The following is a 113,835-nucleotide window of genomic DNA, read 5'->3' on the forward strand; positions in this document are numbered from 1 at the left end:
GCTGGAAGAAGCAGCTCGACGCGTCCCGCAGCCGGGAGCTGTCCGGCATCGAGGAACTGCACGCCCGGCTGGCCGCGGACATCCCGGCCGGCGGGCCCGGCGCGGTGGTGCACGGCGACTTCCGCCTGGACAACGTGCTGATCGGCTCCTCCTCGGAGGTGACGGCCGTCCTCGACTGGGAGATGTCGACGCTCGGCGACCCGCTCAGCGACCTGGCCCTGATGCTGGTCTACGCGGGCCGCCCGCTGCTGTTCAAGGACGGCAAGCCGGTCGCCCCGATCGACCTGCCCGGCCACCCGTCGCTGGACGAGATGGCCGCCCGGTACGCCGACCGCAGCGGCCGCGACGTCAGCGACCTGCACTGGTACGTCGGGTTCGCCGCCTTCAAGCTCGCCGTCATCCTGGAGGGCGTGCACTACCGCTACACCAAGGGCCAGACCGTCGGGGCCGGCTTCGACACCGTGGGCGCGATGGTGCCCGAGTTGATCGCGCAGGGCCACCGAGCGCTGGAAGGACACTGATGGACTTCGAGTTCGACGCGACCACCGAGGACTACCGCAAGCGGCTGCTCGCCTTCATGGACGAACACGTCTACCCCGCCGAAAAGGACTTCCACGCCGCCGGGGACGGCTGGGAGCCGCCCGCCGTCCTGGCCACCCTGCAGACCGCGGCGAAGGCGGCCGGCCTGTGGAACCTCTTCCTGCCGGGCGAGCACGGCGCCGGGCTGACCAACCTGCAGTACGCGCCGCTGGCCGAGATCATGGGACGCAGCCCGGCGATCGCGCCGGCCGCGTTCAACTGCAACGCGCCGGACACCGGGAACATCGAGGTGCTGGCCGAGTTCGGCACGCCGGAGCAGCAGGAACGCTGGCTCAAGCCGCTGCTGGCCGGCGAGATCCGGTCGGCGTTCGCGATGACCGAGCCGCAGGTGGCCTCGTCGGACGCCACCAACATCGGCACCCGGATCGAGCGGGACGGCGACGAGTACGTCATCAACGGCCGGAAGTTCTACATCACCGGCGCGATGAACCCGAACTGCAAGATCTTCATCGTGATGGGCAAGACCGACCCGGACGCCGACCGGCACGTGCAGCAGAGCCAGATCCTGGTGCCACGGGACACCCCGGGCCTCACGGTCAAGCGCGGCATGACCGTCTTCGGGTACACCGACGGCGACCACGGCGGCCACGCCGAGCTGATCTTCGAGAACGTCCGGGTGCCGGCGAGCAACCTGATCGGCGTCGAGGGCGGCGGCTTCGCGATCTCCCAGGCCCGGCTCGGCCCCGGCCGGATCCACCACTGCATGCGGCTGATCGGGATGGCCGAGCGCGGCCTGGAGCTGATGTGCCGGCGGGCGCTGGAGCGCACCCCGTTCGGCAAGCCGCTCGCCGAGCAGGGCGTGATCCAGGACTGGATCGCCGAGTCCCGGGTCCGGATCGAGCAGGCCCGGCTGCTGGTGCTCAAGGCCGCCTGGCTGATGGACACGGTCGGCAACAAGGGCGCGCACACCGAGATCCAGGCCATCAAGATCGTGGTGCCGCAGACCGTCGAGTGGATCCTGGACAAGGCGATCCAGGCCCACGGCGCGCTCGGCACCAGCCAGGACACGCCACTCGCCCAGCTCTGGGCGGGGGCCCGCACGCTGCGTCTCGCCGACGGCCCCGACGAGGTGCACAAGCGCTCGCTGGCCCGGCGGGAGCTGAACCGCTACCGGAGTCGTCCGTGACCTCACCGCAACGTGTCGACGGTCGCACCGCGCGGTCCGAGCGGACCCGTAACGCGATCGTCGACGCCCACCTCCGGCTGATCCGGGACGGCGACCTGCGTCCCACCGCCGACCGGATCGCCAAGCTGGCCGGGGTCTCGCTGCGTGCACTGTGGAGCCACTTCGCCGACATGGAGTCGCTGATGGCGGCCAGCGGGCAGCGGGTCCTGGAGGAGCGGGACGAGTCGTACCGGCAGATCTCGCCGGAGCTGCCACTGCCCGAGCGGATCGACGCGTTCTGCCGGCAGCGGGCCCGGATGCTGGAGGAGATCGGGCCCACCGCGCGCGCCTCGGCGCTGAAGGAGCCGTTCTCCAGCGGCCTGCAGCACTACCGACGGCTCCACGTCTCGCGGGTGCGCGACGAGCTGACCAGCACGTTCCCCGAGGAGATCGGGTCGGACGAGGAGCTGCTCAACGCGCTGACCACGATCAGCCTCTGGCCGGCCTGGTCGACCTTGCGGGAGGCGATGGAGCTGCCGGTGGAGGCCGCCGAGGCCGCCCTGGCCCGGGGCGTCCGGGCCCTGCTCACCACCTGATCCAGCAACGCCGTCGCCCATGTCCACCGTGGGCGGCGGCGGGACTCCTTCCCCAGCATCGAGCGGGCCAGCTCGGCCTCGCGAAGACGGATCATCTCCTGGTGCAGCTGCCACGGAATGCTCATGCCCTCGACGCCAGGAACCCGGGCGATCCCGGAAATCGGCGCGAAGGCCCAGGAAGCGGCGGCTCGAGGCCTAATTCTTTTGCGGTACGGGGTAAGCGCCGTGACCGCATGGGCCGGCGCACCCGCACGACCCGCGCAGCGGTCGCGCGGGGGCCGGGCATCGCGAGCCGACTGCCCGGTGCGGGAAGTCGTACCGGAAAGTGGTCTTAGGGGGTCAAGCCCCGACGGTCCGCCTCCGCCGCGGCCTGACCCCGGCGGGACACCCCGAGCTTGCGCAGGATCGCCGAGACGTGGTGGTGCACGGTCTTGGTGGAGAGGAAGAGCCGGTCGGCGATCTCCACATTGGACATCCCCTGCCGGATCAGGCCGAGCACCTCGACCTCGCGCCGGGTCAGCTCGGCCGGATGGTCCCGGGTCCAGCGCTGCGGGCCGCGCGGGATGTCGCGGACGCCGCGGGAGCGCAGCCGGCGGGTGACGATCGCGGCGGCCGGCCGGGTCCCCAGCCGCTGGAACTCGGCGAGCGCGGCCCGCAACCCGGTCTCCCCGGCGGCGCCGGCCAGGGCCAGTGCCGCGTCGTAGGAGCAGTCCCGTTTCCGCCAGCGCTCCGCGGCGCCCTCCACGTCCCCGGCCAGCTGCAGGGCATAGGGCTCCAGCAGCCGGATCCCGGGCAGGGTGACGTCCGGCTGCCCGGCCAGCCGGCGCAGCCAGGCCAGCTCGCCGAGCACCCACCGGGCCTGCCGCCGGGTCGCCAGCGCCCAGGCCTCGGCGATCTCCGGCTCGACCGGGGCGCCGGCCAGCCAGGCCGCCTCCGCCCGGGCGGTCGCCACCGGGGCGAGGTACTGCAGCTCGCCCTTGCCGGCGGCCAGGTCGCGGGCCTCGTCCAGGACCGGCCACGGATCGGCGTCGCCGCCCCGGGCCTGGATCAGCCCGATCACCGCGAGCGCCATGATCCGCAGCAGCGGCACCGGCTTGGCGTCGCGCAGCACCTCCTCGGCGTCGGTCAGCGCCGGCTCCCAGCGGCCCATGTCCAGGTGGTAGCGGGCCCGGTAGGCGAGCACGTAGTGCTTCCACGCCTCCAGCCCCAGGTCGGCGCAGGCGGTCACGCCCCGGTCCAGCCAGGACGCCAGATGGTAGGACCGGACCCGGGTCATCGACCAGCCGGCGTGGATGTACGCCCGCCCGATGTGCTCCTCCAGCCCGGCCTGCTCGGCCAGCGCCAGGCTGCGCTCCAGCTTGCCGATCCCCTCCGGCTCGCCGGCGATCAGCTGCATGGTGCCCAGGTTGTTCAGGCTGTGCACGACCACCTCGGTGACGCCGTGCTGCTCGCCCAGCCGCAACGCGCGGGCGCCCAGCTCCATGGCGTCCGGGTACTCCTCGATGTTGAGCGCGATCGACGCCTGGTTGGTGCAGGCCATCGCGTACTCCGGGCCGGACGGCATGGCGTCCAGGAGCCGCAGCGCCTCCCGCCCGGCCGCGGCCGCCGCCTCGATGTAGCCGCCGCACCACTGCCGCCGGGACAGGATGGACAGCGCGGTGCCCTCGCCGAGCCGGTCGCCGATCTGCCGGCGGTACCGGATCGCCTCTTGCAAGTCTTCGATCGACTCCTCGGTCTGCTCGGTCAGGTAACACTCGTAGGAGCGGCGTTCCAGCAGGTCGGCGCGTTCGGCTGGGGCCAGGCCGGCGGCGAAGCGCAGGGCCCGGGCGTATTGCGCGGCGGCCTCCCGGTGCGCGCCCGAGTCGGCGGCCTGCTCGGCGGCGCGCGGTGCCCAGCGGAGCACCACCCCGGTGTCGCCGGCCGCCTCGGCGTGGTGCGCGACCCGGCTCGGGTCGGCCCGGTCCGGATCGGCCAGCAGCGCCCGCAGCACGCCGCGGTGCAGCTCCAGCCGCCGGTGCGGGGCGAGCGACTCCTCGACGGTGATCCGGGCCAGCTCGTGCCGGAACGCCACCCCGCCCGGCACGCTCTCCAGCATCCCGGCCCGCAGCGCCTCGTCCAGCCCGGCCATCCCGGTCAGCATGCGCAGCTCGGCGTGCGGCGGGATGACCGAGACCGCGTCCAGCACCGCGGTCGCCTCCGGGCTGAGCCGGGCGGCCCGGGCCAGCACCGCGTCCCGCACGGTCAGCGGGACGTCGCCGTCGTCGCGGGCCAGCACCTCGGTGACGAAGAACGGGTTGCCGCAGGTCGCCCGGTGCAGCGCCCGGCCGTCCCGCCCGTGCGACGCGGCCAGCTCGCCGACCGCTGCCGGGGACAGCGGCTCGACACCCATCCGGACGATCCGGTCGCCCTGCAGCTCGCCGAAGAGCCGGCGCACCGGATGCCGCCGGTCGGTCACCTCGTCGCTGCGGTAGGTCGCGATGATCAGCGCCGGCAGCTCGGCGATCCGCCGGCCGAGCAGGCTGAGCACGTCCAGGGTGGCCTCGTCGGCCCAGTGCAGGTCCTCCACGACCAGGACCAGGCCGGGCCGCTCCCGCACGTCCCGGATGACGGCGCCGGCCAGCTCGTAGGGTTTCGCGCCCTGCCCGATCAGCTCCCCGATCGGCCCGCCGTCCTGCGCCATCTCCAGGAACGGACCGAGCGGCCGCGGCGTCCACAGCGGATCACAGCCGCCCCAGAGCACCGGGCGGGCCGGCCGGCACTCCGCCCGGAACCGCCGGACCAGAGCGGTCTTGCCCCCGCCGGCCTCGCCGCCGAGCAGCACGAGCACCCCGCCCCGCCCGCCGCGCACCGTCTCGTGGGCCTGATGCAGCGCGCCGAGCTGCCCGGACCGCTCCAGCAGCCGGGATCCGGCCGAGATCTCCCCCATCGCCGCACCATGTCACCGGTCCCCCACCCCCTCCATCACCTATCCGACATCCGAGCATGCCGATCGGCTTCGCACCTCCGGCCCGGCTAGTCAGGTGTAGAATTTCCTAAACTTCAGGCCCGTGACAGGATGGGAGATCTTCGCGACGGACGAGTTCTACGCCTGGGCAGACACACTCGATGAGGTTTCTCTGCGACATCTCGTGCAAGCCATTGATCAGCTCGCCGAGGTGGGCCCGGGGTTGGGACGGCCACTCGTGGACCACATCGAGGGTTCACAGGTACACAACATGAAGGAGCTACGACCCGGTTCATCGGGACGAAGCGAGATTCGTGCCCTGTTCGTCTTCGACCCCTGGCGGTCAGCGATCCTGCTCATCGGCGGAGACAAGTCCGGTAACTGGTCCGGGTGGTATCGCACGGCGATTCCGGCGGCCGAGCAGTTGTACGCGCGGTACCTGAAGGACCGCCAGAACGAGGAGGCGTGACCGTGCCCGGATACCACAAGTGGAGCGACATCCGAGCCGAATTCGTGGAGAAGGCCGGCGGCGAGGAGGCCATCGCTGAAGCTCGCCGGCAGAGCCAGGCGTATGTCAACGGATACCGACTGGCGGAACGACGGAAGGCGATCGGGCTGACCCAGGTCGAGGTCGCCGAGCGGATGGGCGTGACCAAGGGCCGCGTCTCCCAGATCGAACGCGGCGAGGTCTCCACCGTCGACGCGATCGCCCGCTACGTCCACGCGCTCGGCGGCTATCTCCAGATCTCCGCCGTTTTCGGCGACGACCTGTACATCCTGCGCGGCACCGACCCGCAGGCCGCCTGACCCGTTCTCGGTACGGCAGGGAGCACCTGCCGTACCGAAAAAGTCCTGGTCAGAGGCGGACGACGGAGCGCGCGCCCTCGCCGCGGGCCATGCGGTCGAAGGCGGCCGGGACGTCGGCCAGGGTGATCCGGTCGGTGATCAGGTGGTCCAGCGACAGCTTGCCGTCCAGGACGTCGCGGGCCAGCGCCGGCACCTCGACGTCCGGGTCGGCCTGGCCGTAGACCGAGGCGCGCAGGGTCCGCGCCGAGGAGAAGATGTCCAGCGCGCCGAGCTGCACCATGTCGTCGGCCGCGCCCATCCCGACCACGGTGACCTGGCCGCCGCGCCGGGTGGCCCGCCACGCGGCCCGGATCGTCGAGGGCCGGCCGACGCACTCGATGGCGTGGTCGGCGCCGCGCCCCTCGGTGCGCACCCGCACGTCCTTGGAGAGCGCGTCCGAGGAGACCACGAAGTCGGTCGCGCCGGCCGCCTCGGCCAGCCCCTTCTTCGCCTCGGTGACGTCGACCGCGATCACCTGCCCGGCACCGGCCGCCCGGGCCGCCGCCACCACCGACAGCCCGACCCCGCCGAGGCCGATCACCAGCACCGACTCGCCCGGCTGCACCCGCGCGGTGTTGCGCACCGCGCCCGACCCGGTCAGCACCGAGCACCCGAGCAGCGCCGCCAGTTCGAAATCGAGTTCCTTCGGTACGCCGATGACCGCGTTCTCCGGGGCCACCACCTGCTCGGCGAACGCGCCCAGCCCGAGGCACACGTGCACCGGCGCCCCGTCCAGGGTCATCCCGTTCTCCAGCGCGGCCACCCCGGACGAGGTGGCGCACAACCAGGGCTGCCCGTGCTCGCAGAACCAGCAGCTGCGGCACGGCGGCTGCCAGTTCAGCACCACGTGGTCGCCGACCGCGGCCCGGGTGACGTGCTCGCCGACCTCGACCACCTCGCCGGCCGCCTCGTGCCCGAGGACCAGCGGGTGCGGCGGCCGCAACGTCCCGTTGATCATCGAAAGGTCGGAGTGGCAGACGCCGGCCGCCCGGACCCGGACCCGCACCTGGCCCGGGCCGACCTCGGGCAGCCGCAGCTCCTCGACGGCGGCCGGGACGCCGGCCGTCCGGACCACCAGCCCGGGGATGTAGTGGCTCATCGCTGGATCGCCTTCACCTGCTGGAACTCCTCCAGGCCGTATCTTCCCAGCTCCCGGCCGATGCCGGACTGCTTGTACCCGCCGAACGGGGCGAACGGGTTGAACGCGCCGCCGTTCACGTCGACCGCGCCGGTACGCAGCCGCCGGGCCACCGCGAGGGCCCGCTCGTCGCTGCCCCACACCGCGCCGGCCAGGCCGTACTTCGAGTTGTTGGCGATCGCCACGGCCTCGTCGTCGGAGTCGAACGGGATGATCGACAGCACCGGGCCGAAGACCTCCTCCTGGGCCAGCTCGCTGTCCGGGTCGACGTCGGCGAAGACGGTCGGCGCCACGAAGTGGCCGGTGGCCGGCACCGGCGCGTCCAGCCCGCCGGCCACCAGCCGGGCCTGGGCCCGCTCGATGAAGCCGCGGACCCGCTCCCGCTGCCCGGCCGAGACCAGCGGGCCGAGCCGGGTGGCCGGGTCGAACGGGTCGCCCACGGTGTACCCGGCCGCGGTCTTGGCGGCCAGCTCCACCGCCTCGTCGTAGTGGCTGCGGTGGACCAGCATCCGGGTCCAGGCGGTGCAGGTCTGGCCGGAGTTGAGGAACGCGTTGCCGACCCCGACCTTGACCGCCTTGACCAGGTCGGCGTCCTCCAGGATCAGGTTCGCCGACTTGCCGCCCAGCTCCAGGGAGACCTTGGCGATCCGGTCGGCGGCGGCGTGGGTGATCGCCCGGCCGGTCGCGGTGGAGCCGGTGAACGAGATCAGATCGACGTCCGGGTGCCCGGCCAGCGCCGCGCCGACCACCGGCCCGGTGCCGGTGACCAGGTTCAGCACGCCGGGCGGCAGGCCGGCCTCGTGCGCCGCGTCGAAGAGCAGGAACGCCACCAGCGGGGTGAGCTCGCTCGGCTTGAGCACCACCGTGCAGCCGGCCGCGAGCGCCGCCCCGACCTTCGCCACCACCTGGTGCAGCGGGTAGTTCCACGGGGTGATCGCGCCGACCACGCCGGCCGCCTCCCGGACGATCAGCGAGTTGCCGATCGTCTCCTCGGTCACCGGCTGGGCGGCCAGCTCGGCGTACCCCTTCAGCACGGCGAGCGGCAGGCCGGCCTGGACCGCCTGGGCGATCTTGAGCGGGGTGCCCAGCTCCTGCCCGACGGTCCGGGCGATGTCGGCGGCCCGGGCGGCGAGCGCCTCGTGCAGGCGGCTCAGGGCGGCGCCGCGCTCGGCGAGCGGCAGCCCGGCCCAGCCGTCGAAAGCCTGCCGGGCGGCGGAGACCGCGAGGTTCACGTCCTCGGCGGTGCCGGCCGGCACGTGGCCGAGCACCTGCTCGGTGTACGGGTTCTCCACCTCGATCCGGTCGCCGGAGTCGGGCGGCACCCACGCGCCACCGATGTAGAGCTGTTCGCGGAATTCCGACGTCATCGGCGTACCCCTTGGTCGTAGTGATCGGACAGGCCGGCGATGAGCACGTCCAGCCCGAGTTCGAAGGCGCCCTCGTCGACCGCGGCGCGGTGGGCCGCCAGCTCGTGGGCGCGGTGCAGGTGCGGATAGGTGTCGTAGAGGCCCGGGTCGTCGGCGAAGCCGAGCGCGAACGAGCCGAGCGCCGACCCGGTGATCAGGTAGCGCATCAGCGCGCCGATGTGGGTGGCCCGGGACCGGGACCAGCCGGCGTCGATCAGCGCGCCGTAGACCGCCTCGGCCATCGCCAGCCCGTGCGGCCGCCGGCCCGGCCCGGTGGCCAGCACCGGGACGATGTTCGGGTGGGCGGCGAGCACCGCGTGGTACGACTTCGCCCAGAGCCGCAGCCCCTCGCGCCAGTCGCAGTCGGCGAACACCCCGATGTCCACCTGGGCCACCACCGCCTCGGCGACCGCGTCGACGATCTCCGCCTTGGTGGCGAAGTGGTTGTAGAGCGACGGGCCCTGCACGCCGAGCTCGGTGGCGAGCCGCCGCATCGAGAGCGCGTCCAGGCCCTCGGCGTCGATCAGGGCGGACGCGGCCTCGACGATGCGCTCCCGGGTCAGCAGCGCCTGCCGGGGCCGGGCCATATGGCAACTCCCTGGAAATTCGGAATCAGCACTGGACGCGCAAAAACTTACGCCGCTAGTTTATGCGCAAGCTGCGACGTACATCACTCGGAGGCGATCCGTATGACGACTTTGTCCCTGGCCACCGTTCTGGCGGAGAGCGCGCGCCGATACCCGGACAAAGTAGCGGTGATCGACGCGGGCGCCCGGATCACCTACCACGAGCTGTGGCAGCAGACCCGGGAGTACGCCGCCGGGCTGCGCGAGCTGGGCATCGGCCCGGGCGACACGATCGCCGTGATGATCCCGAACGTCGCCGACTTCCCCCGGGTCTACTACGCGGCGCTGGCCGTGGGCGCCCGGGTGGTGCCGGTCTCGCTGCTGCTGACCGCCGACGAGGTGGCCTACGTGCTGGCCGACAGCCAGGCCGACCTGCTGGTCACGCACTCGGCGTTCCTGCAGGTGGGCGCGGCGGCGGCGCAGATCTCCGGCACCCCGCTGGCCAACGTCGGCCCGCTGCCGGCCGAGCTGCCCGCCCCGCCGCGGCGGCTGGAGGAGGTGTCCGCGTCGGTGCCGGCGCTGCACACCTACGTGACCCGGGAGGCCGAGGACGTCGCGGTGATCCTCTACACCAGCGGCACCACCGGCAAGCCGAAAGGCGCCCTGCTCACCCACCTCAACCTGGTGATGAACGCGGCGGTCAACGTCTTCGACGTGCACCCGATCACCGGCGACGACGTGGTGCTCGGCTGCCTGCCGCTGTTCCACACGTTCGGCCAGACGGTCGGGATGAACGCCACCTTCCGGCTGGGCGGCACGCTGGTGCTGCTGCCCCGGTTCTCCGGCGAGGCGGCGATCGACCTGATCCTGCGGGAGAACGTGACGATCTTCCACGGCGTGCCGACCATGTACATCGGGCTGCTCGAGGCCGCGGCCAAGGCGGAGAAGCTGCCGCAGCTCAAGCTGTGCGTGTCCGGTGGCGCGTCACTGCCGGTCGCGGTGCTGGAGCGGTTCGCCGCCATCTTCGGGTCGCAGATCTGGGAGGGTTACGGGCTGTCCGAGACGTCGCCGACGGCGACCACCAACCAGCCGGCGTACGGCGCCAAGCCGGGCACCGTGGGCCACCCGATCTGGGGCGTCGAGGTGGAGATCGCCCGGCCGGAGATCCCGGAGCGGATCGAGTTCCTGCCGACCGGCGAGCTGGGCGAGATCGTGATCCGCGGGCACAACGTCTTCGCCGGTTACCTGAACCGGCCGGAGGCGACCGCGGAGGCCATCGTCGACGGCTGGTTCCGCACCGGCGACCTCGGCGTCAAGGACGAGCAGGGGTTCATCAGCATCGTCGACCGGACCAAGGACCTGATCATCCGGGGCGGCTTCAACGTCTACCCGCGGGAGGTCGAGGAGGTGATCGCCCGCCACCCGGCGATCCAGCAGGTGGCGGTGATCGGGGTGGCGGACGAGACGCACGGCGAGGAGATCTGCGCCGTGGTGGTGCTGGAGGACAAGGGCTTGACCGAGGAGGAGCTGATCGACTGGTCGCGGGAGCGGCTGGGCAAGCACAAGTACCCGCGGCAGGTCCGGTTCGCCGAGTCGCTCCCGCTCGGGCCCAGCATGAAGGTGCTCAAGCGGGAGCTGCGCGCCCAGTACTCGGGCAAGTAGCCTCGGCAGCTCTTCACTCAGGTCAGCAACCGAGGCAGCTCCGCGACGATCGGCACGTCGGCGGGCAACCACGGGACACTGTCCAACTGGTCCACGGTCAGCCAGCGCAGGGCGGAATGCTCCAGCGCCTCCGGGACGCCGCCGCCGAGCACCTCGACGGCGTAGACCCGGAGCACGGCCCGGCCGTGGGCCAGCGGGACGTCCGGGCCGACCCGGTCGCCGACCTCGACGGTGATGCCCAGCTCCTCGACGCACTCCCGGGCCAGGGCCTGCCGCTCGGTCTCGCCGCGCTCGACCTTCCCGCCGGGGAACTCCCATTTGCCGGCCGCCTCGGGCGGGGAGCTGCGCTGGCAGGCGAGCACCCGCCCGCGCTCGATGATCACCGCGGCGACAATCACCCTGGGTGATGGCGGCGACTTGACGTACTGTTCCGACGGCATGAGATCCAAGATCGCACAAAACTTCACCGATCAGGTTGCCCGAGCCGCCCCGATCGTCCCCCAAACACGGATATGTGGGCGTGGACATCACTGTCCCAACGGACGAGACTGTGCGTACCGACCATGACGACACGGCGACAGTTCGGCCACAAGCCGGCAACAACGCTTTGGGGGGTGCGGCCATGCGGGCTAGGAAACGCCGGAACAACAACGGCTCCGACTATCTGAGCGACGCCCTCGCTCTACTGGGCGGCTGGACTCGGGACGGTGTCCAGCTGCGGCGCGATCTCGCGTGCGACGACAGTCAGCACGCCGCCTTGACCGAGCGGATCCAGGTGGCCGCGGACACGCTGTCGATCCGGCCGAGCATCCGGCGCATCGACGGGCACACGCAGATCTGCCTGGGTGACCGGGACGGTGACGCGCTCACCGACCGTGACGTCACGCTCGCTGCCCGCATCGAGGATTTCTACCGCACCGTGCTCGAGCGTCCGTAGTCCCGCCGGACTACGCTGCGCCGCATGAGCGACGTGGCATACGACAACAAGGGCCAGCTGGAGCAGATCCAGAGCGGCCTGCTCGACGGAGAGACGATCATCGCGGTGTACGACGCGATCGGCGCCGGCACCGGCTTCATCGGCCTCACCAACCGGCGGATCATCGTCCAGGACAAGTCGTTCGTCGGGAAGAAGTTCGCCATCACCAGCATCCCCTACTCCAAGGTGAGCGCGGTGAGCGTGGTCAGCAACAAGAGCTGGGCCGGCCAGTTCTTCTCCAGCGGCGAGATCGCGATCACCGTCGGCACCCACGTCTACGAGATCGAGTTCCGCGGCTCGGAGAAGGCTCACCACGTGCACCAGGTCATCCTCGGCTACGCCTCCTGACCCACGGTCTCACGGCCCGCCGACGGCCTGGGTGAGATCCCAGACGTACCGCCGGCCGGCGGGCTTCTCGTCCCTCCAGACCACCTCCCAGCGGCCCAGGTGATCACGGACCGGCTCGCTGATCGCGCCGTAGCCCTGCCGCTCCTTGACGCTCGGCGGCTGGTCGCTGTCCGGGAACGTGAACGTCACCACGAACCGGGTGAACGCCGACGGCGTGCCGCTCGCGGTGGGCAGCCGGTCGTCCCAGACCAGCTGGTCCCAGCCGCGCTCGCGGAGCGGCCGCCACAGCCCGCGCGGGCGGTACTCGACCTCCCACTCGGTCGGCGTGGTCATCGCCGGATCGAAGATCAGCCACAGCCGCAGCAACCGGGTCTGCTCCAGCGGCAGCGGCGTGATCGTCCCGCCGACCGGCCGCACCGCCTTGAAGTCGATCGCGTCCAGCCGGTTCAGCCGGTCCGTGTCGGTCGGCACGATCGGCCGCATGGTCCGGTGCGTGACCAGCGGCTCCGGCGTGGTGGTCCGCTTCTCCACGATCCGGTCGCTGGCGTCGTCGTCGCCGACCGCCACGATCACCTCGAGGGTCTCCTGGAAGAGCGGCTTCTCCCGGTCGCTGATCCGCTGGATGGCGTCCAGGTAGTGCTGGTGCCCGGCGCGCTGCAGGGCCAGCGCCTTGGTCGCCTCGAGCAGCTCGGCGCGCAGCTGGCGGATCTTCAGGACGAAGGCGATCTGCCAGAGCCGGATCACGAAGTAGAGCAGGCAGGCGAGGAAGACCGCGGTCAGCGCCCACTGGGCGGCCCGCGCCGGGACCTCGGCGAGCTGGGCGACGCCGGAGGCCAGTCCGACGAGCACGATCAGCACGTTCAGGGTGCCCCTGAACACTGTCTGATACCTGGACGGCGATGCCGACATCTTCCCCATGATGCCGAGCCGAACCCGCAGGACAAATCCCGTTAAAGAGTGACCTTGCCCGATCTGGGGTGGCTGTTCGACCGATGTTCGACAACCGTACGGACGAGGGGGCATGCCACACCGGCCGCCCCGCGAACGGTTACCGGCGAGTAACTATTGCTGCCTCGCCGAGCCGCGCCGCATGCTACCCGGAGGTCCGAACACCGCCGTCCATCTATGCCCCTGACCCCCCGGAGGCGATCACCGGTGCTGGCTCACCTGCAGAAGCCGCTGACCCGGAGGCCGAGCCGCGAGTTGCTCGGCAGCGATCTCGACCCGGCGCCCGCGGGCGGCGAGGAAGGGGGCCAGCCACACCGGCTGGCGGTGCTCCTCGGCGCGAACACGGTGTTCGCGATGGCGTTGCTGCTCTCGGCCGTCCTGGTCGGACTGGCCACGGTAGCGCTGCACTGACCCCCGCGCCGGCCCTTACCGGCAGCTGCCGCCCTCGCCGCCACGCTTCGCCGTCGTCGTCATCGCTTCCCCTCTGCAGTTGACTCCGCAGTTGTCTGCCGCCGGGTAGTTTAGCCGGGCACGCCGGTCAGTTCGGATATTCCGGGAGAACCCGGGTCGGCAGCACGGTTTCGGTCACTGTGCCGTCGGGGGCGCGTTTGAGTTCGTACCCCAAAGGTCCCTCGCGGTCCGCCACCGCCTCCTCCAGTGACGTGCCGCGGTACACCAGCCCGGCGCCGTCGTCGGTGGCGAAGCCGTCCGGCAGCGTGCCGTCGCCGATCAGCTCGTGCATCTTCGGCCGGCGCTGCTCCTCGGCGTCGTAGTGCACCCCGTTGCTGTACGGCAGCCAGCCCAGCCCGTCGGTGAAGCCGCGCAGCCGCAGCCCGTAGCTGTCCGTGCTGCCCCCGGCGTGCCAGCAGATCGAGCCGGCCGACACGCCGCTCATCACCACGCCGGCCTGCCACGCCTCGTGCAGGATCTCGTCCAGCCCGTGCACCCGCCAGACGGCGCAGAGGTTCGCCACGCTGCCGCCGTCCACCCAGATCACGTCCTGGGCGAGCAGGTGCGCGCGGATGTCGTCGACGTTCGGCATCGGGAACAGCTGCAGGTGCGACATGGTGAATCTGGTCCCGGCGAAGGCCGAGTAGAACGCGCCGATCCGGGTGTCGGGGTCGCCGGTCGCCTGGGTCAGCACGCAGATCTTCGGAGCCTTCGTGGCGTTGGCCAGCTCCGCCGCGAAATGGTGGATCCGGCCCGGCCGGATGTCGAAGAGGCCCCGCCGGCCGCGCTGGAACCCGGCACTGGTGGCGAGAATGGTGGGAATGTCCGCGGTCATCGCAACATCATCGCGCACGCCTCGGTGGTCTCCAGCACGAGATCAGCGGCGATGTCGATGGCCAGGGTCAGGTGCAGCGGGTCGTTGTTGACCGCGGAGAACGCGGCGTCCACCCGCTCCTGGAACTTCGCCGGCGCACCGGGCAGCCGCCCGGCCGCGGCCATCGCGCCCTTCTCGTTGATCAGCCACTGGCCGGCCGCCCCGTGCAGCGCGTGCGCCAGCACCCCGACCAGCCGGAACAGGCAACCGGCGACGTAGCTGGTGTCGAACCGCGGCACGCCCTTGCGGGCCAGGCCGACCAGGAAGTCGGCCTCCCACAGCCCGGCGACCAGTGCCTCGGCCAGCGGGCGCGGGTACACCTGGACGCGGCGGCGCAGGGCGGCCAGCTCGCCGGTCGGGTCGGCCAGGACCCGGCCCAGGGCGAGCTCCCCGGCGTACGCGAAATCCGGCACGCCGAGCGGATGCCCGCCCTGCGCGTGGAACGCGTACCGGCCCTGCTCGGCCTCGTCCCAGCAGCGCAGCACCCGGTCCAGGTCCCGGTAGATCCAGTCGACCGGGTGGTCGCCGATCCGCAGCCAGCCGCCGCCGTCCACCCACGGGCCCCACTCGCCGACCGCGGTCACCCGGGCCTTCTCCCCGGCCACCGCGACGGCCAGCTCGCCGAGCCGGCCGGTGTCCAGCGGCGCCCGGTAGTAGAGCCCCAGGTCGGTGTCCGACTCCGGGGAATGCGTCTGCCGGGCCCGGCTGCCGCCGAGCACCACGCCGACCACGCCGGGAACGGTGACCAGGCGCTGCGCCATCTCGGTCAGTGCGGCATCGGTGAGAGCCATGCCGCCAGCCTAGGGCGCACCGGCGTCCGATTCAGCACAGTGTGGCCGGTTCCAAACGAACATCCGCCAGCGACTCCGGGTCGAGCAGCGACAGGTCCTCGTCGGTGACGGTGAGCGGCCCGCTCTCCGGCTCCCGGGACGACGCGGGCTCCGGCTCCCCGGGCGCGTTCGCCTCCGGGCAGCCGGCCCGGCCCAGCGGCACGCACAGGTTCAGCGCGCACGACCCGTCCCGCTGCACGCCGAAGACCACCACCCGCTGCTCCGGCTGCCGGGTCACCGTGGTGTCCAGCACCCGGCGCCCGGACGGCTTCCCGTCGACCAGGGTGACCAGGTAGCGGACCAGCTCCTCGCCCGGCGTGCCGGGGGACTGCACCTTGCGGACGCCTCGTGGCAGCGTCTCGTCCCGGACCACCCGGGTCGGGAACGGGATCGGCCGGGTCTCCACGTCGGTGCGGGTGGTCACCACCGGCTCGGCCTTCGGCCGGTCCTTCGCCCGCTTCTTCGCCACGCGCGGGGAGCGTGGCCCGGTCCGGTCGGCCGGGTCCTCGGCGCGGGCCCGGGTCAGCTCGGCCCCGGTCTCCACGGCGGCCCGGGCCTGCCGTCCGGAGACCGGCGGGACCGGCTGGACCGGGACGTGCACGTGGCGCCGGGGCACCGGCTCGGCGGCGGCCGCCTCCCGGCTGACGATCTCCGGGTCCTCGTCCAGGCGCGCGGCGCCCGGATCGGCGGCGATGGCCTGCTCAGCGGTCGCGGCCGGCTCGTCGCCCCCGACGAGCACGGCGGCGCCGGCCACACCGCCGCCGAGGAGCACCAGCAGCGCGCTGGTGCCGGCGGCCATGCGGACACCGAACGGCAGGCGGGCCCACCAAGACTTTCGTGGCATTTCGAGCAGATGCTGCAGAGAGTCACTAGTTGTCTGGTTTTGCACCAAAGCATTGTGGCTTGTCCGGCTTCGTCAGCAAGCATCTGACGGTCACCCGAAAAGATGACTTCGCGGCGAACCGCCCCCGTTTCCGCCCGGCCACCTGTGTGCACTCCCGCCGTACGATCACAGGCATGCCACCAGCCTCCGGACCCCCCGTCCCGTTGAGCCCGGCGGAGGAGGCGGTGATGCGCGCGCTCGGCCGCTTCCTGCTCGTCATGCCGCGCGCGCTGGACGCCGACCTGATGCGCGAGCAGCGCATGTCAGCCAGTGAGTACTCGGTGCTGCGGCACCTCTCGGAAACCCCGGATCAGCGGATGCGGATGAGCGAGCTGGCCGCGGCCTGCGACATGTCGCTGAGCGGGATGACCCGCCTGGCGGCCAAGCTGGAGTCGCTCGGCTACCTGAAACGGATCCGGTGCGAGGAGGACGCCCGCGGGGCCAACGCGGTGCTCACCGAGCGCGGCCTGGAGCGGCTGCGCGAGGCCTGGCCGACCCACCTGGCCAGCGTCCGCCGGCACATCTTCGACCACCTGGGCGAGCTCGACCTGGACCGGCTGGCCAGCGCGTTCGCCGCGATGGCGACCGACTCATAGCCGCCGCTCGAAGCATCGGGAGATCGGCGAGCCGACATACTTGCCGTAGAGCGGGATCTCCCGGTAACCCTCGCGCTCGTAGAAGCGGATCGCATCCGGCTGCTCCGTGCCGGTCTCCAGCCGCACCGTGGTCCAGCCGCGCTGCTTCGCGGCGTCCTCCAGCGCCCGCAGGATCGCGGTGGCCACCCCGGACCCGCGGCTGGCCGGCGTCACGAACATCCGCTTGACCTCGACGCTGTGCTCGTCCAGCCGGCGCAGCGCGCCGCAGCCGACCGCCTCGCCGCCCCGCGACGCCACCAGGAAGACGTCGATCTCGCCGGCCACCGGCGCGCCGCCCGGCTCGTGGTCGTCGCACCCGTAGCGCTCGTCCAGCTCGGCCCGCTGCGCCGCACGCAACGCCACGCCGGCGGCGTCGTCCCAGGATCGCTCTTCGATGGTCCAGCTCACGAGCCCTCCCCCATGTCAGACCATTTTCACGGTACGACCGGGGCCGGTCCCGCCTGCCCGGCCGTGACCCTCGCCTCCTTTTGCTCAGCGTCTCCACCCAGCGTCTTTGCCCAGCGCCCTTGCTCAGCGTCTTTTGTCCAGCGCATCTGTTCAGCGGAGCGCTGGGAACACCGTGCCCGCGACGATCGCGCCGGCCAGCGCGCCGACCACCACCTGCGCCGGGGTGTGCGCGGTCAGCCGCACCCGGGCCCACCCGCCGAGCAGCACCAGCGGCGTCCCGAGCAGCGCCACCGGCCCGTAGATCGCGGTCAGCGTGGCCAGCGTCCCGGCCGCCACCCCGGCGTGGATCGACATCTTCCACCAGTGCGTGACCAGCGCGAAGATCACCAGTCCCAGCCCGCCGGCGGCCAGCAGCGCCAGCACCTCCCGCGGCGCGCCGAGCAGCAGCATCACCACCAGCCCGGCACTCAGCGACCCGACCCCGAACAGCAACGGCAGCCGCCGCGCCGCCCGGTCCGGGATGTGATGGTCGGTGAGCCGCCCGGTCCGCACCCCGTGCAGCACATAACCCAGCGGGATCACCGCCGCGAAGACCGCCCCGGGCAGCCCCCACCAGCGGGACACCCCGGGCGCCTCCCCGGCATGCCACCCGACGACCAGGAGCAGCGCCGCCACCAGCACCGCCGGCGCCAGCACCTCCGAAACAACATGAGCGATACGGTCGCCCACCACCCGCCCCGCGTTGATCACGACGCCATTCTGGCAGGCAGCCCCGGGATTTCCCCACCATCACGCCCGCCGATATACATATGCCCATCGCTGAATAGCGGGAAAAACCGATAAAAGCGGTCCGCGGCCATCAATGTTCCACGTTTCGTGGATACCGTTCCGGCATGCATTGTCCGCACAGCCGAACCGCCGTTCTGGAGCGCTACGATGACGGCATGACCGCGGTGCCTGAGTGGATGCGCCCGCCCCGCGCCGAGGGCTGGTTCGCCGACGATCTCGACCATCTTCCCGAAGCCCCGAGTCATACCGAGCTGATCGATGGAGCTCTCGTCTTCATGATGTCCCCCCAACGAATCTGGCACACCGTCGTCATCGACGAATTACGCAGCGCTCTCCGGCGGGAAGCACCGGCGGGCATTGAGGTTCTGCGAGAGATCACGATTCGGCTCGACGACCGGAATCGTCCCGAGCCCGACATTCTCGTCACGGCGGACTCTTACGATCTCGGCGCCACCTTCTTCACGCCCGATCAGGTGTCCCTGGTGATCGAGGTGGTCTCTCCGGAGTCCGCGTACCGCGACCGGACGATCAAGCTGCGGAAATACGCGGAAGCCGGCATCGCGCACTACTGGATTGTCGAGGAAGAGGACCGAGCGCCGGTTGTCCACGTCTACGAACTCGACCGACCGACAGGCGCCTACGCAGCAACCGGAATCCACCGCACCGCATTGCGCACCCCGGTCCCGTTCCTGATCGAGATCGACCTGACCAAGCTGATTCCCGGCCGCCGCGGCTGAACCCGGGGAACACGGCCCGGCAGCACCACGGAAGCCTCACACCGCGACAAGCCGGACCCGGTCTCCGCAGAGCTTCACCATGTCGTCGATATCGGAAGTCACCATGACCACGGGGCGGTGTTGCCGCAGCGCGGCCTCGGCGACCACCGCATCGATCGCGTACTTGTGCCCATGCAGACCGGCATCCATCAGCAGCCGCGACGCTGACCTCGCTTCCTCCTCACCCACCGGGATCACCCGCAATCCGGAAAGCACCCAGCTCAGGCGAGCCCGATGGGTACGGGCATGGACAGCCTCGATGATGGTGAGTGCGCTGATCACCGCCTCCATGCCGCGCGAGCGCGCCTCGGCGACCAGAGCGACCACCTGCTCATCATCGGCGAGCAGCTTGGAGAGCCCTTCGCTGTCGAGAACCAGCGTCCCTTCGTGGCTCAGCTTGCGGCGGGCCACTCCCCCTCCTCGGCGAACACTTCGTCGAAGACCTGCCGCGCCCGGTGGCGGGCCTGAGCGGAGACCGGACCCTTACGAACCTCGTAATCCGCCAGGTACTCATCGAGAATCTGCCCGCGCAGCTCTCGCTCGACTGCCTCGGCGATGAACGCCGAGAACTCTCGCTTGCCCACCCGCGCCCGGATCGCCTCGGCGGTCCCCTCCGGCAGCGACAGGCTCACCCGCGTCGCCGGCCCTTCGCCGATGCCAAATGCTGTCTCGCCCATGCCGCCAGTGTGTCAAACGAGTAGGAAAACCGCCAAGAGGAGCACCGTTCCATCACAAGGACGAAGGCCCGACTCCGAAGAGCCGGGCCCCCTCCCGTCCAGGCACGCGGCCTGATCAGCCTTCACACGTTGAAGCGGAACTCCACCACGTCGCCGTCCTTCATGATGTAGTCCTTGCCCTCCATGCGGACCTTGCCGGCCGCCTTCGCCGCGGACATCGAGCCGGCCGCGATCAGGTCGTCGTAGCTGACGATCTCGGCCTTGATGAAGCCGCGCTGGAAGTCGGAGTGGATCACGCCGGCCGCCTCGGGGGCGGTCGCGCCGACCGGGACGGTCCAGGCGCGGGCCTCCTTCGGGCCGGCGGTCAGGTAGGTCTGTAGGCCCAGCGTCTCGAAGCCGACCCGGATCAGCCGGTTCAGCCCGGGCTCCGACTGGCCGGTGGACTGGAGCAGCTCCAGCGCCTCGTCCTCGTCCAGCTCGATCAGCTCGGACTCGATCTTCGCGTCCATGAAGACCGCCTCGGCCGGGGCGACCAGGGCCCGCAGCTCGTCCAGGAACGCCTCGTTGCCCAGCTCGGCCTCGTCGACGTTGAACACGTACAGGAAGGGCTTGGTGGTCAGCAGGTGCAGCTCGCCCAGCAGGTCCAGGTCGACGCCCGCGGAGGCGGCGCCCTGGTAGAGCGTGACACCGTCGTTGAGCAGCTTGAACGCGGCCTCGGCGGCGGCCACCGTGGCGGCCTTCTCCTTCTTGAGCTTGGCCTCCTTCTGCAGGCGCGGCAGCGCCTTCTCGACCGTCTGCAGGTCGGCCAGGATCAGCTCGGTGTTGATCGTCTCGATGTCGTCGGCGGGCGACACCTTGCCGTCGACGTGCAGCACGTTCGGGTCGGAGAAGGCGCGCACCACCTGGCAGATCGCCGACGCGTCGCGAATGTTCGCCAGGAACGCGTTGCCCCGGCCCTGCCCCTTGGAGGCGCCGCGGACCAGGCCGGCGATGTCGACGAAGCTCACCGGCGCCGGCAGGATCTTCTCGCTGCCGAACAGCTCGGCCAGCTTGCCGAGCCGCTCGTCGGGCAGCCCGACCACGCCGACGTTGGGCTCGATCGTCGCGAACGGGTAGTTCGCGGCGAGCACATCGTTCTTGGTCAGGGCGTTGAACAGGGTGCTCTTGCCGACGTTGGGCAGGCCGACGATTCCGATGGTGAGGCTCACGGAACGCCAGTCTACGCAAGCCTCACCGGAAGAACTTCCGCAGTTCCGCGGCGACCAGCGCGGGCTTGCCGCTGTTGTCCGCGGCGAGATGCCCGACGCCGCTCAAGGTCACCCGGCGCACGCGCGGCAGCACCGGCTCCAGACCGATCAACACCGCTGTGAGGTACGCCGGGGAGCGCTCGCCGCCGAGCAGCAGCGTCTCCGCCTCGACCATCGCATACGTGCTGAGCAGGCCGGCCGCGTCCTCGACCACGGCCGCGTCGAGCCGCATCGTCGGCACCAGCGCGGCGATCTCGGGGTTGCGCACCGCCAGCCCGGCGAGCGGCAGCAGGGCGGGACGGGGCAGCAGCCGCGCTCCCCCGGTGCCCTTCACCACGGTGGTGAACGCGGCGGCGGTCCGGCCACGGGAGAGCTCCGCCTCGTACCGGGAAAGCCAAGCGACCGGATCGTGCCCGCCGTGCTTGAGCGGCGGCTCGTAGAGCGCGAGGCGCTCGATCGGCAGCTCCATCGCCGCGCGCAGCGCGATGACCGCCCCGGAGCTGAGCCCGAACACGTTGCGCGCCCCGGTCTCGTCGAGCACCGCCGCCAGGTCCGCGATCTCGGCGCGCAGCCCGTGGCCGGCCGCGGCCGGTCCGCTCGCGCCCCGTCCGCGCCGGTCCGGCACGTAGACGGTGAAGTCGCCGGCCAGCAGGTGGGCCAGCCGGGTGAGGTTCGCCGAACTCTGCAGACCGCCGTGCAACAGCACGACCTTGGGTCCCCCGTCACCGAAGGCCCGCCACCGGATGTCCGTCCGCGCCAAAGTCTCCATGATGTCAACCGTAGTTGACACAACGCGATGCCGTCAACCGCGGTTGACAGCACTCCCGGTCCGGACCGGCGGACGGTCATGTCCGAAACCCGCCAGCCGACGCGGGGGCGGGCGGAGCAGACTCGACGGCATGGAGCTGGACTTCGAGCGTTGCTACCGCGCTGTCGACAGCCGCGACCAGCGGTTCGACGGGTGCTTCTACACGGCGGTGCGGACCACCGGGATCTACTGCCGGCCGTCCTGCCCGGCGGTCACCCCGAAACGGGAGAACGTCACGTTCTACGTCAGCGCGGCCGCCGCCCAGCGCGGCGGCTTCCGGGCCTGCCGCCGCTGCCGGCCGGACGCCGCGCCCGGCTCACCGGAGTGGGACGCGCGGGCCGACACGGTCGGCCGGGCGATGCGGCTGATCGGCGACGGAGTGGTCGACCGGGAAGGCGTGTCCGGGCTGGCCAGCCGGCTCGGCTACACCGAACGGCACCTCAACCGGATGCTCACCGCGGAACTCGGCGCCGGGCCGCTGGCGCTGGCCCGGGCGCAGCGCGCGCAGACCGCGCGGATCCTCGTCGAGACGACCGACCTGGGGTTGGCGGAGATCGCGTTCGCGGCCGGGTTCGGCAGCGTGCGGCAGTTCAACGACACGATGCTGGAGGTGTACGCGCAGGCGCCCGGCCGGCTCCGGGAGACCCGGCGCGCGGTCCAGGGCGAAGCCGGCACGATCAACCTCCGGCTGGCCTACCGGGCGCCGCTGCACGTCGCGTCGCTGCTCGGGTTCCTCGGGGCGCGGACCCTGCCCGGGGTCGACGAGTTGGACGGGGACACGTACCGGAGAGGTCTGGTGTTGCCGCACGGCAGCGCGACCGTGGCGCTGCGGCCGGCCGATCGGTGGGTGTTCGCGACGTTGCGGCTCAGCGACGTGCGGGACCTGGCACCGGCGGTGGCGCGGTGCCGGCGGCTGCTGGACCTGGACGCCGACCCCGATGCGATCGACGGGACGGTCGGGGCGGATCCGGCACTCGCCGCGGCGGTCCGGGCGGAGCCGGGGGTGCGGGTGCCGCGGGCGGTGGACGGGTTCGAGATGGCGGTCCGGGCGGTCGTGGGGCAGCAGGTGAGTGTGTCGGGGGCGCGGACGACGCTGGGGCGGATCGTGCGGGCGGCTCGGGAGGCTGGGGCTTCCGGTGAGTTGCTCGGGTCCGAGGAGTCGCGGGGGTCCGAAGGATTCGAGTCGTCCGCTGATCTCGGCCCTGCGGGCCCCGCCCCCGCCCCCGCCGCCACCAACCACCTCGCCGGATTCCCGACCGCCGAATCCGTAGCCGATCTCCCCGACTCCGCCTTCGGCATGCCGGCCACCCGCCGAGACACCATCCGCGCCCTGGCCGCCGCCGTAGCCGACGGCAAACTCGACCTGGACCCCACCGCCGACCGCGCCGAGACCACCGCCCGCCTGCTGGAACTCCCCGGCATCGGCCCCTGGACCGCCGGCTACGTCGCCATGCGCGCCACCGGTGACCCGGACGTCTTCCTCCCCACCGACCTGGCCGCCCGCCGAGGCGCCGCCGCCCTCGGCCTCCCCGCCACCGCCAAGGCCCTCGCCGAGCACGCCGAACGCTGGCGCCCGTGGCGCTCCTACGCCCTGGTCCGCCTGTGGCGAGCCGCCTGACCCGAAGCTACCCCGCCATCCCACCCACCCCGCCGGATATCCACAGGCAGTCCGGTTGTCCACAAGCCACAAACGCAGCCTCCGGAATTCCGCCAGGCTGTGGTCCCCCCACTTCCGAGGAGCTGATGAGCGATGTTGCGTCACGCGACGATGGACACCCCGGCCGGCCCGTTCACCCTGGTGGTGGCGGAGTCCGGTGCGGTTCGCGCGGCCGGGTTCACCACCGACGTGCCGGAGCTGACCAAGTTGATCCACCCGTCGCTGGTCGAGCCGGCCGAGCCGGCTGACGACGTCGGGCCGGCGCGGTCCGCGGTCCGGGCCTATTTCGACGGTGATCTGCTCGCGCTGGACACGGTGGCGGTCGAGCAGCACACCCGGGGCGTGTTCATGGGGCACGCCTGGGCGGTGATGCGCGAGATCAAGCCGGGCGACCCGGTGACCTATTCGAGGTATGCGGTGCTGGCCGGCCGCCCGGCGGCGATCCGGGCGGCGGCCGCGGCGTGCGCGCGCAACGCGGTGGCGCTGATCGTGCCCTGTCACCGGGTGCTGCGCACCGACGGGTCGCTGGGCGGCTACCGCTGGGGCCTGCCGGTGAAGTCGTGGTTGCTGGAGCACGAGTCGGCGGGCTGACCCGCTGGCGGGCGGGCGGCACACTGGGGCGTGTTGCTGCCGCGCTGTGCCGCCTGCGGCCGGATCATGACGCTGACCGGCTTCCTCACCGCGAACGGTGAGCTGGTCTGTCAGCGGCACACCGGCGCCCCGCAGTCCGTCTGTTGTGGACTGCCGGCCGATCCCGCGCTCGGCACGGACCGCCCGCTGTGCCCGCGGTGCGCGGTGACCGCGGTCCGCACCCAGCAAGACGTGAAGCGGGTGCTGCCGCCGATCGCGGCGCGGCTGCGGGCGTTGTCGATCCGCACGACGACACCGGTGCGGGTGCGGCTGGTGCCGTTCAGCGAGTTGCAGGGCCGGATCGCCGGGCACGGTGACGTGCTCGGCGTGACCGTGTCGCTGGGCAGCGAGGTGGTCGACCTGATGGTGGTCCGGGATCTGCCGCTGGCCCGGTTCGGCGCGGTGGTCGCGCACGAGGTGATGCACGCCTACCTGGCCCAGCGGGGGTTCGGGATGCTGCCGCCGGCGGTCGAGGAGGGGCTGTGCCAGCTGCTGGCGCACGCCTGGCTGAAGGATCAGCCGGGGGCGCCGGCCGAGTGGGAGCGCCGCCGGATCGCCACCAACCCGGATCCGGTGTACGGCGACGGTTTCCGGGCTGCCCGGGCCGCCGCGATCCGGACCGGCAGTGTCCGGCGGATGCTGGAGCACGTGCGCCGCTGCGGTGATTTCCCGGACCCGTGAGGGTGCGCGCGCTGTCTAGGCTGATCGACGACCGTTCCCACCCGCCGCGCGCTGGAGGAACCATGGTTCCCGACGACCGTACCCTCGCTCTGGCCTTCTATCTGCTGGTCGACGTGTCGTATTCGATGGACGGCGCGCCGCTGGACGCGGTGAATCGGATCCTGCCCGAGGTGGTGGACACCATCGAGGAGAGCCCGACGCTGGGTGACGTGGTCCGGTTCGGCGCGCTGGACTTCTCCGACGACGCGCGGACCGTGGTGCCGCTCGGCGATCTCCGCGACGTGCGGGCGATCCCGCAATTCACCGCCCGCGGCGGCACGTCCTACGCCGCGGCGTTCCGGCAGTTGCGCCTGGACATCGAGCGCGACCTGGCGAAACTGCGGGCGGACGGCTTCCAGGTGTACCGGCCGGCCGTCTTCTTCGTCACCGACGGGGCGCCGACCGATGACGTGCCGGAGCTGCGGGCCGCGTTCGCCGAGCTGACCGATCCGTCGTTCCGCGGCCGGCCGAACATCATTCCTTTCGGGGTGACCCCGGAGCTGCCGAAAGCGGTGCTGGACCCGTGGGTCTACCCGAAGCCCGGTGACCGCGGCAAGCCGATGCGCAGCTATGTCTACAGTGGCTCGGGCGACGCCGCGACCGCGATCCGGCAGATCGCCGAGGTGCTGATCAGTAGCATCGTGGCCTCGGCGAACTCGGTTAACGAGGTGGGCACGGCGGGCGGTTTCGTGCCACCCGACGACGATGATCTGGGCGACTGGATCTGAGATGGCGGAGCGGGCCACCGATGACGGCCAGCCCTGGTCGCGGCTGGCGAGCCGGCGCTGGGTGGTGGGTGACGCCGGGCGGCAGGCGGCGGTGCGGGCCCGGGTGCCACGGCTGTTCCGGTCGCCGCCGCCGGACATCGTGGCCGACGGGGCGGAGGCGGGCGGGCTGACGTTCCGGGCCGCGTCGGTCCGCGGTCCCGGGCATCAGGAGCGGGCCGAGCCACGCCAGGACGCGTACGCGGTCCGGTTCACCCGCGATCAGGGCTGGCTGGCCGGGTGCGTCGCGGACGGGGTGTCGGCCGCGAAACGGTCCCACGAGGCGGCCGCGGCGATCTGCGAGACGGTCGCGCAGACGCTGGTCGATCACCTGATGACCGGCGCGCCGGTGGCGGCGTTCGGCTGGGACGGGGCCGCCCGCGTCGCCGGTGACGCGGTCGTCGAGCTGGCCCGGCCGTTTCTCACCGACGGGACGGTGACCGACGAGAGGGTCCGCTCGATCATGTCGGCGACCGCGCTGGCCTTCGCCGTGGCGACCGAGCCGGACCCGGACGGTGGGCACCGTGCCGTGCTGGCCAACCTCGCCGGCGACTCGGCCGCGTTCCTGCTGACCGGCGCCGGCTGGCAGCCGCTGACCGCGGTGAAGAACGCGGGCGCCGCGATCGTCGACAGCCGGGTGCGGTCGCTGCCGGCCGCGGTCCGGGTCACCCCGCACGAGTTCGTGCTGCTCCCCGGCCAGGTGCTGGTGGTGATGACGGACGGGCTCGGTGATCCGTTCGGGTCCGGCGCCGGCGCGGTCGGCGAGTTCCTGCGCGGCCACTGGGGCACGCCCCCGGATCCGCTGGCGTTCGCGCAGCACGTCGCGTTCTTCCGCAAGTCGTTCACCGACGACCGGACGGCCGTCGTGGTCTGGCCGGGTCCGGCCCGATGACCGCGTTGACCGTCCGCGCCCTGGGCCCGTTGCGGCAGCTGGCTCGGGGCGGCACCGCGACCGTCTTCCTCGCCCCGGAGCTGCGGCTGCCCGGGCTGCCCGGCGAGCAGTTCGTCTACAAGCGGTACACCGACGCGACGAAACGGCGGGCCGGCCCGTCGCTGACCACCGGCCTGACCGGGTTCGTCCGGTTCCGCGACCGGCTGCCGGAGGCGCAGCGGGCGGCGTGGGACGCCCGGATCATCTGGCCGGTCGGCGTGGTGGTGGACGAGGACGGCGCGGCCGGCGGCGTGGTGATGCGGCTGATCCCGGACCGCTATTTCCAGGACTTCCGGAAACGCTCGGGCGGCGTGCACCGCAAGCCGCGGGAGATCGAGACGCTGTTCGGCGACGACGAGACGGCGCTGCGCAAGGGGCTGCCGGCGGTCGGGGTGACCGACCGGCTGCGGTTGATCCGGGCGGTCGCCGCGGCCTACGGGATGATGCACAAGCAGGGCGTGGTGGTCGGCGACATCTCCGGCCGCAACATCATCTACGACCCGGGCCCGGTCCGGCCGTCGGTGCTGGTGGTCGATGTGGACAGTGCCCGGATCAAGGGGAACCGGGCGGTGTTCGGGATGCAGCCGCACACGCCGCACTGGCAGCCACCGGAGGCGCTGGCGGCGAGCGCCGAGCTGGCCGGCTGGGACGGCGCCGACGAGGACCTCCGGGACCGGTTGCGGGACCGCTGGGCGATCCAGAGCACGAAGACCGACGTGTACAAGTTCGCGCTGATGACGGTGCGGATCCTGGCGAACGGCCGGGGTGGCGCGGTGAGCCGGGACCCGTCCCGCGCGCGCCGCGTCCTGCGCGACATGCTGGGCGAGCCGGCCGCGGTGCTGCTGGACGCGAGCCTGTCCCCGACCCCGGCCGACCGCCCCGCCATCCGGGATTGGTACGACGCGCTCCAGCCGTCCGGGCAGGAGCGGCCTCCGGAGGTGTCCCGGCAGGTCAGCGGCGGCTGGGTGTGGGTGGACGGGCAGGGCTGGGTGCGCGGCTCTCAGGTCTCGCCGTAACGCCGGATCGGGCTCGGGTGCCAGCGCCCGGTCCCCGGTCCGGGAGCCGGCGACGGCTGCGCCGCCGGATGTCCGGCGAGCCAGTTCAGGTCCGCTTCGTTCCAGGTCAGATCACCCGGCTCGCGTACGCGTACCGCGTCGCAGTCGGTGACCAGCACCTCGACTTCGGGGGTCAGCCGGTAGTGCACCGAGTCGAGCGCGTGCCCGCCGAGCCGGACGTCGTGCCGGTGGGCCAGCTCGACCAGCTCCCGCAGGGCCGGCCGGAGCAGCTCCCGGTGCCCGGGCGGCGCGTCCGCGAGCCGCCGGTCCCGGAACCGCTCCGGGACGTCCGGCGCGAGCAGCCCGGTGACCTCGGTCGCCCCGCCCGCGACGACGAGCCGCAGCGGCCACAGCATCCGGCCGGTCAGTTCGGTGGCGTGCTCGCCCAGCGCGACCATCCGCAGCAGCGGGGCGAACGGCTGCGCCGGGTCGAGGAACCGCCGGTAGACCAGTGGCCGCCGGTCCGGGTCGAGGCCGGGCGCCACGGCGGGGTGGACGTCGGTGAGCGGGGCGTGCCGGTGTTCGTACCCGAGCACCAGGGTGTTCTCCGGGACCACCCAGCGGTCGTAGGAGATCCGCGGAGCGCCCGCCCCCAGCGCCCGGCGGACCGTCGCGACCACCCGGAAGGCGACGCCGGTCAGCGTGTCGTCCGCGCCGGCCAGGGCGATCTCGACGTCACGGCCCGCGCCGAGCTCGGCGAGCAGGTCGAAGTCGGCGCCGGGCAGTGCGACGAACAGCACCCGGGGCGCCCAGTCGCGCGTCTCGTCGGCGTGCAGGGTGCGGGTGAGCAGGGTGTCCAGGGCGGCGGCCCGCTCGTGCGGCTGATCGGCGGAGCGGCCGCCGACCAGCACCACGACGCACGGCGTGCGCACGTCGGCGGTGTCGTCCTCGAGCATGGTGATGTCGCTGCGGATCAGCCGGCGCAGGGCGAGCAGCGCGGCGCCGAGCCGGGCCGGGCCGGTCGCGGCGGTGGTCAGCCGGGGCGGCCGGACCGCGGCGTCGGCCTGCTGCAGCTGGACCAGCGGGACCAGGTCGTCGGCGCCGGTGTGCAGCTCGATGCTCCAGCGGACCGCGTCGGCCAGCTCCGGGTCGGCGGTGAGCTGCTCGGCCAGATGGGCCAGGAGCAGGTCGGCGGTGGCCCGCTGCCGGTCCGGCGCGCCGCCGGCGACGTCGCAGAGCAGGTACAGCGGCTGGATGGTCAGCCGCTCGGTTTCATCGATCACCCGGATCCCCCGGCCCCGAGGTTATCCACAGCGGACCACTGTCGCGCTTGTCCACAGGCGACGAAAACGCCGGTGCGGGGCAGCTCCGGCAACCCTAGGCTGACCGGCATGACTGATACGGGAACCGGGCGCCCCGGCCTTCCCGAGCGGCCGTCGCTGGACGGCCTCGAGGACAAGTGGGCGCCGCGCTGGCAGGAGGAGGAGACGTATGCGTTCGACCGCTCGAAGGAGCGTGCGGACGTGTTCGCGATCGACACCCCGCCGCCGACCGTATCCGGCGAGTTGCACGTCGGCCACGTCTTCTCGTTCACCCACACCGACCTGGTCGCGCGGTTCCAGCGGATGCGCGGCAAAGCAGTCTTCTACCCGATGGGCTGGGACGACAACGGCCTGCCCACCGAGCGCCGGGTGCAGACCGTGTTCGGCGTCCGCTGCGACCCGTCGCTGCCCTACCAGCCGGACTGGGAGCCGCCGCCCGGTCCGCCGCGGCCACCGGTCGCCATCTCCCGGCGCAACTTCGTCGAGTTGTGCGGGCGGTTGACCGCGCGCGACGAGGCGGCCTACGAGGCGGTCTGGCGGCGGATCGGGCTGTCCGTCGACTGGAGTCTGGGCTACACCACGATCGGTGACCGGGCGCGGGCCGTCGCGCAGCGGGCGTTCCTGGCCAACCTGGCGGCCGGCGAGGCGTATTCGTCCGAGGCCCCGACCCTGTGGGACGTCGGCTACCGCACCGCGGTCGCGCAGGCGGAGCTGGAGGACCGCGAGCGGCCGGGCGCCTTCCACACCCTGCGGTTCCACGGGCCGGCCGGGCCGATCGACGTCGACACCACCCGGCCGGAGCTGCTGCCGGCCTGTGTCGCCCTGGTCCACCACCCCGGCGACGAGCGGTTCGCCGGCGTCACGTCCGCGCGCAGCCCGCTGTTCGGCGTCACCGTCCCGGTGCTGGCGCATCCGCTCGCCGACCCGGGCAGGGGGACCGGCGTCGCGATGGTGTGCACGTTCGGCGACCTGACCGACGTCACCTGGTGGCGCGACCTGGACCTGCCCACCCGGGTGGTCCTGGGCCGGGACGGCCGGTTCCTGCCGGAGGCGCCGGCCGGCGTCCCCGGCGAGCTCTACCGTCCGCTGGCCGGGCTGGGGGTCGAGGAGGCCCGCCGGGAGACGGTCCGGTCGCTGCGTGCCTCCGGGGAGCTGATCGGCGAGCCCCGGCCGGTCCGGCACCCGGTCAAGTTCTACGAGAAGGGTGACGCGCCGCTGGAGATCGTCACCAGCCGGCAGTGGTTCATCCGCAACGGCGGCCGCGACGCGAAGCTGCGCGAGCGGCTGCTGGCGCGGGGCCGGGAGCTGCGCTGGGTCCCGGAGCACATGCGGCACCGCTACGAGCACTGGGTCACCGGGCTCACCGGGGACTGGCTGATCAGCCGGCAGCGGTTCTTCGGCGTGCCCTTCCCGGTCTGGTACCGGCTCGACGACGCTGGCGAGCCGGACCATGACCAGCTTCTCATACCGGACGATTCGGCATTGCCGGTCGACCCGACTTCGGACTGCCCGCCCGGGTTCGACGAGTCGGCGCGGGGCCGGCCGGGTGGCTTCGCCGCCGACCCGGACGTGATGGACACCTGGGCCACCTCGTCGCTGAGCCCGTGGATCGCCGCCGGTGACCTGGCCGGCAAGGTCTTCCCGATGGACATGCGGCCGCAGGGTCAGGAGATCATCCGGACCTGGCTGTTCGCCACGGTGCTGCGCGCCGAGCAGCGGGCCGGGGTGCTGCCCTGGCACACCGCGGTCCTGTCCGGCTGGGTGGTCAACTCCGACAACCGGAAGATGTCCAGTTCCCGGGGCCGGCTGGTGCCGGCGAGCGCCCCGATCGAGCAGTTCGGCGCGGACGCGGTGCGGTATTGGGCGGCGAGCGGGCGGCCGGGGGTCGACACGGCGTACGACCCGGCCCAGCTGAAGGTCGGTCGGCGGCTGGCGACGAAGCTGCTGAACGCGTCGCGGTTCGCGCTCGGGCTGGGCGCCGGGCGGGCGCTGCGCGAGCCGGTCGGCGAGCCGCTCGACCGGGCGATGCTGGGCCGGCTCGCCGAGGTGGTCACGGCGGCGACCGAGGCGTTCGACCACTTCCAGCACACCGACGCGCTGCAGGCGGCGGAGACGTTCTTCTGGACGTTCTGCGACGACTACATCGAGCTGGTGAAAGACCGGGCGTACGGGTCCGGTCCGGGCGCCGACTCGGCGCGGGCCGCGCTGGCCGCCGGGCTGTCGGTGCAGTTGCGGCTGTTCGCGCCGTTCCTGCCCTACGTCACCGAGGAGGTCTGGTCGTGGTGGCGTTACGGCTCGGTGCACCGGGCGACCTGGCCGACCCGGTACGAGCTGACCCGGGTGGCCCCGGAGAGCGAGCCGGCCCTGCTGGACCTGGCCGGCGACGCGCTGCGCCAGATCCGCCGGGCCAAATCGGACCGCAAGCTGTCGATGCGGACCGAGGTGCCGCTGGCCGAGGCGCTCGGTCCGGGACCGGTGCTCGACCGGCTGGAGCTGATCGACGGCGACGTCCGGGCGGCCGGGCGGATCGCCAAGCTGGATCTGCTCCGCGATCGGACCCCGGAGCTGGTGATCGCCTGCGCGTTCTGAGCGGGACCGCGCCCGGCCGGTGATCGCCTGCTGGTTCCGGGCCGGGGAAATGCCGGGATCTCCGGAGGTGGGCCGGTGGTTCGGTCCACCATAGGAGGCATGCCGATCGCCCCGGAGGAGGTCGAGGCGCCGGCCGGTGACACCGTGCTGTTCCGGTCGTCGCCGGCCCGGACGTTCGTCGCGGTGTTCGCCGTGCTGATGGTGTCGTACCTGCTGGTCTCCCCGATCGTGGGCCGGCTGTCACAGGGCAGCGGGGATCCGTGGTGGGTGAGCGCGCTGGAGGCGGTCGTCGTCGGCGCGGCGGTCGCCGGGTGCTACTCGCTGTCCGCGCGCGCCGCGCTGGCCACCTGGGTGCGGGTGTCGGCCGCCGGCCTGGAGCTGGCCGCGCAGGGCAGCGACCCGGTGATGCTGGCCTGGGCGGACGTCGCCGCGGTGACGGTGCGTCGCAGCGGGCTGCGCACGGTGCTCGAGGTGACCCCGGTGGACATGGACGCGGTGCACCCGGTGCAGGGCTCCGGCACCGGGGGGCCGGCGGTCACCGTCACGGCACGCGGGCCGGCCTTCGTCGCCGACCTGACCCAGATCTGGCCCGGGCCGCGGGCACTCCGCCGGGAGTTGACGCGGCGGCTCCACCCGTACCCCAAACCGGCCGCGACCGTCCGCCCACCGCAACCTTGGTGACGGTCTAGAAGTCGCCGCCGCCGAAGTCGCCGCCGCCGAAGTCGCCGCCACCCCAGTCGCCGCCACCGCCGGTGTCGCCGCCGCCGAAGTCGCCGAGCCCGCTGGTGTCGCCGCCGTCGACGTCACCGCCGTCCTGGAAGCCGTCCTGATAGCCGTCGGCGTAGCCGCCGACGTCGCCGAAGGCGGGTGAGAACAGCGCGTCGAAGATCAGCATGCCGCCGAGGACGCCGGCACCGGCGCCGAGCGCGGTCTTCCAGACCGGGGTCGAATACCACCCGGCCGGGACCGGGCGGCCCTGCACCCGGCCACCCGGGTAGTAGTACGGAGTGTCCGGGCCGGGGCGCGGACCCGCCTTGTAGGCGTGCCCCTGCACGCTGACCTCGCGCTCCTGGGTGAGCTGCCCGGAGCCGCGGGCGGCGGCCAGCGGCGGCAGGTCGGGGCCCGGGTCGAGGCCCATCGCGAGCCGGGCGGCCCGCACATAGGCCAGGCCCTCCAGGGCGGACTCGCGGGCCAGCTCGAACTGGCGGACCGTGGTGGCCTGCTGGAGCTGGCCGCCGGCCGCGTTGTAACGCTCGCCGGCGTCGGCCAGGGCCTGCCGGGCGGCCGGCTCGTCGGCGTGCAGGTTCATCACCTGGCCGCCGAGCCGCTCATACCACCGCTGCGCCTCGGCGCGGGCATCGGCCAACTGGGTCTGCTGGATTTTGGTGCCGCCGCGTTGAACGCCGACGACGATCAGGGCGACGATCGCCACGATGGCCAGGATGAGCAACACGCCGTTCATGTTTCCCAAGGTACCCCCGGTGGTCTTGTCGCACCCTTCTGGCAATCTGCGGTGGTGACGTTCTCGACGCTCGCTGTGATCATCGTCTGCCTGCTGGCCGGCGGCGCCCTGGGCTGGCTCGCCGCCCGGGCCCGCGCGGCCACCGACATCGCCCGGCTGGAGGCGACGGTGGCCGCCGCGCGCGACGGTGAGCAGCGGCTGGAGCAGTCGATGCGGGCGCTGTCCTATGAGGCGACCGCCCAGTCGCAGGAGGCGGTGGCCCGGGCGGTCGCGCCGCTGCAGGACACCCTGCGGCGCTATGAGCAGCGGGTCGCCGAGCTGGAGCGGGACCGGGTGGACGCCTATGCCGAGCTGCGCGAGCAGGTCCGGGCGATGGGCACGGTCTCCACCGAGCTGCGCGGCGAGACCCGGCAGCTGGTGTCGGCGCTGCGCACCCCGCAGGTGCGCGGCCGCTGGGGCGAGCACCAGCTGCGCCGGATCGTCGAGGCGGCCGGGCTGCTGGAGCACTGCGACTTCGCCGAGCAGGTGACCGGTGAGACCGACGTCCAGGGGGTGCGGCCCGACCTGGTCGTCCGGCTGCACGGCGGCCGCACCGTGGTGGTCGACGCGAAGGCGCCGCTGGAGGGCTACCTGTCCGCGATGGAGGCGCGCGACGAGCGGGACCGCGATCTCTATCTGGACCAGCACGCCCGGCACCTGCGCGCCCATGTGGACGCCCTCTCGGCGAAAGCGTATTGGACCGCCTTCGAGTCCAGCCCGGACTTCGTGGTGCTGTTCGTCCCGGCCGACCCGTTCCTGGACGCGGCGCTGCAGCGCGACCCGGTCCTGATGGAGTACGCGTTCCGCCGCAACGTGGTGCTGGCCACCCCGGCCACGCTGATCGCGATGCTGCGCACGGTCGCGTTCTCCTGGCGGCAGGAGACGCTGACCGGCAACGCGGTGGCGGTGCACAGCCTGGCCCGCGAGCTCTACGGCCGGCTGGCCACGCTCGGCGACCACGTGAGCCGGCTCGGCGTCTCGCTGAACGGGGCGGTCAGCGCCTACAACAAGGCGGTCGGCTCACTGGAGTCCCGGGTCCTGGTCAGCGCCCGCAAGCTGGCCGAGATGGGCGTGTCGGACGAGGAGCTGGCACAGCCCCCGCAGATCGAGATCGCGCCCCGCCAGCCCCAGGCCCCCGAACTCAGCTGACTGGCACGGCGGTCGCCGCCGGTGAGATGGCAGGCGACCGCCCGCGGAGCGAAGCGGAGCCAGCAAGCTCGGCGGTCGCCGCCGGTGAGATGGCATGTGATTTTTCGACGCCCGCCGGGTTTGCGGGTGGCGGAAAATCGCCTGCCATCTCACCGGTTATCAGGCGACCGCCCGCGGAGCGAAGCGGAGCCAGCAAGCTCAGCGGCTTTCATGTCCTTGCGCAGCTCTTGCGGCAGGGAGAAGGTGAGCCGCTCCTCGGCGGTGGTGTATTCGGTGACCTCGCCGAAACCGCGCTCGGCCAGGTGCGCGAGCACCTCCATGACCAGCTCGTCCGGGACGCTGGCGCCGGACGAGACGCCGATCGTGGTGGCGCCGGCCAGCCACTCGTCCTGGATCTCGGCGGCGTAGTCGACCAGGTGCCCGGCCCGGGCGCCGGCGCCGAGCGCCACCTCGACCAGGCGCACCGAGTTCGACGAGTTCGTCGAGCCGACCACGATCACCACGTCGCACTCCGGCGCGATCTCCTTGATCACGTGCTGCCGGTTGGAGGTGGCGTAGCAGATGTCGTCGCTGGGCGGCGACTGGAGCAGCGGCAGCCGGGTCTTGAGCCGGGCCACCGTCTCCATGGTCTCGTCGACCGAGAGCGTGGTCTGGGACAGCCAGACCACCTTGGCCGGGTCGCGGACCACCACGTTGTCCACGTCGTCGGGGCCGTCGACCAGCTGGATGTGCGCGGGCGCCTCACCGGACGTGCCGATGACCTCCTCGTGCCCCTCGTGGCCGATCAGCAGGATGTCGTAGTCCTCGGCGGCGAACCTTTTCGCCTCGTGGTGCACCTTGGTGACCAGCGGGCAGGTCGCGTCGATCGCCTTCAGCCGGCGCTCGCGGGCCTGCTCGTGCACCTCGGGCGCGACGCCGTGCGCGGAGAACACCACGGTGGCGCCCTCGGGCACCTCGTAGTTCTCCTCCACGAAGATCGCGCCGCGCGCCTCGAGGGTGCTCACCACGTGCTTGTTGTGCACGATCTGCTTGCGCACGTAGACCGGGGCGCCGTAGAGCTTCAGCGCCTCCTCGACGGTCTGCACGGCGCGGTCGACACCGGCGCAGTAGCCACGCGGCTTGGCGAGCAACACCCGCTTACGAGCTTCAGTCACCCGGCCATGGTACGTGCCCCGTCCCGGCGGCCGCCCGCGTGCGATCAGCGCCACAGACGCCGCCGCGCGCCGGGTCCGCCGCTCGGTCACCGGTTCGTCCGAGGAGTTCTCGGTACCGACGGCGGGGCGGTGGTCGTACCGAAAGCCCTGGGGGTTGATCCGTTTTCGCCCGAAAAGGGGGTTACCGGCGGGATAATCGGGATCATGAGTGCCGAGCGGGACGACGGGTGGCCCTCGATCCCGACGGTGCTCCGGGTGATGGTCGGCTGGTTCCTGTTCGGGATCGGGCTGCTCAATCTGGCCTGCGGCGCGGACGGCACGGCCTACCTGGTCTTCCACGTGACGGTGACGCTCGGCGGGATGATCCTGCTGGCCCTGCACCGGGTGGAGCCGAGCCGGGCCGGCTACCTGATCGCCTCGGTCACCGGGGTGGCCGGGCTGGCACTCGGCCTGCTGCCGGTCACCGACCGGTGCTGCCTGACCGCCTACCCGGAGCGGCGCGGCTACCCGTACCCGTTCCTGGGCGTCGGCGACGGGGTGCACGCCGATCTCCGCTACTTCGTCTTCGACCTGGTGTTCTGGCTGTGCGCCGGGACGATCGCGCTGGTCGTCACCCGGGTCGTCGAGGGCTGCCTGCCGGAGCGCCGCACCCCGGTGGACCTGACCGGTTACGTCGGCCGGCACGCGGAGCCGGCCCCGGTGGCCGGAGACGTGGCCGGGCACGCGGAGGTACACGCCTACGTGGCGCAGCATCGGGCCGACGAAAATGTCGGTGGGCTGACCTAGTCTGGCCGGGTGACTGAGACCCAGGCCGCCGCCGGACCGCCGAAAAGCTCCCCCGAGGAGCCGTGGCCGGTGCGCGTGGTCAGTCAGAAGGTGGGGGCTTGGATCAGCAAGCTCGGCTGGGTCTGGGTGGACGGGCAGGTGGCCCAGATCAGCCGCCGGGCCGGCTCCGGCGTGGTCTTCCTGACCCTGCGCGACCCGTCCGCCGACCTGAGCCTGACCGTCACCGTGCACCGCGACGTGCTGGAGATGGGCGCGCCCGAGCTGTCCGAGGGCGCCCGGGTGACGATGCACGCCCGGCCCGAGTTCTACCCGGCGCGCGGCACGCTCAGCCTGCGCGCCGACGAGATCCGCCAGGTCGGCCTCGGCGAGCTGCTGGCCCGGCTGGAGCGGCTGAAGAAGCTGCTCGCCGCCGAGGGCCTGTTCGCCCGCGAGCGCAAGCGCCGGCTTCCCTTCCTCCCCCAGCGGATCGGCCTGATCACCGGGCAGAACACCGCGGCCGAGCGGGACGTCCTGATGAATGTGCGGCGCCGCTGGCCGGCCGCCCAGTTCCGGGTCACCCACGCCACCGTGCAGGGGCCGAACGCGGTGCCCCAGATCATCAACGCGCTCAAGGTGCTCGACGACGACGAGACGGTCGACGTGATCGTGATCGCCCGGGGCGGCGGCAGCGTGGAGGACCTGCTGCCGTTCTCCGACGAGGGGCTGTGCCGGGCGGTGTTCGGCGCGCGCACGCCGGTGGTCAGCGCGATCGGCCACGAGACCGACACCCCGCTGCTGGATTATGTGGCCGACCTGCGCGCCTCCACCCCGACCGACGCCGCCAAGCGGATCGTCCCCGACCTGACCGACGAGCTGCGGCTGATCGGGCAGGCCCGGCAGCGGCTGGACCGCGCGGTGCTCGGCATGATCGACCGCGAGGAGCACCGGATCGAGGCGTGGCGGTCCCGGCCGGTGCTGGCCCGGCCGGAGTCGCTGCTGGAGCAGCGGTCCGACGAGGTGGCCGCGCTGCGCGACCGGGCCGGGCGCAGCCTGGAGCACCGGGTGCGCCGGGCCGACGACGAGCTGCGGCACACGCTGGCCCGGCTGCGGGCGCTGTCGCCGCTGGCCACCCTGCAGCGGGGCTATGCGATCGTGCAGCGCGGCGACGGGCACGTGGTGCGCGCGTCCGGTGAGGTCGGCGAGGGGGATCCGCTGCGGGTCCGGCTGGCCGAGGGTTCGGTGACCGCGGTGGTCACGGCGGGAGAGGGCGAATGAGCGACGAGAGTCTGAGCTACGAGCAGGCGCGGACCGAGCTGGCCGAGGTGGTGTCCCGCCTCGAGCAGGGCGGCGGCAGCCTGGAGGAGTCCCTGGCCCTGTGGGAGCGCGGCGAGAAACTCGCCGACATCTGCCAGCGCTGGCTCGACGGCGCCCGCGAACGCATCGACGCCGCCCGCGCAGCCCGCGCCACCGAGTAACGCCCGGCGGCGCCCGGCGATTCGGTTACTTCAGGGAGGCGGCGAGCTTCTCCAGGTTCGACTCGGAGGACTTGCCGACGATCAGCACGGTGCGGTTGTTCTCGGTCAGGATGAGGGCGGTCTCGCCGGGGCGGCCGCTGTAGATCATCCAGGTGTGGTCGTCGGTGCGGAAGGCGCCGGTGCGCTTGCCCTCCCGGCCGACCTCGTCCGGGACCAGGGTGTCCGCCGGGACGGTGCTCTCCACCAGCTGGACCGGCTCGTCCTGCGGGTCGACGTAACCGATGCGCAGGGTGGCCCCGCCGCCCGCCCGCTTGAAGGTGGCGGCCGTGACCCGCCAGTCGTCGCCGAGGCCGGTCGGCGTCAGCACGGTGAACTCCTTCGACGCGAGCTCGATCGAGGAGGCCGGGTCGACGGTCAGCGGCTCGTCGCCGCTGAGCACCACTCGGTAGAACGCGAGCAGCAGCACGATCGGCACGATCAGCACCAGCAGCGACAACGCCATGTCGCGCGGTGCCCGGCCCTCCCGCTTGGTCAGGCGGGGCTGGGCGGGCGCGGTCTCGGGAGCAGCGGGTTCCACGTGGCCATTGTTAACCATGTCGCTGAACGACGATTCGGCACGTCCGGGCGGGTGGTCACTGTTAACCATGTCGCTGAACCGGGACTTGGCCGGTTCGAGGTGCCAGGATCGGGGGAACCACCAGCCCCGCAACGACGCGAGGAGGCCGACATGCCTGCCCGGGTTCCCCAGGATCTCGACCGCAACATCGCCCTCGACCTGGTCCGTGTGACCGAGGCGGCCGCCATGGCGGCCGGCCGCTGGGTCGGCCGAGGCGACAAGAACGGCGGTGACGGCGCCGCCGTCGACGCCATGCGCAAGCTCATCAACTCGATCCAGATGCGCGGCGTCGTGGTGATCGGCGAGGGTGAGAAGGACGAAGCGCCGATGCTCTTCAACGGGGAGCAGGTCGGTGACGGCACCGGGCCGGAGGTGGACGTCGCGGTCGACCCGGTCGACGGCACCACGCTGATGAGCAAGGGGATGCCCGGGGCGGTCGCGGTGCTCGCGGTCGCCGAGCGGGGCGCGATGTTCGACCCGAGCGCGGTGTTCTACATGGACAAGATCGCGGTCGGCCCGGACTGCGCCGACGTCATCGACATCAACGCCGGCACCGCGGAGAACCTGCGCCGGATCGCCAAGGCGAAACGGTCCAGCGTCTCCGACGTGACCGTCTGCATCCTGGACCGGCCGCGGCACGCGAAGCTGGTCGAGGAGGTCCGGCAGGCTGGGGCGAACATCAAGTTCATCTCCGACGGTGACATCGCCGGGGCGATCTCGGCGGCCCGGGCGGAGTCCGACGTCGACGTGCTGATGGGCATCGGCGGCACCCCGGAGGGCATCACCGCGGCCTGCGCCATCAAGTGCCTGGGCGGCATGATCCAGGCGAAGCTCTGGCCGCGCGACGAGGCGGAGCGGCAGAAGGCGATCGACGGCGGGCACGACCTGGACCGGGTGCTCACCACCGACGACCTGGTCACCGGGGACAACTGCTTCTTCGTGGCCACCGGCGTCACCTCCGGCGACCTGCTCAAGGGCGTGCGCTACCGGTCCGGCGGCGCGCACACCCAGTCGATCGTGATGCGGTCGAAGAGCGGCACGATCCGCGTCATCGACTCCTACCACCGCCTGGAGAAACTCGCGCTGTACTCGGCCGTCGACTTCGACGGCCACCTGCCCACGGTGCCGATCGGCGACGACCCGATCATCTGACGAGCGCGAACCACCGACACACGCGGCGATGGTCCGGCATGCGGACCATCGCCGCGCCCTGTCCCCACGACCTCGCCTGACGACAAATCGCCTATGCCGAAATAAGTCTGGCATAAGGCGTGGCATCAGGCGCAAAAGCGGAGGCAGCGGCGCGCGGGCGACACAGAGCGAGCAACGAAGGCGCGTGGCGGACGGCGTGTGGCCGGCGGCGTGCGGCCGGCGGCGTGCGGCGCGTGGCGCGTGGCCGACGGCGGACGGCGCGGCGCGTGGCTGACGGCGGACGGCACGCGGCGGAGGGCGGACGGCGGACGGCGTGTGGCGGCGTCGGACGGCGGGCGGCGTGTGGCGGCGTCGGACGGCGAGGTGCGTGGCTGTCGGCACCGGTCAGCGGCGGCGGGCGCGGCGGCAGCAAGCGGCGACGGCAGGATGCGGCGGCGAGCGGCCAGGATGCGGCGGCGGGGTCAGGACTAGGGCTGCATCCACGGCAGGACGGGGCGTGGGCGGGCGGCTCGGGACGCCCAGATCATGCCGGTCAGGCCGGCCAGGCAGAACAGCAAGTAGGACAGGTAGAGGTAGCGCTCCGCGGTGAGACCGATCCGGAGCCAGGCCAGGTAGGCGATCACGTGCGCCGCCACCGTCGCCGCGACGACCGTGGTCAGGCGCGCCGGCCAGGAGCTGGGCCGGTCCAGCCGCTGGAGGGCGGCGGACAGCACGCTGCCCACGCAGATCAGGCCGATCAGGGCGAGCAGCGGGCCGGCCGGGAAGCCCGAGGTGCCCAGGGTGATCGTCGGGTCCGGGTCGAGGCGGCCGATCAGGTTCCACAGCAGCAGGGGCGGGCCGGCCAGCAGCGGGCCGAGCAGGGTCAGCCACACCCGGCTCGGGGCGCCGACCCGGCGGGCAGCGAGCGCGCCGCCCACGGTCAGCGACAGGGCCAGACCGAAGATGGCCACGGCCGCGGCGAACCAGCGGTCGACGGCGAGGATCTGGTCGCCGGTCAGCGGGTACGGCGCGTCGTCGTCGAAGCGGGACAGCGGGAAGCCGATCCGCCGCCAGGTGCCGTCCGGGTCGCGGACCGCGAATCCGTCCCGGCTGTTCGCCACCACCACGACGTGTCCGCCGGCCACCTCCTGCACGCCGAGCGCGACCGAGGAGAGCTGCCCGGCGACGTTGTAGACATCGCCGTATCCGTGCTGCAGCACCCGGCGGTCCAGCTCGCCGACCGCCCAGCTGGTGGTCCACGGGCCGGTGCCGGTCCGGGTCTGCACGGCCATCCGGCCCGGCACCACCCGGTAACAGACCTGGTCACGGGTGCACGCCTCGACTTGCGGGCTCCGCCGCGCGGCCGGGGCGGACCCGGGCGGCAGCGAGGCGCGAGCGCCAGCAGCCGGCACGGCCGCCGAGCCGGCCGGCGAAGCCGCGGAAGAGGCAGCGGACGAGACCGCCGCAGGGCCGGAAGACGAGGCCGCGGGAGAACCGGATGGCGAGGTGGCCGCAGGGCCGGAAGACGAGGCCGCGGAAGGACCGGACGGCGAGGAAGAGGGATCAGAGATTCCGGTACGGGCGGCCACCGGCTCGGGTTCGTCGGCCCAGGTGTGGCCGCCGTCGTGGCTGACCGCCCAGTCGCCCGAGAAACGGGACAGCTCCATGCGGACGTGGATGGCGCCGTCCGGGGTGGCGAGCACGTCGGTGGCCCGGGAGGTCGGGACCGGCGACGTGGCGGCCACCGCGAAGAGCGCGAGGGGCAGCAGCACCCCGACCCGCAGCGCCCGGAACAGCCGGGAGCCGATCGGAGCCGGGGCCTGCCGGGCACGCCGCAGCGACCACCAGGACAGGGCCAGCGCCGGGAGGGCCAGCAGGTCGGTCACGTCGGCGCGGATCAGCGACGGGGTGAGCAGGCTCCAGGCCGACGAGGCGAGCGCGGCGGCGTACGGAAAAGTCTTGACCAGCGCGAAACCGGCCGCGACCGTAAGCATCGCGAGCGGCCCGGACCGGCGCGCCGGGAGGCGCGGGATGATCAGTGCGGTGAGGGCCGCGAGCAGCGGCGGCGCGAGGACCAGACCGGCGGCGTCGCTGAGCTTGCCGGTCAGCGGGCCGGGGAAGGCCGCCTTGAGCAGGTGATCGTTGACGACCAGCAGGGCCAGCGCCACCACAGTGGAGGGATGTCCCAGCCAGGCGAACGCGTCACCGGGACGGGCACCCGCCGCCCCCCCCCCCCCCCCCCCCCCCCCGCAGGCTCTTCACAACGGATCAGCTTGATGTCGGAAGGTAACGACATCGACACGGTGGGACATCGATACTCGCTCAGCCGACCCGGCCGGTCAGCCAGAGCGGGCCGCGCATCGGTGGCCAGGGGGTCACCTCCGCCCGCGCGGTGACCCGGGCCAGGGCGAGCACGCTCATCCCGAACACCACGAGGTCGCCGACGATCAGGGGCAGCACGCGCTCGACCCCGGTCAGCGTCCAGGCGTGGAAGATCAGCAGGTAGGCCGGCACGGCCGCGGCGGTCACCAGGGCGGCCCGGCCGAGCCACCGTTCCCGGCGCACCAGGCGCGGCAGGGTCCGGATCAGCGCGACGACCAGGACGACCGCGCAGAGCCCGGCCAGCGGGACGGCGGCGGCGAACCCGGCCCAGCCGAACAGCTCGTCCGGCTCGACCCGGCCGAGCACCTCGAGCAGCAGCACCGGCGGCCCGGCCACGATGACCGGGGTGGCCAGCTCCCACGCCTTGCCCTGGGCACCGGAGCGTTTGGCGATCAGCACACACCCGATCAGCAGCGCCGCCACGGTGAGGAAGCCGGCCAGGATCCCGGCGTACCAGCGGTCGATCGGCAGCACCCGGTCCGCGGGGAGCTCGATCGGCGCGACCGGGGCGTCGGCGATCCCGGGGAACCCGATCCGGCGCCAGCTGCCGTCGGGGTCGCGCAGGGCGAACCCGTCGCGCCCGTTCGCCGCCACCACCAGGTAGCCGCCCGGCGCCGGGGCGATCGCCACCTCCTGCGTGGACAGTTGCTCGTCGATGGCGTCGAGGTCCCCGTACGCCCGGTACAGCGACCGGCGATCCCGCTCGCTGAACCCCCAGCTGGTGGTCCACACGCCGGTCTCGGTACGGCTCTGCACCGCGAGCGCGCCCGGCGCCGGGCCGGTAGCAGACGTCGCCGGCGCACGCCTCGGGCTGCCGCGCCCCGGCGGCCGGCGCCTCGGCCCGGTTCCAGGTGCGGCCGCCGTCGCGGCTCACCACCCAGGTCCCCGCCTTGCCGTGGTGGTCGCCGGCGCCGAGGTAGACCGCCCCGTCGGCGACCATGACCCGTTGCGCTCCGAGCACCCAGACCTGCGAGGTGGCGGCCACCCCGGTGAGCGCCAGCGGCAGCAGCACCGCCACGCGCAGGGCCCGGAACCGGCGGCCGGTGAGCCGGACCGGCGCCCGGTGCGCCCGGCCCAGCGACCACCAGGACAGGGCCAGTGCCGGGAGGGCCAGCAGGTCGGTCACGTCGGCGCGGATCAGCGACGGGGTGAGCAGGCTCCAGGCCGACGAGGCGAGCGCGGCGGCGTACGGGAAAGCCTTGATCAGGCCGAAACCGGCCGTGGTCGTGAGGATGGCGGCCTGCCCGGACCGGCATGCCGGCAGGCGCGGCGCGATCAGCGTGGCGAGGACCGCCAGCAGCGGCGGCGCGAGGACCAGACCGGCGACGTCGCTGAGCTTGCCGGTCAGCGGGCCCGGGAAGGCCGCCTTGAGCAGGTGGTCATTGATGATCAGCAGGGCGAGGGCGACCACCGTGGACGGGTGGCCGAGCCAGGCGAACGTGATCCCCCGAGACATGTTCACAGTGGAGAAGATCACACCCTGAGGTCACGGGGGCGACACGCGGTGACACCGAATCAGCGCCGCCGGAACAGGAACGCGGCCACGAAACCGCCGATCAGGCCGAGCAGGTGGCCCTGCCAGGAGACGGCGCGGTCGGTCGGCAGGATGTTGTAGACCTGGTACCAGTAGAGCAGCCCGATGAAGGCGGCCACCGCGAGGTTCCACCAGCTGTGCTCGACCAGGCCGCGGCCGACGAGCAGGCCGAGGTAACCGAAGATGACACCGCTGGCGCCGACCACGACGGTGTCCGGGCTGCCGATGAACCAGACGCCGACACCGCTGATCAGCATGATGGTCAGCGTCGACCAGATGAACCGGCGGGCGCCGCCGGCCAGGGCGAACGTGCCGACCAGGATGAGCGGCACCGCGTTGCCGTAGAGGTGGTCCCAGCCGGCGTGCAGGAACGGGCTGAACAGCACCCCGTCCAGGCCGTCCAGGTGCCACGGCTTGATGCCACCGGCCAGGTCCAGCGTGCCGGAGCCGAGGGCGACGTCGAGCCCCTCGATGAGGAACAGGATCGGGATGATCGCGCACATGGTGACGAACGCGCGACCCAGGGACGCGTAGAAAGCCTCGGTGCCGAATCTCGCCGCCGCGTCGGCGCGGGTGTCGGGGGCCCAACTCATCCTTCGATGCTCCCAGGTGGGCGCACCCCCGGCCAGTCAGGACAGCTTGCGGGTGGCGGCCAGGATCGCCGTACGGAACTTGGAGATCTGGGTGTAGACCCCCGGATAGGCGTCCCGGGCGCAGCCCAGCCCCCAGCTCACGATGCCGACCTGGGCCCACCGCCCGTCCCGGGCGCGCCGCACCATCGGCCCGCCGGAGTCGCCCTGGCAGGTGTCCACCCCGTGCCGCCCGGCGCAGATCGAGTCCGCCCGGACCAGCGTGACCTTCGCCGCCAGGTACGACTTGGCGCAGGTCGCGTCCGGGATGGTGGGCACCGTCGCGTAGTGCAGCCGGCGCTCCTGCTGCAGCGAGCCCTCCCGGGTCTGTCCCCAGCCCATCACGGTGACGTTGCCCTGGTCGCTGCTCGCGTCCGGGACCAGGGGCAGGGTGGGCAGGGCGAGCACCCGGTCGAGTTTGACCACCGCCCAGTCGTCGCCGCGGGTCTCGGTCTGGAAGCCGGGCGCCCGGATCACCTCGACCGAGTGCGCGGTGACCGCGTTCTTCGCCTTCAGGTCGGTCACCCCGGCGGTCACCGTGATCTTCTTGTCCGCCCCGGTGGCGCCGACGCAGTGCCCGGCGGTGAGGACCACCCGGGGCGCGGTCAGCGCCCCGCCGCAGCCCATCGAGAGCCGGACCACCCAGGGGAACTCGCCGGCCTTGGCGACATTGCCGCCGACCACCTCGAGGATCGGCCGGCCGCTCGCGCCCGCGGGGGCCGGTGCGATCGCGGCCGTGACGGCGACAGCCAGCACGAGCGAAGCGACATTCCGGACCATATGGACATTTGATCACAGCAAAAAGGGCCGCGCGGCATGCCGCGCGGCCCTCGTCACAAGCTCAGTACCAGCCGACGCTCTCCGAGTGGTTCCACGCGCCGCACGGGGTGTCGTAACGCCCCTTGATGTACCCGAGACCCCACTTGATCTGGGTGGCCGGGTTGGTCTTCCAGTCGTCCGCGACCGAGGCCATCTTCTTGCCGGGCAGCGCCTGCGGGATGCCGTACGCCCCGGAGCCGCTGTTCAGCGCCTTGTAGTTCCAGCCGCTCTCGCGGTCCCAGAGCTTCTCCAGGCAGGGGAACTGGCTGATCTTGAAGCCGGCGTCGAGCATCAGCGCGCACCCGGTCTTCTTGCTGCCGGAGAACTCGTTGCAGGAGTCCGGGATCGGCCCGGTGAACTCCACCGGCCCGCCGGTCTCCTCGGCCTTCTTCTCCGCGGCGGCCTTCTCCTCGGCCTCCTTGGCGGCGATCGCCTTCTTCTCCAGCGTGCGCGCCTTGGTCGCGGCGGCCTTGGCCTCGACGGCGGCCTTCGCGGCGGCGGCGTCCTCCGCGGTGCGGCGGTAGGCGCGGGCCGCGGCGTGCTCGGCCTGGCGGTCCTTCATCAGCTGGAGTTCCTCGGCGTCGGCCTGCATGACCAGCTGCGACTGGGCGCTCATCTGCTGGTCGTCGCGGTCCTGTCCGAGGTACACGCCGCCGCCGAGACCCGCTACCAGCAGACCGACAGACGCCGTACGCACTCCGAGCCGGCTCCAGAGCCGATTCACGAAGGTTCCCTTCGTCGGGGGCAAGAACGGGCACCCCGACGACGCGATCTTCCAACATCTGCGACGGCCGGTGCCCGCCAGACACCATGGCGCAGGGTGAAGGGGATGTGAAATGCCAGCGCGGATCTGTGATTTTAGTCACCGTATTTTTTACTACATTCGGGACAAAGATCCGCGCTGGCGTCACCTCACAGGGGAATGTCCTCCAACAGGTCCGTAACCACCTCGGCGATCGGTGACCGCTCCGAACGGGTGAGCGTGACATGGGCGAAGATCGGATGCCCCTTCAGCGCCTCGATCACCGCGGTCACCCCGTCGTGCCGGCCGACCCGCAGGTTGTCCCGCTGGGCCACGTCGTGGGTGAGCACCACCCGGGACCCCTGGCCGATCCGGGACAGCACGGTCAGCAGCACGTTGCGTTCCAGCGACTGGGCCTCGTCGACGATGACGAAGGCGTCGTGCAGGCTGCGGCCGCGGATGTGGGTCAGCGGGAGCACCTCGAGCATGCCGCGGGCCAGCACCTCCTCGACCACGTTGGCGTGCACCACGGCGCCGAGCGTGTCGAAGACCGCCTGCGCCCAGGGCGACATCTTCTCCGCCTCCGAGCCGGGCAGGTAACCCAGCTCCTGGCCGCCGACCGCGTAGAGCGGGCGGAACACCACCACCTTCTTGTGGCGGTTGCGCTCCATGGTGGCCTCCAGGCCGGCGCAGAGCGCCAGCGCGGACTTGCCGGTGCCGGCCTTGCCGCCCAGCGACACGATCCCGATCGACTCGTCGAGCAGGATGTCCAGCGCCACCCGCTGCTCGGCGGAGCGGCCGCGCAGCCCGAAGGCGTCCCGGTCGCCGCGGACCAGTTTCACCGTCTTGTCCGGGCTGACCCGGGCGAGCGCCGAGCCGCGCGGCGAGTGGATCACCAGGCCGGTGTGGCAGGGCAGGCTGTCCGCCTCCTCGACGGCCAGCTCCTCGCCCGCGTACAGCGCCTTGACCTGCTCCTCACCGAGCTCCAGGTCGGCCATGCCGGTCCAGGTGGGGTCGCTGGCCTGGCCGTGCCGGTACTCGTCGGCGGTCAGGCCGACCGAGGCGGCCTTGACCCGCAGCGGCATGTCCTTGCTGACCAGGGTGACGTCGCGGCCCTCGGCGGCCAGCCCGAGCGCCACCGAGAGGATCCGGGTGTCGTTCGAGTCGTTGCGGAAGCCGTGCGGGAGCGCGCTCTGGTCCGCGTGGTTCAGCTCGACTCGCAGCGTGCCGCCCTCGTCGTTGCAGAGCACCGGCTGGTCCAGGCGGCCGTGCTTGATCCGCAGTTCGTCCAGCATCCGCAGGGACTGCCGGGCGAACCAGCCGAGCTCGGGGTGGTGACGTTTGCCCTCCAGTTCGGAGATGACCACGAGGGGCACGATCACCTCGTGGTCGGTGAACCGGCGGAACGCCGCCGGGTCGGACAGCAGGACCGAGGTGTCCAGGACGAAGACCTTGCCAGCGGGGGCGGGTTCGGCATCGGCGTGCCGGTCCCGCACCCTGCGGCGGGAGGCGGTGGCACGGGTCTTGGTCACCTTGTCGGCCGGGTCGGATGAGGGGGCGACACCGGCATCGGTACGGCGAGATGTCACAGGCCTGCTCCAGCGGGCGTGCAACCCGCCACCCGCGGTCCGCCACCTCCGGCCGCCGGCACATGCACAGGGTCGGATTGCGGGCCCTGTGGCGCAAGTTGTCGCTGGTCCGGGCCGGCCGGCTGGCTCGGGATGACCCCGTGCCATGACTCAAACGCTAGCGGTCAACAGGCTCCTGCGGTAGTGCGCAAAATCGGGCGCTCCCGGGTGACGCTCGCCCCAAGCGAATTCCAGCGCGCATGAAAGAGGACCTTCCGCGGGTAGTCTGATCCCGTGGCAGAGACCCCGCGTCCGACCCATCCCGCGAGCGCCGACCACGCGTGGGCGCGCACCGTCGAGCATGCCTCCCGGACCACGTTCTTCTTCGATTTCGACGGCGTCCTCTCCCCGGTCACGAAAGACCCTTCGGCCTCCCAGCCGGTGCCCGAGGTGCCCGCCGTCCTGGAACGACTGGCTGCCCGGGTCGCCCGGGTGGCGATCGTCTCGGCCCGTCCGGTGGACTTCCTGCGGTCCCGGTTCGCCGCCCTGGAGCACGTCGACCTCTTCGGCCTCTACGGCCTGGAGGTGCTGCACGAGGGCGAGGTGGTGACCAAACCGGCCGCCCTGGAGTTCGAGCGGCCGATGGCCGAGCTGGCCGCCGAGGCGCAGGCCGCGCTGGCCAAACCGGTCTTCGTGGAGTACAAACGGCTCTCCGTCGCCCTGCACTACCGGGAGTGCCCGGAGCGCGCCGCCGAGGTCGAGCAGTGGGCGCACGAGCGCGCCGAGCGGGCCGGCCTGGCGATCCAGCGCGGTCGCATGGTGGTCGAGCTGAAGCCGCCGGTCGACCAGGACAAGGGCATGGTGATCACCGAGGCGCTGCGCGACGCCGGCTGCGCGTGGTACTTCGGGGATGACATGTCCGACATCAAGGCGTTCGACGCGCTGCGCGCACGGGAGGCCGTCGACCCGGGCTTCTTCGGGATGGCGATCGCGGTCGCCAACGACGAGACCGGCGCCGAGGTGTCCAGCGCCGCCGACCTGACCCTCGCGTCCCCGGCCGCGGTCGCCGCTTTCCTCACCGAGGGCTTGGCGCGTTTCTGACCGCTTTGCTTCTTCCGGTACGCCGCTTGCTCTTTCGGTACGCCGCTTGCTTCTTCCGGTACGCCGCTTGCTTCTTCCGGTACGCCGCTTGCTTCTTCCGGTACGCCGCTTCGATCTTTCGGTACGCCGCTTGCTCTTTTGGTACGCCGTGAGCACCCGGCCGGCCCGCCTGCCCTCAAGGGGTGCCCGTGCCGACCGGGCCCAGGCGGCCGTTGCCGGCCCAGCGGCGGGTTCGCACGTCAGCGTTCCCTCCGGGGCGCTCACCAGCGGTGACTGTGCCGGCCCGTTCAGGGCAGCGGCCGCCGGGACAGCGACGCGTTGTCCACACCAGCGCGTTGTCCACAGCCCAACCCGGCAAGATCCCGCTTCCGCGTCACACTGTCTTGGGCGGCTCCCCCTGGGTGGGCGGGGACTGGCACGTGGCCGGATCGCCCCGGCGGTCACACCGCGATGAGCGGCGGGTGCAAGGCCCTCACCACCGTCCGGCGAGGCGCCGTCCGGGGGTGCTCAGGTCGTACCCGGAACGGGTCGGTCAGGCGCCGTAGCGGCGCTGGCGGTTGCCGTAGGAGCGGAGGGCTCGCAGGAAGTCGATGCGGCGGAAGTCCGGCCAGTTGGCGTCGTGGAAGTAGAACTCCGAGTGCGCCGACTGCCAGAGCAGGAAGCCGGACAGCCGCTGCTCGCCGCTGGTGCGGATGACCAGGTCCGGGTCGGGCTGGCCGCGGGTGTAGAGGTGCTCGGCGATGTGCTCGACGTCGAGGATCTCGGCCAGCTCCTCCAGGGTGCCGCCGGACGCCGCGTGCTGCTGCAGCAGCGAGCGGACCGCGTCGGTGATCTCGCGCCGGCCGCCGTAACCGACCGCCATGTTGACCTCGACGCCGCCGCTGCGGTCCTGGGTCTTCTCCTGGGCCGCCTTGAGCGTGGCCGCGGTGGCGGCGGGCAGGATGTCCAGCGCGCCGACCATCCGGAGCCGCCAGGGGTTGCCCTCCTCGGCCAGCTCGGTCGCCAGATCCTCGATGATCTTGACGAGCGGGTCCAGCTCGGCGGCCGGGCGCTGCAGGTTGTCGGTGGCCAGCAGGTAGAGCGTGACGTGCTCGATGCCGGACTGGTCGCACCAGGTGAGCAGGTCCTTGACCCGGACGGCACCGACGCGGTGACCGTCGTTCGGATCGACGAAACCCATCTCCCGGGCCCAGCGCCGGTTGCCGTCGCACATCACGCCGACATGGCGGGGCACCGGCTTGCCGACCAGTTTCCCGGCGAGCCGACGTTCATAAAAGGAGTAGACCAGCGAGCGCACACTCATCACCGCAAAGGGTAGCCACCCCGGCGGCGCCCTCTGCCGGGGGCGGCCCAAGATGCGGCCGAACGGACATCGGCGCCCGCCCCCCGGGTGAGGGGCGGGCGGCGTGTCAGGCGTCGGCGAGGCGGGCGCGCAGCGCGTCCAGCTCGGCCCAGAGCACGGCCGGCAGCTTGTCGCCGAACTTCTCGAACCACTCGGTGACCTGCGGCAACTCGGCCAGCCACTCGTCGGAGTCCACGCGCAGCACCGCCTCCACGGCGGCCGGGTCGATGTCCAGCCCGGTCAGGTCGAGCGACTCCGGCGTGGCGACGTGCCCGATCGGGGTCTCCACCGCGTCGGCTTTGCCGTCCAGCCGCTCGACGACCCACTTGAGCACCCGGCTGTTCTCGCCGAAGCCCGGCCAGAGGAACCCGCCGTCGGCGTCGCGCCGGAACCAGTTCACGTAGAAGACCTTGGGCAGCTTGGACGCGTCGCCGGAGGCGCCCTTGGCCATGTCGATCCAGTGCTGGAAGTAGTCGCCGGCGTGGTAGCCGATGAACGGCAGCATCGCCATCGGGTCGCGGCGGACCACGCCGACCTGGCCGACCGCGGCCGCGGTGGTCTCGCTGGACAGGGTGGCACCCAGGTAGACCCCGTGCACCCAGTCGCGGGCCTCGGTGACCAGCGGGATCGTGGTCTTGCGGCGGCCGCCGAAGAGGATCGCGTCGATCGGCACGCCGCGCGGGTCGTGGTACTCGTCGGCGAGGATCGGGCACTGCTCGATCGGGGTGCAGAACCGGCTGTTCGGGTGGCTCGACGGCGCCTCCGACTCCGGCGTCCAGTCCTGACCCTTCCAGTCGGTCAGGTGCGCGGGCGGCTCACCCATGCCCTCCCACCAGATGTCGCCGTCGTCGGTCAGCGCCACGTTGGTGAAGACCGAGTTGCCCTTGGCCAGGGTGCGCATCGCGTTCGGGTTGGTGTGGAAGTCGGTGCCGGGCGCGACGCCGAACAGCCCGAACTCCGGGTTGGTGGCCCAGAGCCGGCCGTCCTCGCCGAACCGCATCCAGGCGATGTCGTCGCCGATCGTCTCGACCTTCCAACCCTCCAGGGTCGGGTCGAGCATGGCGAGGTTGGTCTTGCCGCAGGCCGACGGGAACGCGCCGGCGATGTAGCGGACGACGCCCTCCGGCGAGGTCAGCTTCATGATCAGCATGTGCTCGGCGAGCCAGCCCTCGTCCCGGGCGGCCACGCTGGCGATCCGCAGCGCGTAGCACTTCTTGCCGAGCAGCGAGTTGCCGCCGTACCCGGAGCCGAACGACCAGATCTCCCGGGTCTCCGGGAAGTGCGAGATGTACTTCGTCTCGTTGCACGGCCAGGCGACGTCGCTCTGGCCCGGCTCCAGCGGGGCGCCGATCGAGTGCAGGCAGGGGACGAAGTCGGCGTCGTCACCCATCTTGCGCAGGACCTCGGCCCCCATCCGGGTCATGATGCGCATGCTGGCGACGACATACGGGCTGTCGGTCAGCTCGACGCCGAACATCGGGTTCTCCGCGTCCAGCGGGCCCATGCAGAACGGGACGACGTACATCGTCCGGCCCCTCATCGAGCCGCGGTACAGCTCGGTCATCAGGGACTTCATCTCGGCCGGGGCCATCCAGTTGTTGGTCGGGCCGGCGTCGGCCTCGTCGGCCGAGCAGATGAAGGTGCGCTCCTCGACGCGCGCCACGTCGGACGGGTCGGTGCGCGCCCAGAACGAGTTGGGCTTCTTCTCCGGGTTCAGCCGGACCAGCGCGCCGGACTCGACGAGTTCGTCGGTCAGCCGGGTCCACTCGGCGTCCGAACCGTCGCACCAGACGATCCGGTCGGGCGTTGTCAGGGCGGCGACCTCGTCGATCCACGCCAGCAGGCGGGAGTGCGAGGTGTGGGGGTGAGACAAGGTGAAGCTCCTTCGGTCGGCACTGACCAATGACAGACCGGCCGGATATTCCGGCTGTAGTCATGGGAGTCACATCAGGTTAAGCCCCATACCCATACAGTTCATCGGCTGAACTTGTGGACAACCGCACAATCTTTGGTCGCCGTGCGCGATGACGATTGATTCTTCGCCACTTGGCGCACGAGCGCGCACTCACGCCAGCCACACCGCCAGTCCCGGCAACTTTCGCAAATTGGACTTAACGCCTTAGACTTTCACCTAATCGGGCTTACCTCGCAGTTCCGGCCAAACGGAGGCGGAATGACGACCCCGGGCAACGACGTGGACTCGGACACGGATCTGCTCGCCGCCGTCCGGGCCGGCGACACCGCCGCGTACGGGACGCTCTACGAGCGGCACCACGCGGCCGCGCGGCTCTTCGCGTACGGCCTGGCACGCGACCCGTCCGACGCCGACGATCTGGTGGCCGAGACGTTCGCCAAGGTGTTCGCGTCCCTGCGGGCCGGCCGCGGCCCCCTGGTGGCGTTCCGCGCCTACCTGCACACCACCATGCGGCACGTCTGCTACCAGCGCGCCCGCACCGACCGCCGGCTGGAGTTCACCGACGACCTGAGCCGGTACGACGCCGGCGAGCCGTTCACCGACCCGGCGCTGGACCGGCTGGAGCGCAGCTTCGCCGCGGCCGCCTTCCGGCAACTGCCGCCACGCTGGCGGGACGTGCTGTGGCAGACCGAGGTGGAGGGCAGCACCCCGGCCGAGCTGGCCCCGAGGATGGGCCTGACCCCGAACGCAGTGGCCGTCCTCGCCCACCGCGCCCGCGAGGGGTTGCGCAGTCTCTACCTGCAGCAGCACGTCACGGCGGCCGAGCACCCGGAGTGCCGGTGGGCCGGCGAGCGGCTGGGCGGGCAGGTGCGCGGCCGGCTCGCCCCGCGCGACGCCCACCGGATGCGCACCCACCTGGGGCGGTGCGCGGAGTGCCGGGGCCGGCTCGCGGAGATCCGGGAGATCGACGGCTTTCGACACGGTCCGTACCGGCAGCGTGACCATGCCGGTACCGCGGGTTGAGGTTGTGCAACGAGACCAGCGGCCGGTGCCCGGCACCGGTACCCTCGCATCCGTGCCCCCGACCTCACCGCGGCCGTCCGGACTGCGCAGCCGGCTGCGGGCTCTGGTCCGCGAGGTCGGCAAGTTCGGCACGGTCGGCAGCCTCGCGTTCGCCGTCGATCTACTCATTTTCAACCTGCTGCTCAGCACCGGCAGCGAGACTCTGACCGCGAAGACGATCTCCACGATCGTGGCGACCACCCTGGCCTTCTTCGGCAACCGGTACTGGACCTGGCGCCACGGCGAGCACACCAACCTGGCCCGGCAGTACACGACCTTCTTCGTGCTGAACGCCATCGGCCTGGGCATCGCCCTGGCCTGCTTGGCGATCAGCCATTACGTGCTGGGACGCTTCTGGCCGGCGCTGCAGAGCCAGGCGGCCGACAACGTCGCGGGACAGCTCGTCGGCACGGCATTAGGTACCATATTCCGATTCTGGTCATATCGAAAGTTCGTCTTCCGGGCCACCGACGTCCCGCAACGTGATCCGGCGTACTCGCCCCCGTCCCCGTAAGGTTGATCCCATGCCCGCAGCATCCCCGCTGACGGAACGCCTGCGTCGCCTCGCTCCCGAAGCCATCGCCTTCGGCATCATCGGAGCCGGGAACACGCTCCTCTACATGGCGATCACCTACGTCGCGCTGCCGATCGGCGCGGTGAAGGCGAGCGTCATCGCGACGGTCGTCACCACCACGCTGGCCTACCTGGCGAACCGCTACTGGACCTACCGTCACCACACCCGCACCGCGCTGCGCCGCGAGTACACGCTGTTCTTCGGGTTCAACCTGGTCGGCATGGTGATCCAGTCCGGCATGGTGGCGATCGGCAAGTACGGGTTCGGCCTCACCGAGGAGCACGACGAGCTGCTCTTCCTGGGCGTCACACTGATCGGCATCGCGATCGCCACGGTCTTCCGGTTCTGGGCCTACCGCACCTTCGTCTTCCTCAAGCCGCCGGTCGACGGGCACGAGGGCGCGATCACCGAGATGGACGCGACCGCCGGTTTCGCCGAGCTCAGCGCGGTCGAGGTGCCGGGCAGCGCGGCCGAGCTGGACCCGCAGCTCAGGCACTGACCTCCTGCTCGTCCTCCTCCTCGTCCGGGCTCAGCTCGATCAGCTCGTAGAGGCGGGTCTGCACCTGCTGGGCGCGCGGCACCCCGGACAGCCGGGCGGTCTGCTCGCCGATCGAGTCGATCACCAGCGTGCCGGTGCCGAAGACCCGGTCGAGCAGCGACTGGGTCAGCGCGTGGTCGTTCACCCGGTTCAGCGGGAGGTCGCGGCGCTCCCGGACCAGGACGCCGGACTGGGTCAGCAGCCGCTCGTTGGTCAGCACATAGTGCGTGCAGCGCCACTGGATCAGCGGATGCACGCCGTAGCGCACCGCGTGGTAGAGCATGATCGCGGCGACCAGGCCGAGCCCGATCCGGCCGCCCTCGTTGGCGGGCAGCAACACCCAGGCCATGATCAGGCCGGTCAGGGTCAGCAGCAGCACCAGGACCGGGCCGACCACCGATTTCCCATGGGGACGCAGGTGGAGGACGACCTCCTCCTGTTCGGACAGTACTTCCGCCGGGAACGCCACCCGGTCAGCGTACGTGCAGCACGTCCCCCGCCGAGACACGATGCTCGGCGCCGTCCACCGAACGGATCACCAGCCGGCCGTCCCGGTCCACCGTGACCGCCTCGCCGAGCAGCTCGCCGCCGCCCGGCAGCAGCACCCGGACCTGTCGGCCGATCGTCGCGCAGCCGCGCTGGTAGGCGCCGAGCAGCCCGCACATCTCGGCGTCGCCGCCGGCCTCCCGCCAGCCGAGGTACCACCGCTCCAGCCCGCGCAGCAGCGCCCGCAGCAGCGGATCCCGGTCCAGCGTCTCCGCGCCGGCCAGGCCCAGCGAGGTGGCCGGCACCCCGGTCGTGGCCGGCAGCTCGTCGGCCCGGGTGCTGACGTTCAGACCGATCCCGACCACCACCGCGTCGCCGGCCATCTCGGCCAGGATCCCGGCGCACTTGCGGTCGCCGACCAGCAGATCGTTCGGCCATTTCAGGGCGGCCTGCACGCCGGCCACCCGGGACACCGCCTCGGCCAGCGCCACCCCGGCCAGCAGCGGCAGCCAGCTCAGCGCCTTGGGCTCGACGGCCGGCCAGCCGCGCTCCGGGTCGGCGGCGCCGGGCCGCAGCAGCACGCTCTGGTAGAGCCCGGCCCGGGCCGGGCTGACCCACTGGCGATCCCGCCGGCCCCGGCCGGTCACCTGCTGCTCGGCGACGATGACCAGGCCCTCCGGGGCGCCGTCCCGGGCCGCGCCGGCCACGTCGGCGTTGGTCGAGCCGGTCTCCGGACGGACCTCCAGGCGGGTCCAGAGGGCGCCGGGCTGGACCAGGGCCCGGGAGAGGGCCCGCTCGGAGAGCGGCGGACGGTCCAGATCGGTGTACCCGGAAGCGGCCATCCCGGCAGCCTATGCCCCGATCCCGGGCGGCCGGCCCGCCGGGTCAGCGGTGCGGGACCGCGGAATGCCGGCTGATGTAGGACGAGTCGGCCTCGGCGGCGACCGGACGGGGGCGCGGCCGGGGGCGCGGTCCGCGATCGCGGTCGCGGTAACGGCGCGGTTCGGCCTCCCGGCCCTGCCCGGTCTTCTCGGCGCGGGCGCGTCCCGACCCGGCCACCCGGGACCGGTCCTCGCCGGTCGACCAGGACCGCGGCAGCCGGATCCGGTGGTCGTCCGGGGCCGGCGGCGGCCAGCTGGGCACCAGGGACGTCCGGGGCACCAGGGTGGTCGGCTCGGCGGCCTGCACCGGGGTCAGATCGAAACCGGTCGCCGGCTCGTAGTCCGGGACGGCGGGCAGCCGCTCCACCGGGATCGGCCAGCCGTAGCCGCGGGCGGACGGCTCCGGGTCGGCGTAGAGATCGCCGGGCACCGGGGTCCAGTAGTCGCCGGACGGCGGCCGCTCGTCGAGATCGTCCAGGTCACGGTAGTGCGGGCGGACCCAGCCGTCGATCCGGTCGCCGTACCCGCGGTCGGACCGGTCGATCGCGGAGGTGCGGGACGGCCGGCCGGCGTAGCCGCGGTGCTCGGTGACGGCCTGGTCCGGCGCCGGCGTCGCCCGCCAGGCCGCGTTGTCGATGAAGCGGGAGTCCTCGCCGGCCGGGTCGTCGGCGGCCGGGAGTTCGGGACAGTCGTCGTAGACGTCTTCCGGATAACCGGCGGCCTCCGGATAGCCGGCGGCCTCCATCGGGGCCGGTTCCTGCGCGGGCCAGGGGTCCGGATCCGGCCAGGACTGCTCGCCGCTCCACGACTCCTCGGCGTTCCAGGACTGCTCGGCGAGCGGAGCCGCGAGATCGGGGTAATCGTCGTCCGGCTCGCTCTCCGCGTACCGGAAATCGGGCTCTGACCGGGAGTGATCAGCGAACCCGTCCTCCGGATCCGGCTGCGGCCGATCCCCGTGCTCGATCGCGTCGGCCAGGCCGATCGAGGCCAGGCCGCTGGCCCGCTCGGCGCGGGCCGCCGACCGGCCGCTGAGCGCGGCGGCCAACCGGCGCCGGCGGCCGGGCGGGACGGCCTCCTCCCAGTCCGGTTCACCAAGGTTGTCCACAGGCTCGGCGGTGTCCTGGGGAAACTCGGGTCCGGGCGGCTCGGCGCGCCGCGGGCGGGCCGGTTCGGCGGAGCGACGGCGACCGGACGACGGTGCCCGGCGGGGACGTTCGCGATCCCCGGCGTCGCCGCCACCGAACAGCACGGCGCGGAAACTGATCAGTGTGGCGAGGCCCCCCGCGATGAACGCGAGCCCGGCCGCCGTCATCCAGTTCGTCACGTGAGGCGTAACGAATGGGACAACAGGTATGAAACGGACCCGTAGCGACGCCCCCTTCGCGAGCCGGATTCGCGGCTACGATCATCGTGGGTGAGGGTTGTTCGCGAACCGGCGTGAGCGACGGGCCGCCGCGGGCGTCCGCGCCGTCGCGACCATCCGAGCCGCACCGCCGCCTCTGGAGCGTGGAGAAAACCGTGACAACGCAGCCCGACATCCACACCACCGCCGGAAAGCTCGCCGACCTCGCGAACCGTTCCGAGGAGGCGGTCCACGCGGGTTCCGCGCGAGCCGTCGAGAAGCAGCACGCGCGCGGCAAGAAGACCGCCCGGGAGCGGATCGAGCTGCTGCTCGACAAGGACTCCTTCGTCGAGCTGGACGAGCTCGCCCGGCACCGCTCGACCGCCTTCGGCCTGGACCGGAACCGGCCCTACGGGGACGGCGTGGTGACCGGCTACGGCACCGTCGACGGCCGCCAGGTCTGCGTGTTCTCGCAGGACTTCACGGTGTTCGGCGGCTCGCTCGGCGAGGTCTTCGGCGAGAAGATCGTCAAGGTGCTGGACCTGGCCATGAAAATCGGCTGCCCGATCATCGGGATCAACGACTCCGGCGGCGCCCGGATCCAGGAGGGCGTGGTCGCCCTCGGCCTGTACGCCGACATCTTCTTCCGCAACGTCCGGGCCAGCGGCGTGATCCCGCAGATCTCGCTGATCATGGGCCCGTGCGCGGGCGGCGCGGTCTACTCCCCGGCGATCACCGACTTCACCGTGATGGTCGACCAGACCTCGCACATGTTCATCACCGGACCGGACGTGATCAAGACGGTCACCGGTGAAGAGGTCGCGATGGAGGAGCTGGGCGGCGCCCGCACCCACAACACCCGCAGCGGCAACGCGCACTACCTGGCCTCCGACGAGGAGGACGCGATCGACTACGTCCGGGCGCTGCTGTCCTACCTGCCGAGCAACAACCTGGACGAGCCGGTCGCCTACGAGGAGCCGGCCGACCTGTCCGCCGGCAACGCCGACCTGGCCCTGGACACCCTGGTCCCGGACTCGCCGAACCAGCCGTACGACATCAAGACCGTGGTCGAGACGGTGGTCGACGACTTCCTCGAGGTGCAGCCGCTCTACGCGCAGAACATCGTGGTCGGTTTCGGCCGGGTCGAGGGCCGGCCGGTCGGCGTGGTGGCGAACCAGCCGATGCACTTCGCCGGCACCCTGGACATCGCGGCCAGCGAGAAGGCCGCCCGGTTCGTGCGCACCTGCGACGCGTTCAACATCCCGGTGCTCACCTTCGTCGACGTGCCCGGCTTCCTGCCCGGCACCGGCCAGGAGTGGGACGGGATCATCCGGCGCGGCGCCAAGCTGATCTACGCGTACGCCGAGGCCACCGTCCCGAAGGTCACCGTGATCACCCGCAAGGCGTACGGCGGGGCGTACGACGTGATGGGCTCCAAGCACATCGGCGCGGACATGAACTTCGCCTGGCCGACCGCGCAGATCGCGGTGATGGGTGCGCAGGGCGCGGTCAACATCCTGTACCGCGGCGAGCTGGCGTCCGCCGACGACCCGGCGGCGCGCCGGGCCGAGCTGATCCAGGAGTACGAGGACACGCTGGCCAACCCGTACATCGCGGCCGAGCGGGGGTACGTGGACGCGGTGATCCGGCCGTCCGAGACCCGGGCGCAGGTGACCCGGGCGCTGCGGATGCTGCGCAGCAAGCGGGAGACGCTGCCGCCGAAGAAGCACGGCAACATCCCGCTCTGACCCGGGTCAGCCGAGGGGGTGCCGGAGCAGCAGGGCACCCCCGTACACCAACGCGCTGATCGAACCCAGCCAGAAGACGAACAGCCACACCACGTCGCCGATGTGGGTGTGCTGCTGCAGCATGCCCGCGTCGTTGGCGTGGCCGGCCGCCATGCCCTTGAAGAGGTCCGGGATCTTCCGGGTGCCGCCCATCAGCATCGTCCAGACCCAGACATAGGCCACGCCGAGCTGGACCGGTTCGGCCGCCCGGGTCGCCACCATCCAGAGCAGCCCGGCCGTGCCGGCCGCGACCAGCAGCCCGAAGGCGTTCCGGGTGAGCACCAGCACGAAGACGGCGAAGACCAGGCTCATGATCAGTACGGACCCCGGCGGGAAGCCGTGCACCAGCATCAACGCGCCGGCGAACCCCACCGCGGACGGTCCGAGATAGCCGGCGAGCAGCATCAGGAACTTGCCGATCCCGGCGATGCTCAGGTGCGTGGCGCCACTGCCGTCCGCGTTCAGGTGGATCTTCTTGGGGCCCAGCTTGCCGCCGAGGAGCAGCCCGATCAGCGCGTGCGCACCCTCGTGCGCGACGGTGATGGCGTGCATCGAGAAGCGCCACAACGGCAGGACCAGGACCGCGGCGAGCACCGCGGTGGTCCAGGCAAGGCCGGTGGTGGCTTCCACAATCGGACAATATCGGCGTACGCCGATCCTTCGGCACCGTCCGAACGGATTACAGCGAGACGGATGCCGGCAGCCACTGGCCGGCCAGCAGGAACGCGCCGGTCACCAGGGCGGCCAGGTTCCCGATCAGGAAGACGCCGATCCAGAACAACGCCGGCACGTGGGTGATCCGGGCCAGCTGGTCGGCGTCCGAGTCGCGCATCCGGCCGCGGTTGCGCAGCGTCTGCAGCTCGAAGACCGGGCGGACGCCGCCGAACAGCAGGAACCAGACGCCGGCGTAGGCGAACGCGGACTGGACCTCGGGCGACGCGTACCAGGACACGGCGAACACGATCGCGCCGGTGACCAGCAGCGAGATCACCCCGAAGGCGTTCCGGATGTTGATCAGCATGAGCAGCAGCAGGACCACGGCCAGCCAGAGCAGCAGGGTGATCCGGTTGCCGCCGAGCAGCCACGCGCCGAGCAGGCCGACCAGCGACGGCGCCAGGTAGCCGCCGAGCAGGGTCAGGATCATCCCGAACCCGGTCGGGCGCCCGGCCGACAGGGTCAGGCCGGAGGTGTCGAACTCCAGCCGGATGCCGCGCAACTTGCGGCCGGTCAGCAGGGCGAACAGGGCGTGCCCGCCCTCGTGGGCGATGGTCACCGCGTTGCGGGCCACCCGCCAGACCGGCCGAACGGCCACCGCCAGGAACCCGGCCACCGCAGTGAGGAACACCAGCAACCCGGGTGGGTCGGGCTGTGCGCCCAGCAGCTGGTCCCAGAGGTCACTCACACCGTCGATCGACAACACGCCGGGGACTGTAGCCGATCTCGCTGACTACATGCGTTACGCGCGTCGCCTGATCGGGGCCTCGGCGGTCGTTGCGGCACGGTTCGGCAGGTTTCGGGCCACGTAGACGCCGCCGGCCAGGACCATCAGGCCGACGACCACCAGCAGCAACGTGATCGGTCCCGCGGCGGTCGCGACTATCGCGAGGTCCGCCAGGGCGACCAGCATCCACAGCGCCAGGGTGGGCTTACTGCCGTGCGTTCGGCAGTTCATGACGCACCTCCATTCGTGATTCTCGACAACTACCCGCGTTGCCGAGGAGTCACTCATGGAGCTTCATGTTTTTCGGTACGGCTGCGGCTGTGCGCTGCCTGACCTCGGCTTTCAGCTCAGCTTGAAGCCGGCCAGCACCGCGTCGAGATCCTTCTTCGCCGCGTCCCAGTCCTCCGGCGAGGTGTACCAGCAGATCTGGTACGTCTTGTCGCCGACCGAGAAGCTGCGCTTCAGCACGTGCTGCGGGTTGCCGCCGCCGGTGGTGTAGGTGTACTCCCAGTCGGCGGCGGGGCGGCCCTGATAGGTCACCGCCGCGGGACCGCTGAGCGTGTTGTACCCCGACTCGGCCTTGGCCTCCTGCAACGCCTTCACCGGGTCGGCCCCGCCGTCGTCGAAGCGGAAGATGATCAGCAGCCGGTTGTTCCACTCGAACCGGCTCTCGGTGCCGCTGCGCCGGTCCACCTCGGCCTTCGGCGGCAGCGCGACCGCATAGCCGGACTGTGAGCTGGTCTTCCAGTCGGCCGGGACGCCGGCGGCCGGCGCGCTCGGCGACGAGCTGGCCGCGCCCTTGCTCGGCGGCGCCCCGCCGGTCGCCGCGGCGGACGGCTTGCCGGAGGCCACCGCGGCCGGGGTGGCGCCGGTCGCCTTGTCGTCGTTGTCGCCGCCGAACGCCTGCACCAGGATGATGCCGACGAGCAGCAGGAAGGTCAGCACGATGGCCGCGCCGATCACCGCCTGACGGCGGGTCAGCGTGGTGCCGAAGACGGTGATCCCGTTGACCCGGCGGACCACCGGGCGCACCGGCATCGGGTTCCACGCCGGACGCTGCGACGGGGCGAAACCGCCGGCCGGGGGCAGCGAGCTGACCACCCGGGTGGCGCCGTCGGCCTCGGGTCCGGCCGGAGACAGCGGGCTGACCACGCGGGTCGCGCCGTCGGCCGGGGGCAGCGGGGGGACCACGCGGGTCGCGCCGTCCGCCGGGGACAGCGGGGGGACCACACGGGTCGCGCCATCCGCCGGGGACAGCGGGCTCACCACGCGGGTCGCGCCATCCGCGTCGGTGGCGGCCGGGGACTGCGGGACGATCGCGGTGAAGTCGACGACCGACGTCTTGTCCCGGTCCCCTCCCGACGTCTTGTCCTGGTCCGCTCCCGACGTCTTGTCCTGGTCCGCGACCGGCTTCTTGTCGCGGTCCGGGATCGACGTGGCGGGGCGCCGGCCGGGGGTGAGAGCGGTCGCCGGGCGCTGGACGGCGGCCGGGGACTCGGCCGGCTCGGCCTTCTCCTCGGCGTCCTGCTCAGTCTCCGGCTCGTGCTCCTGCTCCGGCTTCTGCTCCGCCTTCGGCTCGGGCTTTGACTTCGCCTCCGGCTCGGCGGCGGCCTCGGCCGGCTCCGTCGTCTCGGGCGCCTGCTCGGCCTCGGCTTCGGACTGCTTCGCCTCCGGCTCGGAGACCGGCTTCTCGGTCGCTTCGCTGTCCGCCTCAGCCTCGGCCTCGGCGGGCTCCGCGACGACCGGCTCGGCAGCGGCCTCGGCCGGCTTCGGCGCGCCGGCCTCGGTGGACGTCGGCCCCTCCGGGGCCTCGGACGGCGTGTCCACCGTCTCCGGCTCGGTGACCGGCGGCGCGGCGGCGGCCTTGGTCTCCTCGACCGGCTCGGCCTCCGGCTCCGGGGTGGCCACCACCGGGTAGGCGCCGGTGGCGGCGGCCAGGGAGGCCTCGTGCTCCGGTGCGGCTTTCTTCCGCCGGTTGGCTGCCACGTCGGCGGCGGTGAAGCCGACCCGGGCCGTGTTCACCAACGGGGAGGACGACTGGGCGGGGCGCTGCGGCTGCTGGGCGGGGCGCTGCGGCTGCTGGGCGGGACGTGGCGGCTGGCCCGGGCGCTGCGGGTCGGCCGGAGTGGCGCGTGGCGGCTGGCCCGGGCGCTGCGCATCGGCTGGGGTGACGCGCGGGGGCTGGCCCGGGCGCTGCGGGTCGGCCGGAGTGGCCCGGCCCGGTGTGGTGCCGGCTCCGGAACGGGAGCTTCCGGGTGCGGAAGGCGTACCGAAAGTGGTGGGTTTGACCGGCTCGTCGCGGACCGCGGGCCCGTCGACGCGCGTCGGGTCCAGCGGCCTCCGGGGTTTCGCCTGCTCGGTGCCGCTTTTCGCGGGGTCCTGCGGGCGCTGGCCGGGTCGGGCCGGGGGCGTCGGACGGGACACGGTGGCCTTGCCCGGCGTGAAGACCGGACGACCGCCGGGCTGCTCCGGGGTGCCGGCGGACGGCGCGTCGGCGGGGCGGGGACGCGGCGTCGGCACGACCGGAGCCGAACCGGTGGCGGTCACGAACCCGCTGCCCGGCAGCACCGGCGGACCACCCGGGCCGCTCGGCAGCGACGGACGCTCCCGGCCGACACCCGGACGGCGCATGGTCGGGCTCATCGGGAAGCTCAGCTTCGACCGCCGCCCGGCCGCGCGTGCCAGCAGCCGCTCCGCCTCCTCGGCGTCGATCCGGTGCGCGGGATCCTTGCGCAGCAGGCCGTTGAGCACCGGCTTGAGCGGCCCCGCGTTGCGCGCCTGCGGCACGTTCTCGGTGGCCAGGGCGGCGAGCGTGGCGATCGCCGAGGGGCGGGCGAACGGGGATTGGCCCTCGACCGCGGCATAGAGGGTGGCGCCGAGCGACCAGAGGTCGGCGGCCGGACCCGCTGTCCCGTCCCGGGCGCGCTCCGGAGCGATGTAGGCCGGGGAACCGAGGACCAGGCCGGTGCGGGTCACATTCGGGTCGCCGGGGACCGTGGCGAGACCGAAATCGGTCAGCACGACCCGGCCGTCGCCGCCCATCAGCACGTTGCCCGGCTTGACGTCGCGGTGCACCACGCCGGCGCGGTGCGCGGCCTTCAACGCGTTCAGCACACCGAGGCCGATCTCGGCGGTGCGCACCGCGTTGAACGGGCCGTCCTTCGCGAGGGTGTCCTGCAGCGAGCGGGACGGCACATATTCCATGACGATCCACGGGTCGGCGTCCGTGCGCAGCACGTCGAAGACGCGGACCACGTTGATGTTGTTCAGGCGGGCGATGGCCCGGGCCTCGCGCAGGGAGCGCTCGCGCATCTCCTGCCGCTCGGCGGGGGTCAGGCCGGGCGGGGGGACGAGTTCCTTGATCGCCACCTCGCGGTGCAGGACGACATCGGTCGCCCGCCAGACGCGACCCATCCCGCCCTGACCGAGCGGCGCAACCAGCCGGTACCGATCAGCGACAACGAGCGGGGGAGAAGAAGACATCACGCAGAAAATACCTGGTTCTGTCGAGCGGCCGCGAATTGATCAGCCGAGTGTGGGACACGTGTCACCGGAAGCCGGGGCACCCGTCGTACGCTCGGCCAATGAACGATGAACCGCTGGTCGGAGTCGTACGTGGAAGCCTAGACGATCATGAGCTGGCCGCCCTGGTCGCCATCCTCGCAGTCCGATCAACCCCGGTCAATTACGACACCCCGCCACGGACCGAGTCCGACTGGATCCGATCAGGCCGCCCAGCAGCCGGTCCACGCTCCTGGACGTCCTCCGCCCGCCCCCGCTGACCGGTTGTCCACAGAGGATTTCCACAGGGGTCGATGTCGCGTGCTGTGAGCGGTTAGCCTCGCTGCGTGGCCCCGAACGACGACCTCAACCCGCTGAGCTCCGCCATCGCGGCCGACGTCACCGCGATGGAGGAGTTCGCCGCGCGCCTCCTGGCGGCCGTCGACAAGGACTACGCGCCACACGCCGACACCCTGGCCCTGCAGCTGCTCTCCGGGCTCCCCGCGGCCGCGGCCGGCTTCGCGGAACTGTCCGCGTTTGCCATCGTGCTGGAGTCCGCCCAGGACACCTGCCAGCAGAACATGTACAACTTCGCGAACGGGACGCATGGGTTCGCGAAGGCCGCGGAGCAGGTCAGCCGGATGTATCGGGGGGCGGACGCGTTTGCCCGGGCGCGGCTGGCGGATGTGGATCAGGCGCTGGTGACGGCGGGCCTGCTGCCACCGGTGACGCCGGCGCCGGGCGGCGCGGATTCCGCTGCCGATTTCACTCCTGCGGGCTCTCCGGCGGCGGCCGATTCACCTTCGGCCTCGGCGCCGGCACCTTCTTCGGTGCCCTCCCCCGGCTTCTCTTCTCCGGGCTCGCCCTCTCCCGGCTCGCCCTCCTCGGGGCCGCTCTCGCCCGATCCGCCTTCCTCGGGCTCACCTTCCTTGGGCTCGTCTTCCTCGGGCGCCCCTTCTTCGAGCCCGTCTTCTTCGAGCCCGCCTTCTTCGGGTCCGTCTTCTTCGGGCTCTTTGCCCTTCTACGAGTCGGAGCCTTTCCCGGATCCGGCGTCCTCCTTGGGGATGACGTCTTCTGGCTCCGCGGCTCCCTCCGATTCCGCGCCGGCCTCGGGGGCGGCGCCGTCGTCCGGCTCAGCGCCCACTTCCCGTCCGGGAGCGGCCCCGCCTCCAGTGGGGCCGTGGGATTGGAACACCCCGCCGGCGACCTCGAAAGCCTCACCTTCCCGAAAGGGGGACGCCTGATGTTCGCGGACACCGACAACGGCGGCGGCACCGACTGGTCGATGCAGTCCGTCCCGCAGATGTGGTCGATGCTGCAGAACCAGGACGGGACCGCCCACAAGAGCCTCTTGGTGACCTGGAAGAAGTCCGCCGACCTCTTGGTCGACCACCTGTCCCGGGTGAAGAACTACCGCGACAACCTCGCTGAAGCCTGGCCCCCGCAGCGAAGCGCCGCCTCCGCGAAGTATCTGGACCGCCTGGACGACCTCATCAAACACCTGAGCGACACCTACCACGCCACCGTCCAGAACCATCACGCCTTGGGCGCCGCAACCTCAGCCTTGGTCAGCGCCCGCCAGAAAATCAACACCATCTACCAGGAGTACATGGCCAACCAGCAGGCCTTGGACGCCTTCGCCGTGAAGCAGCAGTCCGCCCCTGAAACCTTGAGCAAATGGCGCCCGATATCCCTGAGCCCGTCCGCGGCAGTCGAGTCCCGCCAACTCGACTTGCAGTTGCAGGCCCAGTCAGTGATGTCCACCTTGAGCACAGACCTAGCCCAGGCGCAGCTAAACATCACCACCCCCAACCTCTACGACCCCGGATCCTCGACACGCGAGGAAGATAAGAACAAACGAGAAAGGAGCAGCGGAAGTCCTCTACCCCATGGCAAACATTCTCTTCAGAACGGAATGACAGCCGCACCCTCGGACTGGAGTCCTGCACCATCCGCAGGGGACGACACAAACTCGTCCGAGTATCACCAAAGCCCCAACGGATCTAAGTCCGCGATCCGGAATTCTGAACAACTCCAGAATACTCCCATTTTTGCCGGCACGCCTTCCAGTTCATCGAAAGCACCCACAACAGTTGCTCAAATTGCACCAATCGAAGGCCAAATACCCATATCCCCCATAAGTGAGGTTATCGCGCCTCCCCCCACCTACCCACCGCCTTCATCGATGCGGGCTACCTTGCCTACCTCACCCCTCGGCCCCCTACAGCCAGGATCCCATCAGGAACCGAGTGGGAGAGCAGCCAGGCCAGTGCCACCTGGAGGGATAATTGGAACAAACCCAGGTGTCAACTCCACTCCGCCCAATCGCGCCGGAACGCAACGCGTCAATCCGGTTGGCGGATTGATCGGACAAACCGCATCCCCTCCGCCTGTCACTTCCAGAAGAAGCTCACCCAAGGACCATGATCCGACCCGGAGGGAAAGGGATAGTTGGGACTTGGATAATCCATGGCAGGTCGATGAGGGGATGCCGCCCGTCATACTTCCGCCGAAGAAGCAGGAGATCGATCCCGGCCCTGCCATCGGGCTATGAGATGAATCTAATTACCACCATGGCAGCTGCAGTGATGTTGTTCCACTCAAGCACAGCTTGCCAACTCGGTCCGCACATCAGCCCGGTCAGTAGGAGCACGTGGTTTGTCGAATATCTCCAACTTAACCGTGTGCATGAACTCAGTACGGGAGCAGGTGTAGCAGTAGGCATTCCGGATAGTGGCGTGCACCCGCATCCCGATCTTTCAGGCAGCATAGCGACCGGATCAGATATCGTCGAAGGAGGCGATGGGCGTGGACAAGTAGACCAAATTGGCCACGGCACCCACATGGCCGGCCTTATTGCGAGCCACGGAACAGGACGAGACGCCATCGGCGTGGCGCCTGGTACTCAAATAATTCCTATCAAGATCTTCGGCTCAACGGAAAAACGCCCTCAGCTTTCCATGGCAATAGAGTGGCTTCAGAAAAAACGCGCCCAAGTGATTAACATATCATTGTCAGCAACGCCGTCCAATGACCTTATAAGGTCCATCAGAGATGCCGCCTCCGCAGACATAGTCATAGTGGCGAGCGCAGGTAGCAGCACTAAGGACGCGCGAGTGGCATTCCCTGCATCTATGCCTGAGGTAGTAGCCGTCGGAGCTATCAACGAGAGCGGACAACCAGCTAGTTTTTCGCCACACGGCCCCGCTATAGACCTCTGCGCTCCTGGCGTTGACATTCGTACTACGGGGGTTGCAGACGACTATGTGAAGGTTGATGGGACGTCGCCCGCTGCAGCCATTGTTTCGGGGGCGGCGGCGTTGGTTCGGGCTCGGTTTCCGGGGCTTTCGGCTCGGGAAGTGGTTCATCGGCTTACAGCCACGGCTACGGACATTGGGGCGCCTGGGTGGGATGAGCAGTGCGGTTACGGGGTGCTCAACATCGTGAAGGCGTTGACTGCGGATGTCGCTCCGCTTCCGGGCTCCCCGGCCAGGCCCCCTAGCGCAGGGGTAGGGACCTCATCCGCTGAGACAAGTGCTGATGGCAACGGGAGCGCGGGTCACAACGGGGGTGTAGGACAGCAGGACGGCGGTGGCAGTCGTCAGAGGGTCGGGATTCTGGGCGGGATTGCGGCGGTCCTCGTGGGTGGGGTCTTCCTGGGATTTCTCGCGGCTCGACGACGCAACCGGCGACAGCCGTAGCACCGAAGCCAGCGTCTCGGCGACGCGACCGCGCTGGGGGCGATTTGGGGACCAACGAGGCGCCCGCCGGTTGTCGCCGGCGCCCCCTTCGACGACGACATCGCTGCGGCGACGTCGTTCCTTGTCGCGATCAGGGTTTCTAACGAGGTCAGGGCCGTGACCTCAGGGCCACTGACGGCCCGCGGCGGGAGCCGTGGGTTTGCGGATTGCTTGCGGTTTCCCGGCGGAAGATGAGGTTTGTGGGCACTTTGGGGCTCGCCGGGCTTGTAGTCTCGTTTTTTGTGCAGAGTGACAACGTGTATCGGCTGATTCTTGCCTCCGCGAGTCCGGCTCGGCGGGCGCTGCTCACCGGCGCCGGGATCGACGCGGAGATCATCGTCAGTGGGGTGGACGAGAGCGTCGTGGAGGCCGAGGACGCGTACACGTTGAGTCTTGCGCTGGCTCGGATGAAGGCGCGGACGGTGGCGGCGGAGCTGCCGGCGGATCCGGGGGCGCTGGTGCTCGGGTGTGATTCGGTGCTGGCGTTCGAAGGGGAGATCTTCGGGAAGCCGGCGGATGCCCGGGAGGCGGCTCAGCGCTGGATGGCGATGCGCGGGAAATCCGGGGTGCTGCACACCGGGCATCACCTGACCGGGCTGGTCAGTGGGCGGCAGGCGGAGGCGGTCGGGACCACGGTGGTGCACTTCGCCGACGTGACTGACGCCGAGATCGAGGCATATGTCGCTTCTGGCGAGCCGCTTCAGGTGGCTGGGGCGTTCACGCTCGACGGGCGTGGGGGCGCCTTCGTCGAGCGGATCGAAGGCGACCCCGGCAACGTGATCGGGCTGTCGCTTCCGTTGTTGCGCACCCTGCTCGCCGAGATGGAGGTTCCGATCACCGCTCTCTGGCGCAGCTGAGCTACCCGCTCCCCTGCCGCCTCGGAGTGTCGGCAGGAAGGGCACGCCCCACGCGAGGGAACGCGGCGAAGGTTCACGAGCACGACCTGCAGGGCACGCGCGACCGCCCGGAAGGCAAGGGCGCGCGACCGCCCGGAAGGCAAGGGCGCGCGACCGCGTGAGAGGCAAGGCACGCGCGACCGCCCGGAAAGCAAAGGCGCGCGACCGCGTGAGAGGCAAGGCACACGCGACCGCCCGGAAAGCAAAGGCGCGCGACCGCGTGAGAGGCAAGGCACACGCGACCGCCCGGAAAGCAAAGGCGCGCGACCGCGTGAGAGGCAAGGCACACGCGACCGCCCGGAAAGCAAAGGCGCGCGACCGCGTGAGAGGCAAGGCACGCGCGACGGCACAAGAGGCGAAGCACGCGCGGAGGCACGAGAGACCCGGCACGCGCGACGGTGGCAGAGGACGGCCGCGGTAGGACCGGCTGCGCGCGGGAGGGATCCGGGCAGGCAGCCGGTCGGCTACTCGGTGGGGAGGGCGGTGCCGGTTTCCAGGTAGGTCTTGAGGCTGGAGAGGACTGACGGCCAGCCCTCGCTCACCTGCCGCAGGACTGTGCTGTCCGGCTCGAAATCGTCGTGGGTGACGGTGAGTTTGACCAGTTTGCCCTGCTGCTCCAGGTCGAAGGTCACCTTTGACCGCCGCTCGCCGGTCACCGCCGCCAGCCACTCCGCGGAGAAGCCGTGCTTCGCCGCGAACTCCGGCGTGAACGTGTGCCAGGTGTAGGACAACCGCCGGTGCGGCACCGACTCCAGGACCACCTGCTCCGGATCGGTGATCTCCAGCCCGCCGACCTTCCAGCCGACCGGGCTGCCGACCGCCCAGTCGCTGACGAACTCGACCCCCCAGTACTGACTGGTGAACGCCGGCTCGGTGAGCGCCTGCCAGAGCCTCTCCGGGGTGGTCGCGATGTACGTGGTGTAGACGAAGCTCATCGGTGAACCCTCCAGCGCGGTCTTGAGATCGGCGAGCGCTTGGACGCGCCCCCGGTGGTATCGGCTGATCCAGCGGTCGGCGATGGCGTTGACCGGTTCGACGTTCAGGTGGTGCAGTTTCTCCCGCCCTCGCCGGGTGGTGGTGACCAGGCCGGCGGCCTCCAGGACGGCCAGGTGTTTGCTGACCGACTGCCGGGCCATGCCCAGCCCGGAGCAGAGCTCGCGCAGCGTCTGCCCGTTCTGCCGGTTGAGGCTGTCGAGCAGGTGGCGCCGGCTCGGGTCGGCCAGCGCCTTGAACACCTCGTCCATCCGATCACCCCAGACCCATAATAGGCAGCCAAATGGCTGCCTTTCAAGAACATGAGAGTCGATCACAGAGGGAGCGACTACGGGCTGAACTCCCGTTAGGCTCTAGCCGTGCGGAAGATATTGATCGCCAACCGCGGCGAGATCGCCCTCCGGGTCATCCGGGCCTGCAAGGACGCCGGCCTCACCAGCGTCGCCGTCTACGCCGACAGTGATCGCGACGCGCCACACGCCCGGCTCGCCGACGAGGCGTACGCACTGGACGGCGAGACCGCCGCCGACACGTACCTGCGGATCGACAAGCTGATCGAGATCGCCAGGAAGGCCGGGGCGGACGCCGTCCATCCCGGCTACGGCTTCCTCTCGGAGAACGCCGAGTTCGCTCAGGCCGTACAGGAAAATGATCTGACCTGGATCGGGCCGAGTCCGCAAGCGATCCGCGATCTCGGTGACAAGGTCACCGCGCGGCACATCGCGCAGCGCGCGGGTGCGCCGCTGGTGCCGGGCACCCCGGAGCCGGTGGCGGACGCCGCCGAGATCGTCGCCTTCGCTCAGGAGCACGGCCTGCCGGTCGCCATCAAGGCGGCGTTCGGCGGTGGCGGGCGTGGGCTCAAGGTGGCCCGGACGATCGAGGAGATCCCGGCGCTGTTCGAGAGCGCGACCCGGGAGGCGATGGCCGCCTTCGGTCGCGGCGAGTGCTTCGTCGAGCGCTACCTGGACCGGCCGCGGCACGTCGAGGCGCAGGTCATCGCGGACACGCACGGCAACGTGATCGTGGTCGGCACGCGGGACTGCTCGCTGCAGCGCCGGCACCAGAAACTGGTCGAGGAGGCGCCCGCGCCGTTCCTCAGCGACGAGCAGCGCGCCAAGATCCACGAGAGTGCCAAGGCGATCTGCCGCGAGGCCGGCTACTACGGCGCCGGCACGGTGGAATATCTGGTCGGCCAGGACGGGACGATCTCGTTCCTGGAGGTGAACACGCGGCTGCAGGTGGAGCACCCGGTCAGCGAGGAGACCACCGGCATCGACCTGGTCCGCGAGCAGTTCCGGATCGCGGCCGGCGAGCGGCTGGCGATCACCGAGGACCCGCAGCCGCGCGGGCACGCCATCGAGTTCCGGATCAACGGCGAGGACGCCGGCCGCGGCTTCCTCCCGGCGCCGGGCACGGTCACCGCGCTGACCTGGCCGTCCGGTCCGGGCGTGCGGGTCGACTCGGGGGTCGAGCAGGGCAGCGTGATCGGCGGCAACTTCGACTCGATGCTCGCGAAGATCATCGTCACCGGCGCGACCCGGGAGCAGGCGCTGGAGCGGGCCCGCCGGGTGCTGGACGAGACGGTGATCGAGGGCATCGCCACGGTGCTGCCGTTCCACCGCGCGGTGATCCGCGACGCGGCGTTCACCAGCGAGCCGTTCACCGTGCACACCCGGTGGATCGAGACCGAGTGGGTCAACGAGGTGCCGCCGTCCGGCCCGCCGGCCGCCGCCGGCGGCGAGGCCGTCGAACGCGAGACCGTCGTGGTCGAGGTGGGCGGCCGGCGCATCGAGGTCCGCCTCCCCAAGACCATGCTTTCCGGTACGACCGGAGCCCCGTCCCCGAAACGCCCGGCGTCCCGGTCCCGCAGCGGCGCGGCGAGCACCGCGGCCGGCGGCGACAGCCTCACCGCCCCGATGCAGGGCACCATCGTGAAGGTCGCCGCGCAGAACGGCGACCAGGTCAACGAGGGTGACGTGATCGTGGTGGTCGAGGCGATGAAGATGGAGCAGCCGCTGCCCGCGCACAAGTCGGGCACGGTCTCCGGACTGTCCCTGGAGGTCGGCGCGACGGTCACGGCCGGCGCGGTGATCTGCACGATCGAGTAGTCCGGGCTCAGCCGCCCATCTGCCGGACGCGGCCCAGGATCAGCCGGGCCGCGTCCTCCGGGTCCTCGTGGGCGCTGTCCGGGAAGGCGCCGCTGAGCCACAGCGTGGCGAACCCGTGCACCATCGACCAGGCGGCCAGCCCCACCTCCCGCACCTCGTCGGAGACCAGCTCGGAGGCGCCCTCGCGGGCCGGCCGGGCGGGCACCTCCACCCCGGGCCCGGCCAGTGGCGCGTCCGGCAGGTCGGTCATCCCGGCGTAGAGCGCGTCCGCCGCCTGCCGGCGCGCGGCGAGCAGGTCCGGGTCGTCGGCGTGGTAGAGGTCGGTCCGGAACATCACCTCGAAGACCGCCCGGTGCGCCAGCGCGAACCGGAGATAGGTCACCCCCAGCTCGAGCAGGCTGCTGCTGGCCAGCCGGGAGGTGGCCAGGGCCTTGGCCAGCTGGTCGAAGCCGTCGGTGGCCAGGGCGGTGAGCAGCCCGGCCTTGTCCGCGAAGTGGTGAGCCGGCGCGGCGTGCGAAACCCCGGCGCGGCGGGCCAGGTCACGCATGCTGAGGGCGGTGACGCCGGACTCGGCGATCGCTTCGGCCGCCGCGTTGAGCAGGGCGCGGCGCAGGTCACCGTGGTGATAGCTCTGCCTGGTCATCGGCCAAGGTTAACTAGCCATCGACAAGATGACCCAGAGGCGGGCCGCCAGTACGGGACCTACCGGCGGCCCGCGGCTGCGGCGTCGGAACGGGGGATCCGGCGCCCGCAGGCCCTGCCAACGGTACGCCCCGCGGCTGTAGACACCGGGAAAACCGGGGGCGGGAAGGGACCTTTCGGCCGTACCGTGGCGGGCATCACGGTCTGCCCGGAGCGTGAACGGCGCATGCTGGACACAGCGCCCTCTCAGCAGCGTTCGCGCAGAATGCCGTGAACCCCGAGCCCGCGAGGTGGCCCCTGCGATGACCGAGCTGCTGACCATGTTGGCGTCGCCGGCGTGGGTTTACCTCGCGTTGTTCGGCTTCCTCGCGGTGGACGCCCTGATCCCGGTGGTGCCGATCCAGGCCATCATGATCACGTCCGGCGCGCTGACCGTCTACGGCGACATGAACCTGGCCGTGGTGATCCTGGTCGGGGCGCTCGGCATGTTCACCGGGGATGCGATCGCCTTCGTCCTGGGCCGGTCGACCGGGCACCGGCTGAGCGCGTTACGCGCCCGGTTCGCCCCGCGGAACGAGGAAGGCGGGAATTCGCGGACCCGGCAGGCCGCCGAGCGCTTCACCCGCGGCCTGCGCCGGCCCGGCCCGCTGGTGGTGCTGCTCTGCCGGTTCGTGCCGGGCGGCCGGATGGCGTCGGGGTACCACGCCGGCCGCAGCCAGTACCCGATCAAGCTGTTCGTCGGGTACGACGGCGCCGCCGCGATCTGCTGGGCCTGTTACGGCGGGCTGGTCGGGCACCTGGGCGGCACCGCGATCACCCAGTCCGCCTGGCGGCTGTTCGCGATCGCGGCGACCGCCGCGCTGATCTTCGGCACGGCCGGCTGGGTCCTCGCCCTGTTCGGCGGGAAGCCTTCGCCCGGCGAGAGCGGGGCTCCTTCGCTCAGCGAGAACGGGACACGCTCGCTCAGCGAGAGCGGGACGCCGTCGCCCGGCGAGAGCGGGACACCTCAGCCGGCCGCCCCGGTCACTGAATCTCGTGCTGCATCAGCTGACGTGCCGCCTCCGCGATCGAGCCCGACAGCGACGGATAGATCGTGATGGTGTGGGCCAGCTGGTCCACGGTCAGGTTGTTCTCGATCGCCATGGTGATCGGCAGGATCAGCTCGCTCGCCTTGGGCGCCACCACCACGCCGCCGATCACCTGACCGGTCGCCGGGCGGCAGAACAGCTTGACGAACCCGTCCTGCAGGCCGGCCATCTTGGCCCGGGCGTTGCCGGTCAGCGGCAGCATCACCTGGCGGGCCGGGGTACGCCCGGAGTCCACCTCGTTCTGCGAGACGCCGACGGTGGCCAGCTCCGGGTCGGTGAACACGTTCGCCGAGACGGTACGCAGCCGCAGCGGGGCCACCGCCTCGCCCATCGCGTGCCAGATCGCGATCCGGCCCTGCATGGCGGCGACGCTGGCCAGCGGCAGCACACCGGTGCAGTCACCGGCCGCGTAGATGCCCGGCACGTTGGTCCGGGACACCCGGTCGACGGTGACGTACCCGCCGTTGCCGACCGCCACGCCGTACTCGGCCAGGCCCAGGTCGGCGGTGTTCGGGATGGCGCCGACCGCGATCAGCGCGTGCGAGGCCTCGATCACCTTGCCGCCGGACAGGGTGACCCGGACGCCGTTGCCGGTGTTCACCACCGAGTCACCGCGGGACTGACTGAGAATGGTCATCCCCCGGTCGCGGAAGACCCGCTCGATCGCCATCGCGGCGTCCGCGTCCTCGTGCGGCATCACCCGCTCGCGACTGGAGACCAACGTCACCTTCACGCCCATCGCCAGGTAGGCGCTGGCGAACTCGGCACCGGTCACACCGGAGCCGATCACCACCAGGTGCTCGGGCAGCTCGGTCAGGTCGTACACCTGCCGCCAGTCCAGGATCCGCTCGCCGTCCGGGCGGGCGGTGGGCAGCACCCGCGGGGTGGCGCCGGTGGCCAGCAGGACGGTGTCGGCCTCGATCGCGTACTGCGCGCCGCCCTCCGGGGTGATCAGCACCTGGTGGGTGTGGCCGAGCCGGTCCTCGCCCATCCGGGCCCGGCCGCGGACCACGTCCACCCCGGCCTTGACCAGCTTGGTCTGGATGTCGCCGGACTGCGCCAGGGCCAGTTTCTTGACCCGCTCGTTGACCGCGACCGCGTCGACGCTGACCCCGTCCAGCCCGCTGGAGCGGATCCCGAAGGCGTCGTTGTTGCGGTACCCGGTCATCACCTCGGAGCTGGCGATGAAGGTCTTCGACGGCACACAGTCGGTCAGCACACAGGCGCCACCGGGGCCGTCCGCCTCGACCAGGGTCACATCGGCATCGAGCTGTGCGGCGACCAGAGCCGCCTCATAACCGCCCGGTCCCCCACCGATGATCACGATCCGACTCACGATTTTCCGACCTCCAAAAGAGCGGCTCTGGTTCGCCGCGGGAAAAAGCGGTTGTGCCGACACGCACTCCTCATATTCTCACCACCCGCTCATACGACTATCGTCGTCGCCGTGCGTCATTACGCCGCGTATGGCTCGAACCTGGACCCCGCCCGCATGCTGGCCTACTGTCCGCACTCGCCCATGGTGGGCGTGGGGTGGATCGAGGGCTGGCGTCTCACCTTCGCCGGAGAGGGGGAAATGGGCTGGGAGGGAGCGGTGACGACGATCGTCGAGTCGCCCGGCGACCGCGTCTTCGTCTCGCTCTACGACGTGCATCCGTGGGATGCGGCACAGCTCGACGAGGTCGAGGGGGTGCCGGCCGGGACGTACCAGAAACTCACCGTGCGTGTATCGACGCTCGACGGTGAGGTGCCCGCCTGGGTCTACGTCTTCGCCGGTTACGAGGGTGGCCTGCCCACCGCGTGGTACCTCTCGGAGATCGCCAGCGCCGCCGAGAAGGCCGGGGCACCCGACGACTACGTCAGCGAGCTGCGGCACCGGCCGACCGGCACGGCGTCGCCGGAGAGCTAGCTCAGGCCGCCTTGACGGTGGTCTGATAGACGTTCGCCCGGTAGAGCGGGGTCATCCCGACCTTCCGGTACAACCGCGCGGCCTCGGTCGGGTTCGCCATGTCCACGCCCAGGCCGACCAGCGGCCGGCCCTTCGCCGCGTAGACCGCGAAGGCCCGGCGCAGCAAGGCTTCCCCCAAACCCCTCTTACGGTACGACCGGAGCACGGCCAGGCTGCGTACCCAGGCCTCGTTGGTCCCCTCGTCCGGATCGGCCGACTGGAGCACGCCGGCCAGCTCGCCGTCCGCCTCGGCGACGAACCACTCGTCGAAGGAGACCGTGGTCTCCGCCTCGAACTGCCGCCGCCAGTCGGCGTAGCCCGCCGACGGGTGGTCGGAGTCGAGGAACGCCTCCTCGATCACCGCGTGGAAGCGGCGCATCTCGGCCTCGTCGTCGGGCCGCACCGGCCGGATGGTCACCCCCGCCGGCGGCTCGGGGGCCTCGGGCGAGACACCGTCCAGCGCCATCCGCATCCGGGCGTGCTGCTTGAGGAAGGTGAACCCGGCCGCGGTGAGCAGCTCGATGTACCGCTCCTCGGTCGGCAGCGCGGCGGCCCGCACCGCGTACGGGTCGTGGCCCAGCTCGGCGGCCCGCTCCGCCATCCGGGCCAGCATCAGCTCCAGCAACGGGCGCTGGGCGGGCAGCCCGCGCTCCGGCCAGACGTACACCTCGAGCAGGTCGCGGGCCTGGCCGGTCGGGTTCCGCGGATAGGCCCACCCGGCGATCCGCCCGTCGGCGTCGAAGGCCAGCCAGGAGTCCCGGGACATGTCGGTGTTCGGCCCGGTCAGCTCCTCGCGCACCTCGTCGGCGGTGAAGTCCGGCTCGCCGACCGCGGCGATGTCGCTGGCGTGCACCAGGGACAGGATCAGCGGCACGTCGTCGAGGGTGGGCCGGCGGGTGCTCCAGCCGGCCGGCAGCTGCGCGCTCATCCCGGCATCCGACCACGCGGGCCCTCCGCTGCCAACCGATTTCGGCACGCGCGCCGGCCTGCCGGTTGCCTGCCCGGGGTGTGTCGCGCGCGCCGGCCTGCCGGTTGGCTGCCCGGGGTGTCGCGGGCAGCGGCCTGCCGGATGGCTGTCCCAGGTGTCGCGCGGCGGCGAGTCACCGCGGACCGCCGATCCCGGCCGGGACCGGCGGTCCGCGCTGTGGCCGGTATCTCAGGGCTGAACGGCCATCAATCCAGGGAGCGTTTTCCTTAATCGGTCAGGGAGAGCAGAATCGGGCAGGTGACCCCGGAACAGGCAGCCGCCAACGCCAAAGCCGGCCTCGCCACCATCGTCGGCGCCTTCGCCGAGTCGCCGCAGACCCTGCGCCGGGCCCGCCTGCTGGGCCTCTCCGGCTGGGCCTACCACGTCTCCGCCCGGGCCGGCGCGCTCGGCGACGTGCGGCCCGAGACGGTGGCCGCGGCGCTCGCCTTCATCGCGCCCGAGGCGGTCACCGAGGGCTGGGAGTCGACCGCGAAAAGCTCGCAGCCGGCCGAGGTGGCCAGCTGGCATCTGCGGGAGCTGTGCTCCTGGGGCGAGAAGGAGGTCGGCGGCTTCCCCCGGCTGGGCCGGCTGGTCGAGCTGGCCGGGCGGGTGGTCGACGCGGTCGACCCGGCCGGGCTGCCGCTCTTCGCCGCCTGGCGGGCCATGCCGATGCCCAGCCAGGAGCCGGGCGCGCAGGCCGCGGTGCTGCTGCACCTGCTGCACGAGCACCGGCAGGGGGTCTACGTGATCGCGGTCCGGGCCGGTGGGCTGACCCCGCTCGAAGCGATCATCGCGGGCCCGGAGGGCGAGACCGGCGCGGTCGCCTTCGGCTGGCAGCCGCCCTACCCGACGGCCGGTCCGCTGGTGCGCCGGCTGATGTGGGCCGAGGCGGTGGCGAACTCGCTGGCCGGTCAGGCCTACGCGACGCTGGACCGGCCGGAGCGGGTGGAGTTCGCCGGCCTACTGGAGTCGTTGACCCACCGCTTCGCCCGCTGAGGCCCGCCCGCGTCCCTAGGCCCTGCCCACGTTCCAGCCCTGCGCGCGTCTCAGTCCTGCCCGCTTCCGAACCCCGCTCGCTTCCGAACCCCGCCCGCTTCCGAACCCCGCCCGCTTCCGAACCCCGCCCGCTTCCGAACCCCGCCCGCCCAGGGGGGCCAGCCCAATGACAGTGTGGCGCCAAAAGGCGATCTTGCGCGGCCGCCCTGTGGACAACGCGGCCCTGTGGGCAACGCCGGCCTGTGGGCAACGCCGACCTGTGGCAACGCCGACCTGTGGCAACGCCGACCTGTGGCAACGCCGACCTGTGGCAACGCCGACCTGTGGCAACGCCGACCTGTGGACAACCCGCCACTGAGCCGCGGTCACTGCTCCGACAGGTCGTCGAGAGCGGCCTGGACGTCACCCACCCGGCGGCGGGCCGCCGCCGACTCCCGCTCGGCGGCCCGGCGGGCCTGTTTGCGGCGGGCCACGTCGGCGACCGCCTCGGTGCGCCGCCGTTCCAGCTCGGCCAGCTCCGCGTCCAGGTCGTCGACCAGGTTCGAGGCGTCCCGCTCGGCGGTCTCGGCCCGGTGCAGCTGCTCGTCGGCACGCCGCTCGGCCGCCTCCGCGGCGGTCAGGTCCCGCTCCAGCTCGCGGCGGCGGCGCTCGACCTCGCGGCGACGGCGCTCCTGGGCGGCCCGCTCCTGCGCAGCTCGCTCCTGCGCCGACCGGTCCCGATCAGCCGTGGGCGCCGGCTCGGCCACCCCGTCGTCCGGGACGTCCTCGGTCTCCTCGTCCTCGGCGTCGCCGCCGGTGATCAGGCGCAGCCGGGGCCGGGGCACCTCACCGAAGCCGGCGTAGGCCGCCGACCGGATCAACCGCCCGGTGCGCACCTGCGCGGCGATCTCCGGGTCGGCGAGCGCCGCGGTCAGCGTCGCCTCCACCTCGCCCAGCGGCAGCTTGGCGGCTCCGGCGCCGGCCGCCACGGCCAGCTTGCGGGCCGCCGCGACCAGCGCCGAGACGAACTGCCGGCGCTGCTGGGACAGCTCGCGCAGCTGGTCACCCTGCAGCTCGCGCTGGGCGGCCCGGAGCGCCTCGGAGAGCTCGACCAGCTCGCCGATCAGGTCCGGCCGTTTGCGGGCCAGCAGGTTGACCACCCAGGCGGCCACGGTCGGCTTCTTCAGCGCGGCGAGCCGCTTGGCGGCGTCCCGGTCGCCGGCCGCGCGGGCCTGCTCGATGGCCGCCGCCCGGGTCGCCACGAAACCCTCCGGCGGCTCCTCGTAGAGCCGCCGGACCACGTCGTCGATCAGGCTCGGCACGTCAGTCGAGCGTGGTGCCGGGCGCCAGGTGCTGGTACTTCGTCTCGGCGAAGCCCTCCAGGTGCTTGTCCGAGACGGCCGCGCCACGCTCGTTGAGCAACCCGTCGTGGATCGCGAAGGCGCGGCCCGGCCGGACCGCGCGAGCGAACGCGATCGCCTCGGCCACCTTCATCCACGGCGCGTTCAGCGGGATGCCCAGGGTGTCGACGGTGACGTCCTCCGGGACCACGAACGAGTCGCCCGGGTGGTACATGTTCGTGGTCTCGTCGCTGATCAGGAAGCCCAGGTTGGCGAAGCGCGGGACGTACGGATGGATGATCGCGTGCTGGCCGCCGTAGGCCCGCAGGCGGAACCCGGCCGCCTCGAACTCCTCGCCGGCGGTCACCGCGGTGGTCGCCCCGCTGATCTCGCCGAGCAGCTTCAGCACGTCCTGGTGCGCGAAGACGCGCAGCTCCGGGCGGCGGTGCACGGCCGCGGTGAGCGCCGCGACGTCCACGTGGTCGGAGTGCTCGTGGGTGATCACCACGGCGTCCGCCCCGTCCAGCGCCGACTCCTCGGAGAACTCCCCCGGATCGACGACGAGCACCCCCGCCCCCTCGATCCGTAGACAGGAATGAGTGAACTTCGTGATACGCACGGTGCTCCTCCGTCGCTGAATCGTGACCGGTCATCTCGCAGTCTGCCGGAACCGGGCAGAGCCCACCGTACGTCTCAGCGGTCAGTCGTACCGATGACAGGAGTGCTCATGCGGAAACGGGGATATCTCGCTCTCGGCGCCGTGCTGCTCAGCGGCGCCCTACTGGCCGGCTGCGGCAGCGGGGACTCGGCCTCCTCCGACAGCGTGTCGAACGACAGCGGCAAGGCGGCACCGGCCGCCGGGCAGGCCGAACCGGCCGCGCCGCAGGCGGCCGAGGGGCAGGCCGGCGACCCGGCCACCCAGCGGGGCAAGGACACCACCGCCGAGGCGCCCGACCTGCGCGTCGACCAGCGCTCGATCATCTACACCGGGACGATCACGGTGCAGGTCAAGGACGTCAACGCGGCGGCCGCCCGGATCACCGGGATCACCGCCGGGGCGGGCGGCTTTCTCGGCGGCGACGAACGGCAGAGCGGCGACGGCGGCTCGGACACCGCCACCATGAAGCTGCGGATCCCGGCCGCCAAGTTCGACTCGGCGCTCAAGCAGATCGCCGACCTCGGCGACGAGAAGAGCCGGGAGATCAACACTCAGGACGTCACCGAGGAGGTGGTCGACCTGGACGCCCGGATCACGGTGCAGCAGGCCCGGGTGGACAGCGGCCGCCGGCTGCTGAGCCAGACGAAGACACTGAACGACCTGGTGATGCTGGAGAAGGAGGTGGCCACCCGGGAGTCCGACCTGGCGTCGCTGCAGGCCAAGAAGCGCCGGCTGGCCGACCTGACCGCGCTCAGCACGGTCACCGTGGTGCTGCTCGGCCCGGAGGCCCCGCCGCCGTCCGGCGCCGGCGACGAGCCCGGCGGTTTCCTGGCCGGCCTGCGGAGCGGGTGGAACGCCCTCGGCGACTCGCTCGCGGTGCTGCTCACCGTGCTCGGCGCGCTGCTCCCCTGGCTGATCGCCCTGGGCGTGCCCGCGGCGGCCGTCTTCTACCTGCGTCGCCGCTACCGCCGCGACCACCCGGACAAGGAGCTGCCGGCCCCGCCCGCCGAGGCCCCGGCCACCCCGTGACCGGGCTCTGATCTCCGGAACCACCCGCGGACCGTGAAGGGGGCGGCGATCGCTTTGGACGCGCCAGCGGCCAGATCGCCGGGCCCGGCCCGCGCTACTTAAAGAGAATTTGGTGTACGACCGCGGCCCGGCCAGGCTTGGTCGAGGTGATCGGTAGGGTGCTCAGGCCCGCGCTGCCCACTCATATGGCGGGGTGTGGCTCTCTCCCGGCTTGGACCCTGCCGGTCACCGTGGCGCGGAGTGGCTGAAGAGGGGTTTGCCCAGCTGTAAGTAGCGTTGCCCTCCCGCTGGTGTGGTTCTGCCGCGACGACGGGAAGGTCAACGGGTACATGGGTCAGCTGATCATTGGAGTCGATCCGCACAAGCGGTCCGCGACGATCGAGATCATCAACGAGCGTGAACAGGTGCTGGCCCGTGGCAGGTACGGCACCGACACCGGTGGCTACCAGCAGATGCTCGCCGCCGGCCGCCGTCACGCCGGCCGGGTGTGGGCGGTCGAGGGCTGTAACGGCATCGGCCGGCACCTGGCCCAGCGGCTGGTCGCCGACGGCGAAACCGTGCTGGACGTCCCGGCGAAACTCGCCGCGAAAGCCCGCAACTTTGACACCGGGCACGGCCGTAAAACCGACGGTCACGACGCGCACCACATCGCGGTGACCGCCCTGCGCACCCCGGGCCTGCGCCGCGTTCACGCCGACGGCGCCACCGTCGCGCTGCGGCTGCTGGCCGACCGCCGCGACCAGCTCGGCGCCACCCGCACCGAGACCATCAACCGGCTGCACCAGCTACTGCTCGAACTGATCCCCGGCGGCGCGAAGAAGAACCTGACCACCGACCAGGCCCGCACCCTGCTCGAACGCGTCAGCGTCCCGGCCGGCGACATCGTCACCGCCACCCGCTATCAGCTGGCCGGCGACCTGGCCGACGAGCTCACCACCCTGGACACCAAGATCAAAGCAGCCAACCGGCAGCTGAAGACCGTGCTGGCCGCCACCGGCACCCAGCTGACCAGCCTCAACGGCATCGGCCCCTCCGGCGCCGCCCGCCTGCTCGGCGACATCGGCGACATCAGCCGCTTCCCGACCCGCGGGCACTTCGCCACCTGGAACGGCACCGCCCCCATCGACGTGTCCTCCGGCGACAACCATCATCACCGGCTCAACCGGGCCGGGAACCGGCGCATCAACCGGGTCCTGCACATCATGGCCATCACCCAGCTCCGCTTCGACACCCCCGGCCGCGCCTACTACCAGCGCAAACGCGCCGAAGGCAAAACCGCGATGGAAGCCATGCGAGCGTTGAAACGACGCCTGTCCGACACCGTCTACCGCCAAATGATCAAAGACGACCACACGGCACAACAGACAGCGACGGGTCCGGGAGGACACACGGGGGCGACTCTGAACTCCAGCGCGGCCGACCCAAACCCCAAGATCGACACTTCGGAAAAGTCACAACCCGGACCCGCCAACCACCACCCTAAAACACCCCTCACACCAACCCCTTGACAGAGGGGTGCCGGGAGCATGCGATCTGCACCCGCGCGGACCTGCGCAAATGAAAATATGACCTCAGAAGGCGCCGGTCGACAGCGCGGCCAGAGCGGTGTGCGTCATGACCCGGATGCCGTGGCCGATGCAGTTCTCGTCGACGTCGAAATCGCCCTGGTGCAGGTCGTGGCGGACGTCCGAGCCGGGCACGCCGGTGCCGAGGCGGATCATCGCGCCCGGCACGTGCTCCAGGTAGAACGAGAAGTCCTCGCCGCCCATGCTGATCTCGGCCTCGACCACCCGGTCGGCGCCGAGGGCCGCGCCGGCCGCGCCCGCGACGATGGCGGTGGCCATCCGGTCGTTGATCACCGGCGGGACGCCACGCTTGTATTCCACCTCGACCTCGGCGCCGGTCGCGGCGACCACGTCGCGGATCAGCTTGGTGATCATCTCGGGGGCCTCGCGCCAGGCATCCCGGTTCAGGATCCGGACCGTGCCGCTGACCTCGCCGGTGCCGGGGATCGCGTTGAACGCCTGGCCGGCGTGCACCGAGCCCCAGACCAGCGAGACCCCGGCGCGCGGGTCGACCCGGCGGTCCAGCAGGGCCGGCACGTCGACGATCACCCGGCCCAGCGCGTGCACCAGGTCGGCGGTCAGGTGCGGGCGCGCGGTGTGCCCGCCCGGGCCGGAGAGCGTCACCCGGACCGTGTCGGCGGCCGCGGTGAACGGGCCGGAGCGGACCCCGACCAGGCCGGACGGCAGCTGCGGGTAGCAGTGCAGGGCGTAGATCGCGGCGACGTCCTTGAGCGCGCCGGCGGCGATCACCTCGGGCGCGCCGGACGGGATCGCCTCCTCGGCCGGCTGGAACAGCAGCCGCACCCGGCCGGGCAGCTCGCCCTGCTCGTCCAGCTGGGCCAGGGCCATGCCGAGGCCGAGCAGCACGGTGGTGTGCACGTCGTGGCCGCAGGCGTGGGCCAGCTTGTCGACGGTGCTCCGGTACGGCACGTCCTTCAGGTCGTGCAGCGGCAGCGCGTCCAGGTCGGCCCGGAAGGCGACCACCCGGTCACCCTGGCCGATGTCGCAGATCACCCCGTTGCCCCGGGGCAGCATCCGCGGCTGCAGCCCGGCCAGGGTCAGCTCCCGGGCGACCAGCGCCGCGGTCTCGAACTCGGCGTGTGACGGCTCCGGGTGCGCGTGGATGTGCCGACGAATCGCTACCAGCTCGGCTCCCCGGGCGGCGAGCCAGCGGTCCAGCTGGCCGGGCAGTGGATCAGCGCCGGGCAGGGGCCCGGGCCACGCCGTATCGGCGCCCTCCGGCGCCGTCAGTGCAGTAGTCACGTCGGTTCCAGACACTCGCGAAGAATTCAACGGGTTGTGCGACGCGCGACAGCTTAGTCCGTTTTTGGTCACGCTGTGTAACGGTCGGGTAAATAAGCCGGGAGGTCATCCCGGGCCGCCAACCCATCAACGGGTAGTGAATCGCCGAGGTGACGCGACACACTACGAGTACGTTTCGCGGCTTCAGAACCGTTCGACCGGCCGGTAGACGCCCCACACACCGCGCAACGTGTGACAGACCTCTCCCACGGTCGCACGGAGCCGCAACGCCTCCTTCATCAACGGTAGGACGTTCGTGCTTCCGGCGGCGGCCTTCGCCAGATCCGCCAGGGCGCGCTGCACGGCCGGGTCGTCGCGCTCGGCCCGGAGGCGGCCCAGCCGCGCCGCCTGGGCGGCCTCGATCGCCGGATCGACGCGCAGCGGCTCGTACTTCTCCTCGGCGTCCATGGTGAACCGGTTGACGCCGACCACCACCCGGTCGCCGTTGTCGATCTCGTTGGCGATCCGGTACGCCGACTGTTCGATCTCCGACTTCTGGAAGCCCTGCTCGATGGCGTCCACCGCGGAGCCGTACTCGAAGACCCGCTCGATCAGGGCGGTCGCCTCGCGCTCCACCTCGTCGGTCATCGCCTCCACCGCGTAGGAGCCGGCGAACGGGTCGACGGTGCCGGTCAGGCCGCTCTCGTAGGCGAGCACCTGCTGGGTGCGCAGGGCCAGCCGGGCGGACTTCTCGGTGGGCAGGGCGATCGCCTCGTCGTACGAGTTGGTGTGCAGCGACTGGGTGCCGCCGGCCACCGCGCCGAGCGCCTGGATCGCCACCCGGATCAGGTTGACCTCCGGCTGCTGCGCGGTGAGCTGGACCCCGGCGGTCTGGGTGTGGAACCGCAGCATCATCGACTTGGGGTCCGTGGCGCCGAAGTCGTCGCGCATGATCCGGGCCCACATCCGGCGGGCGGCGCGGAACTTGGCGATCTCCTCCAGCAGCGTGGTCCGGGCCACGAAGAAGAAGCTCAGCCGGGGCGCGAAGTCGTCCACGGCCAGGCCGGCGGCGATCGCGGCGCGCACGTACTCGATGCCGTTGGCCAGGGTGAACGCGATCTCCTGCGCGGGCGTCGCGCCGGCCTCGGCCATGTGGTAGCCGGAGATCGAGATGGTGTTCCACTTCGGGATCTCGGCCCGGCAGTAGGCGAACGTGTCGGCGACCAGGCGCAGCGACGGCTTGGGCGGGAAGATGTAGGTCCCGCGGGCGATGTACTCCTTGAGGATGTCGTTCTGGATGGTGCCCTGCAGGGCGGCGCCGGGCACCCCCTGCTCCTCGGCGACCAGCTGGTAGAGCAGCAGCAGCACCGAGCCGGGCGCGTTGATCGTCATCGACGTGGAGACCTGGTCGAGCGGGATGCCGTCGAAGAGCCGCCGCATGTCGTCGATCGAGTCGATCGCCACGCCGACCTTGCCCACCTCGCCGTGCGCGATCGGGTCGTCCGAGTCGTAGCCCATCTGGGTGGGCAGGTCGAACGCCACCGAGAGGCCCATCGTGCCGGCTTTCAGCAGCTGGTGGTAGCGCGCGTTGGACTCGGCGGCGGTGCCGAAACCGGCGTACTGCCGCATGGTCCAGGGCCGTTTCGTGTACATCGTCGGGTACACGCCCCGGGTGTAGGGAAACTCACCCGGCTGGTCGCTGCCCGCACTCGGCGGCACGTCGTCCGGGCCGTAGACCGGCTTGATGGTGAAACCCGACTCTGCGTTCACGAGGTGATCCTAAGGCTCGTTCAGGTGAAACGGCGTCCACCGTCGGCCACTCGGCCACTACCCTGGGTCGTTTCCTGGTGAACAGTGCGGGCGCGACTTTCGTTGCGGCTGGCGACCGGGCAAGATAGCTGAGTTGGCCCAGCCCCCTAGACCCCCTCGGTGGCATTCTCAGTGACTCAGATTCCGACGTGGAGCAGCGGTGACGCGGCCTCCCTCAACGGACGCGCCGCCCCGGGCACGCTGATCGGCGGGCGGTACACGCTGCGCGCCGCGGTGGGTCACGGCGGTATGGGCACGGTCTGGCGCGCGGCGGACACGCTGCTGCGCCGCGACGTGGCGATCAAGGAGGTCGTCCTCCCCCCGGGTCTGGCCCCGAGCGACCGCGACACGATGTACGAGCGGACCATGCGCGAGGCCCGGGCCGCCGCCACGCTGCAGCACCCCGCGGTCGTCCAGGTCTACGACGTGGTCCACGAGAACGGCCGTCCGTGGATCGTGATGGAGCTGCTCGAGGCGCGCAGCCTGGCCGACATGGTGATCGAGGACGGCCCGGTCGCGTCCCGGGTGGTCGCCAAGATCGGCATCGCGCTGCTCGGCGCCCTGGAGGTGGCGCACGCGCGCGGCGTGCTGCACCGCGACGTGAAACCGGCGAACGTGCTGATCTGCTCGGACGGCCGCTGCGTGCTGACCGACTTCGGCGTCGCCCGGATGCCCACCGACGTGCAGCTGACCACGCCCGGCATGGTGCTCGGCTCGCCGCACTTCATCTCCCCGGAGCGGGCCATGGGCCACGACTTCGGGCCGCCCAGCGACCTGTTCTCGCTCGGCGTCACGCTCTACACCGCGATCGAGGGCCGGCCGCCGTTCGACAAGGGCGACCCGATCGAGACCATGCACGCGGTGGTCGAGGACCCGCCCGCGCCGGTGGTCCGGGCCGGCTCGCTCACCCCGGTGCTGATGGGTCTGCTGGAGAAGGACCCGGCCAAGCGGATGGACGTGCAGACCGCCCGCACCCTGCTGCGGCAGCAGCTGGCCGGCCCGCTGGCCAGCAAGAACCCGCCGCACATGATGACCGACCCGTATTCGGTGGTGCCCTCGCCGCGGCCGGTCTCGCCGCCGCCGTCGGCGGCCGCCGAGACCCAGCAGATCCCGCCCAGCGGCCAGATCGGCGGCCGGGCCATGCTCGCGCCCGGCGAGTCGCTCACCGATCACCTGAGCAAGCTGGAGCAGCAGAACGCGCCCGGCGGCCGGCGGCGCGCCCCGGAGCCGGCGGACGCCGGCTTCCCGACCGGCGCCATGCCGGCCCACCAGATCCCGCAGCCGGGCGGCAGCCCGACCAGCGTCATCCCGCCGCAGGGCGGCTGGCAGCCGGGCGGGCCCCGGCAGGGCACCGTGGTGACCAGTCCCGCCGCGAAACGGCGGATGGCGCTGCAGAACGCCACCCAGAAGGCGAAGGACACCACCGGCCGGGCCGTCGCGACGTTCCGCGGCTGGCCGCGCAACAAGCAGCTGGCGGTCGGCGGTGGCGGCGTGGCCGCGGTGCTGGCGCTGATCCTGGTCGTCTCGCTGACCGGTGGCGGCGGCGCGCCGGCCGCGGCGCCGACGGCCGCGCCGCAGGCCAGCGCGCCGGCCACCGGCGCGGCCGCGGACACCCAGGACTACAAGGGCAACAAGGCGATCTCGGTGAAGGTGCCGGCCGGCTGGAAACGCACCGCCGGCAAGACCTACGTCGACTACATCGACCCGGACGACGCGCTGCGCAAGGTCCGGGTGCTGGCCGAGGAGGGCAAGGCCTCGCCGTCCCGGTTCGTCAGCGAGATCGCGCCGAACGGGCTGAAGAAGTCCGCCAACTGTCCGAAGCCGTTCAAGTCGCTGGGCAGCACCACCGAGGGCGTGCAGATCGCCGGCCGCCCGGCCGCGCAGTTCGAGTACACCTGCGGCTCGGGCGACGCGATGCGGCACGGCATCTGGCGGATGACCCAGGTCGACGGCACGATGTACTCGTTCTTCCTGACCACGCCGGCGGCCGAGTTCGAGGACAGCAAGAAGTATTTCGAGGCGATGGCGCAGAGCTTCCAGCTCAACCTGTGACGGCACTGTGCTATCAATCCGGAATGGCACCAGAAGTTGATATTGACCTGACGGCGGCAGCCGAGGCCTGGCTCGCGGACGACCCGGATCCGGCGAGCCGGGCGGAGCTGCGCGAGCTGATCGACGGTCTCCCGGCCACCGCCGCGGAACTGCGCGACCGCTTCGCCGGACCGCTCACCTTCGGCACCGCCGGCCTGCGCGGCCGGTTGCGCGCCGGGCCCAACGGGATGAACCTGGCGGTGGTCACCCGGGCCGCGGCCGGCCTGGTCCACTGGCTGGCCGGACAGGGCGGCGAGGGGCCGCTGGTGATCGGTTACGACGCCCGGCACGGCTCCCGCGAGTTCGCCGAGGTGACCGCCCGGGTCGCCACCGGCGCCGGGCGCCCGGCGCTGCTGCTGCCCGGGGTGCTGCCCACCCCGGTGCTGGCGTACGCGGTGCGGGCGCTGGACGCGGTGGCCGGCGTGATGGTCACCGCCAGTCACAACCCGCCGCAGGACAACGGCTACAAGGTCTACCTGGGCGCGGCGCTGGGTGGTCCGGCCGGGGACGGCGCGCAGATCGTGCCGCCGGCCGACGCCGGCATCGAGGCGGCGATCCGGGCGGTCGCGAGCGCCGCTGCGGTTCCGCTGGGCGACGCGGGCACGGTCCTGGATCAGGAGATCATTTCGGCGTACGTCCGGAGCGCGGCGGCCGTGGTCGACCCGGCCGGGCCGCGTGACCTGAGCGTCGCCTACACCCCGCTGCACGGGGTGGGTGGCGAGACGCTGGCCGCCGCGTTCGCCGCCGCCGGCTTCCCCCGCCCGGTCGTGGTGGGCGAGCAGGGCCTGCCGGACCCGGAGTTCCCGACCGTCACGTTCCCGAACCCGGAGGAGCCGGGCGCGATGGACCTGCTGGTCGAGCTGGCCGGCAGCACCGGGGCGGACCTGGCGATCGCCAACGACCCGGACGCGGACCGCTGCGCGGTGGCGGTCCCCGGGCCGGGCGGCGCGTGGCGGCCGCTGCGCGGGGACGAGCTCGGGGTGCTGCTCGCCGACCACCTGATCCGGCGCGGGACCCCCGGCACGTACGCCACCACGATCGTCTCGTCCAGCCTGCTCGGTCGCCTGTGCGCGGCCCGGGGCGTGCCGTACGCGGAGACGCTGACCGGCTTCAAGTGGATCGTCCGGGCCGCCGAGGACCTGGCGTTCGGGTACGAGGAGGCGCTCGGCTACTGCGTCGCCCCGGCCATGGTGCGCGACAAGGACGGGATCACCGCGGCGCTGACCGTGGCCGAGCTGGCCGCCGGGCTCAAGGCGGAGGGTCGTACCCTGGCCGACCGGCTGGACGAGCTGGCGGTCGAGTTCGGCGTGCACGCCACCGACCAGCTGTCGGTGCGGGTGGACGACCTGGCCGAGATCGGCGCCGCGATGGGCCGGGCCCGGGGCAACCCGCCGGCCACGCTGCTCGGCGCGCCGGTCAGCGAGGTGCTCGACCGGCTCCCGGAGAACGACGTGCTGACCTTCCGGACCGCGACGACCCGGGTGGTGATCCGTCCGTCCGGGACCGAGCCGAAGCTCAAGGCGTACCTCGAAGTGGTGGAACCGGTCGGCGACGGTGACGTGGCCGCGGCCCGCACCCGCGCCGCGGCCGGTCTGTCCGCGCTGCGCGCGGAGATCGCGGCGGTCCTCGGCGTCTGATCCGCCGTGGCCGACCGGTTCTGGCCGGCTCCTCGGGGAGCCGGCCGGAACCGGGCGCTGACCTCGGGTCCGGTCAGGACGCCTTCGGGGTGCCGAGCGCGGCTGAGATGGCCTTGCCCAGGGTGGCGACCACCAGCGCGACGCTGGGGCGCACGATCGAGTCCTCCATGGCCGCGCCGCCGGCGAACCCGGCGCCGGCGGAGATCGCCTCGAGCCGGCGGTGGGCCTGCTCGGCCTGCTCCGGCGGGAGTTTCAGGGCCGGCTCCATCCGGGCCGCGCAGAGCAGGGTGGCCAGCGCCGCGGTCCGCTCGTCGGGTGCCAGGTCACTGGTCAGCGCCTCGGCCAGCCGGCCCCGGATCTCGGCCTCGTAGGCCGGGTCGGTGGTCGGGTAGCGGTGCACGTGGATGAAGTCCATCTGGGTCTCGTCGACGTCCTTGACCACGCCGCGGGCGCACAGGTCCTCCAGGACCCGGGTGCGCAGCCGGTGCCGCAGCCGCTGCAGCCACTGCGCGGGGGTGTGCGGCGGGTCGCCGGCGATCTTGGTGAGCACCGCGTCGGCGATCTCGTCGCCGATCGGCGAGGGGTCGGTGACCTTCAGGTAGCCGTCGACATAGGCGACCCGGCCCGCCAGCGCGAGATCGATCAGCACAGCCGCGGCCATGCCGAGATCGAGCCCGATCCGGGAGCCGGTCGCTTTACCCGTCTGATCGTCGTACGCGAGAAGTAGGAGTTCCTCGGCGAGCGGAATGGAGGTCATGGAGAAAACATAACGGCTGTGCGCTCCACCGCCAGTGGTCGGTCGGGGGGCATCCCGGTTGCGATCCGGTGGATGATCCGCGGGGACCGGTCCGGGCCGGAGCGGTGGCCGGAACAGTCGCCGGAGATGCCGGAAAAATCGTCCGATCGGGGGTCAGGCGCCGAACACCCGGCGGACCACCCGCTCGGCGGCATGGCCGTCCTCCAGGGCGCAGAACCGCTCCCGGAACCGGGCTCGCATCGCGGTCGCGGCCGCACTCGTCACCTGCCCGCCGCGGAACGCCTCGACCAGCTCCGTGAAACTGCGGGCGAAGGTGCCGGCGTGCTCGGTGGACAGATCGAAGGAGACGCCGCGGACCGCCCGGTAGACCTCCCAGTCCGGCGCGAAGATCACCAATGGCCGGTCCAGCACCGCGTAGTCGAACATCACCGAGGAGAAATCGGTGATCATGACGTCCGAGGCGATGCTGAGCAGCTCGACGGACGGGTGCCGGGACACGTCGAGGACCCGCGGGTGCCGCGGCGGGAAGCCCAGCGAGTCGTAGAAGTAGTGCCCGCGCAGCAGCACCCGGGTGTCCGGGCCGAGCGCCTCGGCCAGCTCGTCCACGTCCAGCACCGGGGTGAAGACCGGATGCCACTCGCGGTGCGTGGGCGCGTAGAGCACCACCCGCTCGTGCGGGGCGATGCCCAGCTCGGCGCGGGCCGCCGCGGTGTCCGCCGGGGTGGCCCGGGCCAGCCGGTCGTTGCGCGGGTAGCCGGTCTCCAGGGTCTCCCCGCTGATCGGGAACTGCCGGTCCCAGAGCAGCGTGGTGTGCCGGTTGGCGGTGACGCTGAAGTCCCACTTGGCGATGTTGCGGCGCATCCGCTCGATGTCGAAGCCACCCAGCGAGGCCGGGAACCGGGGCTGGTCCAGGCCCATCGTCTTGAGCGGGGTGCCGTGGTGGGTCTGCACGTGGACCTGGCCGGGGCGCTTGACCAGGTACGGCGGGAAGGTGGCGTTGTTGATCAGGTACTTGGCGCGGGCCAGGGCGCGGAAGTAGGCCCGGGTGCCGGGCCGGACGACCGGCACGCCGTCCGGGACCGCGCGGTCCTTCTTGACCACCCAGACGCCCCGGACGGCGGGGACCAGCTCGGCGGCCTTCTCGTAGATGGCCGCCGGGTTGCAGGCGTAGCCGCGGTACCAGTACGCCGCGTAGACCGCGAGGTTCTCGTCGACCGGGCGGCGCAGCTGCACCTGGTAGTAGAGCCGGAGCAGGGCCTTGCGCAGGGTACGGCGGCCGCGGCGGAGCGGGCGGCGCAGCCTGGCCGGCAGCGCGCGGACCGCCCGCCACAGCCGGTAGGTCCGGTACGCGTCCGCCCCCAGCAGCCGGAAGCGCATCCCGTCCAGCGGGCCGGTCCGGTGCCGGCGCAGCAGGCCGGCGATCCGGCCGAACAGGGCGCGGCGCTCGCCCGGCGGGACCACGCCGCGCCGCAGCACGCCGAGCAGGTCGTCGACCGCCCGGACCAGGGTGCGCGGGCCGGCCCCGGGCAGGCTCAGCACGTGCTCGTACTGGGTCACCGCGTCGGCGTGCGCCGGGGACGGGGTGCCGCGCAGCGCGCCCGGCCGGTCCGGGCGGGCCACGTAGCAGGGCTGCTCGACGGTCGCCACGGTCGCGGCGGCGGCCAGCACCTCGTACGCGAAGGCGATGTCCTCGTAGTGGCCCGGCCGGAACCGGATGCCGGCGTCGATCAGGAACTGCCGGCGGACGATCAGCGCGCCGAGCGGGACCGGCGGCGCGGCCAGCGCCGCCGGGCCGACCGGCACCTCGGCCGGTGTGGTCCACCGGCTCACCTTGCGGTTCCACAGCTCCCGGGCGGTCCCGGCGACCAGCACGTCCGGTGCCCCGGCGGCCAGCCGGTCGGCGATCACCGGGAGCGCGCCGGGCACGATCCGGTCGTCCCCGTCGACGAACCACACGTAGTCGCCGGTGGCCCGGTCCAGGCCGGTGTTGCGCGCCGCGCCCGGGCCGCCGGTGCTCGCCCGGTGCACCACGACGAGCCGCGGATCGGCGGCCGCGCGCTCGTCGAGCAGGGCGCCGGAGTGGTCCGGCGACGCGTCGTCGACCGCGATCACCTCGGCCCCGGCGCCGCCCGGGGGCAGCACCGAGTCGAGGCACTCCGACAGGTATCCCTGCACCCGCCAGACGGGCACCACCACGGTGAGCATGCGTGTGCCTTCAGGTGTCCGGGCAGCGTCGCCTTACGGCTTGCCGGCCAGGTCCGGGAGGATCCGGTCGCGCTGGGCGAACCAGTTCAGCGAGTCCCGGATGCCGTCCGCGACCGAGTGCTCGGCCCGCCAGCCGAGCAGGTCGGCGGCCCGGGTGCTGCGGGTGTAGGCGCCGGCCGAGTCACCGGGGCGGCGCGGCGCGTGCTCGATCGCCACCGGGCGGTCGGCCACCTGGTTGAACGCCTCGACGAACTCCAGCACCGTGGTGCCGGTGCCGGTGCCGAGGTTGATCGCCAGCGAGTTCTGGTCCTCGAAGAGTCCGTCGAAGACCTCGAGCGCGCGCAGGTGGGCGCCGGCCAGGTCCCAGACGTGCACGTAGTCGCGGATGCCGGAGCCGTCCCGGGTCGGGTAGTCGACGCCGGTCACCGGGAACGGCCGCTCCGCCCGGTACGCCTCGATCAGCTTGCCCAGCGCGTGGCTCGGCGCCGGCAGCTGCAGGCCGGTCCGCATCTTCGGGTCGGCGCCGATCGGGTTGAAGTAGCGCAGCGAGAGCACCCGCAGCGGGGTGGCCGCGGTGATGTCGCCGAGCATCTGCTCGACGATCAGCTTGGTCCGCGCGTACGGGCTGAGCGCGGTCAGGTGGGAGCTCTCGTCGACGGTGAAGTCCTCGCCGGGCTCGTAGATCGAGGCGGACGAGCTGAACAGCAGGCGGGTGACGCCCTTGCCGATCAGGTGGTCGACGAACTCCAGGGTCTTGGCGACGTTCTCCCGGTAGTAGTGCACCGGGCGCTCCACCGACTCGGGCACCACGATCAGCGCGGCGCAGTGCACCACGGCGGTGATGTCCGGGTGCTCGTCGAAGATCCGGTCGAGCACCGCGGGGTCCGCGATGTCCCCCTCGTAGAAGGGCCGGCCCTCGCAGAACTCCCGGCGTCCGGTGACCAGGTTGTCCAGAATTACCGGTTGGTGGCCGGCATCGAGCAGGCACGACGCGATCGTGCTCCCGATGAACCCGGCGCCGCCCGCGATCAGCACCTTCACGCGAAACATCCTCTCGATCTGCGATTTCCGGCCACGAGGCTAGCCGACCACGGCGCCTCCCCGGGCAGGGCGTACGCCCGGGGAGCGATCGTGAGAATGGTCCTAGGCCCCTAGCTGTAACCTATGATGCTGACCGCCGTGGACCCCGCGCCCCCTTGTCCACAACCTCCGCGCTCTTCTGAAGTCGAAGGACCCCTCAACAGTGACCTCGCCTGACCCACGACTGCCGGATGTCACAGTTGTGGTCATCGTGTACAACGACGCGGACCGGATCGCGACAGCGGTCCAGTCGGTCCTGGATCAGTCGCTGCGCAGCCACGAGGTCATCGTGGTGGACGATCACAGCACCGACGGTACGCCGGCGGTGGTGGAACGGATCGTCGCCGAGCACCCGGACGTGGTGCGGTTCATCCGGCTGCCGAAGAACTCGGGACATTGCGGGGCGCCGCGGAACGCCGGGGTGGCCCAGGCCCGCGGCCGGTTCATCATGTTCCTGGACAGCGACGACACGCTGGACCGGCACGCCTGCCGGAACATGGTGGCCGAGGCCGAGCGGACCGAGGCCGACCTGGTGATCGGCCGGTGCGTGCGGGTCGACGTGGCGACCGGCCGGGAGACCTCCTGGATGCCCTGGCTGGTGCACCAGAGGGTGGTCTACTCGTCGATCCACGAGCAGCCCGACCTGCTCTACGACGTGCTCTCCACCAACAAGCTCTACCGCAAGGACTTCCTCACCCGGGAGAACCTGGTCTTCCTGGAGGACCGGCTCTACGAGGACAACCTCTTCTCCGCCTCGGCCTACCTGGCGGCCAAGAAGATCGCGGTCATCCCGCAGCGGATCTACAACTGGATGATCGAGACCAAGGCGGCCAACCTCTCGATCACCCGCCGCGCCGCCGACCTGCGCAACATCACCGACCGGATCGCGGTCACCAAGCAGATCGACGAGCTGCTGCACGCGCACGACGCCGACGAGCTGCGGCTGCAGAAGGACATCCGGTTCATCGAGAACGACCTGCGGGTGCACCTGGCCCGGCTCAGCCAGCTGCCCGAGGAGAACCAGCGGGCCCTGGTCGAGACCGCCCAGCCGTACGTGCGGACCCTGCAGGAGGAGGCGTTCCGCCGGGCCAAGCCGCTGCCCGCGATGGCCGCCTACCTGGTCCGGCAGGGTGACCACGCGGGCGTCGCCTCGGTGCACGACTACCTGGTGAACCGCGGGATCAAGGCACGGCTCACCACCGACCTGGTGATCCGCGACGGCCGGGTCTACTGGACCGACCGGCACCTGGACGACCCGCTGGGCCGGGACGTGCTGGACGTGACCGAGATGGGCTTCCAGGACCGGCCGATCAGCAAGCTGCGGCTGGGCAGCGAGATCCGCGACGTGCGGCTGGACGGGGAGAAGGTCACCCTGACCGGCGTCTTCACCAACCCGCTCGGCCGGGTCGGCGCGGAGGGCAAGCCGAAAGCCCGGCTGGTCTTCGAGAACCGGCGCAACAAGCAGCGCTCGTTCGCCACCGGGGTGAAACTGGCCGTCGACGAGCGCCAGGTCACCTGGACCGCGTCGTTCGACTCGGCGGCGCTGCTGCGCCCGGTCGGCCTGGTCGACCCGGTGTGGTCGGTCAAGCTCAGCCTGAACACCGGCGGCGAGGTCGCCAACCTGGCGCTGTTCGCCGAGCCGGAGCTGCTGGACCGGCTCAAGCTGCCGACCCGGCCGAAGCTGAGCCGGCTGACCGCCGACGTCTTCGAGGCCTACCAGGCGGACGGGCTGAACATCGCGTTCCGGCTGGCCGCCGAGGGCTCGGCGGCCAAGGCCGGCGCCTCGGTGATCACCGCGGTGCGCGACACCCACCTCGGCGACCGGGCCTGGGGCCTGGTGGCCGAGCTGCAGCGCAGCACCCGGCAGAAGAAGAACAAGCGGGCCACCAAGCTGGCGTGGTACGAGAACGTCTTCACCAAGATGCCCATCAAGAAGGGCAGCGTGGTGTTCGAGAGCCACATGGGCAAGCAGTACTCGGACAGCCCGCGGGCGATCTACGAGGAGATGAAGCGGGCCGGCATCAAGTTCGACCCGATCTGGGTGCACGCCGACGCCAACCCGAGCGGCTTCCCCAAGGACGTCAAGCTGGTGCAGCGGCAGTCGTACGCGTACCTGCGGGCGCTGGGCACCGCCGAGTTCTGGATCGACAACCAGGGCTTCCCGCACGACCTGCGCAAGCGGGCCGGCACCACGTACATCCAGACCTGGCACGGGTCGGCGTTCAAGCGGATGGGCTTCGACCAGGCCGCGGTGAAGCAGCAGACCGAGAAGCAGCAGGAGCGGCTGCAGACCGCGATCGACCGGTTCGACTACTTCCTGGTGCGCTCCGAGCACGACGTCCGGACCCTGGCCAAGGGCCTGCGGATCGGCGCCGAGCTGCTGCGGGTCGGCTACCCGCGCAACGACGCGCTGGTCAACAACGACAACCAGGAGGAGCTGGCCAAACTGCGCAAGCAGCTCGGCCTGACCGACGGCCGCAAGGTGGTGCTCTACGCGCCGACCTTCCGGCCCGAGGAGGTGAACCGGAAGTCCGGCCTGGAGCTGCCGTTCGACCTGGCCGACTTCGTGCACCGGTTCGGTGAGGAGGTGGTGCTGCTGATCCGGCCGCACTACCTGGTCTCGTTCGCGCTGCCACCGGCCTACGAGCACTCGGTGCGCAACGTGCAGCACGTGCACGACGTGACCCCGCTGATGCAGATCTCCGACGCGCTGATCACCGACTACTCCTCGCTGATGTTCGACTATTCGCTGCTGAACCGGCCGATGATCTTCCACGTCCCGGACTACGACGACTACGTGAACACCAGCCGCGGCGCCTACTTCGACCTGGCCTCGACCGCGCCCGGCCCGATCACCCAGACCTCCGACGAGCTGCTCGACGCGGTTGCCGGCCTGGACGGGAACGTGACCGCGTTCGCCGAGAAACGGCGCGAGTTCGTGGCCGAGTTCGGCGAGTACGACACCGGTCAGGCCGCGAAGGCCGTCGTGGACCACTTCTTCCGGACGGGGAACCGCCGTGGCTGACAACCGTGACATCTTCCTGGTCGTCAACAGCGTCGACGAGCTGGGCGGGCTGACCAAGTGGGCGCACGACATCGCCCACCTGTTCACCGCCCGCGGCCACCGGGTCACCATGATCGGCGTCGAGCCGGCCACCGACTTCCGGGACTACGGCAAGGACCTGCCGTTCGCGAAGCACACCCTGCACGCCGAGAAGCTGCCGCGCCGGCACAAGGTGTCCGGCCTGGCCGCGCTGAACCCCGGGCACGCCCGGCAGGTCCGCCGGCGCGAGCAGCTCTTCGCCGGCGGGGTGGCCAAACTCAACGCGCTGCTGCGCACCGGCGGCCCCGGCGCGGTGGTGATCGCCGCGCAGGTGTGGGCGGCCGAGTGGGTGGTCGCCGCGGACACCACCGGGATGCACGTGATCGGCATGTCCCACGAGTCGTGGGCGGCGTGCCGGGCGAGCAGCCGGTTCAACCGGGTGCTCAAGTACTACGGCGACATGGACATGCACCTGTCGCTGACCGAGGCGGACGCGGACGCCTGGGCCCGGTCCGGCATGTCGAACGTCGGCGCGATGCCGAACCCGCTGATGACGGTGCCGCACACCCGGCCGACGCTGGACGAGAAGACCCTGGTCACGCTCGGCCGGCTGAACCACGAGAAGGGCATGGACCTGCTCCTGGAGGCGTGGGCGCCGGTCGCCGCGCGGTACCCGGACTGGCAGCTGAAGGTGTTCGGCGCCGGGCCGGACGAGCAGAACCTGCGGACCGAGGCCCGCGAGCTGGGCCTGGACGACACGGCGATCTTCCAGGGCACCACCACCGACATCGACGGGGCGCTCAGCGCGGCCTCGATCTACGTGCTGCCGTCCCGGGCCGAGGGCTTCCCGATCGCCGTGATGGAGGCGATGGCGTACGGCCTGCCGACCGTGGCCTTCGACTGCGCCCCGGGCATCCGGGAGCTGATCGAGGACGAGGTCAGCGGCGGCCTGGTGGTCACCGCGGGCAACGTGCCGGGCTTCACCGCCGGCATCGAGCGGCTGATCGAGGACCGCGAGCTGCGGGCCAAGCTCGGGTCGGCCGGTCGGGAGTCGGTGCAGCGGTTCAGCCCGGACAGCGTCGTCGACCGCTGGGAAGCGGTGTTCACCCTGCTGGACCGCTAGGTTCGGAAAACCGTCTCGCTGCCGCGATGCCCGCCTGCACTCATGCGGATGATTTTCTTGTACGACTGGGCGTCCCGTGCGAGCCGGCTCGCAAGGCTGCGGCCCGCACCAGACCGCAACGCGTGTCGTGCGGGTCCGCCGGCCTTGCTAGCCGCCGATGACCAGTCGGCGGATGTCTCCCCAGCGCGCCGGGTCGGTTACCCGGCGGCCGTCCACCAGCACCTTCACTCCGGGCAGGTCAGCCTGGGTGAGGGTGCGGTATTCGGCGTGGTCGGCCTGGACGATCGCGGCTTCGACCGGCTCGCCGGTCCAAGCGGGCAGGCCCAGCGCGGTCAGTTCGGCGTCGCGGTACAGCGGATCCGCGACGTAGGGCACGGCGCCGCGCCTCCGCAGCTCGGCGACGGTCGGGAAGACTCCGGAGAACGCGGTCTCCTTGACACCGCCCCGGTAGGCCGCGCCGAGCACCAGCACGCCGCGGCCAGTCAGGTCGCCGACTGCGGCGGCGAGCAGGTCGACCGCGTAGCCGGGCATCCCGGCGTTCGCCTCCCGGGCCGCCCGGACCACCGTGGCGGCCGGGTCGTTCCACAGGTACAGCCGCGGGTAGACCGGGATGCAGTGCCCGCCGACCGCGATCCCGGGCGTGTGGATGTGGCTGTACGGCTGGGTGTTGCACGCCTCGATCACCGTCTCGACGTCGATGCCGAGCGTGTCGGCGTACCGGGCGAACTGGTTGGCCAGCCCGATGTTCACGTCCCGGTACGTCGTCTCGGCGAGTTTCGCCAGCTCGGCCGCCTCGGCGCTGCCCAGGTCCCAGACACCGTTGGGCCGGGCCAGGTCGGGGCGCTCGTCGAAGTCCAGCACCGCCCGGTAGAACGCCACCCCGCGGGCCGCCGACGTGGCGTTCACCCCGCCCACCAGCTTCGGGTATTTCCGCAGGTCGGCGAAGACCCGCCCGGTCAGCACCCGCTCCGGGCTGAACACCAGGTCGAAGTCCTCCCCGGCGACCAGGCCGGAACCCTCGCGCAGCAGCGGCGCCCAGCGCTGCCGGGTGGTGCCGACCGGCAGCGTGGTCTCGTAACTGACCAGCGTCCCGGGCCGCAGCCCGCGGGCGATGTCCCGGGTGGCCGACTCCATCCAGCCGAAGTCCGGCTGCCCGTCGGCGTCCACGAAGAGCGGCACCACCACCACGACCGCGTCCGACCCGGCGACCGCGGCCGAGGTGCCGGTGGTCGCGGTGAGCAGGCCGGCGGTGACCGCCTCCTTGAGCCTGACGTCCAGGTCGGCCTCGCCGGGGAACGGGACCAGGCCGTCGTTCACCGCCCGGACGGTCGGCTCGGCGACGTCCGCGCCGACCACGGTGTGCCCCTTGGCCGCGAACTGCACGGCCAGCGGCAGTCCGATCTTGCCCAGGCCGACCACGCAGATCCTCATCCGGCACTCTCCTCCAGCAGACCCCGATAGACGTCGATCAGCACCTCGGCCTGGCTGTCCCAGGTCCAGGTGTCGAGCAGGCCGGGCTTGTCGTACGCCGCCCGGTAGCGCCCCGGGTCGGCCAGCACCTGCCGCACCGCCCGCAGGTAGTCGTCCACGTCCCGGGCCCGGAACACCTCGCCCTGGCCGGTCTCCCGGACCGTGCCGGCCATCGTCCGCACATCGCTGACCACCAGCGGCAGCCGGGCGTGCGAGTACTCGAAGAACTTGGTGATCAGCGCGATCTCGTGGTTCGGCCAGTGGTGGATCGGGATCACCCCGGCGTCCGCGCCGGACAGCATCGGCACCACCTGCCAGTGCGGCACGTAGGAGAGGACGTGCACCCGGTCCCGGACGCCGAGCTCTTCGGCCCGCTTGCCCAGCCCGGTCATGAACGCGCCGTGGTGATTGTTGGTGACCAGCGCGACGTGCACGCCGGGCTGCCGGGGCAGCGCCTCCACCATGATGTCCAGCCCGCGCTGCGGCGCCGCCGCGCCGCTGTAGACCACCAGCGGGGTGTCCGGCCCGACCCCGCACATCGCCCGCAGATCGGCGCCCGGCTCGTCGTCGAGGATCGGACCGTGGTCGAAGGCCGGCGCGTTCAGCACCACCCGGGGCAGCGCGCACAGCCCGTGCGCGGTGCGCAGCATCTCGGCCAGGTCGGCGGAGACGGTGGTGACCGCGTCGGCGTGCGGCGCGTACTCCCGCTCGTGCGCCATGTGCCCGAGCCGCCAGCGGGCGTGCTCGGTCCACGGCCGGACGCCGGGCAGGAACTCGTGCGCGTCCCAGACCAGCTTGACGTCCCGGCCCCGGGCCCGGGCCCGGATCTTGGCGCGGGCGCCGACGCCGAGCATCCGGAAGTCGTTGGCGTGGATCAGATCCGGCTGGAGCTGGTCGACCACCTTCCCGTACGCCAGCTCCCAGTCCCACAGCCCGGGCTCGATCCGCCGCCACGACCGGTCGCCCAGCGCGGCCTGCCAGAACCAGGTGTAGAGCCGGTCGGCCGGGGTGTCCAGGCGCTTGCGGGCGGCCCGCGACCGGGTGGTCTGCTGCCGGCGCAGGCCCACCCAGCGGCCGGTGGCCCGGGCGGCGAGCGACTCGGCGCGCAGCAGCGCGGCGTCCAGCCCGCGCGGCCCCATCGCCCGGCGCACCTGCAGGTCGGCCCGCCACGCCTTGACCGCCTGGGCGCGCCGGGTGCCCACCCCGGTCGGCGGGTAGGCCAGCGGCGCGGCCACCCAGTGCCGGCGGAACTCGTGCGGGCGCTTGTGCAGCGGCGTCGGCATCGGCAGCAGCCGCACCCGGGCCGGGCCGAGGGTCCAGGTGTGCTCCTTGCCGTCCGGGGAGCGGCCCAGCAGGGTCACCGCGAACCCGGCCTCGGCGGCCGACCGGGCCTGTTTCTGCACCCGCGAGTCGCCGTGCACGCCGTTGTCGACGAGCATCACGATCCGCTGCCCGGCCGGGCTGGCCTCGGCCACGTCCATCGCGTTCTCTTTTCCGTCGAAAAAGCCCACGCGGGCGAAGAAGGATCTCCGTAAAACGTATGATTCTGGACAAAGGTAACCGCCGAACAGGGCACCCTCCGGCTACGACATGGGCTGAACCACCATGGAAAAACCGCACCACTCGATCGGTCGTCGCTGGGCGCGGGTGACCGGCCCCCGCCGCCGGCCGGATCACCGCCGTCCGCACGCCTACTACCTGGCCATCGGCTTCCCACCGGCGGCGAAGAGTTCGGCGTACCGGATGCGGGAGACCGCCAACCAGCTGTACGCGCACGGCTGGGACGTGACCGTGCTGACCATCTGCCAGGAGGCCTGGGAGCGCGAGTTCGGCCTGGACCACAGCCTCTCCGCGGACGTGCACCCGGCGATCCGGGTGGTCGAGCTGCCGCTGTGGCGCGACGAGCTGGACACCGAGATCCGCAACTTCTCCCGGGCCCGGTCGCTCGACCCGGCCGGCTGGGCGGCTCAGGCCCGGCACGACCGGCTGGCCACCTTCCCGGAGCCGTCGTTCGGCGGCTGGGCGCCGGCGCTCACCGAGGCGATCCTCCGGCTGCACCGGCGGGACCCGGCCGACCTGCTGGTCACCACCTGCGCGCCGTACGTGACCCTGGCCGCCACCTGGGCGCTCTGGGAGCGGCACCGGGTGCCGTACGTGGTCGACTTCCGGGACGGCTGGTCAATCGACGTGATCGGCGGCGGGGTGGCCTTCCCGCCCGGCTCGATCGCCGGGCGCTGGGAGAGCCGGGTGCTCGGCTCGGCGCTGGAGGTGTGGACGGTCAACGACCCGATCGCCGAGCACTACCGGCAGCGCTACCCGGCGATCGCCGGCCGGGTGCACGTGGTGCGCAACGGCTACGACCAGGACAGCGTCCCGCGGGCGTTCCGGGCCCCGGACCCGGAGCGCGGGCTGCGGTTCGGCTACCTGGGGACGATCACCTTCCCGGTGCCGCTGCTGGCCGCGGTGCTGGACGGCTGGCGGATCGCCCGGGTGGAGGACCCGCTGATCGCGAACGCCACCTTCGAGCTGCGCGGGCACATCGGGGCGGGTGCCGCGCGCGAGGACAACGCGTACGCGGAGATGCTGCGCGCGGCCGCGCCGGACGGCGTCCGGTTCGCCGGCCCGGTCCCGAAGGCCGAGGTCGCCGCGGTCTACGGCGGGTGGGACGCGCTGGTCTTCATCGTGACCGGCGGCCGGTACATGACCTCCGGAAAGGTCTACGAGGCCTACGCCAGCGGACTGCCGGTGGTCTCCGCGCACGAGCCGGACCACGACGCCTCGTTCGTGCTGGACGGCAACCCGCTCTGGACCGGCGCGGCCGGGACCGACGCCGACCGGCTGGCCGAGTCGTTCAAGACAGCCGCCAAGCTGGCCGTGACGGCCACGCCGGAGCAGCGCGCGGCGACCCGGGCGGCGGCCGCCCGGTTCGCCCGGGCCGCCCAGCTCGCGCCGGCCGTCCGCCGGGTGACCGAGGCGGTCCGATGACCCGGGTCCTGATCGTCAGCAACGGGGTGCCCGGCCGGCCCGGCGTGCTCACCGACGCGCTGCACCGGATGCGCGAGTCCGGCGCCCTGGTCACCCTGGTCTCCGGCGCGCCGGCCGAGAAGGTCGCGCTGCCCGGCGGCGGCGCGGCGGTGCACGCCCTGCGGCCCGCCAAGCAGCTGCCCCGGCCGGACAAGCGGGCGTACCCGGCGGCCGGCAAGGGGCGCAAGCTCTGGCTCCGGGCCCGGCACGACCACCGGCTGCGCGGCCTGGTCCGGGCCGCCGACGTGCTGGTCGCGCTGGACCAGCACGCGGTGCACACGGTCTGGCAGTTCGCCCGGCGCAACCGGGCCGCCGACGCGGTCTTCGGGCTCGCCCCGGCGCTGCGCGCGGTCGCCACCCGGGCCACCGAGCCGGGCCGGTACCGGCTGCGCCGGGTGCTGCGCGCCGGACCGTCGCCGGCGGTGGCCGCCGAGGCGCTCGGCGAGCGGGTGGACCGGCTGGTGGAGCGGGTCGCCCGCAAGGGCGCCGGCCGCCGGGTGCTGCGCGACCCGCGCGGCCGGCGGGCCTGGCGGCTGCTGCTCGGCGCGCCGCTGCTCGGCGACGAGCGCCGGCTGCGCTGGACCGAGCGGGTCGCCGGCCGGCTCGGGGAACTGGGCCTGCCGGGCGAGGCCGGCCTGGTCCGGGCTGCCGCCGCCCGGCGCGCCCGGCCCAGCGTGGCCACGGCGGACAGCCTGGAGGCGGCGGCGCAGGCCGAGTTCGCGGCCGGCCGGATCCCGGTGTTCCTGCGCGAGGCGGCGGCCGCCCAGTTGCACCTGGCTGACCGCGCGCTGGCCCGGGACGACCTGGCCGAGGCGACCCGGCGGTTCGCCAAGGTGATCCCGTTGCTGTTCAACCGCGCGGTGCATTTCGACTCGCTGACGTCGCCGAGCGCGCGGGATCCGTACCGATATCTCGGCGATCTGCACGCCAGCGCGACCGGACAGGCCCTCGCCGCCCCGCGTGGCCGGCGGGTCCCGGCGGCCGCGCCGCCGGCCGGGCGGCCGCACCGGCTGCTCTTCGTCACGCACACCAACGTCTACTTCCTCACCGAGATCATCGAGCGGTACCGGAACCGCCCGGACGTCGAGGTGCGGCACCTGGAGCTCACCGCGGACCCGGAGGTCACGCTGCTCGGCAAGCAGACCGGGCGGCTGATCCGGCACCAGCTCAGCGGCGCCTCGGACTACGGCGACGCGCTGCGCCAGGTGTTCGCGCCGGACCTGGCGTGGGCCGACACGGTCTTCGTCGACTGGTGTCTGGGGCACGCCGCGATGCTGGCCACCCTCGACCCCGGCACCGCCCGGGTGATCGTCCGGCTGCACAGCTACGAGGCGTTCACCGTCTTCCCGCACCTGCTCGACCTGTCCCGGGTGGACGACCTGGTGTTCGTCTCCGAGCCGCTGCGCGAGTTCGCCACCGCGGCGGTTCCCCGGCTCCGCGGGCCCGGCGCCCCGCGCACCCCGGTGGTCACCAACGCGGCCCGGCTGGACCGCTACCGCCGGCCGAAGCCGGACGCCGCCCGGTTCACCCTCGGCCTGGTCGGGGTGGGCGCGATCGCCAAGGACCCGCGCTGGGCCTTCCAGGTGCTGCGCGAGCTGCGCCGGCACGACGAGCGGTACCGGCTGGTGCTGATCGGCAAGGACCTGGACGAGGGGCCGAACCCCACCTCGGCGGCCTACTTCGCCGACTACGCCGCGGACCTGGCCGACCTGGAGGGGCGGGGCCTGCTGCGCCGCACCGGGCAGACCGACGACGTGCCGGGCGCGCTCACCGAGGTCGGCGTGGTGCTCAGCAGCTCGGTCCGGGAGAGCTTCCACCTCGGCCTGATCGAGGGCGCGGCCAGCGGGGCGGTGCCGGTGGTCCGGGACTGGCCGTTCTTCGCCGGGCAGCGGGCCGGCGCGCGGAGCATCTTCCCGGCCGGCTGGGTGGTCCGCGACCCGGCCGAGGCGGTCCGGCGGATCCTGGCCGGCACCGCCACCGCGGACGTCTGGCGGGCGGCCGGCGCGGCCGCCGCCGAGCACGCCCTGGCCACCTGGGACTGGTCGGTGACCGCCGGGCAGTACGACGAGCTGATCCTGGGCGAGCGGCTCAGCCCCGGACCAGGGTCCGGCGCAGCCGGGCCGCCATCCGCCGCACGGTGATCCGCCGGACCTCGACCCCGACCCGGCCGTCCGGCCCGCACACCACGCCGACCAGGAAGAGGCGTCCGCCGAGCCGGTGCAGCCGGCGCCCGGCCGCGGACACGTCGGAGGCGGTCACCGGATAGCGCCGGGCGCCCCGGCGGAAGGTGATGTCCCGGAACCGGCCGTGCGACTCGCCGCGCACCAGGTCGTCGACCGGGATCGCGGCGGCGGCCGTCGCCCGGCTCAGCTCGGCCGGCGCGCTCGGCCCGCGCCGCACCTGCACCGCCGGCGCCGGCTCGCCGTCCTGCCGCGGGATCCAGGTGGGCCAGCGCAGCAGCAGCGCCGGGCGGCCGTCCGGGCAGCGGCCCCAGCCGAGCGTGGCCGGGCCGTCCTGCCGGTCCAGCGCGATCGCCTCGGCGGTGGCGTCGAACCACTCGTCCGGGAAGCCCCGGCCGGGCGCCCGGAAACCCGGGAACGCCACGTAGTAGCGGCCCCGGTCGGCGATCGCCGGACGCAGCCGGTGCTCGGCGTAGTGCCGGGCCAGCGCCAGCACGTCGTCGGCGGTGCCGTACTGGGCCACGCTGATCGCCGCCCGGTGCCGGACCGGCAGGTCGCGCCGGGCCGCCTCGGTCAGGTACGCGTCGGCCAGCTTGCGGACGCCCTGGTGGACGGTCTCCCGGTCGTCCGGGCCGGCGCTCAGGAACCGCTTGCCGAGCAGCTTGCCGACCTCCCAGGAGAAGTGCCGGACCAGCAGGTTGTGCCGGGCGCGCGGCTCGCTGACCAGGTCGGCGGCCCGGGCCAGCAGCAGTGTGGTGTCCTGCAGCAGCCGGACCGGCGGGGTCCGGAAGGTGATGTTGCTGGCGTCGGTGCGGCGCACCGCGTAGTAGAACTCGTAGCCGGTCCGGACCGCGATCCGCCGCGCGGCGAGCACCGCCCGGATCGTGAACGGCTGGTCCGAGCAGGACGCCATGTCCTCCGGGAAGCGGATCCGGTGCTCCTCGAGCAGCGCCCGGCGGAACAGCTTGGTGTTGGACAGCGCCCAGGCCAGCGGCGAGTCGGCCAGGGTGATCGCGTCCCGGTCGCCGGCCGCGAAGATCCGCTGGTCGACCTTGCGGCCGCCGGCCCCGACCAGCCGGCCGAGCACGATGTCGGCGCCGGTCTCGTCGGCCGCGCCGACCAGCCGTTCCAGCGCCTCCGGGCCGAGCCGGTCGTCGGCGCCGACGAAGAACACGTAGCGTCCGGTGGCCCGGTCCAGGGCCCGGTTGCTCGGGCCGGCCGGGCCGCCGGAGTTCGGCTGGCGCAGCACCAGCACGGTGTCCGGGTACCGGGCCGCCCAGGCGTCCAGCTCGGCGCCGCCGCCGTCGGTGGACCCGTCGTCGACCGCGATCACCTGCAGCCGGTCCGGCCCGATGGTCTGGCCGAGGATCGACTCCAGGCACTCGGTCAGGTAGGGCATCGTGTTGTAGACCGCGACCACGACGGTCACGTCCGGCACCGGCGCGGCCACTAGCCGACGGGTTCCGTGAGCCATTCCCGGGGCGACGGCGACCGGTGCCCCGGCGGGCCGACCGGCTCCCGGACGTCGATCGTGCCGCCCTCCCGGGCCGAGCGCAGCACCGCCTCGGCCACCTCCACGGTCCGCATCGCCTGGCGCAGGGTGACCGTGTCCCGGGACTCGCCGCGCACCGCGTCCCGGAACCGTTCGTGCTCGACCAGCAGCGGTTCCCGCTTCGGGATGGCGTAGCGGACCATGTCGCCCTCCGCGACGCCCCGGAAGGTGCGCAGCGCCTCCCACTCGGTGCCGACCGCGCCGTTGGCGTAGAAGGTCAGATCGGCGGTCAGCGTGTCGGCCACGAAGCTGCCCCGCTCCCCGGTGATCACGGTGGACCGCTCCTTGAACGGGCTCAGCCAGTTGACCAGGTGGTTGGCCATCAGGCCGCCCTCCAGCCCGGCCACCGCGGAGACCATGTCCTCGTGCGGGCGGCCGCTGCGGGACGCGGTCCGGGCGGAGACCTGCGCGTACGGCCGGCCGGTCACCCAGGCGGTCAGGTCGATGTCGTGGGTGGCCAGGTCCATCACCACGCCCACGTCGGCGATCCGGCCCGGGAACGGTCCCTGCCGCCGGGTGACGATCTGGTAGATCTCGCCCAGCTCGCCGGCTTCGAGGCGGGCCCGCAGGCTCTGCAGCGCCGGGTTGTAGCGCTCGATGTGCCCGACCGCGCCGATCAGGCCCCGGCTCGCGAACGCGTCGACCAGCCGCCGGGCGCCGGCCACCGTGGGCGCCAGCGGCTTCTCGATCATGGTGTGCACGCCGGCCTCGGCCAGCCGCAGCCCGATCGGCTCGTGCAGCGCGGTCGGCGAGGCCAGCACCGCGTAGTCGAGGCGCAGCGCCAGCAGCTCGTCCAGGTCGCGGACCACCGGCACGCCGGCCGGCGCGATCACTCCGGGCGCCGGGTCGAGGACGCCGACCAGCTCGACGCCGGCCAGCCCGGTCAGCACCCGGGCGTGGTTGCGGCCCATCGCGCCCAGCCCGATCAGGCCGGCCCGCAGCGTCGCCCGGCTCATGCCGGCACCGCGGCGGTGGTCACGGCCTCGACGATCCGCTCCAGCTCGGCGCCGGTCAGGGTGGGGAAGACCGGCAGGGACAGCACTTCGGCGGCCGCCCGATCGGTCTCCGGCAGGTGGTCCTTCCCGTTTTCGTACGGCCGCAGCCGGTGGATCGGCGTCGGGTAGTACACCGCACTGCCCACCCCACGCTCGGCGAGTGCCGCCTGCAACGCGTCCCGGCCGGCCGGCACCCGTACCGTGTACTGGTGGTAGACGTGCCGCGCGCCGGGCGCCACCGGCGGGGTGAGCACCCCGGTCAGGTGCCGGTCCAGGTAGGCCGCGTTGGCCCGGCGGCGCTCGGTCCACTCGGCGAGCCGGCCCAGCTGCACCCGCCCGATCGCCGCGGCCACGTCGGTGAGCCGCATGTTCGCGCCCACGATCTCGTTCTGGTACCGCTGCTCCATCCCCTGGTTGCGCAGCAGGCGCAGCCGCCGGGCCAGGTCCGGGTCGGCGGTGGTGATCATGCCGCCTTCCAGCGAGTGCATGTTCTTGGTCGGATAGAAGCTGAAACAGCCGGCCACCCCGAACGCGCCGGCCGGGACGCCGTGCAGCGCGGCGGCGTGCGCCTGGGCGGCGTCCTCCACCACGGCCAGGCCGTGCCGGTCGGCGAGCGGCATGATCCGGTCCATCGCGGCCGGGTGGCCGTAGAGGTGGACCGGCATGATCGCGACCGTGCGCGGGGTGATCGCCGCGGCCACCGCGGCCGGGTCCAGGCCGAACGAGCCGGGCTCGATGTCCGCGAAGACCGGGGTGGCGCCGGCCAGCCGGACCGCGTTGGCGGTGGCGGCGAACGAGAACGACGGGACGATCACCTCGTCGCCCGGCTTCAGGCCGAGCCCCAGCAGGGTCAGCTGCAGCGCGGAGGTGCCCGAGTTGACGGCGACGCAGTGCCGGCCGGCGACCAGCGCGGAGAACTCCTCCTCGAACGCGGCGACCTCCGGCCCCTGCACGACCAGACCGCTGCTCAGCACCCGGACCGCGGCGGCGATCTCGTCCGGCCCGATCACCGGACGGGCCGATGGAATGGACGCCGTCATCTGCGCTCCCTCACCACAGGCAGGCGGGGTCGGCCCCGCGAGTGACGGGGCGATCACCTGCTGTTACCTGGGGGTGGCGCGAGTCACGTTACAGCACCGAACGGCGCATTTTGGCTAATGTGCGTCGCGATCACCACATGTCGACGGGAGATGCGCATGCGGGCGGTACTCGCCACGCTGGGATACGTTTTGTCGCCCGATTCCTCGCGGGTCCTGATGATCCGCCGGGACACCCGGCCGGACGACATCCACTTCGGCTACTACAACGGCCTCGGCGGAAAGCTCGAACCGGACGAGGACGTGGCGTCCGGGATGCGCCGGGAGATCGCCGAGGAGGCCGGGCTGGAGTGCGGCAGGCTGGATTTCGCCGGCACCGTGTCGTGGCCCGGATTCGGGCGGGACGGGGAGAACTGGTTCGGTTTCCTCTACCGGATCCCGGAGTGGAGCGGCACGCCGAGAACGGCGAACGACGAGGGCTCGCTGCACTGGGTGGACCGGGCCGATCTGCTCGCCGGGAGACTGCCGATGTGGGAGTCGGACCGGCACTTCCTGCCGTTGGTGTTCGCCGACTCCCCCACCGTCTTCCACGGCGTGATGCCGTTCCGGGCCGGTCGGGCGGTGTCCTGGTCCTACACCGTCTGACCGGCGCGCACGGCGTACCGGAAAGGGGTCTCAGAAGCGGCGCATGCCGCCGAACTGGCGGTCGCCGGCGTCACCCAGGCCGGGCACGATGTAGGCCTTCTCGTTGAGGCCCTCGTCGATCGAGGCGGTGATCAGGCGCAGCGGGAGGCCGGAGTCCTTCAGCCGCTCGACGCCCTCCGGGGCGGCCAGCACGCAGCAGACGATGATGTCGGTGCAGCCCCGGTCGGCGAGCAGCCGGCAGCAGTGGATCAGCGAGCCACCGGTGGCCAGCATCGGGTCGAGGACCAGCACCGGCTGGCCGGAGAGGTCGGCCGGCAGCGACTCCATGTAGGCGCGCGGCTCGTGCGTCTCCTCGTCGCGGGCCAGGCCGACGAAGCCCATCGACGACTCCGGGAGCAGCGCCAGCGCGGCGTCGGCCATCCCCAGCCCGGCGCGCAGCACCGGCACGATCAGCGGCGGGTTGGCCAGCCGGGTGCCCTCGGTGGGCGCGACCGGGGTCTCGATCGGGAACTTCTCGATCGCGAAGAGGCGGGCCGCCTCGTAGACCACCATCGTGGTCAGCTCGTGCAGGGAGGCGCGGAAGACACCGGACTCGGTCTCGGTCCGGCGCATCGCGGTGAGCCGCGTCTGGGCCAGCGGGTGATCTACGACAAGGACGTCCACGGGGCTCAACCTACCGTTCACCCAAGATCAACTGATACCAGCCTGCTTAGAATCGTTCTCATGACTGCGACAGCGCCCATCGGGCTGTCCGATCTCCGCTCCTACCTGCACGGCCTCCCCGGGGTCGACAAGGTGGGCGTCGAGGCAAGGGCGGCCGCGCTCGGCACCCGATCGGTGAAGACGAGCAGCAAGGCGAAAGCGATCGACCTGGCGATCCGGATGGTCGATCTCACCACCCTCGAGGGCGCCGACACGCCCGGCAAGGTGCGCGCCCTGTGCGCGAAGGGGCGCCGGCCCGACCCGGCCGACCCCAGTTGCCCGCCGGTCGCCGCGATCTGCGTCTATCCGGCCATGGTGCCGGTGGCCGCGGCCGCGCTGGCCGGCTCCGGCGTGCACCTGGCCAGCGTGGCTACCGCGTTCCCGTCCGGCCAGGCCCCGCTGGAGGTGAAACTGGCCGACACCCGGGCCGCGGTCGCCGCCGGCGCCGACGAGGTGGACATGGTGATCAGCCGCGGCGCGTTCCTGGCCGGCGACTACGCCAAGGTGTTCGACGAGATCGTCGCGGTCAAGGAGGCGTGTGGCGGCGCGCACCTCAAGGTGATCCTGGAGACCGGCGAGCTGGCCACCTACGACAACGTGCGGCGCGCCTCCTGGCTGGCGATGCTGGCCGGCGCCGACTTCATCAAGACCTCCACCGGCAAGGTCACGGTGAACGCCACGCTGCCGATCACGCTGGTCATGCTGGAGGCGGTCCGCGACTTCCGGGCGTCGCACGGCCGGCAGGTGGGGGTCAAACCGGCCGGCGGGATCAAGAACACCAAGGACGCGATCAAGTACCTGGTGCTGATCAACGAGACGGTCGGCGATGACTGGCTGAGCCCGGACTGGTTCCGGTTCGGCGCGTCCTCGCTGCTCAACGACCTGCTGATGCAGCGCACCAAGCTGACCACCGGCCATTACTCCGGTCCCGACTACTTCACCCTGGACTGAGGACTGTGCCCGCCCAGGCGGCTCCGCCGCACGTCAAAAGCGGAAAGTCGTGGTGGAAGCCCGCCCAGGCGGCTGCGCCGCACGTCAAAAGCAGAAATTCGTGGTGAAAATGTTCGAATACGCACCCGCACCCGAGTCCCGGTCGGTCGTCTCGATCGACTCGTCCTACGGGCTGTTCATCGACGGCGCCTTCGACCCGGCCAAAGAGGGCGGCACCTTCAAAACCGTGAACCCGGCCTCCGAGGAGGTCCTCGCCGAGGTCGCCACGGCCGGCCCGGAGGACGTCGACCGGGCGGTCGCCGCGGCCCGCCGCGCCTTCGGGCCGTGGTCCGCGCTGCCCGGGCCGGAACGGGCCAAGTACCTCTTCCGGATCGCCCGGATCATCCAGGAGCGGTCCCGCGAGCTGGCCGTCCTGGAGTCGCTGGACAACGGCAAGCCGATCAAGGAGTCGCGCGACGTCGACCTGCCGCTGGTCGCCGCGCACTTCTTCTACTACGCCGGCTGGGCGGACAAGCTGGCCTACGCCGGCTTCGGCCCGGACCCGCGCCCGATCGGCGTGGCCGGCCAGGTCATCCCGTGGAACTTCCCGCTGCTGATGCTGGCCTGGAAGATCGCGCCCGCGCTGGCCACCGGCAACACCGTGGTGCTCAAGCCGGCCGAGACCACCCCGCTCTCCGCGCTGTTCTTCGCCGACGTCTGCCGGCAGGCCGAGCTGCCGCCCGGCGTGGTGAACATCGTCACCGGCGCCGGCGACACCGGGGCCTACCTGGTCGCCCACCCGGACGTGGACAAGGTGGCCTTCACCGGCTCCACCGACGTGGGCCGGGAGATCGCCCGCACGGTGGCCGGCACCGGCAAGCGGCTCAGCCTGGAGCTGGGCGGCAAGGCGGCGAACATCGTCTTCGACGACGCGCCGATCGACCAGGCGGTCGAGGGCATCGTCAACGGGATCTTCTTCAACCAGGGTCACGTCTGCTGCGCCGGGTCCCGCCTGCTGGTCCAGGAGTCGATCTTCGACCAGCTGATGGAGTCGCTCAAGCGCCGGATGGCCACGCTGCGGGTCGGTGACCCGCTGGACAAGAACACCGACATCGGCGCGATCAACTCCGCAGCGCAATTGGCGCGTATTACAGAATTGTCGGAAATCGGGGGCCAGGAGGGCGCGGAGCGCTGGTCGCCGCCGTGCGAGCTGCCCGACCGCGGGTTCTGGTTCGCCCCGACGATCTTCACCGGGGTGACCCAGGCGCACCGGATCGCCCGGGAGGAGATCTTCGGGCCGGTGCTCTCGGTGCTCACCTTCCGCACCCCGGCCGAGGCGGTCGAGAAGGCGAACAACACGCCGTACGGGCTGTCCGCCGGCATCTGGACCGAGAAGGGCTCCCGGATCCTGGCCGTGGCCGACAAGCTGCGCGCCGGGGTGGTCTGGGCCAACACGTTCAACAAGTTCGACCCGGCGTCGCCGTTCGGCGGCTACAAGGAGTCCGGTTACGGGCGCGAGGGTGGCCGGCACGGCCTGGAGGCGTACCTTGCCTAAGACATCGAAAGCGGTGGCCGGCGCGGAACCCGTGCGCCTGGCCGTCCGCAAGACCTACAAGCTCTACATCGGCGGCAAGTTCCCGCGCAGCGAGTCAGGACGGACCTACGTGGCAGACGGCGACAACGTGGCCCTCGCCTCGCGCAAGGACGCCCGTGACGCGGTGGTCGCGGCCCGGGCGGCACAGGGCGGCTGGGCCGGCGCCACGGCGTACAACCGCGGCCAGGTGCTCTACCGGGTGGCCGAGATGGTGGAGGCGCGCCGGGCCGAGTTCACCGCGCTGGGCGTCCCCGGCGCCGAGCTGGACGTCGCGGTGGACCGCTGGGTCTGGTACGCCGGCTGGTCCGACAAGATCGCCCAGGTGGCCGGCGGGGCGAACCCGGTGGCCGGCCCGTTCTTCAACATCTCCGCGCCGGAGCCGACCGGCGTGGTCGCGGTCGTCGCCCCGGCCGGCCTGCTCGGGCTGGTCAGCGTGATCGCCCCGGCGATCGTCACCGGCAACACCGCGGTGGTGCTGGCCGCCGACCCGCAGATCGCGATCACCCTGGCCGAGGTCTTCGCCACCTCGGACGTGCCGGGCGGCGTGGTGAACATCCTCACCGGGCGCTACGCCGAGACCGCGCCCTGGCTGGCCGCGCACGCCGACGTGAACGCCCTGGACCTGACCGGGGTGGAGCACCCGGACCTGGCCGCCGAGCTGGAGCGGGCCGCGGCCGGCACGCTGAAGCGGGTGATCCGGCCGGCCACCGGTCCGGTGGATTTCACCGCCGACCCCGGTCTGAAACCGATGACCGCGCTGTTGGAGACCAAGACGGTCTGGCACCCGAAGGGTTATTAGGCCCGCGCTGAGGAAAGTGGAGGGGACGGGGCCGCTGTCACACAGCGTTGCGGACTAGGGTATGTGCCCGTAGTCACCCGTCCGCCCACCCTCAGATCAACCCGGAGGTCAACCGTGACCAGCCAGTCCGACGAGCCCGAGGCGTCCGCGCCGGTGGCCGAGAAGTCCTCAGCGGAAGGACTCAACGGGCGTGAGCTCTGGGAGGAGGTCCGCGTCGAGCCGGTCGAGATCGCTCTCCCCGGCAGTGTCGGCCTGACCCTCCGGGCGTACCGGAAGGTCTCCGAGCTGACCCCGACCGAGATCGAGGCCGAGGAGGACGACCCCTTCGACACGCGCAAGCGCGCCGCCCTGGACGAGGACGGCGAGGAGGGCGTCATCGTCGACGAGGAGTACGAGGCGCTGCTCGCCGAGGGCGACGAGGACGAGAAGTCCGGCGACGAGACGTCCGACAAGGCCGAAGGGTCCGACTCCGACGACGAGTCGGAGGAGGCCAAGGGCCAGCCGGACGACGAGGAAGTACCCATGTTCCTCAGTCACAAGGGCCGCCTGCTCGCCTTCAAGAACGCCGAAGCGCTGGTCTCCTTCATTCGTTCGGGTGCTCCGCACGATCTCGCACAATTGGACACCTGGGGCGACCTGGCGGAGCGGGTACAGTCGAGCGACATCGACCCGCTGCCGGAGGAGCGCTACGAACTCGACCTCGTGGTGGAGAACCTGCGTGGCGGGCACGACACGTGGGATCTGCCGCTGTTGATCGCGGCCGGCGAGGTGTCCCGGGATCTCGGGTACGCGCTCCGGCTCAAGCCGGTGATCCTGGCCCTGTCGCCCGGTTCCCCGCTCGACGACCTGGACGAGTCCCTCCGTGCCGCGCAGAGCGGTGGTATGGGCGGTTTCTTCGGTCGTCGGCGATTGAAGAAAATCGGGGCACAACAGGCGAGTCTCGGCTGGCGTTCGGTGATCGGCAAGATCTCTGCTGCTGTGGACTGGCGTGACTGACCGATTACCAGGGAACATCAGTCCTTGGCCACAGAGAAGCACTCCCGGGGAGGAGGACGACGCCGTGGCGCTCGTGCGCGTGTACTGCGGTCTGGCGTCGGCTGATGATTCGGTGCGTTCGGCCTCGGCCGCGCCGCTGACCATCGCCGTGGTGGACGACGCAGGCCGGCTGCTCGGCGTCCATGAGATCAGCGACGACCCGGCGGGTTATGCCCAGCTGGGGACGCTTCTCGTGGAACGGACGACGGGATTCAGCGACGCGGCGGTGGCCGCCGACAGTGACGACCACATCGTCACCTCGCTGCTGACCGCCGCCGGCCGGCCGCTGGTCGTGGTCGACGACGACGACGCCGACGACTTCGCCGAGCGCTTCTCGGACGACGACTCCCCCGAGGAGATCAACGCCCCGGCCGCCGCCCGGCGGGCGGTCGGGCTGGCCCGGGCCCTGCAGGCCGGCGCGATCGCCGCGGTGACCCTCCCCGCGCCGCGCGAGCTGGTCAGCTACAAGCCGGTCCTGGCCGCCCACGTGGCCATGCTGGTCGGGCGGAACGCGTCCGCGGTGGCGCTCCGCGAGGTGCTCCGCGAGCTCTACCCGGCCGCCCTGCGGGCCTACCCGGACCCGGCGCACCCGCTGGCCATGGCGGTCCTGGAGGCGGTCCCCGAGCCCGGCCGGCTGACCGGCCGGGGCGGCGACCCGGCCCAGGCCGTGCAGGACGTCGCCACCACGCTCGCCCGCTCCGGCGCCGGTGACCGGGACCAGGTGGTCGCCGCGGTCACCGCGCTGCAGGTGGCGATCAGCGAGTCGCCGCGCCGTGGCGGGGTCAACAAGTCGCTGGCGCCGGCCGCCGCCGAGGCGGTCCGGCACGCCATCGCCGCGGTCCGCACCTGCGACGAGGCCTGCGCCGCGCTGGTCGGCACGCTCGCCGCCCGCGGCGGCAGCCCGGCCGCCGAGCCGAATGTCGGCCGTCGCGCCGCCCGCCGGGCCGCCGAGCCCGCCGGGCTGCCGGCCCCGGCCGCCCCGGTCGAGGCGCCGTCCCGGTTCGGCCGTCGTGGCCGTCCCGAGCCGGCCGTCGCCGGCCTGGGCACCGGCCCGGCCACCCCGCAGCCGATGAACGCTCCGCCGGTCGCCCCGGACCCGATCGCGCCGCCGCCGGTGGCGCCGGCCGCGGCCAACGGGCTCCCCAGCCGGTCCGGCGCGCCGGGCAACCGGCCGGTGTCGGTGCCCCCGCCCCCGCCGGGCATGACACCGATCACCCCGGGCACCCGGCCGGTGCCGGGCAGCCGGACGCCGGGTGGCCTGTCCACCCCGGTCTCGCCGGCGGCGCGCAACCCGGTCTCGGCCGGCGGCACGCCGAGTCCGGCCGACGCGGGCGAGCCGTTCCGCGCCACGCTCACCCACGCCGAGCTCAACCGGGCGCGGGCCGAGCGGCAGCGCACGGTGATCCCGGCCCGGCCGAACACGCGGACCACCCCGCCGCCCGCCGCGGCGGCCGGGACCACGACCGGCCCGACCGACTTCAGCCTGCCGATGCCGACGCCGCGTCCCGCCCAGGAGACGACGCCGGAGCCCGGCTCCCGGGCGAACTGGCCGCTGCTGAACGCCGGTGGCGACGACGCCGCGGTCAGCCCGCCGGTCTCGCCGGCCGCCTCCGGCGCCACGTCGTACGGGTCGGCCGCCGCCTCGGTCAGCCCGGCCGGTGGCGCCGAGGGCCGGATCCGGCCGCCGTGGCAGGACATGCCGAAGGAGCCGCCCGCCCTGCGGCTGGTGGAGTCCCAGCTCAACGGCGGTGGCCGGGCCAAGCTGCCGGGTCTCGACCAGCTCGGCGACCCGCCCCCGCTGCGGGTCGTCGACGGTGGCGCCCGCGGCGCCGACAGCCTGCCGCCCAGGGTGACCGCGCTGGACCGCAGCGCCACCCCGCCGGTCCCGGCCGACGGCAGCGACGGCGACCTGCTGATCTTCGCGGCCGCCCGGTCCGCCTGGTTCACCGGCGGTCCCTCCGGCGACTCGGGCAGCGTCGACTGGGCGAACCCGAACGACAGCGGCTGGCGTGCCGCGGAGAAGGCGGCCACCCCGGCCGTCGCCGCGGAGACCTCGGCCGGCCTGCCCAAGCGGGTGCCCCAGGCCAACCTGGTGCCCGGCTCCCCGCTGCGCGAGGAGCGGCCGCTGCGGATCGTCCGGGACGCGGCGTCGATCGCCGCGCACACCACCGGGTACTTCCGTGGCTGGCGGCGCGGTCAGGAGATCGGCGGCTTCGCGATGGGTGGCCGCCCGGGCCGCGAGGCGGCCGGCGGGTGGGACTTCACCCGGGACCGTGAGGGCGCCGACGAGTACCGCAACAACGGCGCCGGTTACGGCGGCCGCTGACAGATCCGGCTCGACGAGGCCGAGTTCACCTTCCGGTGAGCTCGGCCTCTACTGT

Annotated in this window: 103 protein-coding genes (1 of these 103 running past the window's edge); 52 read left to right on the forward strand and 51 right to left on the reverse strand. The window is 72.1% G+C overall.

Going from position 1 to position 113,835, the window contains the following annotated elements; all coding sequences use genetic code 11:
• The 3 genes in view from BJY16_RS04215 to BJY16_RS04225 are tightly spaced (each overlapping or abutting the next) and all read left to right on the forward strand, a layout consistent with a single transcriptional unit that may run on beyond the window.
• Positions 1 to 521 carry the 3' portion of a phosphotransferase family protein gene (locus BJY16_RS04215; protein WP_185037804.1) on the forward strand. 460 nt of this gene lie to the left of the window's left edge, so 521 of the gene's 981 nt are visible here — the last part of the coding sequence; its start codon lies beyond the left edge, outside the window; the stop codon is at positions 519 to 521.
• Positions 521 to 1,726, forward strand: a complete 1,206-nt coding sequence (locus BJY16_RS04220) for an acyl-CoA dehydrogenase family protein (protein ID WP_185037805.1) — start codon at positions 521 to 523, stop codon at positions 1,724 to 1,726. The genes BJY16_RS04215 and BJY16_RS04220 overlap by 1 nt, the downstream gene beginning before the upstream one ends.
• Complete coding sequence (locus tag BJY16_RS04225; protein WP_185037806.1) at positions 1,723 to 2,301, forward strand: TetR/AcrR family transcriptional regulator; 579 nt, start codon at positions 1,723 to 1,725, stop codon at positions 2,299 to 2,301. Before BJY16_RS04220 ends, BJY16_RS04225 begins: the two co-directional genes overlap by 4 nt.
• Before the next feature lie 331 nt (positions 2,302 to 2,632).
• Here BJY16_RS04225 and BJY16_RS04230 read toward each other — a convergent pair whose 3' ends face one another.
• On the reverse strand, positions 2,633 to 5,227 hold the full coding sequence (locus BJY16_RS04230; protein WP_185037807.1) for an ATP-binding protein: 2,595 nt from the start codon (positions 5,225 to 5,227) through the stop codon (positions 2,633 to 2,635).
• Between the two features lie 121 nt (positions 5,228 to 5,348).
• Here BJY16_RS04230 and BJY16_RS04235 point away from each other — a divergent pair, with 121 nt between their 5' ends.
• Positions 5,349 to 5,714 (forward strand): type II toxin-antitoxin system RelE/ParE family toxin, encoded by a 366-nt coding sequence (locus tag BJY16_RS04235; RefSeq protein WP_185037808.1) that lies wholly within the window; start codon positions 5,349 to 5,351, stop codon positions 5,712 to 5,714.
• A gap of 2 nt (positions 5,715 to 5,716) precedes the next feature.
• A complete protein-coding gene (locus BJY16_RS04240) occupies positions 5,717 to 6,052 on the forward strand; it encodes a helix-turn-helix domain-containing protein (RefSeq protein ID WP_185046261.1) in 336 nt (111 codons plus the stop codon).
• Positions 6,053 to 6,101: 49 nt separating this feature from the next.
• Here BJY16_RS04240 and BJY16_RS04245 read toward each other — a convergent pair whose 3' ends face one another.
• Genes BJY16_RS04245 through BJY16_RS04255 form a run of 3 tightly spaced genes read right to left on the reverse strand, consistent with a single transcriptional unit; the run spans position 6,102 to position 9,222 of the window.
• Positions 6,102 to 7,190, reverse strand: a complete 1,089-nt coding sequence (locus BJY16_RS04245; RefSeq protein ID WP_185037809.1) for an alcohol dehydrogenase catalytic domain-containing protein — start codon at positions 7,188 to 7,190, stop codon at positions 6,102 to 6,104.
• Positions 7,187 to 8,596, reverse strand: coding sequence for an aldehyde dehydrogenase family protein (locus BJY16_RS04250; protein WP_185037810.1), 1,410 nt, complete (start codon positions 8,594 to 8,596; stop codon positions 7,187 to 7,189). Before BJY16_RS04250 ends, BJY16_RS04245 begins: the two co-directional genes overlap by 4 nt.
• Positions 8,593 to 9,222: a TetR/AcrR family transcriptional regulator gene (locus tag BJY16_RS04255; protein WP_185037811.1), complete on the reverse strand. Its 630-nt coding sequence runs from the start codon at positions 9,220 to 9,222 to the stop codon at positions 8,593 to 8,595. The genes BJY16_RS04250 and BJY16_RS04255 overlap by 4 nt, the downstream gene beginning before the upstream one ends.
• 102 nt (positions 9,223 to 9,324) lie before the next feature.
• On the opposite strand from BJY16_RS04255, the gene BJY16_RS04260 reads away from it, so the two are divergent.
• Positions 9,325 to 10,863: a long-chain-fatty-acid--CoA ligase gene (locus tag BJY16_RS04260; protein ID WP_185037812.1), complete on the forward strand. Its 1,539-nt coding sequence runs from the start codon at positions 9,325 to 9,327 to the stop codon at positions 10,861 to 10,863.
• A 17-nt stretch (positions 10,864 to 10,880) separates the two neighbouring features.
• On the opposite strand, the gene BJY16_RS04265 is transcribed toward BJY16_RS04260, so the two are convergent.
• Positions 10,881 to 11,303, reverse strand: a complete 423-nt coding sequence (locus BJY16_RS04265; protein WP_185037813.1) for a (deoxy)nucleoside triphosphate pyrophosphohydrolase — start codon at positions 11,301 to 11,303, stop codon at positions 10,881 to 10,883.
• Between the two features lie 182 nt (positions 11,304 to 11,485).
• Here BJY16_RS04265 and BJY16_RS04270 point away from each other — a divergent pair, with 182 nt between their 5' ends.
• Both BJY16_RS04270 and BJY16_RS04275 read left to right on the forward strand, forming a co-directional pair.
• On the forward strand, positions 11,486 to 11,800 hold the full coding sequence (locus BJY16_RS04270) for a 4a-hydroxytetrahydrobiopterin dehydratase (protein WP_185037814.1): 315 nt from the start codon (positions 11,486 to 11,488) through the stop codon (positions 11,798 to 11,800).
• A gap of 24 nt (positions 11,801 to 11,824) precedes the next feature.
• Complete coding sequence (locus tag BJY16_RS04275) at positions 11,825 to 12,187, forward strand: PH domain-containing protein (protein ID WP_185037815.1); 363 nt, start codon at positions 11,825 to 11,827, stop codon at positions 12,185 to 12,187.
• A gap of 9 nt (positions 12,188 to 12,196) precedes the next feature.
• Here BJY16_RS04275 and BJY16_RS04280 read toward each other — a convergent pair whose 3' ends face one another.
• Positions 12,197 to 13,066 carry a hypothetical protein gene (locus BJY16_RS04280; RefSeq protein WP_239177623.1) on the reverse strand — a complete coding sequence of 290 codons (870 nt, stop codon included), beginning with the start codon at positions 13,064 to 13,066 and terminating at the stop codon, positions 12,197 to 12,199.
• A 276-nt stretch (positions 13,067 to 13,342) separates the two neighbouring features.
• On the opposite strand from BJY16_RS04280, the gene BJY16_RS04285 reads away from it, so the two are divergent.
• Positions 13,343 to 13,546 (forward strand): hypothetical protein, encoded by a 204-nt coding sequence (locus BJY16_RS04285; RefSeq protein WP_185037817.1) that lies wholly within the window; start codon positions 13,343 to 13,345, stop codon positions 13,544 to 13,546.
• A gap of 127 nt (positions 13,547 to 13,673) precedes the next feature.
• Here BJY16_RS04285 and BJY16_RS04290 read toward each other — a convergent pair whose 3' ends face one another.
• From BJY16_RS04290 to BJY16_RS04300, 3 genes are read right to left on the reverse strand one after another with little or no spacing between them, the layout of a single operon-like run.
• Entirely contained in the window at positions 13,674 to 14,420 is a 747-nt protein-coding gene (locus tag BJY16_RS04290) for a Type 1 glutamine amidotransferase-like domain-containing protein (protein ID WP_185037818.1), read from the reverse strand.
• Complete coding sequence (locus BJY16_RS04295; RefSeq protein WP_185037819.1) at positions 14,417 to 15,250, reverse strand: nucleotidyltransferase domain-containing protein; 834 nt, start codon at positions 15,248 to 15,250, stop codon at positions 14,417 to 14,419. The genes BJY16_RS04290 and BJY16_RS04295 overlap by 4 nt, the downstream gene beginning before the upstream one ends.
• 31 nt (positions 15,251 to 15,281) lie before the next feature.
• Complete coding sequence (locus BJY16_RS04300) at positions 15,282 to 16,088, reverse strand: G5 domain-containing protein (RefSeq protein WP_185037820.1); 807 nt, start codon at positions 16,086 to 16,088, stop codon at positions 15,282 to 15,284.
• A 272-nt stretch (positions 16,089 to 16,360) separates the two neighbouring features.
• Here BJY16_RS04300 and BJY16_RS04305 point away from each other — a divergent pair, with 272 nt between their 5' ends.
• Positions 16,361 to 16,768 (forward strand): MarR family winged helix-turn-helix transcriptional regulator, encoded by a 408-nt coding sequence (locus BJY16_RS04305; RefSeq protein ID WP_239177621.1) that lies wholly within the window; start codon positions 16,361 to 16,363, stop codon positions 16,766 to 16,768.
• On the opposite strand, the gene BJY16_RS04310 is transcribed toward BJY16_RS04305, so the two are convergent.
• The gene (locus tag BJY16_RS04310; RefSeq protein WP_185037822.1) at positions 16,763 to 17,215 is read right to left on the reverse strand and encodes a GNAT family N-acetyltransferase; all 453 of its coding nucleotides are present in this window, start codon (positions 17,213 to 17,215) and stop codon (positions 16,763 to 16,765) included. The two genes, BJY16_RS04305 and BJY16_RS04310, sit on opposite strands and share 6 nt — an antisense overlap.
• A gap of 150 nt (positions 17,216 to 17,365) precedes the next feature.
• Positions 17,366 to 17,965: a phosphoesterase PA-phosphatase gene (locus BJY16_RS04315; protein ID WP_185037823.1), complete on the reverse strand. Its 600-nt coding sequence runs from the start codon at positions 17,963 to 17,965 to the stop codon at positions 17,366 to 17,368.
• A gap of 194 nt (positions 17,966 to 18,159) precedes the next feature.
• Here BJY16_RS04315 and BJY16_RS04320 point away from each other — a divergent pair, with 194 nt between their 5' ends.
• Positions 18,160 to 18,741: a Uma2 family endonuclease gene (locus BJY16_RS04320; protein ID WP_185037824.1), complete on the forward strand. Its 582-nt coding sequence runs from the start codon at positions 18,160 to 18,162 to the stop codon at positions 18,739 to 18,741.
• Between the two features lie 36 nt (positions 18,742 to 18,777).
• Here BJY16_RS04320 and BJY16_RS04325 read toward each other — a convergent pair whose 3' ends face one another.
• The 4 genes from BJY16_RS04325 to BJY16_RS04340 all read right to left on the reverse strand — a co-directional run bounded on the left by BJY16_RS04325 (position 18,778) and on the right by BJY16_RS04340 (position 21,473).
• On the reverse strand, positions 18,778 to 19,191 hold the full coding sequence (locus BJY16_RS04325; RefSeq protein ID WP_185037825.1) for a PIN domain-containing protein: 414 nt from the start codon (positions 19,189 to 19,191) through the stop codon (positions 18,778 to 18,780).
• Positions 19,173 to 19,457, reverse strand: coding sequence for a hypothetical protein (locus BJY16_RS04330; protein ID WP_185037826.1), 285 nt, complete (start codon positions 19,455 to 19,457; stop codon positions 19,173 to 19,175). Before BJY16_RS04330 ends, BJY16_RS04325 begins: the two co-directional genes overlap by 19 nt.
• 122 nt (positions 19,458 to 19,579) lie before the next feature.
• The gene (gene ychF / locus BJY16_RS04335; RefSeq protein WP_185037827.1) at positions 19,580 to 20,665 is read right to left on the reverse strand and encodes a redox-regulated ATPase YchF; all 1,086 of its coding nucleotides are present in this window, start codon (positions 20,663 to 20,665) and stop codon (positions 19,580 to 19,582) included.
• A 22-nt stretch (positions 20,666 to 20,687) separates the two neighbouring features.
• On the reverse strand, positions 20,688 to 21,473 hold the full coding sequence (locus tag BJY16_RS04340; RefSeq protein ID WP_185037828.1) for an alpha/beta fold hydrolase: 786 nt from the start codon (positions 21,471 to 21,473) through the stop codon (positions 20,688 to 20,690).
• A 130-nt stretch (positions 21,474 to 21,603) separates the two neighbouring features.
• Between BJY16_RS04340 and BJY16_RS04345 the strand changes: the two genes are divergently transcribed.
• The 6 genes from BJY16_RS04345 (at position 21,604) to BJY16_RS04370 (ending at position 27,230) form a co-directional block, all read left to right on the forward strand.
• On the forward strand, positions 21,604 to 23,130 hold the full coding sequence (locus tag BJY16_RS04345) for a DNA-3-methyladenine glycosylase 2 family protein (RefSeq protein WP_185037829.1): 1,527 nt from the start codon (positions 21,604 to 21,606) through the stop codon (positions 23,128 to 23,130).
• 132 nt (positions 23,131 to 23,262) lie between these two features.
• Positions 23,263 to 23,760: a methylated-DNA--[protein]-cysteine S-methyltransferase gene (locus BJY16_RS04350; protein ID WP_185037830.1), complete on the forward strand. Its 498-nt coding sequence runs from the start codon at positions 23,263 to 23,265 to the stop codon at positions 23,758 to 23,760.
• A 30-nt stretch (positions 23,761 to 23,790) separates the two neighbouring features.
• Positions 23,791 to 24,480: a protein DA1 gene (locus BJY16_RS04355; RefSeq protein ID WP_221501884.1), complete on the forward strand. Its 690-nt coding sequence runs from the start codon at positions 23,791 to 23,793 to the stop codon at positions 24,478 to 24,480.
• A 62-nt stretch (positions 24,481 to 24,542) separates the two neighbouring features.
• Positions 24,543 to 25,247 carry a vWA domain-containing protein gene (locus BJY16_RS04360; protein ID WP_185037832.1) on the forward strand — a complete coding sequence of 235 codons (705 nt, stop codon included), beginning with the start codon at positions 24,543 to 24,545 and terminating at the stop codon, positions 25,245 to 25,247.
• Between the two features lies 1 nt (position 25,248).
• The gene (locus tag BJY16_RS04365; protein WP_185037833.1) at positions 25,249 to 26,175 is read left to right on the forward strand and encodes a protein phosphatase 2C domain-containing protein; all 927 of its coding nucleotides are present in this window, start codon (positions 25,249 to 25,251) and stop codon (positions 26,173 to 26,175) included.
• The gene (locus BJY16_RS04370; protein WP_185037834.1) at positions 26,172 to 27,230 is read left to right on the forward strand and encodes a hypothetical protein; all 1,059 of its coding nucleotides are present in this window, start codon (positions 26,172 to 26,174) and stop codon (positions 27,228 to 27,230) included. Before BJY16_RS04365 ends, BJY16_RS04370 begins: the two co-directional genes overlap by 4 nt.
• Here BJY16_RS04370 and BJY16_RS04375 read toward each other — a convergent pair.
• A complete protein-coding gene (locus BJY16_RS04375) occupies positions 27,215 to 28,492 on the reverse strand; it encodes a hypothetical protein (protein WP_185037835.1) in 1,278 nt (425 codons plus the stop codon). The genes BJY16_RS04370 and BJY16_RS04375 overlap by 16 nt on opposite strands.
• A gap of 108 nt (positions 28,493 to 28,600) precedes the next feature.
• Here BJY16_RS04375 and valS point away from each other — a divergent pair, with 108 nt between their 5' ends.
• On the forward strand, positions 28,601 to 31,120 hold the full coding sequence (valS, locus tag BJY16_RS04380; protein WP_185037836.1) for a valine--tRNA ligase: 2,520 nt from the start codon (positions 28,601 to 28,603) through the stop codon (positions 31,118 to 31,120).
• Positions 31,121 to 31,219: 99 nt separating this feature from the next.
• A complete protein-coding gene (locus BJY16_RS04385; protein ID WP_185037837.1) occupies positions 31,220 to 31,801 on the forward strand; it encodes a hypothetical protein in 582 nt (193 codons plus the stop codon).
• Positions 31,802 to 31,805: 4 nt separating this feature from the next.
• Here BJY16_RS04385 and BJY16_RS04390 read toward each other — a convergent pair whose 3' ends face one another.
• The gene (locus BJY16_RS04390; RefSeq protein ID WP_185037838.1) at positions 31,806 to 32,582 is read right to left on the reverse strand and encodes a hypothetical protein; all 777 of its coding nucleotides are present in this window, start codon (positions 32,580 to 32,582) and stop codon (positions 31,806 to 31,808) included.
• A gap of 54 nt (positions 32,583 to 32,636) precedes the next feature.
• Between BJY16_RS04390 and BJY16_RS04395 the strand changes: the two genes are divergently transcribed.
• Positions 32,637 to 33,770, forward strand: a complete 1,134-nt coding sequence (locus BJY16_RS04395) for a DNA recombination protein RmuC (RefSeq protein WP_185037839.1) — start codon at positions 32,637 to 32,639, stop codon at positions 33,768 to 33,770.
• A gap of 149 nt (positions 33,771 to 33,919) precedes the next feature.
• Here the strand turns inward: BJY16_RS04395 and BJY16_RS04400 are convergent, their stop codons facing one another.
• The gene (locus BJY16_RS04400; RefSeq protein WP_239177633.1) at positions 33,920 to 34,969 is read right to left on the reverse strand and encodes a 4-hydroxy-3-methylbut-2-enyl diphosphate reductase; all 1,050 of its coding nucleotides are present in this window, start codon (positions 34,967 to 34,969) and stop codon (positions 33,920 to 33,922) included.
• A 159-nt stretch (positions 34,970 to 35,128) separates the two neighbouring features.
• Between BJY16_RS04400 and BJY16_RS04405 the strand changes: the two genes are divergently transcribed.
• Genes BJY16_RS04405 through BJY16_RS04415 form a run of 3 tightly spaced genes read left to right on the forward strand, consistent with a single transcriptional unit; the run spans position 35,129 to position 37,164 of the window.
• A complete protein-coding gene (locus tag BJY16_RS04405; protein WP_185037841.1) occupies positions 35,129 to 35,710 on the forward strand; it encodes a hypothetical protein in 582 nt (193 codons plus the stop codon).
• Between the two features lie 9 nt (positions 35,711 to 35,719).
• A complete protein-coding gene (xseA, locus tag BJY16_RS04410) occupies positions 35,720 to 36,964 on the forward strand; it encodes an exodeoxyribonuclease VII large subunit (RefSeq protein WP_185037842.1) in 1,245 nt (414 codons plus the stop codon).
• Positions 36,961 to 37,164: an exodeoxyribonuclease VII small subunit gene (locus BJY16_RS04415; RefSeq protein ID WP_185037843.1), complete on the forward strand. Its 204-nt coding sequence runs from the start codon at positions 36,961 to 36,963 to the stop codon at positions 37,162 to 37,164. Before xseA ends, BJY16_RS04415 begins: the two co-directional genes overlap by 4 nt.
• 25 nt (positions 37,165 to 37,189) lie before the next feature.
• Here the strand turns inward: BJY16_RS04415 and BJY16_RS04420 are convergent, their stop codons facing one another.
• Positions 37,190 to 37,741, reverse strand: a complete 552-nt coding sequence (locus BJY16_RS04420) for a DUF4245 domain-containing protein (RefSeq protein ID WP_239177619.1) — start codon at positions 37,739 to 37,741, stop codon at positions 37,190 to 37,192.
• Between the two features lie 150 nt (positions 37,742 to 37,891).
• Between BJY16_RS04420 and glpX the strand changes: the two genes are divergently transcribed.
• Positions 37,892 to 38,932, forward strand: coding sequence for a class II fructose-bisphosphatase (gene glpX / locus BJY16_RS04425; RefSeq protein ID WP_185037844.1), 1,041 nt, complete (start codon positions 37,892 to 37,894; stop codon positions 38,930 to 38,932).
• 467 nt (positions 38,933 to 39,399) lie between these two features.
• Here the strand turns inward: glpX and BJY16_RS04430 are convergent, their stop codons facing one another.
• From BJY16_RS04430 to phoH2, 6 genes are all read right to left on the reverse strand, one after another.
• Complete coding sequence (locus tag BJY16_RS04430; RefSeq protein ID WP_185037845.1) at positions 39,400 to 41,082, reverse strand: hypothetical protein; 1,683 nt, start codon at positions 41,080 to 41,082, stop codon at positions 39,400 to 39,402.
• Positions 41,083 to 41,233: 151 nt separating this feature from the next.
• On the reverse strand, positions 41,234 to 42,025 hold the full coding sequence (locus BJY16_RS04435; RefSeq protein ID WP_185037846.1) for a hypothetical protein: 792 nt from the start codon (positions 42,023 to 42,025) through the stop codon (positions 41,234 to 41,236).
• Between the two features lie 783 nt (positions 42,026 to 42,808).
• Positions 42,809 to 43,420, reverse strand: coding sequence for a rhomboid family intramembrane serine protease (locus tag BJY16_RS04440; RefSeq protein WP_185037847.1), 612 nt, complete (start codon positions 43,418 to 43,420; stop codon positions 42,809 to 42,811).
• A 36-nt stretch (positions 43,421 to 43,456) separates the two neighbouring features.
• Positions 43,457 to 44,212: a S1 family serine peptidase gene (locus tag BJY16_RS04445; protein ID WP_239177617.1), complete on the reverse strand. Its 756-nt coding sequence runs from the start codon at positions 44,210 to 44,212 to the stop codon at positions 43,457 to 43,459.
• Between the two features lie 85 nt (positions 44,213 to 44,297).
• Complete coding sequence (locus BJY16_RS04450) at positions 44,298 to 44,999, reverse strand: aggregation-promoting factor C-terminal-like domain-containing protein (RefSeq protein WP_185037849.1); 702 nt, start codon at positions 44,997 to 44,999, stop codon at positions 44,298 to 44,300.
• A 188-nt stretch (positions 45,000 to 45,187) separates the two neighbouring features.
• Positions 45,188 to 46,606: an RNA 5'-3' helicase PhoH2 gene (gene phoH2 / locus BJY16_RS04455; RefSeq protein ID WP_185037850.1), complete on the reverse strand. Its 1,419-nt coding sequence runs from the start codon at positions 46,604 to 46,606 to the stop codon at positions 45,188 to 45,190.
• Between the two features lie 273 nt (positions 46,607 to 46,879).
• Between phoH2 and otsB the strand changes: the two genes are divergently transcribed.
• Positions 46,880 to 47,686: a trehalose-phosphatase gene (otsB, locus tag BJY16_RS04460; RefSeq protein WP_185037851.1), complete on the forward strand. Its 807-nt coding sequence runs from the start codon at positions 46,880 to 46,882 to the stop codon at positions 47,684 to 47,686.
• A gap of 532 nt (positions 47,687 to 48,218) precedes the next feature.
• On the opposite strand, the gene BJY16_RS04465 is transcribed toward otsB, so the two are convergent.
• Together BJY16_RS04465 and BJY16_RS04470 are read right to left on the reverse strand one after the other, a co-directional pair.
• Positions 48,219 to 48,989 (reverse strand): isoprenyl transferase, encoded by a 771-nt coding sequence (locus tag BJY16_RS04465; protein ID WP_185037852.1) that lies wholly within the window; start codon positions 48,987 to 48,989, stop codon positions 48,219 to 48,221.
• A 106-nt stretch (positions 48,990 to 49,095) separates the two neighbouring features.
• On the reverse strand, positions 49,096 to 50,901 hold the full coding sequence (locus BJY16_RS04470) for a phosphoenolpyruvate carboxykinase (GTP) (protein WP_185037853.1): 1,806 nt from the start codon (positions 50,899 to 50,901) through the stop codon (positions 49,096 to 49,098).
• 300 nt (positions 50,902 to 51,201) lie between these two features.
• Between BJY16_RS04470 and BJY16_RS04475 the strand changes: the two genes are divergently transcribed.
• The 3 genes from BJY16_RS04475 to BJY16_RS04485 are packed head-to-tail and all read left to right on the forward strand — an operon-like array spanning position 51,202 to position 53,078.
• Positions 51,202 to 51,966: a sigma-70 family RNA polymerase sigma factor gene (locus tag BJY16_RS04475; RefSeq protein ID WP_185037854.1), complete on the forward strand. Its 765-nt coding sequence runs from the start codon at positions 51,202 to 51,204 to the stop codon at positions 51,964 to 51,966.
• Positions 51,947 to 52,519, forward strand: a complete 573-nt coding sequence (locus tag BJY16_RS04480) for a GtrA family protein (protein WP_185046263.1) — start codon at positions 51,947 to 51,949, stop codon at positions 52,517 to 52,519. Before BJY16_RS04475 ends, BJY16_RS04480 begins: the two co-directional genes overlap by 20 nt.
• Positions 52,520 to 52,529: 10 nt before the next feature.
• Positions 52,530 to 53,078, forward strand: a complete 549-nt coding sequence (locus BJY16_RS04485; protein WP_185037855.1) for a GtrA family protein — start codon at positions 52,530 to 52,532, stop codon at positions 53,076 to 53,078.
• On the opposite strand, the gene BJY16_RS04490 is transcribed toward BJY16_RS04485, so the two are convergent.
• The 3 genes from BJY16_RS04490 to BJY16_RS04500 are packed head-to-tail and all read right to left on the reverse strand — an operon-like array spanning position 53,068 to position 55,808.
• Entirely contained in the window at positions 53,068 to 53,586 is a 519-nt protein-coding gene (locus BJY16_RS04490) for a PH domain-containing protein (RefSeq protein ID WP_185037856.1), read from the reverse strand. The genes BJY16_RS04485 and BJY16_RS04490 overlap by 11 nt on opposite strands.
• A 4-nt stretch (positions 53,587 to 53,590) precedes the next feature.
• The gene (locus tag BJY16_RS04495; protein WP_185037857.1) at positions 53,591 to 54,445 is read right to left on the reverse strand and encodes a biotin--[acetyl-CoA-carboxylase] ligase; all 855 of its coding nucleotides are present in this window, start codon (positions 54,443 to 54,445) and stop codon (positions 53,591 to 53,593) included.
• A gap of 43 nt (positions 54,446 to 54,488) precedes the next feature.
• Positions 54,489 to 55,808, reverse strand: coding sequence for a hypothetical protein (locus BJY16_RS04500; RefSeq protein WP_185037858.1), 1,320 nt, complete (start codon positions 55,806 to 55,808; stop codon positions 54,489 to 54,491).
• 194 nt (positions 55,809 to 56,002) lie between these two features.
• Between BJY16_RS04500 and BJY16_RS04505 the strand changes: the two genes are divergently transcribed.
• A complete protein-coding gene (locus BJY16_RS04505; RefSeq protein WP_185037859.1) occupies positions 56,003 to 57,574 on the forward strand; it encodes an acyl-CoA carboxylase subunit beta in 1,572 nt (523 codons plus the stop codon).
• Between the two features lie 6 nt (positions 57,575 to 57,580).
• Here BJY16_RS04505 and BJY16_RS04510 read toward each other — a convergent pair whose 3' ends face one another.
• The 4 genes from BJY16_RS04510 to BJY16_RS48915 form a co-directional block, all read right to left on the reverse strand.
• Complete coding sequence (locus BJY16_RS04510; RefSeq protein ID WP_185037860.1) at positions 57,581 to 58,243, reverse strand: M50 family metallopeptidase; 663 nt, start codon at positions 58,241 to 58,243, stop codon at positions 57,581 to 57,583.
• A gap of 49 nt (positions 58,244 to 58,292) precedes the next feature.
• On the reverse strand, positions 58,293 to 59,033 hold the full coding sequence (locus tag BJY16_RS04515; protein WP_185037861.1) for a M50 family metallopeptidase: 741 nt from the start codon (positions 59,031 to 59,033) through the stop codon (positions 58,293 to 58,295).
• 36 nt (positions 59,034 to 59,069) lie between these two features.
• Positions 59,070 to 59,285 carry a hypothetical protein gene (locus tag BJY16_RS04520; protein ID WP_185037862.1) on the reverse strand — a complete coding sequence of 72 codons (216 nt, stop codon included), beginning with the start codon at positions 59,283 to 59,285 and terminating at the stop codon, positions 59,070 to 59,072.
• A gap of 111 nt (positions 59,286 to 59,396) precedes the next feature.
• On the reverse strand, positions 59,397 to 62,537 hold the full coding sequence (locus BJY16_RS48915; RefSeq protein ID WP_373873466.1) for a serine/threonine-protein kinase: 3,141 nt from the start codon (positions 62,535 to 62,537) through the stop codon (positions 59,397 to 59,399).
• A gap of 101 nt (positions 62,538 to 62,638) precedes the next feature.
• Between BJY16_RS48915 and BJY16_RS04530 the strand changes: the two genes are divergently transcribed.
• From BJY16_RS04530 to BJY16_RS04550, 5 genes are all read left to right on the forward strand, one after another.
• A complete protein-coding gene (locus BJY16_RS04530; protein WP_185037863.1) occupies positions 62,639 to 62,836 on the forward strand; it encodes an acyl-CoA carboxylase subunit epsilon in 198 nt (65 codons plus the stop codon).
• A gap of 66 nt (positions 62,837 to 62,902) precedes the next feature.
• Positions 62,903 to 63,799 carry a hypothetical protein gene (locus BJY16_RS04535; RefSeq protein WP_185037864.1) on the forward strand — a complete coding sequence of 299 codons (897 nt, stop codon included), beginning with the start codon at positions 62,903 to 62,905 and terminating at the stop codon, positions 63,797 to 63,799.
• Positions 63,736 to 65,109 (forward strand): hypothetical protein, encoded by a 1,374-nt coding sequence (locus BJY16_RS04540; RefSeq protein ID WP_185037865.1) that lies wholly within the window; start codon positions 63,736 to 63,738, stop codon positions 65,107 to 65,109. Before BJY16_RS04535 ends, BJY16_RS04540 begins: the two co-directional genes overlap by 64 nt.
• 34 nt (positions 65,110 to 65,143) lie before the next feature.
• Positions 65,144 to 66,256 carry a S8 family serine peptidase gene (locus BJY16_RS48920; protein ID WP_376698056.1) on the forward strand — a complete coding sequence of 371 codons (1,113 nt, stop codon included), beginning with the start codon at positions 65,144 to 65,146 and terminating at the stop codon, positions 66,254 to 66,256.
• Between the two features lie 281 nt (positions 66,257 to 66,537).
• Positions 66,538 to 67,152, forward strand: a complete 615-nt coding sequence (locus BJY16_RS04550) for a Maf family protein (RefSeq protein ID WP_185037867.1) — start codon at positions 66,538 to 66,540, stop codon at positions 67,150 to 67,152.
• A 503-nt stretch (positions 67,153 to 67,655) separates the two neighbouring features.
• Here the strand turns inward: BJY16_RS04550 and BJY16_RS04555 are convergent.
• Complete coding sequence (locus BJY16_RS04555; protein ID WP_185037868.1) at positions 67,656 to 68,435, reverse strand: ArsR/SmtB family transcription factor; 780 nt, start codon at positions 68,433 to 68,435, stop codon at positions 67,656 to 67,658.
• Positions 68,436 to 68,543: 108 nt separating this feature from the next.
• Here BJY16_RS04555 and BJY16_RS04560 point away from each other — a divergent pair, with 108 nt between their 5' ends.
• Positions 68,544 to 70,292, forward strand: a complete 1,749-nt coding sequence (locus BJY16_RS04560) for an acetyl/propionyl/methylcrotonyl-CoA carboxylase subunit alpha (protein ID WP_185037869.1) — start codon at positions 68,544 to 68,546, stop codon at positions 70,290 to 70,292.
• A 7-nt stretch (positions 70,293 to 70,299) separates the two neighbouring features.
• Here BJY16_RS04560 and BJY16_RS04565 read toward each other — a convergent pair whose 3' ends face one another.
• On the reverse strand, positions 70,300 to 70,935 hold the full coding sequence (locus BJY16_RS04565) for a TetR/AcrR family transcriptional regulator (protein WP_185037870.1): 636 nt from the start codon (positions 70,933 to 70,935) through the stop codon (positions 70,300 to 70,302).
• Positions 70,936 to 71,236: 301 nt separating this feature from the next.
• On the opposite strand from BJY16_RS04565, the gene BJY16_RS04570 reads away from it, so the two are divergent.
• Positions 71,237 to 72,031: a DedA family protein gene (locus BJY16_RS04570; RefSeq protein ID WP_185037871.1), complete on the forward strand. Its 795-nt coding sequence runs from the start codon at positions 71,237 to 71,239 to the stop codon at positions 72,029 to 72,031.
• On the opposite strand, the gene BJY16_RS04575 is transcribed toward BJY16_RS04570, so the two are convergent.
• On the reverse strand, positions 71,958 to 73,358 hold the full coding sequence (locus BJY16_RS04575; protein WP_185037872.1) for an NAD(P)H-quinone dehydrogenase: 1,401 nt from the start codon (positions 73,356 to 73,358) through the stop codon (positions 71,958 to 71,960). The two genes, BJY16_RS04570 and BJY16_RS04575, sit on opposite strands and share 74 nt — an antisense overlap.
• 111 nt (positions 73,359 to 73,469) lie before the next feature.
• On the opposite strand from BJY16_RS04575, the gene BJY16_RS04580 reads away from it, so the two are divergent.
• Complete coding sequence (locus tag BJY16_RS04580) at positions 73,470 to 73,931, forward strand: gamma-glutamylcyclotransferase (protein WP_185037873.1); 462 nt, start codon at positions 73,470 to 73,472, stop codon at positions 73,929 to 73,931.
• A 1-nt stretch (position 73,932) separates the two neighbouring features.
• On the opposite strand, the gene BJY16_RS04585 is transcribed toward BJY16_RS04580, so the two are convergent.
• Entirely contained in the window at positions 73,933 to 74,898 is a 966-nt protein-coding gene (locus BJY16_RS04585; RefSeq protein WP_185037874.1) for a GNAT family N-acetyltransferase, read from the reverse strand.
• Positions 74,899 to 75,195: 297 nt separating this feature from the next.
• On the opposite strand from BJY16_RS04585, the gene BJY16_RS04590 reads away from it, so the two are divergent.
• Entirely contained in the window at positions 75,196 to 75,933 is a 738-nt protein-coding gene (locus BJY16_RS04590; protein WP_185037875.1) for an SCO6745 family protein, read from the forward strand.
• Between the two features lie 365 nt (positions 75,934 to 76,298).
• Here the strand turns inward: BJY16_RS04590 and BJY16_RS04595 are convergent, their stop codons facing one another.
• Together BJY16_RS04595 and BJY16_RS04600 are read right to left on the reverse strand one after the other, a co-directional pair.
• Positions 76,299 to 77,234: a hypothetical protein gene (locus BJY16_RS04595; protein ID WP_185037876.1), complete on the reverse strand. Its 936-nt coding sequence runs from the start codon at positions 77,232 to 77,234 to the stop codon at positions 76,299 to 76,301.
• 1 nt (position 77,235) lies between these two features.
• Positions 77,236 to 77,871, reverse strand: coding sequence for an MBL fold metallo-hydrolase (locus tag BJY16_RS04600; protein ID WP_185037877.1), 636 nt, complete (start codon positions 77,869 to 77,871; stop codon positions 77,236 to 77,238).
• Positions 77,872 to 77,979: 108 nt separating this feature from the next.
• On the opposite strand from BJY16_RS04600, the gene BJY16_RS04605 reads away from it, so the two are divergent.
• Entirely contained in the window at positions 77,980 to 78,939 is a 960-nt protein-coding gene (locus BJY16_RS04605; RefSeq protein WP_185037878.1) for a DUF4349 domain-containing protein, read from the forward strand.
• A gap of 290 nt (positions 78,940 to 79,229) precedes the next feature.
• On the forward strand, positions 79,230 to 80,447 hold the full coding sequence (locus BJY16_RS04610; protein ID WP_311775284.1) for an IS110 family RNA-guided transposase: 1,218 nt from the start codon (positions 79,230 to 79,232) through the stop codon (positions 80,445 to 80,447).
• A gap of 63 nt (positions 80,448 to 80,510) precedes the next feature.
• Here BJY16_RS04610 and BJY16_RS04615 read toward each other — a convergent pair whose 3' ends face one another.
• Both BJY16_RS04615 and BJY16_RS04620 read right to left on the reverse strand, forming a co-directional pair.
• Positions 80,511 to 81,767, reverse strand: a complete 1,257-nt coding sequence (locus tag BJY16_RS04615) for an amidohydrolase (protein ID WP_185037879.1) — start codon at positions 81,765 to 81,767, stop codon at positions 80,511 to 80,513.
• A 183-nt stretch (positions 81,768 to 81,950) separates the two neighbouring features.
• The gene (locus tag BJY16_RS04620) at positions 81,951 to 83,516 is read right to left on the reverse strand and encodes an acyl-CoA mutase large subunit family protein (protein WP_185037880.1); all 1,566 of its coding nucleotides are present in this window, start codon (positions 83,514 to 83,516) and stop codon (positions 81,951 to 81,953) included.
• 171 nt (positions 83,517 to 83,687) lie between these two features.
• On the opposite strand from BJY16_RS04620, the gene BJY16_RS04625 reads away from it, so the two are divergent.
• Together BJY16_RS04625 and BJY16_RS04630 are read left to right on the forward strand one after the other, a co-directional pair.
• Positions 83,688 to 85,607: a serine/threonine-protein kinase gene (locus tag BJY16_RS04625; RefSeq protein WP_185037881.1), complete on the forward strand. Its 1,920-nt coding sequence runs from the start codon at positions 83,688 to 83,690 to the stop codon at positions 85,605 to 85,607.
• 23 nt (positions 85,608 to 85,630) lie between these two features.
• A complete protein-coding gene (locus tag BJY16_RS04630) occupies positions 85,631 to 87,283 on the forward strand; it encodes a phospho-sugar mutase (RefSeq protein ID WP_185037882.1) in 1,653 nt (550 codons plus the stop codon).
• Positions 87,284 to 87,356: 73 nt separating this feature from the next.
• On the opposite strand, the gene BJY16_RS04635 is transcribed toward BJY16_RS04630, so the two are convergent.
• From BJY16_RS04635 to galE, 3 genes are all read right to left on the reverse strand, one after another.
• Complete coding sequence (locus BJY16_RS04635; RefSeq protein WP_185037883.1) at positions 87,357 to 88,040, reverse strand: GOLPH3/VPS74 family protein; 684 nt, start codon at positions 88,038 to 88,040, stop codon at positions 87,357 to 87,359.
• Between the two features lie 153 nt (positions 88,041 to 88,193).
• On the reverse strand, positions 88,194 to 90,245 hold the full coding sequence (locus BJY16_RS04640; protein WP_185037884.1) for a bifunctional glycosyltransferase/CDP-glycerol:glycerophosphate glycerophosphotransferase: 2,052 nt from the start codon (positions 90,243 to 90,245) through the stop codon (positions 88,194 to 88,196).
• Between the two features lie 33 nt (positions 90,246 to 90,278).
• A complete protein-coding gene (gene galE, locus BJY16_RS04645; protein WP_185037885.1) occupies positions 90,279 to 91,286 on the reverse strand; it encodes a UDP-glucose 4-epimerase GalE in 1,008 nt (335 codons plus the stop codon).
• 202 nt (positions 91,287 to 91,488) lie between these two features.
• Between galE and BJY16_RS04650 the strand changes: the two genes are divergently transcribed.
• Together BJY16_RS04650 and BJY16_RS48270 are read left to right on the forward strand one after the other, a co-directional pair.
• Positions 91,489 to 94,350, forward strand: coding sequence for a bifunctional glycosyltransferase/CDP-glycerol:glycerophosphate glycerophosphotransferase (locus BJY16_RS04650; protein ID WP_275408057.1), 2,862 nt, complete (start codon positions 91,489 to 91,491; stop codon positions 94,348 to 94,350).
• Positions 94,343 to 95,491, forward strand: coding sequence for a glycosyltransferase (locus BJY16_RS48270; protein WP_185037887.1), 1,149 nt, complete (start codon positions 94,343 to 94,345; stop codon positions 95,489 to 95,491). Before BJY16_RS04650 ends, BJY16_RS48270 begins: the two co-directional genes overlap by 8 nt.
• Before the next feature lie 147 nt (positions 95,492 to 95,638).
• Here the strand turns inward: BJY16_RS48270 and BJY16_RS04660 are convergent, their stop codons facing one another.
• Together BJY16_RS04660 and BJY16_RS04665 are read right to left on the reverse strand one after the other, a co-directional pair.
• Positions 95,639 to 96,922 carry a nucleotide sugar dehydrogenase gene (locus BJY16_RS04660; protein WP_185037888.1) on the reverse strand — a complete coding sequence of 428 codons (1,284 nt, stop codon included), beginning with the start codon at positions 96,920 to 96,922 and terminating at the stop codon, positions 95,639 to 95,641.
• Positions 96,919 to 98,400: a glycosyltransferase family 4 protein gene (locus tag BJY16_RS04665; RefSeq protein ID WP_185046264.1), complete on the reverse strand. Its 1,482-nt coding sequence runs from the start codon at positions 98,398 to 98,400 to the stop codon at positions 96,919 to 96,921. Before BJY16_RS04665 ends, BJY16_RS04660 begins: the two co-directional genes overlap by 4 nt.
• A gap of 166 nt (positions 98,401 to 98,566) precedes the next feature.
• Between BJY16_RS04665 and BJY16_RS04670 the strand changes: the two genes are divergently transcribed.
• A complete protein-coding gene (locus BJY16_RS04670) occupies positions 98,567 to 99,946 on the forward strand; it encodes a glycosyltransferase (RefSeq protein WP_203758983.1) in 1,380 nt (459 codons plus the stop codon).
• Positions 99,943 to 102,126, forward strand: a complete 2,184-nt coding sequence (locus tag BJY16_RS04675; RefSeq protein WP_185037889.1) for a glycosyltransferase family protein — start codon at positions 99,943 to 99,945, stop codon at positions 102,124 to 102,126. Before BJY16_RS04670 ends, BJY16_RS04675 begins: the two co-directional genes overlap by 4 nt.
• On the opposite strand, the gene BJY16_RS48275 is transcribed toward BJY16_RS04675, so the two are convergent.
• From BJY16_RS48275 to BJY16_RS04690, 3 genes are read right to left on the reverse strand one after another with little or no spacing between them, the layout of a single operon-like run.
• Positions 102,074 to 103,594, reverse strand: a complete 1,521-nt coding sequence (locus tag BJY16_RS48275; RefSeq protein ID WP_185037890.1) for a glycosyltransferase family 2 protein — start codon at positions 103,592 to 103,594, stop codon at positions 102,074 to 102,076. The genes BJY16_RS04675 and BJY16_RS48275 overlap by 53 nt on opposite strands.
• Before the next feature lie 20 nt (positions 103,595 to 103,614).
• Positions 103,615 to 104,673, reverse strand: coding sequence for a Gfo/Idh/MocA family protein (locus tag BJY16_RS04685; RefSeq protein WP_185037891.1), 1,059 nt, complete (start codon positions 104,671 to 104,673; stop codon positions 103,615 to 103,617).
• Positions 104,670 to 105,752 (reverse strand): DegT/DnrJ/EryC1/StrS family aminotransferase, encoded by a 1,083-nt coding sequence (locus BJY16_RS04690; protein WP_185037892.1) that lies wholly within the window; start codon positions 105,750 to 105,752, stop codon positions 104,670 to 104,672. Before BJY16_RS04690 ends, BJY16_RS04685 begins: the two co-directional genes overlap by 4 nt.
• A gap of 156 nt (positions 105,753 to 105,908) precedes the next feature.
• Here BJY16_RS04690 and BJY16_RS04695 point away from each other — a divergent pair, with 156 nt between their 5' ends.
• Positions 105,909 to 106,394 carry an NUDIX hydrolase gene (locus BJY16_RS04695; protein ID WP_185037893.1) on the forward strand — a complete coding sequence of 162 codons (486 nt, stop codon included), beginning with the start codon at positions 105,909 to 105,911 and terminating at the stop codon, positions 106,392 to 106,394.
• A 30-nt stretch (positions 106,395 to 106,424) separates the two neighbouring features.
• Here BJY16_RS04695 and upp read toward each other — a convergent pair whose 3' ends face one another.
• The gene (upp, locus tag BJY16_RS04700) at positions 106,425 to 107,057 is read right to left on the reverse strand and encodes a uracil phosphoribosyltransferase (protein WP_185037894.1); all 633 of its coding nucleotides are present in this window, start codon (positions 107,055 to 107,057) and stop codon (positions 106,425 to 106,427) included.
• Between the two features lie 60 nt (positions 107,058 to 107,117).
• Here upp and deoC point away from each other — a divergent pair, with 60 nt between their 5' ends.
• The 5 genes from deoC to BJY16_RS04725 all read left to right on the forward strand — a co-directional run bounded on the left by deoC (position 107,118) and on the right by BJY16_RS04725 (position 113,780).
• A complete protein-coding gene (gene deoC / locus BJY16_RS04705) occupies positions 107,118 to 108,047 on the forward strand; it encodes a deoxyribose-phosphate aldolase (protein WP_185037895.1) in 930 nt (309 codons plus the stop codon).
• A gap of 109 nt (positions 108,048 to 108,156) precedes the next feature.
• Complete coding sequence (locus tag BJY16_RS04710; RefSeq protein WP_185046266.1) at positions 108,157 to 109,581, forward strand: aldehyde dehydrogenase family protein; 1,425 nt, start codon at positions 108,157 to 108,159, stop codon at positions 109,579 to 109,581.
• Positions 109,582 to 109,612: 31 nt separating this feature from the next.
• Entirely contained in the window at positions 109,613 to 110,419 is an 807-nt protein-coding gene (locus tag BJY16_RS04715; protein WP_185046267.1) for an aldehyde dehydrogenase family protein, read from the forward strand.
• 114 nt (positions 110,420 to 110,533) lie between these two features.
• On the forward strand, positions 110,534 to 111,415 hold the full coding sequence (locus tag BJY16_RS04720) for a SatS C-terminal domain-containing protein (protein WP_185037896.1): 882 nt from the start codon (positions 110,534 to 110,536) through the stop codon (positions 111,413 to 111,415).
• 64 nt (positions 111,416 to 111,479) lie between these two features.
• Positions 111,480 to 113,780 (forward strand): transposase, encoded by a 2,301-nt coding sequence (locus tag BJY16_RS04725; RefSeq protein ID WP_373873435.1) that lies wholly within the window; start codon positions 111,480 to 111,482, stop codon positions 113,778 to 113,780.
• Positions 113,781 to 113,835 lie beyond the last annotated feature (55 nt).

The sequence above is a fragment of the Actinoplanes octamycinicus genome (genome assembly GCF_014205225.1).
In the GTDB taxonomy this organism is placed as follows: domain Bacteria; phylum Actinomycetota; class Actinomycetes; order Mycobacteriales; family Micromonosporaceae; genus Actinoplanes; species Actinoplanes octamycinicus.

Coding starts and splice junctions, on each gene's coding strand:
- BJY16_RS04250 (WP_185037810.1), bottom strand. CDS start 8,596: ATGACGTCGGAATTCCGCGAACAGCTCTACATCGGTGGCGCGTGGGTG.
- BJY16_RS04570 (WP_185037871.1), top strand. CDS start 71,237: ATGACCGAGCTGCTGACCATGTTGGCGTCGCCGGCGTGGGTTTACCTC.
- BJY16_RS04710 (WP_185046266.1), top strand. CDS start 108,157: ATGTTCGAATACGCACCCGCACCCGAGTCCCGGTCGGTCGTCTCGATC.
- BJY16_RS04480 (WP_185046263.1), top strand. CDS start 51,947: ATGCCGGTACCGCGGGTTGAGGTTGTGCAACGAGACCAGCGGCCGGTG.
- BJY16_RS04330 (WP_185037826.1), bottom strand. CDS start 19,457: ATGGGCGAGACAGCATTTGGCATCGGCGAAGGGCCGGCGACGCGGGTG.
- BJY16_RS04290 (WP_185037818.1), bottom strand. CDS start 14,420: ATGACCGCGGACATTCCCACCATTCTCGCCACCAGTGCCGGGTTCCAG.
- BJY16_RS04320 (WP_185037824.1), top strand. CDS start 18,160: ATGACCGCGGTGCCTGAGTGGATGCGCCCGCCCCGCGCCGAGGGCTGG.
- BJY16_RS04530 (WP_185037863.1), top strand. CDS start 62,639: ATGAACGATGAACCGCTGGTCGGAGTCGTACGTGGAAGCCTAGACGAT.
- BJY16_RS04585 (WP_185037874.1), bottom strand. CDS start 74,898: ATGAGCGCGCAGCTGCCGGCCGGCTGGAGCACCCGCCGGCCCACCCTC.
- BJY16_RS04555 (WP_185037868.1), bottom strand. CDS start 68,435: ATGGACGAGGTGTTCAAGGCGCTGGCCGACCCGAGCCGGCGCCACCTG.
- BJY16_RS04220 (WP_185037805.1), top strand. CDS start 521: ATGGACTTCGAGTTCGACGCGACCACCGAGGACTACCGCAAGCGGCTG.
- BJY16_RS04275 (WP_185037815.1), top strand. CDS start 11,825: ATGAGCGACGTGGCATACGACAACAAGGGCCAGCTGGAGCAGATCCAG.
- BJY16_RS04300 (WP_185037820.1), bottom strand. CDS start 16,088: ATGGCCGCCGGCACCAGCGCGCTGCTGGTGCTCCTCGGCGGCGGTGTG.
- BJY16_RS04260 (WP_185037812.1), top strand. CDS start 9,325: ATGACGACTTTGTCCCTGGCCACCGTTCTGGCGGAGAGCGCGCGCCGA.
- BJY16_RS48915 (WP_373873466.1), bottom strand. CDS start 62,537: ATGTCTTCTTCTCCCCCGCTCGTTGTCGCTGATCGGTACCGGCTGGTT.
- BJY16_RS04630 (WP_185037882.1), top strand. CDS start 85,631: ATGGCACCAGAAGTTGATATTGACCTGACGGCGGCAGCCGAGGCCTGG.
- BJY16_RS04695 (WP_185037893.1), top strand. CDS start 105,909: ATGCGGGCGGTACTCGCCACGCTGGGATACGTTTTGTCGCCCGATTCC.
- glpX (WP_185037844.1), top strand. CDS start 37,892: ATGCCTGCCCGGGTTCCCCAGGATCTCGACCGCAACATCGCCCTCGAC.
- BJY16_RS04340 (WP_185037828.1), bottom strand. CDS start 21,473: ATGGAGACTTTGGCGCGGACGGACATCCGGTGGCGGGCCTTCGGTGAC.
- BJY16_RS48920 (WP_376698056.1), top strand. CDS start 65,144: ATGTTGTTCCACTCAAGCACAGCTTGCCAACTCGGTCCGCACATCAGC.
- BJY16_RS04685 (WP_185037891.1), bottom strand. CDS start 104,673: ATGAGCCGGGCGACGCTGCGGGCCGGCCTGATCGGGCTGGGCGCGATG.
- valS (WP_185037836.1), top strand. CDS start 28,601: ATGACTGATACGGGAACCGGGCGCCCCGGCCTTCCCGAGCGGCCGTCG.
- BJY16_RS04520 (WP_185037862.1), bottom strand. CDS start 59,285: ATGAACTGCCGAACGCACGGCAGTAAGCCCACCCTGGCGCTGTGGATG.
- BJY16_RS04635 (WP_185037883.1), bottom strand. CDS start 88,040: ATGACCTCCATTCCGCTCGCCGAGGAACTCCTACTTCTCGCGTACGAC.
- BJY16_RS04485 (WP_185037855.1), top strand. CDS start 52,530: ATGCCCGCAGCATCCCCGCTGACGGAACGCCTGCGTCGCCTCGCTCCC.
- BJY16_RS04405 (WP_185037841.1), top strand. CDS start 35,129: ATGAGTGCCGAGCGGGACGACGGGTGGCCCTCGATCCCGACGGTGCTC.
- BJY16_RS04370 (WP_185037834.1), top strand. CDS start 26,172: ATGACCGCGTTGACCGTCCGCGCCCTGGGCCCGTTGCGGCAGCTGGCT.
- BJY16_RS04360 (WP_185037832.1), top strand. CDS start 24,543: ATGGTTCCCGACGACCGTACCCTCGCTCTGGCCTTCTATCTGCTGGTC.
- BJY16_RS04465 (WP_185037852.1), bottom strand. CDS start 48,989: ATGAGTGTGCGCTCGCTGGTCTACTCCTTTTATGAACGTCGGCTCGCC.
- BJY16_RS04295 (WP_185037819.1), bottom strand. CDS start 15,250: ATGGCTCTCACCGATGCCGCACTGACCGAGATGGCGCAGCGCCTGGTC.
- BJY16_RS04305 (WP_239177621.1), top strand. CDS start 16,361: ATGCGCGCGCTCGGCCGCTTCCTGCTCGTCATGCCGCGCGCGCTGGAC.
- BJY16_RS04640 (WP_185037884.1), bottom strand. CDS start 90,245: ATGCTCACCGTGGTGGTGCCCGTCTGGCGGGTGCAGGGATACCTGTCG.
- deoC (WP_185037895.1), top strand. CDS start 107,118: ATGACTGCGACAGCGCCCATCGGGCTGTCCGATCTCCGCTCCTACCTG.
- BJY16_RS04665 (WP_185046264.1), bottom strand. CDS start 98,400: ATGCTCGTCGACAACGGCGTGCACGGCGACTCGCGGGTGCAGAAACAG.
- BJY16_RS04230 (WP_185037807.1), bottom strand. CDS start 5,227: ATGGGGGAGATCTCGGCCGGATCCCGGCTGCTGGAGCGGTCCGGGCAG.
- BJY16_RS04255 (WP_185037811.1), bottom strand. CDS start 9,222: ATGGCCCGGCCCCGGCAGGCGCTGCTGACCCGGGAGCGCATCGTCGAG.
- BJY16_RS04390 (WP_185037838.1), bottom strand. CDS start 32,582: ATGAACGGCGTGTTGCTCATCCTGGCCATCGTGGCGATCGTCGCCCTG.
- BJY16_RS04475 (WP_185037854.1), top strand. CDS start 51,202: ATGACGACCCCGGGCAACGACGTGGACTCGGACACGGATCTGCTCGCC.
- BJY16_RS04440 (WP_185037847.1), bottom strand. CDS start 43,420: ATGAGTTGGGCCCCCGACACCCGCGCCGACGCGGCGGCGAGATTCGGC.
- BJY16_RS04245 (WP_185037809.1), bottom strand. CDS start 7,190: ATGAGCCACTACATCCCCGGGCTGGTGGTCCGGACGGCCGGCGTCCCG.
- BJY16_RS04495 (WP_185037857.1), bottom strand. CDS start 54,445: ATGGCCGCTTCCGGGTACACCGATCTGGACCGTCCGCCGCTCTCCGAG.
- BJY16_RS04690 (WP_185037892.1), bottom strand. CDS start 105,752: ATGACGGCGTCCATTCCATCGGCCCGTCCGGTGATCGGGCCGGACGAG.
- BJY16_RS04565 (WP_185037870.1), bottom strand. CDS start 70,935: ATGACCAGGCAGAGCTATCACCACGGTGACCTGCGCCGCGCCCTGCTC.
- BJY16_RS04345 (WP_185037829.1), top strand. CDS start 21,604: ATGGAGCTGGACTTCGAGCGTTGCTACCGCGCTGTCGACAGCCGCGAC.
- BJY16_RS04675 (WP_185037889.1), top strand. CDS start 99,943: ATGACCCGGGTCCTGATCGTCAGCAACGGGGTGCCCGGCCGGCCCGGC.
- BJY16_RS04385 (WP_185037837.1), top strand. CDS start 31,220: ATGCCGATCGCCCCGGAGGAGGTCGAGGCGCCGGCCGGTGACACCGTG.
- BJY16_RS04415 (WP_185037843.1), top strand. CDS start 36,961: ATGAGCGACGAGAGTCTGAGCTACGAGCAGGCGCGGACCGAGCTGGCC.
- BJY16_RS04270 (WP_185037814.1), top strand. CDS start 11,486: ATGCGGGCTAGGAAACGCCGGAACAACAACGGCTCCGACTATCTGAGC.
- BJY16_RS04605 (WP_185037878.1), top strand. CDS start 77,980: ATGCGGAAACGGGGATATCTCGCTCTCGGCGCCGTGCTGCTCAGCGGC.
- BJY16_RS04265 (WP_185037813.1), bottom strand. CDS start 11,303: ATGCCGTCGGAACAGTACGTCAAGTCGCCGCCATCACCCAGGGTGATT.
- BJY16_RS04350 (WP_185037830.1), top strand. CDS start 23,263: ATGTTGCGTCACGCGACGATGGACACCCCGGCCGGCCCGTTCACCCTG.
- BJY16_RS04670 (WP_203758983.1), top strand. CDS start 98,567: ATGGAAAAACCGCACCACTCGATCGGTCGTCGCTGGGCGCGGGTGACC.
- BJY16_RS04365 (WP_185037833.1), top strand. CDS start 25,249: ATGGCGGAGCGGGCCACCGATGACGGCCAGCCCTGGTCGCGGCTGGCG.
- BJY16_RS04660 (WP_185037888.1), bottom strand. CDS start 96,922: ATGAGGATCTGCGTGGTCGGCCTGGGCAAGATCGGACTGCCGCTGGCC.